Annotated in this window: 103 protein-coding genes, 18 pseudogenes and 3 CRISPR repeat arrays (1 of these 124 only partly in view); of the genes and pseudogenes, 69 read left to right on the top strand and 52 right to left on the bottom strand. The window is 69.9% G+C overall.

The annotated features are described in order from the left end of the window. On the bottom strand, window positions 1-510 hold the 5' portion of the coding sequence (locus ACGFQC_RS25120) for a tetratricopeptide repeat protein (protein WP_393288692.1). 837 nt of this gene lie to the left of the window's left edge; 510 of the gene's 1,347 nt are visible here — the first part of the coding sequence; its start codon is at window positions 508-510; the stop codon falls past the left edge of the window. Between the two features lie 62 nt (window positions 511-572). Then, the gene (locus ACGFQC_RS25115; RefSeq protein ID WP_393288690.1) at window positions 573-1,067 is read right to left on the bottom strand and encodes a helix-turn-helix domain-containing protein; all 495 of its coding nucleotides are present in this window, start codon (window positions 1,065-1,067) and stop codon (window positions 573-575) included. 265 nt (window positions 1,068-1,332) lie between these two features. On the opposite strand from ACGFQC_RS25115, the gene ACGFQC_RS25110 reads away from it, so the two are divergent. From ACGFQC_RS25110 to ACGFQC_RS25090, 5 genes are all read left to right on the top strand, one after another. Continuing rightward, complete coding sequence (locus tag ACGFQC_RS25110) at window positions 1,333-1,725, top strand: hypothetical protein (protein WP_363091679.1); 393 nt, start codon at window positions 1,333-1,335, stop codon at window positions 1,723-1,725. A gap of 112 nt (window positions 1,726-1,837) precedes the next feature. Then, window positions 1,838-2,536, top strand: a complete 699-nt coding sequence (locus tag ACGFQC_RS25105) for a class I SAM-dependent methyltransferase (RefSeq protein WP_393288688.1) — start codon at window positions 1,838-1,840, stop codon at window positions 2,534-2,536. 82 nt (window positions 2,537-2,618) lie between these two features. Further along, on the top strand, window positions 2,619-3,197 hold the full coding sequence (locus ACGFQC_RS25100) for a DUF6368 family protein (RefSeq protein ID WP_363091681.1): 579 nt from the start codon (window positions 2,619-2,621) through the stop codon (window positions 3,195-3,197). A 146-nt stretch (window positions 3,198-3,343) separates the two neighbouring features. Then, a complete protein-coding gene (locus tag ACGFQC_RS25095; RefSeq protein WP_363091682.1) occupies window positions 3,344-3,568 on the top strand; it encodes a hypothetical protein in 225 nt (74 codons plus the stop codon). A 68-nt stretch (window positions 3,569-3,636) separates the two neighbouring features. Beyond that, complete coding sequence (locus ACGFQC_RS25090) at window positions 3,637-4,059, top strand: hypothetical protein (protein WP_363091683.1); 423 nt, start codon at window positions 3,637-3,639, stop codon at window positions 4,057-4,059. 391 nt (window positions 4,060-4,450) lie between these two features. On the opposite strand, the gene ACGFQC_RS25085 is transcribed toward ACGFQC_RS25090, so the two are convergent. Then, window positions 4,451-7,792 carry a hypothetical protein gene (locus ACGFQC_RS25085; RefSeq protein WP_393288685.1) on the bottom strand — a complete coding sequence of 1,114 codons (3,342 nt, stop codon included), beginning with the start codon at window positions 7,790-7,792 and terminating at the stop codon, window positions 4,451-4,453. A gap of 635 nt (window positions 7,793-8,427) precedes the next feature. Next, window positions 8,428-8,622, bottom strand: a pseudogene (locus ACGFQC_RS25080) (XRE family transcriptional regulator); the annotation flags it as partial. Between ACGFQC_RS25080 and tpg (ACGFQC_RS25075) the strand changes: the two are divergent. Then, a pseudogene (gene tpg, locus ACGFQC_RS25075) lies at window positions 8,618-9,013 on the top strand (telomere-protecting terminal protein Tpg); the annotation flags it as partial. The pseudogenes ACGFQC_RS25080 and tpg (ACGFQC_RS25075) overlap by 5 nt on opposite strands. A 78-nt stretch (window positions 9,014-9,091) precedes the next feature. Here the strand turns inward: tpg (ACGFQC_RS25075) and ACGFQC_RS25070 are convergent. The 5 genes and pseudogenes from ACGFQC_RS25070 to ACGFQC_RS25050 form a co-directional block, all read right to left on the bottom strand. Then, window positions 9,092-10,438, bottom strand: coding sequence for a hypothetical protein (locus ACGFQC_RS25070; protein ID WP_363091687.1), 1,347 nt, complete (start codon window positions 10,436-10,438; stop codon window positions 9,092-9,094). 220 nt (window positions 10,439-10,658) lie between these two features. After that, a pseudogene (locus ACGFQC_RS25065) lies at window positions 10,659-11,182 on the bottom strand (ATP-binding protein). Between the two features lie 545 nt (window positions 11,183-11,727). Beyond that, the gene (locus tag ACGFQC_RS25060; RefSeq protein ID WP_363091788.1) at window positions 11,728-12,006 is read right to left on the bottom strand and encodes a hypothetical protein; all 279 of its coding nucleotides are present in this window, start codon (window positions 12,004-12,006) and stop codon (window positions 11,728-11,730) included. Window positions 12,007-12,104: 98 nt separating this feature from the next. Then, window positions 12,105-12,824 (bottom strand): IS6 family transposase, encoded by a 720-nt coding sequence (locus ACGFQC_RS25055; protein WP_363091688.1) that lies wholly within the window; start codon window positions 12,822-12,824, stop codon window positions 12,105-12,107. 67 nt (window positions 12,825-12,891) lie between these two features. After that, window positions 12,892-13,638, bottom strand: a pseudogene (locus ACGFQC_RS25050) (IS630 family transposase); the annotation flags it as partial. Window positions 13,639-13,782: 144 nt separating this feature from the next. Here ACGFQC_RS25050 and ACGFQC_RS25045 point away from each other — a divergent pair. From ACGFQC_RS25045 to ACGFQC_RS25015, 7 genes and pseudogenes are all read left to right on the top strand, one after another. Next, window positions 13,783-14,497, top strand: a pseudogene (locus tag ACGFQC_RS25045) (transposase family protein). Between the two features lie 272 nt (window positions 14,498-14,769). After that, on the top strand, window positions 14,770-15,573 hold the full coding sequence (locus tag ACGFQC_RS25040; protein ID WP_363091689.1) for an alpha/beta hydrolase: 804 nt from the start codon (window positions 14,770-14,772) through the stop codon (window positions 15,571-15,573). Next, window positions 15,573-16,859, top strand: coding sequence for a SpoIIE family protein phosphatase (locus ACGFQC_RS25035; RefSeq protein ID WP_363091690.1), 1,287 nt, complete (start codon window positions 15,573-15,575; stop codon window positions 16,857-16,859). Before ACGFQC_RS25040 ends, ACGFQC_RS25035 begins: the two co-directional genes overlap by 1 nt. Next, on the top strand, window positions 16,856-17,194 hold the full coding sequence (locus ACGFQC_RS25030) for an STAS domain-containing protein (RefSeq protein ID WP_363091691.1): 339 nt from the start codon (window positions 16,856-16,858) through the stop codon (window positions 17,192-17,194). The genes ACGFQC_RS25035 and ACGFQC_RS25030 overlap by 4 nt, the downstream gene beginning before the upstream one ends. Before the next feature lie 679 nt (window positions 17,195-17,873). Then, a pseudogene (locus ACGFQC_RS25025) lies at window positions 17,874-18,267 on the top strand (transposase); the annotation flags it as partial. Between the two features lie 63 nt (window positions 18,268-18,330). Continuing rightward, window positions 18,331-18,870 carry a winged helix-turn-helix domain-containing protein gene (locus ACGFQC_RS25020; protein WP_363091692.1) on the top strand — a complete coding sequence of 180 codons (540 nt, stop codon included), beginning with the start codon at window positions 18,331-18,333 and terminating at the stop codon, window positions 18,868-18,870. Further along, a complete protein-coding gene (locus ACGFQC_RS25015; protein WP_363091780.1) occupies window positions 18,867-19,397 on the top strand; it encodes a transposase in 531 nt (176 codons plus the stop codon). The genes ACGFQC_RS25020 and ACGFQC_RS25015 overlap by 4 nt, the downstream gene beginning before the upstream one ends. Before the next feature lie 310 nt (window positions 19,398-19,707). Here ACGFQC_RS25015 and ACGFQC_RS25010 read toward each other — a convergent pair. Further along, window positions 19,708-19,923 (bottom strand): annotated as a pseudogene (locus tag ACGFQC_RS25010) (IS5/IS1182 family transposase); the annotation flags it as partial. On the opposite strand from ACGFQC_RS25010, the gene ACGFQC_RS25005 reads away from it, so the two are divergent. Both ACGFQC_RS25005 and ACGFQC_RS25000 read left to right on the top strand, forming a co-directional pair. After that, entirely contained in the window at window positions 19,819-20,805 is a 987-nt protein-coding gene (locus ACGFQC_RS25005; RefSeq protein WP_393288682.1) for an SGNH/GDSL hydrolase family protein, read from the top strand. The pseudogene ACGFQC_RS25010 and the gene ACGFQC_RS25005 overlap by 105 nt on opposite strands. A gap of 115 nt (window positions 20,806-20,920) precedes the next feature. Then, entirely contained in the window at window positions 20,921-21,301 is a 381-nt protein-coding gene (locus tag ACGFQC_RS25000) for a hypothetical protein (protein ID WP_393288680.1), read from the top strand. A 159-nt stretch (window positions 21,302-21,460) separates the two neighbouring features. Here ACGFQC_RS25000 and ACGFQC_RS24995 read toward each other — a convergent pair. After that, window positions 21,461-21,694: pseudogene (locus ACGFQC_RS24995) on the bottom strand (IS630 family transposase); the annotation flags it as partial. 210 nt (window positions 21,695-21,904) lie between these two features. Between ACGFQC_RS24995 and ACGFQC_RS24990 the strand changes: the two are divergent. Beyond that, the gene (locus ACGFQC_RS24990; RefSeq protein ID WP_363091695.1) at window positions 21,905-23,506 is read left to right on the top strand and encodes an ISL3 family transposase; all 1,602 of its coding nucleotides are present in this window, start codon (window positions 21,905-21,907) and stop codon (window positions 23,504-23,506) included. Between the two features lie 8 nt (window positions 23,507-23,514). On the opposite strand, the gene ACGFQC_RS24985 is transcribed toward ACGFQC_RS24990, so the two are convergent. Both ACGFQC_RS24985 and ACGFQC_RS24980 read right to left on the bottom strand, forming a co-directional pair. Next, window positions 23,515-23,790: a hypothetical protein gene (locus ACGFQC_RS24985; RefSeq protein WP_363091696.1), complete on the bottom strand. Its 276-nt coding sequence runs from the start codon at window positions 23,788-23,790 to the stop codon at window positions 23,515-23,517. Window positions 23,791-24,314: 524 nt separating this feature from the next. After that, entirely contained in the window at window positions 24,315-24,779 is a 465-nt protein-coding gene (locus ACGFQC_RS24980; RefSeq protein WP_363091697.1) for a hypothetical protein, read from the bottom strand. 258 nt (window positions 24,780-25,037) lie between these two features. On the opposite strand from ACGFQC_RS24980, the gene ACGFQC_RS24975 reads away from it, so the two are divergent. From ACGFQC_RS24975 to ACGFQC_RS24955, 5 genes are all read left to right on the top strand, one after another. After that, entirely contained in the window at window positions 25,038-25,505 is a 468-nt protein-coding gene (locus ACGFQC_RS24975; protein WP_363091698.1) for a hypothetical protein, read from the top strand. Between the two features lie 108 nt (window positions 25,506-25,613). Then, a complete protein-coding gene (locus tag ACGFQC_RS24970) occupies window positions 25,614-25,949 on the top strand; it encodes a metalloregulator ArsR/SmtB family transcription factor (protein WP_356685786.1) in 336 nt (111 codons plus the stop codon). Continuing rightward, complete coding sequence (locus ACGFQC_RS24965; protein WP_363091699.1) at window positions 25,949-26,671, top strand: cation transporter; 723 nt, start codon at window positions 25,949-25,951, stop codon at window positions 26,669-26,671. Before ACGFQC_RS24970 ends, ACGFQC_RS24965 begins: the two co-directional genes overlap by 1 nt. A gap of 160 nt (window positions 26,672-26,831) precedes the next feature. Next, on the top strand, window positions 26,832-27,497 hold the full coding sequence (locus tag ACGFQC_RS24960; RefSeq protein WP_363091700.1) for a class I SAM-dependent methyltransferase: 666 nt from the start codon (window positions 26,832-26,834) through the stop codon (window positions 27,495-27,497). Further along, on the top strand, window positions 27,494-27,799 hold the full coding sequence (locus tag ACGFQC_RS24955) for a sulfurtransferase TusA family protein (protein WP_363091701.1): 306 nt from the start codon (window positions 27,494-27,496) through the stop codon (window positions 27,797-27,799). Before ACGFQC_RS24960 ends, ACGFQC_RS24955 begins: the two co-directional genes overlap by 4 nt. Window positions 27,800-27,951: 152 nt before the next feature. On the opposite strand, the gene ACGFQC_RS24950 is transcribed toward ACGFQC_RS24955, so the two are convergent. Further along, a complete protein-coding gene (locus tag ACGFQC_RS24950) occupies window positions 27,952-28,530 on the bottom strand; it encodes a CGNR zinc finger domain-containing protein (protein ID WP_363091702.1) in 579 nt (192 codons plus the stop codon). A gap of 56 nt (window positions 28,531-28,586) precedes the next feature. On the opposite strand from ACGFQC_RS24950, the gene ACGFQC_RS24945 reads away from it, so the two are divergent. After that, window positions 28,587-29,789, top strand: coding sequence for an MFS transporter (locus tag ACGFQC_RS24945; RefSeq protein WP_363091703.1), 1,203 nt, complete (start codon window positions 28,587-28,589; stop codon window positions 29,787-29,789). Between the two features lie 77 nt (window positions 29,790-29,866). On the opposite strand, the gene ACGFQC_RS24940 is transcribed toward ACGFQC_RS24945, so the two are convergent. Beyond that, on the bottom strand, window positions 29,867-30,526 hold the full coding sequence (locus tag ACGFQC_RS24940; RefSeq protein WP_363091704.1) for a TnsA-like heteromeric transposase endonuclease subunit: 660 nt from the start codon (window positions 30,524-30,526) through the stop codon (window positions 29,867-29,869). A 639-nt stretch (window positions 30,527-31,165) separates the two neighbouring features. Here ACGFQC_RS24940 and ACGFQC_RS24935 point away from each other — a divergent pair. Beyond that, window positions 31,166-32,224: a replication-relaxation family protein gene (locus ACGFQC_RS24935; protein ID WP_393288675.1), complete on the top strand. Its 1,059-nt coding sequence runs from the start codon at window positions 31,166-31,168 to the stop codon at window positions 32,222-32,224. Between the two features lie 86 nt (window positions 32,225-32,310). Here the strand turns inward: ACGFQC_RS24935 and ACGFQC_RS24930 are convergent, their stop codons facing one another. Next, on the bottom strand, window positions 32,311-33,018 hold the full coding sequence (locus ACGFQC_RS24930) for a hypothetical protein (protein WP_363091706.1): 708 nt from the start codon (window positions 33,016-33,018) through the stop codon (window positions 32,311-32,313). Window positions 33,019-33,166: 148 nt separating this feature from the next. Beyond that, window positions 33,167-34,495, bottom strand: coding sequence for a hypothetical protein (locus ACGFQC_RS24925; protein ID WP_363091707.1), 1,329 nt, complete (start codon window positions 34,493-34,495; stop codon window positions 33,167-33,169). Window positions 34,496-34,659: 164 nt separating this feature from the next. Here ACGFQC_RS24925 and ACGFQC_RS24920 point away from each other — a divergent pair, with 164 nt between their 5' ends. The 7 genes from ACGFQC_RS24920 to ACGFQC_RS24890 all read left to right on the top strand — a co-directional run bounded on the left by ACGFQC_RS24920 (window position 34,660) and on the right by ACGFQC_RS24890 (window position 39,845). Beyond that, entirely contained in the window at window positions 34,660-34,809 is a 150-nt protein-coding gene (locus ACGFQC_RS24920; RefSeq protein WP_363091709.1) for a hypothetical protein, read from the top strand. A 21-nt stretch (window positions 34,810-34,830) separates the two neighbouring features. Continuing rightward, on the top strand, window positions 34,831-36,003 hold the full coding sequence (locus tag ACGFQC_RS24915) for a cupin domain-containing protein (protein ID WP_363091710.1): 1,173 nt from the start codon (window positions 34,831-34,833) through the stop codon (window positions 36,001-36,003). Continuing rightward, entirely contained in the window at window positions 36,000-36,908 is a 909-nt protein-coding gene (locus ACGFQC_RS24910) for an aldo/keto reductase (RefSeq protein WP_363091711.1), read from the top strand. Before ACGFQC_RS24915 ends, ACGFQC_RS24910 begins: the two co-directional genes overlap by 4 nt. 19 nt (window positions 36,909-36,927) lie before the next feature. Then, a complete protein-coding gene (locus ACGFQC_RS24905; protein ID WP_363091712.1) occupies window positions 36,928-37,551 on the top strand; it encodes a hypothetical protein in 624 nt (207 codons plus the stop codon). A gap of 269 nt (window positions 37,552-37,820) precedes the next feature. Then, on the top strand, window positions 37,821-38,981 hold the full coding sequence (locus ACGFQC_RS24900; RefSeq protein ID WP_363091713.1) for a hypothetical protein: 1,161 nt from the start codon (window positions 37,821-37,823) through the stop codon (window positions 38,979-38,981). A gap of 104 nt (window positions 38,982-39,085) precedes the next feature. Beyond that, a complete protein-coding gene (locus tag ACGFQC_RS24895) occupies window positions 39,086-39,274 on the top strand; it encodes a hypothetical protein (protein WP_363091714.1) in 189 nt (62 codons plus the stop codon). A gap of 13 nt (window positions 39,275-39,287) precedes the next feature. Then, on the top strand, window positions 39,288-39,845 hold the full coding sequence (locus ACGFQC_RS24890; RefSeq protein WP_363091715.1) for a hypothetical protein: 558 nt from the start codon (window positions 39,288-39,290) through the stop codon (window positions 39,843-39,845). 122 nt (window positions 39,846-39,967) lie between these two features. Here the strand turns inward: ACGFQC_RS24890 and ACGFQC_RS24885 are convergent, their stop codons facing one another. The 3 genes from ACGFQC_RS24885 to ACGFQC_RS24875 all read right to left on the bottom strand — a co-directional run bounded on the left by ACGFQC_RS24885 (window position 39,968) and on the right by ACGFQC_RS24875 (window position 42,278). Further along, window positions 39,968-41,359, bottom strand: a complete 1,392-nt coding sequence (locus ACGFQC_RS24885; RefSeq protein ID WP_363091716.1) for a Mucin-2 — start codon at window positions 41,357-41,359, stop codon at window positions 39,968-39,970. Between the two features lie 100 nt (window positions 41,360-41,459). After that, window positions 41,460-41,627, bottom strand: a complete 168-nt coding sequence (locus ACGFQC_RS24880) for a hypothetical protein (RefSeq protein WP_393288671.1) — start codon at window positions 41,625-41,627, stop codon at window positions 41,460-41,462. Between the two features lie 180 nt (window positions 41,628-41,807). After that, entirely contained in the window at window positions 41,808-42,278 is a 471-nt protein-coding gene (locus ACGFQC_RS24875) for a hypothetical protein (RefSeq protein ID WP_363091719.1), read from the bottom strand. 31 nt (window positions 42,279-42,309) lie between these two features. On the opposite strand from ACGFQC_RS24875, the gene ACGFQC_RS24870 reads away from it, so the two are divergent. Continuing rightward, a complete protein-coding gene (locus ACGFQC_RS24870; protein ID WP_363091721.1) occupies window positions 42,310-42,756 on the top strand; it encodes an RRQRL motif-containing zinc-binding protein in 447 nt (148 codons plus the stop codon). A 116-nt stretch (window positions 42,757-42,872) separates the two neighbouring features. On the opposite strand, the gene ACGFQC_RS24865 is transcribed toward ACGFQC_RS24870, so the two are convergent. Then, window positions 42,873-43,301, bottom strand: coding sequence for a hypothetical protein (locus ACGFQC_RS24865; protein WP_363091722.1), 429 nt, complete (start codon window positions 43,299-43,301; stop codon window positions 42,873-42,875). A 23-nt stretch (window positions 43,302-43,324) separates the two neighbouring features. After that, window positions 43,325-43,939, bottom strand: coding sequence for a YrhB domain-containing protein (locus ACGFQC_RS24860; protein ID WP_363091723.1), 615 nt, complete (start codon window positions 43,937-43,939; stop codon window positions 43,325-43,327). Window positions 43,940-44,574: 635 nt separating this feature from the next. Between ACGFQC_RS24860 and ACGFQC_RS24855 the strand changes: the two genes are divergently transcribed. Both ACGFQC_RS24855 and ACGFQC_RS24850 read left to right on the top strand, forming a co-directional pair. Further along, window positions 44,575-45,383 (top strand): IS5 family transposase gene (locus ACGFQC_RS24855; protein ID WP_393288669.1). Its coding sequence is split into 2 segments (ribosomal slippage): window positions 44,575-44,917 and window positions 44,917-45,383, totalling 810 coding nucleotides; the frame shifts between segments, so codons are not numbered across the junction. A gap of 56 nt (window positions 45,384-45,439) precedes the next feature. Beyond that, window positions 45,440-46,239, top strand: a protein-coding gene (locus tag ACGFQC_RS24850) for an IS5 family transposase (protein ID WP_363091782.1) whose coding sequence is annotated in 2 segments (ribosomal slippage) — window positions 45,440-45,779 and window positions 45,779-46,239 — 801 coding nt in all. Because the reading frame shifts where the segments join, the coding sequence is not laid out codon by codon here. 34 nt (window positions 46,240-46,273) lie between these two features. On the opposite strand, the gene ACGFQC_RS24845 is transcribed toward ACGFQC_RS24850, so the two are convergent. Next, window positions 46,274-46,591, bottom strand: coding sequence for a hypothetical protein (locus ACGFQC_RS24845; RefSeq protein ID WP_363091726.1), 318 nt, complete (start codon window positions 46,589-46,591; stop codon window positions 46,274-46,276). A gap of 77 nt (window positions 46,592-46,668) precedes the next feature. Between ACGFQC_RS24845 and ACGFQC_RS24840 the strand changes: the two genes are divergently transcribed. Further along, window positions 46,669-47,589, top strand: coding sequence for a transposase (locus ACGFQC_RS24840; RefSeq protein WP_363091727.1), 921 nt, complete (start codon window positions 46,669-46,671; stop codon window positions 47,587-47,589). A 62-nt stretch (window positions 47,590-47,651) separates the two neighbouring features. Here ACGFQC_RS24840 and ACGFQC_RS24835 read toward each other — a convergent pair whose 3' ends face one another. Then, entirely contained in the window at window positions 47,652-48,413 is a 762-nt protein-coding gene (locus ACGFQC_RS24835; RefSeq protein ID WP_363091728.1) for a metallophosphoesterase family protein, read from the bottom strand. 275 nt (window positions 48,414-48,688) lie between these two features. Between ACGFQC_RS24835 and ACGFQC_RS24830 the strand changes: the two genes are divergently transcribed. Beyond that, entirely contained in the window at window positions 48,689-48,820 is a 132-nt protein-coding gene (locus ACGFQC_RS24830; protein WP_363091729.1) for a hypothetical protein, read from the top strand. Window positions 48,821-49,115: 295 nt separating this feature from the next. Here the strand turns inward: ACGFQC_RS24830 and ACGFQC_RS24825 are convergent, their stop codons facing one another. Both ACGFQC_RS24825 and ACGFQC_RS24820 read right to left on the bottom strand, forming a co-directional pair. Further along, on the bottom strand, window positions 49,116-49,778 hold the full coding sequence (locus ACGFQC_RS24825; RefSeq protein ID WP_363091730.1) for a response regulator transcription factor: 663 nt from the start codon (window positions 49,776-49,778) through the stop codon (window positions 49,116-49,118). Then, window positions 49,775-50,944, bottom strand: a complete 1,170-nt coding sequence (locus ACGFQC_RS24820; RefSeq protein ID WP_363091731.1) for a histidine kinase — start codon at window positions 50,942-50,944, stop codon at window positions 49,775-49,777. Before ACGFQC_RS24820 ends, ACGFQC_RS24825 begins: the two co-directional genes overlap by 4 nt. Window positions 50,945-51,076: 132 nt before the next feature. On the opposite strand from ACGFQC_RS24820, the gene ACGFQC_RS24815 reads away from it, so the two are divergent. Next, window positions 51,077-51,988: an ATP-binding cassette domain-containing protein gene (locus ACGFQC_RS24815; RefSeq protein ID WP_363091732.1), complete on the top strand. Its 912-nt coding sequence runs from the start codon at window positions 51,077-51,079 to the stop codon at window positions 51,986-51,988. After that, window positions 51,985-52,848 (top strand): ABC transporter permease subunit, encoded by an 864-nt coding sequence (locus tag ACGFQC_RS24810; RefSeq protein WP_363091733.1) that lies wholly within the window; start codon window positions 51,985-51,987, stop codon window positions 52,846-52,848. The genes ACGFQC_RS24815 and ACGFQC_RS24810 overlap by 4 nt, the downstream gene beginning before the upstream one ends. A gap of 7 nt (window positions 52,849-52,855) precedes the next feature. On the opposite strand, the gene ACGFQC_RS24805 is transcribed toward ACGFQC_RS24810, so the two are convergent. Continuing rightward, a complete protein-coding gene (locus tag ACGFQC_RS24805; RefSeq protein ID WP_393288731.1) occupies window positions 52,856-53,356 on the bottom strand; it encodes a Tn3 family transposase in 501 nt (166 codons plus the stop codon). Window positions 53,357-53,537: 181 nt separating this feature from the next. Here ACGFQC_RS24805 and ACGFQC_RS24800 point away from each other — a divergent pair, with 181 nt between their 5' ends. Further along, complete coding sequence (locus ACGFQC_RS24800) at window positions 53,538-53,960, top strand: J domain-containing protein (protein WP_363091734.1); 423 nt, start codon at window positions 53,538-53,540, stop codon at window positions 53,958-53,960. Between the two features lie 742 nt (window positions 53,961-54,702). Continuing rightward, a complete protein-coding gene (locus ACGFQC_RS24795; protein ID WP_363091735.1) occupies window positions 54,703-54,888 on the top strand; it encodes a hypothetical protein in 186 nt (61 codons plus the stop codon). A 133-nt stretch (window positions 54,889-55,021) separates the two neighbouring features. Here the strand turns inward: ACGFQC_RS24795 and ACGFQC_RS24790 are convergent, their stop codons facing one another. Together ACGFQC_RS24790 and ACGFQC_RS24785 are read right to left on the bottom strand one after the other, a co-directional pair. After that, entirely contained in the window at window positions 55,022-55,399 is a 378-nt protein-coding gene (locus tag ACGFQC_RS24790; protein ID WP_363091736.1) for a toxin Doc, read from the bottom strand. Then, window positions 55,399-55,638, bottom strand: a complete 240-nt coding sequence (locus tag ACGFQC_RS24785) for a hypothetical protein (RefSeq protein WP_363091737.1) — start codon at window positions 55,636-55,638, stop codon at window positions 55,399-55,401. The genes ACGFQC_RS24790 and ACGFQC_RS24785 overlap by 1 nt, the downstream gene beginning before the upstream one ends. A gap of 260 nt (window positions 55,639-55,898) precedes the next feature. Here ACGFQC_RS24785 and ACGFQC_RS24780 point away from each other — a divergent pair, with 260 nt between their 5' ends. From ACGFQC_RS24780 to ACGFQC_RS24765, 4 genes are all read left to right on the top strand, one after another. Next, window positions 55,899-56,138: a hypothetical protein gene (locus tag ACGFQC_RS24780; RefSeq protein ID WP_363091738.1), complete on the top strand. Its 240-nt coding sequence runs from the start codon at window positions 55,899-55,901 to the stop codon at window positions 56,136-56,138. Between the two features lie 125 nt (window positions 56,139-56,263). Continuing rightward, window positions 56,264-56,848, top strand: coding sequence for a GNAT family N-acetyltransferase (locus tag ACGFQC_RS24775; RefSeq protein WP_363091739.1), 585 nt, complete (start codon window positions 56,264-56,266; stop codon window positions 56,846-56,848). Window positions 56,849-57,061: 213 nt separating this feature from the next. Beyond that, window positions 57,062-57,778, top strand: coding sequence for a DUF6283 family protein (locus ACGFQC_RS24770; protein WP_363091740.1), 717 nt, complete (start codon window positions 57,062-57,064; stop codon window positions 57,776-57,778). Between the two features lie 202 nt (window positions 57,779-57,980). Continuing rightward, complete coding sequence (locus ACGFQC_RS24765; protein WP_363091741.1) at window positions 57,981-58,304, top strand: hypothetical protein; 324 nt, start codon at window positions 57,981-57,983, stop codon at window positions 58,302-58,304. A 52-nt stretch (window positions 58,305-58,356) separates the two neighbouring features. Here ACGFQC_RS24765 and ACGFQC_RS24760 read toward each other — a convergent pair whose 3' ends face one another. Continuing rightward, on the bottom strand, window positions 58,357-58,794 hold the full coding sequence (locus tag ACGFQC_RS24760; RefSeq protein ID WP_363091784.1) for a DUF4259 domain-containing protein: 438 nt from the start codon (window positions 58,792-58,794) through the stop codon (window positions 58,357-58,359). A gap of 122 nt (window positions 58,795-58,916) precedes the next feature. Beyond that, window positions 58,917-59,090: a hypothetical protein gene (locus tag ACGFQC_RS24755; protein ID WP_363091742.1), complete on the bottom strand. Its 174-nt coding sequence runs from the start codon at window positions 59,088-59,090 to the stop codon at window positions 58,917-58,919. A gap of 183 nt (window positions 59,091-59,273) precedes the next feature. Here ACGFQC_RS24755 and ACGFQC_RS24750 point away from each other — a divergent pair, with 183 nt between their 5' ends. Continuing rightward, complete coding sequence (locus ACGFQC_RS24750) at window positions 59,274-59,663, top strand: hypothetical protein (RefSeq protein ID WP_363091743.1); 390 nt, start codon at window positions 59,274-59,276, stop codon at window positions 59,661-59,663. Between the two features lie 46 nt (window positions 59,664-59,709). Here ACGFQC_RS24750 and ACGFQC_RS24745 read toward each other — a convergent pair. Next, a pseudogene (locus ACGFQC_RS24745) lies at window positions 59,710-60,390 on the bottom strand (IS630 family transposase); the annotation flags it as partial. Window positions 60,391-60,528: 138 nt separating this feature from the next. Here ACGFQC_RS24745 and ACGFQC_RS24740 point away from each other — a divergent pair. Then, window positions 60,529-61,338, top strand: coding sequence for a leucine-rich repeat domain-containing protein (locus ACGFQC_RS24740; protein ID WP_363091744.1), 810 nt, complete (start codon window positions 60,529-60,531; stop codon window positions 61,336-61,338). A 117-nt stretch (window positions 61,339-61,455) separates the two neighbouring features. On the opposite strand, the pseudogene ACGFQC_RS24735 reads toward ACGFQC_RS24740, so the two are convergent. The 5 genes and pseudogenes from ACGFQC_RS24735 to ACGFQC_RS24715 form a co-directional block, all read right to left on the bottom strand. Then, a pseudogene (locus tag ACGFQC_RS24735) lies at window positions 61,456-61,872 on the bottom strand (transposase); the annotation flags it as partial. A gap of 398 nt (window positions 61,873-62,270) precedes the next feature. Continuing rightward, the gene (locus ACGFQC_RS24730; RefSeq protein ID WP_393288661.1) at window positions 62,271-62,468 is read right to left on the bottom strand and encodes a hypothetical protein; all 198 of its coding nucleotides are present in this window, start codon (window positions 62,466-62,468) and stop codon (window positions 62,271-62,273) included. Then, window positions 62,465-62,758 carry a transposase gene (locus tag ACGFQC_RS24725; protein ID WP_363091746.1) on the bottom strand — a complete coding sequence of 98 codons (294 nt, stop codon included), beginning with the start codon at window positions 62,756-62,758 and terminating at the stop codon, window positions 62,465-62,467. The genes ACGFQC_RS24730 and ACGFQC_RS24725 overlap by 4 nt, the downstream gene beginning before the upstream one ends. 88 nt (window positions 62,759-62,846) lie before the next feature. Beyond that, on the bottom strand, window positions 62,847-63,416 hold the full coding sequence (locus ACGFQC_RS24720) for a DUF6461 domain-containing protein (protein WP_363091747.1): 570 nt from the start codon (window positions 63,414-63,416) through the stop codon (window positions 62,847-62,849). 242 nt (window positions 63,417-63,658) lie between these two features. After that, a pseudogene (locus tag ACGFQC_RS24715) lies at window positions 63,659-63,925 on the bottom strand (HNH endonuclease); the annotation flags it as partial. A gap of 252 nt (window positions 63,926-64,177) precedes the next feature. Here ACGFQC_RS24715 and ACGFQC_RS24710 point away from each other — a divergent pair. Next, entirely contained in the window at window positions 64,178-64,681 is a 504-nt protein-coding gene (locus ACGFQC_RS24710) for an excalibur calcium-binding domain-containing protein (protein WP_363091748.1), read from the top strand. Window positions 64,682-65,055: 374 nt separating this feature from the next. Here ACGFQC_RS24710 and ACGFQC_RS24705 read toward each other — a convergent pair whose 3' ends face one another. Beyond that, the gene (locus ACGFQC_RS24705; RefSeq protein WP_363091785.1) at window positions 65,056-65,718 is read right to left on the bottom strand and encodes an HNH endonuclease family protein; all 663 of its coding nucleotides are present in this window, start codon (window positions 65,716-65,718) and stop codon (window positions 65,056-65,058) included. 633 nt (window positions 65,719-66,351) lie between these two features. Here ACGFQC_RS24705 and ACGFQC_RS24700 point away from each other — a divergent pair. Beyond that, a complete protein-coding gene (locus tag ACGFQC_RS24700; protein WP_363091749.1) occupies window positions 66,352-66,654 on the top strand; it encodes a hypothetical protein in 303 nt (100 codons plus the stop codon). Between the two features lie 477 nt (window positions 66,655-67,131). On the opposite strand, the gene ACGFQC_RS24695 is transcribed toward ACGFQC_RS24700, so the two are convergent. From ACGFQC_RS24695 to ACGFQC_RS24670, 6 genes and pseudogenes are all read right to left on the bottom strand, one after another. Continuing rightward, window positions 67,132-68,352, bottom strand: a complete 1,221-nt coding sequence (locus ACGFQC_RS24695) for an NUDIX domain-containing protein (protein WP_363091750.1) — start codon at window positions 68,350-68,352, stop codon at window positions 67,132-67,134. A gap of 249 nt (window positions 68,353-68,601) precedes the next feature. Further along, on the bottom strand, window positions 68,602-68,778 hold the full coding sequence (locus tag ACGFQC_RS24690; protein ID WP_363091751.1) for a hypothetical protein: 177 nt from the start codon (window positions 68,776-68,778) through the stop codon (window positions 68,602-68,604). 80 nt (window positions 68,779-68,858) lie between these two features. Continuing rightward, on the bottom strand, window positions 68,859-69,017 hold the full coding sequence (locus ACGFQC_RS24685) for a hypothetical protein (protein ID WP_363091752.1): 159 nt from the start codon (window positions 69,015-69,017) through the stop codon (window positions 68,859-68,861). A gap of 8 nt (window positions 69,018-69,025) precedes the next feature. Then, window positions 69,026-69,205 (bottom strand): hypothetical protein, encoded by a 180-nt coding sequence (locus tag ACGFQC_RS24680; RefSeq protein WP_363091753.1) that lies wholly within the window; start codon window positions 69,203-69,205, stop codon window positions 69,026-69,028. Between the two features lie 98 nt (window positions 69,206-69,303). Continuing rightward, entirely contained in the window at window positions 69,304-72,585 is a 3,282-nt protein-coding gene (locus ACGFQC_RS24675; RefSeq protein ID WP_363091754.1) for an RHS repeat-associated core domain-containing protein, read from the bottom strand. A gap of 339 nt (window positions 72,586-72,924) precedes the next feature. Next, window positions 72,925-73,466 (bottom strand): annotated as a pseudogene (locus tag ACGFQC_RS24670) (transposase family protein); the annotation flags it as partial. A 193-nt stretch (window positions 73,467-73,659) separates the two neighbouring features. Between ACGFQC_RS24670 and ACGFQC_RS24665 the strand changes: the two are divergent. Further along, on the top strand, window positions 73,660-74,013 hold the full coding sequence (locus ACGFQC_RS24665; RefSeq protein WP_363091756.1) for a hypothetical protein: 354 nt from the start codon (window positions 73,660-73,662) through the stop codon (window positions 74,011-74,013). A 134-nt stretch (window positions 74,014-74,147) separates the two neighbouring features. Here ACGFQC_RS24665 and ACGFQC_RS24660 read toward each other — a convergent pair whose 3' ends face one another. Continuing rightward, a complete protein-coding gene (locus ACGFQC_RS24660) occupies window positions 74,148-74,642 on the bottom strand; it encodes a lamin tail domain-containing protein (protein ID WP_363091757.1) in 495 nt (164 codons plus the stop codon). Window positions 74,643-74,828: 186 nt separating this feature from the next. Between ACGFQC_RS24660 and ACGFQC_RS24655 the strand changes: the two genes are divergently transcribed. Together ACGFQC_RS24655 and ACGFQC_RS24650 are read left to right on the top strand one after the other, a co-directional pair. Beyond that, a complete protein-coding gene (locus ACGFQC_RS24655) occupies window positions 74,829-75,035 on the top strand; it encodes a DUF6417 family protein (protein ID WP_363091758.1) in 207 nt (68 codons plus the stop codon). A 434-nt stretch (window positions 75,036-75,469) separates the two neighbouring features. Continuing rightward, window positions 75,470-75,946 (top strand): lamin tail domain-containing protein, encoded by a 477-nt coding sequence (locus ACGFQC_RS24650; RefSeq protein ID WP_363091759.1) that lies wholly within the window; start codon window positions 75,470-75,472, stop codon window positions 75,944-75,946. Between the two features lie 224 nt (window positions 75,947-76,170). Here ACGFQC_RS24650 and ACGFQC_RS24645 read toward each other — a convergent pair. Beyond that, a pseudogene (locus tag ACGFQC_RS24645) lies at window positions 76,171-76,659 on the bottom strand (SMI1/KNR4 family protein); the annotation flags it as partial. On the opposite strand from ACGFQC_RS24645, the pseudogene ACGFQC_RS24640 reads away from it, so the two are divergent. Further along, window positions 76,660-76,824: pseudogene (locus ACGFQC_RS24640) on the top strand (ATP-binding protein); the annotation flags it as partial. It lies immediately after the preceding pseudogene. A 2-nt stretch (window positions 76,825-76,826) separates the two neighbouring features. On the opposite strand, the gene ACGFQC_RS24635 reads toward ACGFQC_RS24640, so the two are convergent. Both ACGFQC_RS24635 and ACGFQC_RS24630 read right to left on the bottom strand, forming a co-directional pair. Continuing rightward, the gene (locus ACGFQC_RS24635) at window positions 76,827-77,654 is read right to left on the bottom strand and encodes a M55 family metallopeptidase (protein WP_363091760.1); all 828 of its coding nucleotides are present in this window, start codon (window positions 77,652-77,654) and stop codon (window positions 76,827-76,829) included. Window positions 77,655-77,971: 317 nt separating this feature from the next. Then, window positions 77,972-78,418 (bottom strand): peptidase inhibitor family I36 protein, encoded by a 447-nt coding sequence (locus tag ACGFQC_RS24630; protein ID WP_363091761.1) that lies wholly within the window; start codon window positions 78,416-78,418, stop codon window positions 77,972-77,974. Between the two features lie 234 nt (window positions 78,419-78,652). Here ACGFQC_RS24630 and ACGFQC_RS24625 point away from each other — a divergent pair. The 3 genes and pseudogenes from ACGFQC_RS24625 to ACGFQC_RS24615 form a co-directional block, all read left to right on the top strand. Then, window positions 78,653-79,098, top strand: a pseudogene (locus ACGFQC_RS24625) (IS6 family transposase); the annotation flags it as partial. A gap of 141 nt (window positions 79,099-79,239) precedes the next feature. Then, complete coding sequence (locus ACGFQC_RS24620; RefSeq protein ID WP_393288657.1) at window positions 79,240-79,428, top strand: response regulator transcription factor; 189 nt, start codon at window positions 79,240-79,242, stop codon at window positions 79,426-79,428. Window positions 79,429-79,489: 61 nt separating this feature from the next. Next, window positions 79,490-80,107, top strand: coding sequence for a hypothetical protein (locus ACGFQC_RS24615; protein ID WP_363091762.1), 618 nt, complete (start codon window positions 79,490-79,492; stop codon window positions 80,105-80,107). 5 nt (window positions 80,108-80,112) lie between these two features. Here the strand turns inward: ACGFQC_RS24615 and ACGFQC_RS24610 are convergent, their stop codons facing one another. Further along, entirely contained in the window at window positions 80,113-80,301 is a 189-nt protein-coding gene (locus ACGFQC_RS24610; protein WP_363091763.1) for an ATP-binding protein, read from the bottom strand. 97 nt (window positions 80,302-80,398) lie between these two features. On the opposite strand from ACGFQC_RS24610, the pseudogene ACGFQC_RS24605 reads away from it, so the two are divergent. The 11 genes and pseudogenes from ACGFQC_RS24605 to ACGFQC_RS24555 form a co-directional block, all read left to right on the top strand. Beyond that, a pseudogene (locus ACGFQC_RS24605) lies at window positions 80,399-80,506 on the top strand (IS6 family transposase); the annotation flags it as partial. Window positions 80,507-80,634: 128 nt separating this feature from the next. Continuing rightward, window positions 80,635-81,096: a diadenosine tetraphosphate hydrolase gene (locus ACGFQC_RS24600; RefSeq protein ID WP_363091764.1), complete on the top strand. Its 462-nt coding sequence runs from the start codon at window positions 80,635-80,637 to the stop codon at window positions 81,094-81,096. A 70-nt stretch (window positions 81,097-81,166) separates the two neighbouring features. Further along, window positions 81,167-84,547: direct repeats of the CRISPR family, unit length 29 nt; unit sequence CGAAGCACCCCCGCGTCGGCGGGGAGGAC. 90 nt (window positions 84,548-84,637) lie between these two features. Then, a CRISPR array of direct repeats spans window positions 84,638-90,768; the repeat unit is 29 nt; unit sequence CGAAGCACCCCCGCGTCGGCGGGGAGGAC. Between the two features lie 177 nt (window positions 90,769-90,945). Next, entirely contained in the window at window positions 90,946-93,789 is a 2,844-nt protein-coding gene (gene cas3, locus ACGFQC_RS24595) for a CRISPR-associated helicase Cas3' (RefSeq protein ID WP_393288654.1), read from the top strand. Between the two features lie 622 nt (window positions 93,790-94,411). Continuing rightward, the gene (gene casA / locus ACGFQC_RS24590; RefSeq protein ID WP_363091765.1) at window positions 94,412-96,001 is read left to right on the top strand and encodes a type I-E CRISPR-associated protein Cse1/CasA; all 1,590 of its coding nucleotides are present in this window, start codon (window positions 94,412-94,414) and stop codon (window positions 95,999-96,001) included. An 82-nt stretch (window positions 96,002-96,083) separates the two neighbouring features. Continuing rightward, window positions 96,084-96,722: a type I-E CRISPR-associated protein Cse2/CasB gene (gene casB, locus ACGFQC_RS24585; protein WP_363091766.1), complete on the top strand. Its 639-nt coding sequence runs from the start codon at window positions 96,084-96,086 to the stop codon at window positions 96,720-96,722. Then, complete coding sequence (gene cas7e / locus ACGFQC_RS24580) at window positions 96,719-97,846, top strand: type I-E CRISPR-associated protein Cas7/Cse4/CasC (RefSeq protein WP_363091767.1); 1,128 nt, start codon at window positions 96,719-96,721, stop codon at window positions 97,844-97,846. Before casB ends, cas7e begins: the two co-directional genes overlap by 4 nt. Beyond that, window positions 97,843-98,613 carry a type I-E CRISPR-associated protein Cas5/CasD gene (gene cas5e, locus ACGFQC_RS24575; protein ID WP_363091768.1) on the top strand — a complete coding sequence of 257 codons (771 nt, stop codon included), beginning with the start codon at window positions 97,843-97,845 and terminating at the stop codon, window positions 98,611-98,613. Before cas7e ends, cas5e begins: the two co-directional genes overlap by 4 nt. Continuing rightward, window positions 98,610-99,260: a type I-E CRISPR-associated protein Cas6/Cse3/CasE gene (cas6e, locus tag ACGFQC_RS24570; RefSeq protein WP_363091769.1), complete on the top strand. Its 651-nt coding sequence runs from the start codon at window positions 98,610-98,612 to the stop codon at window positions 99,258-99,260. Before cas5e ends, cas6e begins: the two co-directional genes overlap by 4 nt. Window positions 99,261-99,316: 56 nt before the next feature. Then, a complete protein-coding gene (cas1e, locus tag ACGFQC_RS24565; protein ID WP_363091787.1) occupies window positions 99,317-100,258 on the top strand; it encodes a type I-E CRISPR-associated endonuclease Cas1e in 942 nt (313 codons plus the stop codon). Beyond that, a complete protein-coding gene (gene cas2e / locus ACGFQC_RS24560) occupies window positions 100,258-100,575 on the top strand; it encodes a type I-E CRISPR-associated endoribonuclease Cas2e (protein ID WP_363091770.1) in 318 nt (105 codons plus the stop codon). Before cas1e ends, cas2e begins: the two co-directional genes overlap by 1 nt. 17 nt (window positions 100,576-100,592) lie before the next feature. Then, window positions 100,593-102,085: a CRISPR direct-repeat array (repeat unit 29 nt; unit sequence GTCCTCCCCGCCGACGCGGGGGTGTTCCG). A 352-nt stretch (window positions 102,086-102,437) separates the two neighbouring features. Next, window positions 102,438-103,739 (top strand): DUF4241 domain-containing protein, encoded by a 1,302-nt coding sequence (locus tag ACGFQC_RS24555; protein ID WP_363091771.1) that lies wholly within the window; start codon window positions 102,438-102,440, stop codon window positions 103,737-103,739. A 644-nt stretch (window positions 103,740-104,383) separates the two neighbouring features. Here the strand turns inward: ACGFQC_RS24555 and ACGFQC_RS24550 are convergent. Together ACGFQC_RS24550 and ACGFQC_RS24545 are read right to left on the bottom strand one after the other, a co-directional pair. Next, on the bottom strand, window positions 104,384-104,698 hold the full coding sequence (locus ACGFQC_RS24550; RefSeq protein ID WP_363091772.1) for a hypothetical protein: 315 nt from the start codon (window positions 104,696-104,698) through the stop codon (window positions 104,384-104,386). Window positions 104,699-104,854: 156 nt separating this feature from the next. Next, a complete protein-coding gene (locus ACGFQC_RS24545; RefSeq protein WP_363091773.1) occupies window positions 104,855-105,349 on the bottom strand; it encodes a lamin tail domain-containing protein in 495 nt (164 codons plus the stop codon). Between the two features lie 186 nt (window positions 105,350-105,535). On the opposite strand from ACGFQC_RS24545, the gene ACGFQC_RS24540 reads away from it, so the two are divergent. The 3 genes and pseudogenes from ACGFQC_RS24540 to tpg (ACGFQC_RS24530) form a co-directional block, all read left to right on the top strand. Further along, window positions 105,536-105,742, top strand: a complete 207-nt coding sequence (locus ACGFQC_RS24540) for a DUF6417 family protein (RefSeq protein WP_363091774.1) — start codon at window positions 105,536-105,538, stop codon at window positions 105,740-105,742. 428 nt (window positions 105,743-106,170) lie between these two features. Further along, window positions 106,171-106,650 carry a lamin tail domain-containing protein gene (locus ACGFQC_RS24535; RefSeq protein WP_363091775.1) on the top strand — a complete coding sequence of 160 codons (480 nt, stop codon included), beginning with the start codon at window positions 106,171-106,173 and terminating at the stop codon, window positions 106,648-106,650. A gap of 1,755 nt (window positions 106,651-108,405) precedes the next feature. Further along, a pseudogene (gene tpg / locus ACGFQC_RS24530) lies at window positions 108,406-108,756 on the top strand (telomere-protecting terminal protein Tpg); the annotation flags it as partial. Between the two features lie 792 nt (window positions 108,757-109,548). Here tpg (ACGFQC_RS24530) and ACGFQC_RS24525 read toward each other — a convergent pair. Further along, a pseudogene (locus ACGFQC_RS24525) lies at window positions 109,549-109,714 on the bottom strand (transglycosylase family protein); the annotation flags it as partial. A 1,044-nt stretch (window positions 109,715-110,758) separates the two neighbouring features. On the opposite strand from ACGFQC_RS24525, the gene ACGFQC_RS24520 reads away from it, so the two are divergent. Beyond that, on the top strand, window positions 110,759-111,190 hold the full coding sequence (locus tag ACGFQC_RS24520; protein WP_363091776.1) for a hypothetical protein: 432 nt from the start codon (window positions 110,759-110,761) through the stop codon (window positions 111,188-111,190). Window positions 111,191-111,600: the final 410 nt, after the last annotated feature.

The following is a 111,600-nucleotide window of genomic DNA, read 5'->3' as shown; positions in this document are numbered from 1 at the left end:
GCTCAGCACCGTAGGGGTCGGGAACTGCTCGGGCCGCAGGTTCTTCCCGGCGTCCAGGGCGGCGCCGGCGTCGCCGAGTGCCCAGTGCACGCCGACCGCGTACAGGTCGACGGCGGCCGGGCTGATGGTGAACAGCCGGCCCGGTGGAGCGGTCTGGGGCAGGCGGCGGGCAGCGCGGCGGGCCTCCTCCGTCATTGCCAGGGCCTCGGTGCGCCGTCCGGCCCGGGCGGCGGTATAGGCCACGGTGCAGAGCATTTGCGCGTAGGCGGCGGCCGTGGCCTCGGTGCGCAGCCCGCTCGCCTCCAGGCCGTCGGTCGCCGAGGACATCAGGCGCTGAGCGGCGCCGTGCTGGTCCTGGTGGCGCAACACGATGGCCAGTTCCCGGGCTGCGGCCGCGGCTGCGAGCGGGGAGCCGGAGGCCTCGGCCCAGGTGCGGGCGCGGTCCGCGGTGAGCCTGGCGCGGTCGTAGGAGCCGAGCTTGACGAGCACGGCGCAGGCGAGGCTGTACACGGCGGACAGCCGGGCCTGGTCGAGACTGCGGCGGGAGGCAGCGCCATGGTGCGCGTCGGCGATCAGACCGGGCAGGGCGGCCAGGAGCCGTGCGTGCGCCCCCTGGTCGTACAGTGCGCGGGCGGCGGCCCGGCGCCGGGCGGAGCGGGGGTGGCGGCCAGGGCATCATCCAGGCCCAGCAGCAGGGCGGCGGGGCCTGCGGCCGCCGTGGCGGTGAGCAGCGTACGGCGGCGCATGGGGTCCTCCTCAACGTCACGCTGACTGGCCGGCACTCTAGTGGCCGCCGTTGCCGAAGCGGGCGGTGGCGCGAGGGATGTCATGAGGAGGTGCCCAGGCACGCCGACTTCCCGTGCGGCACGGTGCACCAGCGCCAGGTCGGCGATCCGGGCGCGGCGCTCCAGACGGGAGACGGTCGCGGGCGAGCAGCCGATCCGCTCCGCGAGCACGGCCAGTGTCCAGGCCTGGTGCTGGCGCCCGATCCGGATGAGCGCGCCGGGGCGCCGCTGCGCGGCCAACTGCCGTGCTGTCGTGCTGTTCCAGAGCGGGTCAACGGGCACGCGTCCCTCCCGCACCGCACAGACCGGGGGCCCTTCACGCTACGGGCGCCGACCGGCCGCGTCGAGGCCGCTTGCACGATGTGCAAACGCCTTGCACAGAGCGAGAGTTGACCATCGCACAGCCGCTCGGCGCGGTGTGCTGGGCGCTATCGCCCCGAGCCGCGGGGCACTGTCCACCGGAGGCACACCATGGCAACCGACACCGTTGTTGCACCCTCTTGGGCCGCCGACCCGACGACCGGTCCGGTCCGCTGCGCGCGACGTCGTGCCGGCCGACCTGTGGGACAAGCAGGTCGGGCTCCTCACGCGGGACTACCCCTACGACTCGGTCATGGCCGCCCGGGTCCTGGGCCAGGGCTACGCCTACCTGCTGACCGCGATGAACCACCGGGGCGAGAAGCTGGGCCTGGCGCCCAGCGAACTCGTCGACATCGGCGTCCACACGATCATCCTGGACACCGTGGCCTACGCCGAGCTGTGCGAGAAGTCCAACGGCGGACAGTTCCTGCACCACGTGCCCAAGGTGGACATGAAGAACGACGGCTCCGTGATGAAGACGGCCCACTTCGTCGCCGCCGATGGCTGGGAGGTCGACCTGTCGCTGTGGACGGACGCCGCCGACTGCGGCCCGTGCCACCCCGGCAACGACTCGCACTGACCACCGCGCAGCTACGAGCTTCCCGGGGCCCCGGCCGCACGGTCGGGGCCTTCGCTCATGCCCGGGTGAGATTTCGGCGAACCGGCACGCCGCACGCAGGCGGCCCGCCAGGATGGGCCGGGTGACCACCAGCACCGCAGACCTCTGGCACCACTACGGCCGCGCCCGCGCCACCAGCGACCGCACCGTTCCCGCCACCTTCTCCTGGAACTGGGGCCAGGACGCCGGGCCCGGCCCGGAGGCCCTGGGTGATCTGACCGGCCGCTGCGTGGGCGACCTCGGCGCCGGCACCGCCCGGCACGCCGCCCACCTGGCAGCCCATCACCAGCCCGCCCAGGTCGTCGCCGTCGACGCCTCGCCCGCCCAGCACGCCATGGCAGCCGACATCTACGCCCACCTCGCACCCCGCCTGCGCCTCGTGCACTCCGACGCCGTGCCCCACCTGCAGGCGATGACCGGCGCGTACGACGTGCTGTACAGCGTCTTCGGCGCGGTGGACTTCACCGACCCGCGCCAGCTGCTGCCCGCGGCGGCCGCTGCCCTCAAGCCGGGCGGACGACTGGTGTTCGCCACCCTCGCCCACTACCTGAGTGGTGCACCCGCCCAGCCCGATGTGGTGCCTGCCGACATCCCGGCAAAGACGCCGCACGGCGAAACGGCGACGATGCGCCGTTGGGCCCTCCAGGAGCACGTATGGGCCAAGCTGCTCGACGAGGCCGGATTCACCCGCATCACCACCGACGTACTGCCCGCCACCGGCGGGCCGCGCACCGCCGACACCGTACTGATGAGCGCACACCGCCCGTCCTAGGTGTATTGATCACAAGCGCTTGCCATCCCGACCTGGTAAAACCGGGTCCGGAGGGCACTGGGAAACGACTATTTGGGGCGGCATGTCGGGACCGGTAGTCGGGCTGTGGCTCTTCGAACCGCGCGAGTTCGGGGACATCCTGGCCGATGTAGTCCCGTGGCTGGAAAGCTTTTGCGATCCGGTCGAGACCAAGGTCGGCAGCGACCTGGACTTCTGGGTGCGAGACGGTTCGGCTGTGGGGCTACCTGCATTGGACCCCAACGGCGTTGGTGTGTTCTTCCTGTCGGAGGACGAGGAGATACCGGCGGAGGATGAGGACTACTCGGCCTTCTCTCGGCCACCGGTGCAGGGGCTGGTGCTCGGTGCTGGCTGCTCGGGCCCGGCGAACGACCAGGCGCTCGGCCACCTGGCACTCGCGCTCGCCCAACGCCTCGACGCGTTGATCGACTTCGACGGCCTTCTGAGCCATCCCAACCCACGTCACGGCACAAGCAATGAGGCGCTTCTGGACCGAGCGAGAGCACTGGTTGCCTCCCTCCCGGGAAGAGTCGCGGAAGTCCCGTACGACACCGGGGGCGGTGGGCGGTGGTTTCGGCACGTCGGTGACGTGGACTTCCTAGTGGCTTGGTTGCAGCATCCGGTTTTCCACCTGGTCAAGTAACGCCCGCCACGTGCTCGGCGCTGGCCTGCGGCCGTCACCGCGGACCGGCCGCACGATCTGCGGCACCGCGAGACCGGCGAGCGGCACAAGCAGGGCGTGAGCGCGCGCTGCTCCCGGGCGCTGCGGGCGCAGAAGGGAGCGCGGCGATGACCGCGACGGGCATGCTGCACGAAAGACCCCGGCTCATCGGCCGCCTGGTCCGCGACGCGGTGTCCGGGCGGACCGGTGTGCTGCGGGCCGTCGCTCCGGACGGCGACGCGGCGCAGCCGGTGGCCTGGCTGATGTCCGCGGGCAGCGGCATCGAGTGGACGACGCCGCTCCGGGCGATCCAGCCGGTCACGCCGGGCCGGCCGTCCCCTCGCGAGCGCTGACGGCTGGGAACGGGGAAGGGCGAGTCGTGGTTCGGTGGGCAGGGGCGTACCCGCAGGTGCGGTACGAGGTGTTCGACTGCAAGCTGTGTCCGGGTAAGGGGACGGCGGCGGAGATCGAAGGCGTGGGCGAGCGGATGGCGCGCTGGCGGGTGTGCCGCTCGTGCGACTTCTGGCTGACGTGCGCGGGCTACCGGGCGCTCGGCGACCAGGACCTTGACGGCCGGCGCGTGCTGCGCATCGACGGGCGGCACTACCTGACATGGACCGACAAGCAGGGGCGTCCGCCCGGGACCGGCCATACTAGCCGCGCCGACCGCCCGTACGTCCTGCTCGAGGACGAGACGGTACGAAACGCTCCCTGGCTGTGGCTGATGGGCTCCATCCCCGACCGCTTCCGCGTACAACTGCCCGATAACGCCCGCTTCCTCACGCCCCGACAACAACTGGCAGGACCGGTTTCGCGCGGCATGAGCCGGGCCCAAAGCCCGTGACGGACCAGACGAAGCAAGCCGCCGACCTGTACAGACCGACAGCCCGCACCGGCCGGCTCCACGACGACCATGTCCGCCTGGCTGGCGCGCTCTTCGACGGCGACTGGATAATCGAGACCGCTGTCCTGGCCTGAATGCCCGCCTCCAGCGGGGCATGACCCGGGCCCGTATGCTGCGCCGGTCCGGCGAACCGCCCGCTGAAGGGAAACCGCCCCACTGTGTTCCAGCAGACTCCCATCTATGACCGCCTCGTGGCCGAACGCGGCTGACATGGTTGCTTAATGATCTTGATTGTCGCCGTTCCATCGAGCAAGTGAGGAAACCCGGCAGGGCCTTCAGCTGTCTCGGGCGCTGTGGGACATGGCTGTCTGTTTCCCAAGCCCATGCTGGTTCAGTCCATGTCGTTCCACCCCCATGAAGGGGCGGCACTCCCATCAGGCTCACGTCCGAGTCGGAACTGCTCCTGTTTTCCTGCGACCTGAAGAAACACAGCGAAGTGTCCTGCGGCAGCCAGCCGCTCGACCAGGGTGAGGGCCTGCGCGTCAGCCCCGGCCTCCCGCAGGGCCCGCAGCAGCGCGGCGACTTCGTCCGGGTCGTTGAGGACGGCGTGTGCGGCGACCCGCTCGGCCAGGGTGATGGCCTGCTCCTGCGCCCTGGCCTTTCGCAGCTCCCGCAGCAGCATGTCGACGCCCGCCGGGTGGTTGAGGGCGACGTGCGCGGCGGGATCGCGGGCCAGCAGGAGGGTGACCTGCGCATCCGCTCCGGCCTGCCGCAGGGTGCGCAGCAGCGCGGCGACTTCGTAGGGGTCGTCGAGGGCGGCGTGTGCGGCGACCCGCTTAGCCAGGACGGCGGCTTGTACACCCGCCGCCCCGGCCCAATGCAGGGCCCGCAGCAGCCTGACGACGGCCGACGGGTTGTCGAGGGCGGCGTGTGCGGCGGCTCGCTCGGTTAGGGCGGTGACCTGCGCATCCGCTCCGGCCTGCCGCAGGGTGCGCAGCAGCGCGGCGACTTCGTACGGGTCGTCGAGGGCGGCGTGCGTGGCGGCTCGCTCGGCCAGGACGGCGACCCGTGGACTCGGCCCAGCTCTCCACAGCTCGCGCAGCAGCGTCTTGACAGCGTCCGGGTGGTCGATAGGGGCGTGCGCAGTGGCCCGCTCGGCCAGGGTGATGGCCTGCTCCTGCGCCCTGGCCTTTCGCAGCTCCCGTAGCAGCATGTCGACGCCCGCCGAGTTGTTAAGGGCGGCATGCGCGGCGGGATCGCGGCTCAGCAGGACGGTAACCTGCGCGTCCGCCCCGGCCCAACGCAACTCGCGCAGCAGTTTGGCGACTTCGTCCGGATTGTCGAGGGCGGCGTGCGTGGCGGCCCGCTCGGCCAGGACGGTGACCTGCGCATCCGCCCCAGCTTCCCGCAGGGCCCGCAGCAGCCTGACGACGCCCGCCGGGTTGTCGAGGGCGGCGCGCGTAGCAGCCCGCTTAGCCAGGGCAGTGACCTGCGCATCCGCTCCGGCCTGCCGCAGGGTGCGCAGCAGCGCGGCGACTTCGTACGGGTCGTCGAGGGCGGCGTGCGCGGCGGCTCGCTCGGCCAGGACGGTGACCCGTGTACCCGCCCCGGCCCTGCGCAGCTCGCGCAGCAGCGTCTTGACAGCGTCCGGGTGGTCGAGCGCGGCGTGTGCGGCGGCCCGCTCGGCCAGGACGGTGACCTGCCTTTCCGCTCCGGCCTTCCGCAGGGCCCGCAGCAGCCTGACGACGGCGTCCGGGTTGTCGAGGGCGGCGTGTGCGGCGGGATCGCGGGCCAGCAGGACGGTGACCTGCGCGTCCGCCCCGGCCTCCCGCAGCTCGCGCAGCAGGGCCGCGACGGCGTCCGGGTTGTCGAGGGCGGCGTGTGCGGCGGGATCGCGGGCCAGCAGGACGGTGACCTGCGCGTCCGCCCCGGCCTCCCGCAGCTCGCGCAGCAGGGCCGCGACGGCGCCTGGGTCGTCGAGGGCGGCGTGTGCGGCGACCCGCTCGGCCAGGACGGTGACCTGCGCATCCGCCCCGTCCCCCCGCAGCTCCTCCAGCAGCCAGGCGATGGCGTCCGGGTCGTCGAGGGTGACGTGTGCGGCGACCCATTGGGCCGGCCGGCGGTCGGTGGGGAACAGGGCGCGCAAGCGGCTGACGAGGTGTGCTGCGGCGTAGATGCTGTGGTGGGTGGCTTGTTTGTGGAGTTGGGCGGCGTCGCGGTACAGACCGCGGTCCCAGGCGGCGTTGCCCAGTGCAGTCAAGTCTGCGGGGTGTGCGTGGTGGGCGGCTGCCGACCAGAAGTCGATGGGCGGGATCGTCTCGGCGCGGTGGTGGCGGCCGTGCTGGTCGAGGTAGTCGGCGAGCAGGAAGTGCGGTCCCTGCGGCCTGGGGGCGGGCCGCTGGCGGGTGCGCTGGTTGCGGGATCTGCTGGTGTTGACGGGGGTGAGGATGCCGGGGATGCCGTTGCAGGGCGCCGTGACGTAGGCGAGGGCCTGGGGCAGCCAGTCGGCGTCAAGAGCGTGGTACTCGGTGTCGGTGAGGTAGCCGGGGGCCGCGTCGGCGAGCCAGCTCAGCGGGAGGTGGAGGCCGGCGCCGAGGCGGCGGGCGTCCATCGCGGCGTGGATGAGGGCCCGGGTGGCGCCATCGGCCGCGTGGTAGCGGTCCATCAGGTAGGGCACGCCGGCCAGGTACTGAGTGACCTGCGCATCGGCGGCGTTTTGGGCGGCCTGGGTGAGGCGGGGGTCGGCATTGCCGGTGGCGTCGAGCGCGGCCAGGTCGGCCGGAGTGAAGGCTTTCGGCACGTCGATCTTGTGCCCGCCCAGGAGCGCGCGGGCACCGGGGTGCCGGTCGGGGGTGGTGCGGGTGGTCAGGGTGTCCCAGTGTTCGGGCCACAGGGTGCCCAGGATCAGTACGGGTGCCCGTGACGGATCGGTGAGCAGCTCCCGCAGACCCGCCGCAACCTGCTCACCGCGCGGGTCCGGGCCCAGGTAGTGCTGGGCCTCGTTGAGCCACACCACTGTCTTCGGGGCGATGTCCGCCAGCGCGGCCAGGGCCGCGTCAGGGGCGGTGGGACTGAGGGGATGCCACAGCCGCCAGCCGTCCGGTAACGCGGCGACGGCCTCCCACAGGGCGCGGGTCTTGCCCGTGGACGACCCCCCGACCAGGACCGCAATCCCGCTGCGCCCGGCCACGGCGGCGTCGACCACCGTTCTCAGGCGAGCGTCGTGGTCCCGCCGGATATAGGCGGGCAGGATCCCGAAGCGGTCCCGGGCGCCGTCGCTGTCCAGCGCCGGGTGGACTCCGAGTCCTCCGTCCAGGACGAGCCGGACATCACCGCGCAGGTCGCCGATCGGACGCCCGGCACCCTGTGCCATCCGGACCTGCACCCACAGCTCACGCACCCGCTCCGCCAGATCCGGCGCATCCCAGGCGGCCCGGCGGGCCAGCACCCAGGCCACGGCCACCACGTCGGCCTGCTGACCGGGCCGTTCGCCGTCGGAGATGACACGGTGGACCGTGTCCCGGCTCGGCGCCCCGTCCAACTCGTCGTCGGCGGCGATGTCCTCGGTCATCTCATCCAGGCTGGGAGCACCCGCCGCCGAATACACCTCGTACAGCAGCGCCTTGAGCTCGCGCAGCGCCGGCGGCCATCCCACCTGCGCCCGTTTCAGCGGCCGCTGCCGCTTCACACTCTCCTTCGGGCCCGGCCGGCCACCTCCGGTGTCGCCACTCATCGCACCATCGTCTCCGAACCCGCCTCCCACCATGGCCTGAACGGCGCTAATACCGGCGTTTGTTGACGGCCTGTCGCAACTCAGAGTCGATCTTTGCAGAGGGCTCAGATTGGGCAACAAGCCGGCCGGCTGCCCCATCCACCCACCACACTCCCTGTGGAGGACGTCATGTCCCGCACGCGCTTGACCCGTCGCGAGCGTCTCGCCCTGGTCGGAGCAGCCCTGGGCGGTGCCGTCTCCGGCATCCTCCGTCCCCTCGTCACCTGGCTCCTGGACCGCCTCACCTGAACCCTGCACCCCGACCACACCCGCGTCAGGCCTGGCCCATCATCCACACACACGGCCCCGGCCTGACGCACCACATACATGCCTCACGTGCCTGAAACCGCACCGCTCTCCTGACCTGCCTAAACGTCCAGTAACACTGGGTAGGCGCTGCGGTTCGTCAGGACTCTGCAGGCGTCCGGGACCGCCCAGCAGACACCGCCGCGCAGCGCTCGCCGGATGCCACCGGCACTGCGCACGGGCCGCGCGCGCGAGGTCAGCTCCCCGGCCAGCGGCACGGTCCGTAACGCTCCTGCTGTCACAGCTCTCCCCGATGCCCTTTCTGCTTCCGGCTCCAGCGCGCTGACCGCCTACAGTTCGAACTCGAGGTGTTCGATGTCGGCGAGTTCCACTTCGAGGCCGTAGGCGCGGCGGCCGCTGTCGCGGAAGTAGACCTCGCCCAGGGCCTCGGCGGCGATCTGACGGAGCCGGTCCTCGCCGGCGCCGGTTTCCTGGGCCTGGAAGAGGCGGGCTACGTGCTGCGGGGGCAGGGCGAGGGTGAGGTACGTGAAGGACCAGATCCGCCGGCCCCGCGCCGACCTCGTCCAGCGCATAGAGGCCGCGGTGCGCGAGCGGTGGCAGCCGCGCGTCCGCGCCCAGGCCAGGAAGCAGGCGGCCACCAGCACCGGCTTGGTCGTCGACACCCGTGCCCGGTTTGGCTTCACCACGGCGCCCGGCACCAGCGACGACGCCCGCGTCCGCCACGTGACCATCGCCCTGGCCCCGCAGCACGCGGCCCGCCTCTTCGACGCCCACGACGCTGGCGCCAGCGAACAGCAGCTGCGCGACATCACCGCCGAAGGCCTCGGCAAGATGTATTTCCGCGACAGCGGCCGCCGCGCCCACGGCCTCGAGATCCAGTTCACCGACGTCGAGCACCTGGAGTTCGACCTGTAGCGGAAGCTGTCGGACGGGACGGGCCGACCCGCTGTGACTGAGCGTTTCACTTGGCGGGTGAAGGACTTGAGCTGGCGGCTATTGGGGAGACGGCGGGGCAGGAGGCTGCGGAACGGCGCCCGCGAGGATTGCGAGGCGGGTGCTGAGAGCGGTGGCCAGAAGGCTTTCGTCCAGTCTCATCTCGGCGTCGCGGGTGGAGTCGTTGACGGGGATGCGGGTACGCCTGTCGATCAGCGCCGTCACGGCCGGCAGCGCAGGGCGCGCGTGGCTGCCCATCCGGGCGAGACCCGCCAGGTAGTACTCGCCGACCGCGTAATCGGCCAGGTGCGGTGTCATGAGGGCGAGCAGCCGGGACAGTGCGGAAGGACCGGCGTGCCGCAGCCACAGCGGGGCGCACTCCGCCTGTGAGCGGCCAGGGCGACGGAAAGTCAGGTTGTACAGCTGGGCCGCCTGCCGGAAGGTCAGCGGGCCGGCGTCCAGTAAGGCCTCGAAGATCTCGGAGGCGTGAGCGAGGCGGGCGATGCCCACAGGCTTGGTGGTAAGGAGCGCGGCGGCGGATGCACGGTCGTACACCGTCGCGGTGGACGGGATCCGGCGGGCCTTCGGGGACGGCGTGAAGGGGACGTCGGCGAGGAGAAGTCCGTGTGTCCGCATTGCCGCCTCGGAGATCGAGGCTGTCGTGAGGGCCGCACCAAGAGCCGGGGTGACCCTCTGGCCGCGGTGCTGGACGAGCAGCGGCAACAGCCTGACCGGGGCCATCCGCCAGTTGTGGCACGCCTCGCGGGCCAGGTCGGCGCCGATGTCCCGGGCGCCGGGGTCGGCGAGGAGGCGGGCCACGAGGGCGTACGTGTCGTGCTCGCGCCTCAGTTCGTACAAGGTCCGGCCCCAGATGTGCCCGATGTCCTCCAGGTGGTGTGCGGCATCCCGGACGTCGTCGAGGAGTGCGGCGTCCAGGGAGCTCCATTGCGTGGGTGGCGCTGCCCGCAGCGTCTCCAGGTGGGCGAGGAAGCGGACCGACGCGAGGTCATTATCCGTCAGGTGGGCGGCGGCCGGGCCAAGTGTCCTGGCCAGGATGGTGCGCACGACAGGATCGGCGAGTTCGCCGAGGGCCGCGAGAATCAGGCCGGGCTGCCCGCGGTAGCCGAAGAGGTACGCGGCTCGGCGCCGCACTTCCTCGTCGGGGTCACTGAGCCGGGCCGCTGCAGCGTTGACGGCCTCTGGCCAGGGCCGTTCGCGGGCCAGGCTATGGAGGAGGTCCAAGGCCTCCTGGCGCACGAAGGGGGTGTCGGCGTGGGCGAGCTGGAGCAGCCGAGTGGCGACGGGGCCGGTGCGGTCGGCGCGTATCGCCTCGAAGAGCGCGATACGGGAAGGGTGGGCGGGCGTCGTGGCGGTGCCGTCGGCCACGGCCTCGTCCGGCCACGTCATCGGGCGTGGCGGAGGCCGCCCTTGCGTGCTGGAGCTTCGATCATGCGGCCGATCATCCCACACGACACAACATTGGGCAGGGCGTTGCAGCCTGAGCACAGTACGTGGCGAAACTCGCCAACTGAAGTGCTCAGTCACACGAATTGAGCCGAAGCACGGTAGTTGACACACAGGCGGGTTGGTTGTCACCTGAGAGGTGCGGCGCGGGAAGGCCCTTCTCTCAACTTTTGACGGCCTCTGCGATCTGCTGGGAGGCTTGGGCGGGGGTGAGGTGCGTGGTGTCGACGACCTCGGCCTCGGCGTGCAGCCACGCGCGGGCCGCCTCGGCGTAGGGCTCAAGGTATTGGAGACGGAACGGGGAGTTGGGGCCGAGAACGGTGTCGCCCGCGATGCGCGCGCGGAGGGTGTCCTGGTCGGCATGGAGGACGAAGTGCCGGACCGGAATGGCGTGCTGGGCAAGGCCCGAGCTGATCTCGCACCAGTACCGCTCGACCAGGACGGTCATGGGCATCACCAGAGTGCCGCCGGTGTAGTCGAGGACGCGTCGGGCGGTCTCGACCACGAGCGGCCGCCATGGCGGCCAGTGCTGGAAGTTGTCCGTGTCGGGCAGTCCTGGCTTGATGTCCATGAGCGTCTCGCCGACTTCTCGGCGTCGAACACCCGTGAGTCCGGGATCAGCTGCTGGACGAGTGCGCTGGTCGTCGTCTTGCCTGCGCCGTGGGTGCCGTTAAGCCATACGATCATGGACTTGACGCTAGCGTCGTGCGGGCCGCAGGGACGCGCAGAGGAGAAGATCCGGGCAGAGAACGGCAGGATCTTTGCTTCTGGTGACAGAAGGGCTGCTGATCGAGCCTGTGTGACAACTCGGATGCCTCGCCTGTGACAACCAGGATGCTTCACCCGGTCCCTTTTGCCAGCTCGTCCGACCCTGCTGGTAACACCTATCGTCCTTCGGCTCATATCGGCGGGTCGTCGCGAATCGCTGTGGCGGCGGCCCGCTCCGAATCCGCACCACGAATACGAGGCCGACGATGACCACGCCCTGGCGCACCGCCCGCCATCCGCTCGCCCCGCGCGTCGCTGCGCCGATGCTGTGCTGCCCGCTCCGCCGCCCGCGCGGCCTCTCCCGTCCGTCCAGCGCTCGCGCCCGCACCGCCCCGGTATCCAGCCGTCGCCATGTGCTGCCCCTCCCTCGTCTCAGGGGTGACCCACACATGCTCACGATTCCCCAGCTGCGGAATGAGATGGCCTCCGTGGGGTATCGGGCCGGTTTGTTCCTCGGCCGGTGATCAGGGCTGTTTCGCGATCCGCTGGCCGAGCTGCTCGAGGAACTGCTGCAAGCTGGCCGCGGCGACCTCGAAGTCGTCCAACCAGGAAGCCGTGGTGGACTTCCAGATGTGTCCGCTGTCTCCGATCGCGAACAGATGGCCCGGTTGCTCCGCGATCCAGCCACCGAAGTCAGCTGCCGAGCCGATCCGACGCCCGCCATCGCCAGGCCGGACCACAGCCTTCAGCTCGACCGGTCCGACATATCGATAACTCCGCCCCCGCCCAGTCACATCAGCCAACCTAGACCGCTTCCGACACAGGCGCTGTCACATTGTTGGGTGCGTGGGTCTCTGACCGCGTATCGGGGCGTGGGGAGGGCCGGGTTTCGGGCCGGTGCTCAAGCCTTGGCGGGCTGGCCGGCGGCGCCGGTGATCTGAGCCCAGATCGCGAAGCGGATGGCCATCTCGGCTCGGTAGCCGGGGGCGCTCATCAGGTGGCGGCGGGGTCGGAAGTGGGGTGAGATGCCGCTGAACGCGGACAGGGACCGCTGGGCTTCGCCGACGCTGCGGAAGCCTTTCATGGCGCGTTCACGCTGCCGGGTGGGCTGATGACTGTTCTCGGCCCGGTTGTTCAAGCCCTTGTGCGAGCGGTGCTCGACGGAGGGCATGACCTCGCGGTGGGCCGCGTCGTAGGAACGGAGCTTGTCGGTGACCACCACCCGCGGCACCGAGCAAGTCTTCTTGAGCAGTTTACGCAAGAAGCGCCTGGCCGCAGCGGTGTCCCGCCGGTTCTGGACCAGGATGTCGAGCACGTTGCCGTCCTGGTCGACGGCCCGCCACAGATACTTGCACTCGCCGTTGACCCTGACGAAGACCTCGTCCAGGTGCCACTTGTCCCCGGGCCGGGGCTGGCGGCGGCGCAGGCCGCTGGCGTAGGACTGCCCGAACGTCGCGCACCAGCGGCGGATCGTCTCGTGGGTCACCATCACGCCGCGCTCGAGCATCAGCTCCTCGACCTCGCGGAAGCCGAGCGGGAAGCGGAAGTACAGCCACACGCAGTGCGCGATCACCTCGACCGGGTACCGGTGCCCCTTGTACGACGGCGGTGCGCTGCCCACGGACGACCCCTCCCAGCACAACCAACCAGAAGATCATCCCACCCGATCAGCCAACGTGACAGCGCCCCTGATCGAGTTTGATCAGGAACTTCTTGAACTCCTCGGCCCGGTGCCGGCGGTGCAGGGAGCCGATCACCTTCCCCGTGGCCACCTCCAGTGCAGCGAACAGGGTGGTGGTGCCCGCGCGCACGTAGTCGTGGGTGAGGCGCTGCGGGACGCCGGGCATCATCGGCAGCACCGGCCGGGAGCGGTCCAGGGCCTGGATCTGGCTCTTCTCGTCGACGCAGAACACCATCGCCCGCTCGGGCGGGTCCAGGTAGAGGCCGACGACGTCGTGGACCTTGTCGATGAAGCACGGGTCGGTGGACAGCAGAGACGTCTCGGTGCGGTGCGGTTGCAGGCCGAAGGCCCGCCAGATCCGCGACACGGTCGACTGCGACAGGCCCATCTCCTTCGCCATCGCCCACGTCGACCAGTGCGTGGCGTTCTTCGGCGTCGACTCCAGCGTCTTGGCGACCACTGCGGCGACCTGCTCGTCAGTGACCGTCCTCGGGCCGCCCGGCCGAGGCATGTCGCCCAGGCCGACGATCCGGTGCCCGACGAACCGCTTCCGCCACCGGCCCACCGCATGCGGCGTGGAGTTCACCTGCGCGGCCACGTCCTTGTTCGACGCACCAGTCGCGCAGGCCAGGATGATCCGGCACCGCAAAGCCCACGCCTGCGGCGTGGAACGGCGCCGCACCCACCCCTCCAGCGAAGCCCGCTCCGCATCCGACAGGATCAACTCGGCCTTCGGCCGCCCAGTACGCACCACCCCGCAACCCTACACATATGAACAGGATTCCTGACTCAGAAGACTAAAGGGTGTTGCAGAAGGCTTGGGCATGGGCATTTTGCCTGTAGGGGTGGGGTGTTGCGGGCTGAGCCGGTGTGGGTGGAGACGTTCACGGGCTTGCGGATGGACCGGTTCGTGAAGCTGGTGAGGGTGGTGAGGGTGGTGCGGGAGCGGGGCGGGAACGGGCCCGGTGGTGGACGGCCGTGGTGTCTGCCGCTGACGGACCGGGTGCTGTTGGTGGCGGTGTACTACCGCACGAACCGCACGATGCGGCAACTCACCCCGCTGTTCGGCGTCTCCTCAGCGACGGTCTGCCGGGTCATCCAGCGTCTGCGTCCGCCCCTGGCGCTCGAGCCGGCCCCGCGGCCGGTGGCAGACACCGACCGGTTGTGGATAGTGGACGGCACCCTCGTCCCAGTCCGCGACCGGAAAGTGGGGGCCTCGTCGAGGAACTACCGCTTCTCGGTGAACGTGCAGGTCATCATCGATGCCGACACCCGTCTGATGGTCGCCTCGGCCCGTCCTGCGCCGGGAAAAAAGGCCGATGCCCCTGTCTGGCGGGAGTCGGACCCGCCGGCCGCGGCGGTCGGGACGACGGTGAGCGCGGACGGCGCCTAACCCCGGAACCGGGCTGATCGTCCCGCATCGCAGAAGAGCCGGCCGTCCTCTCCTGCGCGGGCAGGAGGAGGACAACGCCGAGCACCGGCGGGTACGTGCCCGCGTCGAGCACCCCTTCGCCCGTATGAAGAACTGGAAGATCCTCCGCGACTGCCGCCAGAAGGGCGACGGCCTCCACCACGCCGTCGCCGCCATGCACAACATCGCCATGACAGGCTGAATCAGCAGCTCAGGCACCACTCAGGCCTGCCCGAGACAGACCTTCTGCAACACCCATTAGGCCGCACGGGTGGCCTGACTTCCTCCTGCGAACGAACGGGAGGGGTGCTGAGACTCTCCGTGCGCGCCGTACGCCGGCCGAAGATGTCCGGTGGCGAGCCCGTTCGGGGGTGACGCGGTAGTGGGCCTTGCAGGCGAGAGCCACCGGCCGGAGCGCGGAAGTGGTCTGCGGCCCTGCCGGGGGAGTGGACGGAGTCTGAGAGAGTGGGGTGGATGGATATTGAATGCAGGAACAACGTCACTGTCACCGGTAATCTTCAGGGGCGGGCGGTGGTGCTGGCTCATGGGTTCGGCTGTGATCAGAACATGTGGCGGCTGACCGTACCCGCTCTGGTGGAGGATTACCGGGTGGTGCTGTTCGACTATGTCGGTGCGGGCCGTTCAAATACGGCCGCGTTCTCGGAGGACCGTTACGCCTCGCTGGACGGCTACGCCCAAGACGTAGTGGAGGTCTGTGAGGCTCTCGATCTTCGGGATGCGGTGTTCGTGGGGCACTCGGTCAGCGCGATGATCGGCGTCCTGGCCGCCCAGACGGCCCCGGAGCGCCTCGGGGCGCTGGTGATGGTTGCGCCGTCTCCGCGATACATCGACGACGAGGGCTACCGGGGCGGATTCAGCGCACAGGACATCGACGAACTCCTGGCCTCTCTGGAGTCGAACTACCTGGGCTGGTCGGCGGTGATGGCACCGGTGATCATGGGGAACGCGGACCGGCCCGAACTCGGTGTGGAACTGAGGAACAGTTTCTGCGCCACCGATCCGGACATGGCGCGCGTCTTCGCACGGACCACGTTCCTGTCGGACTCGCGGGACGATCTGAAAACAGTGACGGTACCGACGCTGATCCTGGAGTGCACCCAGGACGTCATCGCCCCCCGGGAGGTCGGAGCCTTCGTCCACCAGGCGATCCCCGGCTCGAAACTGGTCACACTCGACGCGACCGGACACTGCCCACACCTTTCCGCACCCGAGGCCACCAACGAAGCGATCACCGACTTCTTGGCGCGCCTGCGGTGATGTGCCGTACCGGGCAGGAGTCCGGCCCATACGAGGCAGACAACGACAAGACATCGGAGGCGGCATTCGCTGCGCTCCTGGAGGACAGCGTCGAGGAACTCTACGAAAACGCGCCTTGCGGGTATCTGTCCACGCTGATGGACGGCACCATCGCCAAAATCAACACCACGCTACTGGACTGGCTCGGCCTGAAGGGTGAGGCGGTGGTGGGCCGGATGCGGTTCACCGACCTCCTGACCGTGGGCGGCATATTGTACCACGAAACGCACTTCGCTCCGCTGTTGCGGATGCAGGGTGAGATCAGTGGTATCGCTCTGGAGGTCAAACGGACCGACGGCGGCCGGATACCGGTATTCGTGTCCTCCGTCGTCAAGCACGGCAGCAGTGGAGAACCCCTACTGATCCGCACCACCGTCTTCGACGCCCGCGACCGCCGCGCCTACGAGCAGGAACTCCTGCGAGCCCGCAAAGCAGCGGAAGAGGCACGTAAGCAGGCGGAGGCGGATCGTGCCCGGTTGCGGGATGCCCTGGCCGTGCTCCAGCAGTCGCTGCTGCCCGCCACCCTGCCCTCAATTCCGGGAATGGGGGCAGCCGCCCACTACCGCACCGCCTCCCCGGACCGGCTCGGCGGCGACTTCTACGACCTCTTCCCTCTCGACGGCAAACGTTTCGCGTTCTTCCTCGGCGACGTGTGCGGCAAGGGCCCCCAGGCGGCCGCGGTCACTTCACTGACCCGCTATACCCTGCGCGCCGCAGCCCTGCACGACCCTGATCCTGTCTCTGCTCTGAGCACCCTCAACCAAGTGCTCCACGAGCACTACACCGGCGGTGACCCGCGCTACTGCACCGTCATCTTCGGCACCCTCGAACCGGACCCCGCCACCGGGCAGGTCACCGTCCGTCTTGCCTCGGGCGGCCACCCCCCGGCTCTCGTCCTGCGCGGCAATGGGAAGGCCGAATTCCTCGCTACTCCCGGTGGTCTCCTCGTCGGCGCCCTGCCCGAGGCGCGCTTCGCCACCGCCACGACCGTGCTAACTCTCGGGGACACCTTGATTCTGTACACCGACGGCCTCACCGAAGCCCGGACAGGTGACGACCGCACCACCCTCTATGGAGAAGAGGCCCTGCTGGAATTCGCCGCCGACCACGCTGGCAAACCCCCGCAGGACCTCATCCAGGCCCTCACCGGCCTGCTGGACACCTTCGGTGACGGTCTCGACGACGACACAGCCCTCCTCGCCCTCGGCGTGCCCGCCCTCGCCCCTCGGACCGAAACCAACGAATGAGCCCGCTGAAGATCACCACCCGAGACGCCGCAACCGGACCCGTCCTGGAGGTCAGCGGCGATCTCGACTACACCACCGCAAGCGAGCTGCGCGAACTGATCACTGCCCTCACTCTTCAACCGGGCCAGAGCCTCGTCCTGGACCTGACCGGTATGGAGTTCTGCGACTCCAGCGGCATCACCGCCCTGATCGCGGCCCGCAACCATGCCCACGCCGCCCAAGCGGACGTCGCGCTCGCCGCCGTTCCCGCCCACACCCTGCGCGTGCTGCGGATGGTCGGCCTCGACCAGATCTTCCCCCTCCATCCCGACAGCGAAGCCGCCACTCAGCTCTGACCCATCAGGCTCACCGGCGTAGCCTGCCGGCTCGGCGAGTCCACGACCCAACCGCAGACCGCCTGTAAGGAGTTCTCCGCGTTTGACCTGCGAGAAGAGGGCTTCAACGCAGTCGCGTTCTCCGCCTTCGGCCACCTTTTGGATCCCCGTCCCACCCTCTCCCACCGCTCCTCCCGCGTCACCTGACAGGTTTCATCGCGAGGGCGTCGCGCTACCCAAAGCACAGTACGACGAACGCGGATCTCGCGATGCGGCTGTGGACGACCTCCTGACCGGGGCCGTTCAAGTCGCGGGCCCCCCGGCTGTCGCCGGTTCCGCTGAAACCGCCGGGGTGGGGGAGGAGCCGTTGACCAGGGGAAACGCCCACATCCTGGCGGCTGATGAGCGGGAGAGGGTCAGGTTTCCTATCTCTTCGCATCATCGTTGATCCGCCGCTTGGCGAGCTGCTTTTCACCGGTGTGATCTTCCTGGACAGAGCGGGGTGCGGCGGATGCACCACTGACCAGTGGCCCACGCGGTGTATTGCGTACCCGGTGCGCACCGGTAGCAGCACCGGCTGGTGCCCGTCATCCAGCGTTTGGCCTGCTCGTTAGAACGGCTAACACAATGAGGTGGATCGCCCCTGGTAGCCGTGCCTGACGGGCGAGTTGGGCGTTCCACTGGACGTGGGGACTTCACCGTGGGTCGTCCGGATGACTTGTGGGAGCGGATCGAGCCGCTGCTCCCGAAGAAGGAGCGGCGGTTCCGCTACCCCGGCCGCCTGCCCGTCCCGGACCGGCAGGTCCTGTGCGGGATCCTGTATGTACTGCACACCGACATCCAGTGGGAACACCTCCTCAAGGAGCTCGGCTTCGGTTCGGGCATGACCTGTTGGCGCCGGCGCCGGGACTGGAGTGAGGCCGGTGTATGGCAACGGCTGCACGAGGTGCTGCTGGCCGAGCTGAACGCGGCAGCGCGGCTCGACTGGTCCGCTGCGTGGTCGACTCCTCCCGCGTCAGGGCCCTAAAAGGGGGATCCACATGGGCCCGTCGCCGGTCGACCGGGGCCGGGCCGACTCCAAGCATCACCTACTGAGATTGAACTCGTGATGTCGTGTTCGGCTGACCGGGGTTTGCTCTGTGCGGTATTACCGTGGGATGCGGTATCCACAAGGGGGCGGGCTGACCGCCGAGCGTCGGGTGTTCCGGGAACGGTTACGGCTGGAGGCGGCCGAGCGGTTCGAGCGTGGTGAGACGACCGCGGTGGTCGCCAAGGAGTTGCGGGTCGGCGTTCGGTCGGTGCAGCGGTGGCGCCGGGCCTGGGCCGAGGGCGGCTCGCAGGCCCTGAACTCCAGCGGCCCGGCGTCGCTGCCGCGGTTGAGTGACGAGCAGTTCGCCCAGCTGGAGCGGGAGCTCGCCAAGGGGCCGGCCGCGCATGGCTGGGATGACCAGCGCTGGACGTTGGTCCGGATCAAGACGGTGATCGGTCGGCGCTTCCGTATGACCTACACGGTCCAGGGGGTGCGCAAGCTTCTGGTCCGCAACGGCTGGTCGTGCCAGATCCCCGCTCGTCGGGCCCTGGAGCGGGACGAGGAGGCAGGGGCCGGCTGGATCAAGGAGGTGTGGCCCCGCGCGGAAGGCTCGCGGCGGCCCATGGGGCCTGGCTCGTCTTCGAGGACGAAGCCGGCTTCTCCATGACGCCGCCGCACGCCAAGACGTGGTCACAGCGAGGACGCACCCCGGTAGTGCGGGTCCGCGGCCGCTCCCGCAGACGCATCTCCATCGCCGCGTTGACCTGCTACAGACCCGGCCACAGGTCGCGTCTGATCTACCGTCCCCGCCGCGACGACGGCAACCGCAACGGACGCAAGAGCTTCTCCTGGCGCGACTACCGCGACCTGCTCATCGCCGCCCACACCCAGCCCGGCGGACCCATCGTCCTGGTCTGGGACAACCTCAACGTCCACAAAGCTGCGGGACTACGGGAGTTCGCCGAGACGCGAGACTGGCTGACCATCTACTACCTTCCGCCCTATGCACCCGACCTCAACCCGGTCGAGGGCATCTGGTCCCTCCTGCGGCGCGGCTGGCTCTCCAATGTCGCCTTCACCACCCCCGAGCACCTCATGCAGCGCACACGAAGAGGACTCCGCCACATCCAGTACCGCAGCCACCTCATAGACGGCTGCCTCGCCGAGACAGGACTGACGATCAACCCCCGATAACCAGCAACGACATCACGAGTTCAACCTCAGTAACCACCAAGGAGTTGGCCGACCAGGTGCTGGCCCGGGTTCGAGCCGACGGAGCATCCGGGGTGTGACCGCGGCTGGGACGGGCTGAGTGGTGCCGTCGTGCGTCGGCCCGCCCCTGCGCCGGGTTGTGGTGACGCGTCACCGGGGCCTTTGCCCCAGGTCAGCAATCCAGATGCAGTCCCTTGCTGGCCCGTGGCAAGGGCGGCAAGGTATCGGTGTGGCAGCGCGGTTCGCGGCGAGCGCGGGCCAAGGAGATGACGATGTCCTTGAAGACGATCAGTCAGTCTCGTGCGGCTTCTCGGGAAGCCGGCTGGCCGTTGCGGCGGGAGGTCCGGCGGGTGATGCGCCTGGTCATGATGGTGATCGCTGCCCAGGTGATGAGTGTTTCCGAGTGCTGGATGAGCCGTTCGTAGTCTCGGGCGTGACGGCGGGCGTGCATGATCCAGGCGAGCGACCTCTCCACCACCCAGCGGCGGGGCAGGACGACGAACCCGGCGAAGGCGCCGACAACGAGGGCGGCAAGGACTACTTCCGGGAGACGGACTACAAGGAGGACCTCGGCGACAGCGAGGTCCTCAACAAGTGCCACCGCTCCAAGCAGGCCTGGATCCGGCAGGCGACCCTGCCCGGCAGGTCCCAGTCCATCGGTACGATCTCCGACGACTACGGCAACGTCGACCTGAGCTTCATCGCCTGCTCCGGCGCCCGCACCTACAACATCTGGACGGGCGGCAAGAACCAGTGGGACTCGCTGCCGCAGATGGACCTCGGTTACCTCGACCAGAACACGGACATCGTGACCATCGCCGTCGGCGGTAACGACTCCCTGTTCACGGACGTGTTCAACGAATGCGTCTGGAAGGCCGGACTGAGCCTCTGCCAGAACACCGAGATCGAGAAGCGGAACCCTGACACGGGCGACAAGACCGGCGAGATGACCGGCCCGCTCAAGGACTTCATGCCCACCTGGCTCGCCAACCAGGTCAAGCCGAGGATCGTCAAGGTCCTCAACGAGATCAAGACCCTTGCGCCGCAGGCCAAGATCTACCTCGTGGGCTACCCGCCGCTCCTGTCCGGGAACGGTCACTGCATCCCGGGTATCGGAACCGAGGAGGCGCCGTGGCTGAACGACGAGGTCGCTCCGAAGCTGAGCCAGGAGATGAAGGCCGCCGCGACGTCGGTCGGAGCCACCTTCGTCGACCCCGCGCCGGACTTCCAAAGCAAGGCGATCTGCGGTGACCCCGAAAGCATCCACGGTATCGTCACCGACGGTCGGTCCGAGGCGGACAACGATGCGCCCAACCCGTCGATGAAGCCCTTCCACCCGAAGATCTCCGGTGCCCGGCTCTACGCCAACGCCCTGGAGCGCGCCCTGTAGTAACTGAAGGACAGGCCACCTGGTTGGTCAGCGTCCGCTCACATCCGTGGGCCCCAACGCATCCGTGTTGGGGCCCGTCGGCCTGCAAAGAGCAAGGATTCCCACCATGCGATACGTGCGATTCGCCAAAGGCACCGTCACCGTCGCCGCCGCCACCGCCGCCTGCCACACCCTCATGTCCGCCGGCTTCGCGTGGGCACGCGACAGCGCAGCCGAGAGCGGAGACGCGATGTTCTCCGGCTCCTTCGAGTTCCTGCTCACCACAGCCGCTTCCTGGGTTCTCATGCCTCTTCTGCTGTGGGTCGGCATGCGGGTGATGGGGGAGACTAGCAACACAGTGCTGGTGGCCGTCGGTGGGTTTATCTGGTTGGTTTTGTCCGGGTACTTCACCGACGACATCGACCGGGCTGGCGGGCACATACCGGTCCTGGCCCTCGCCGCATACGTCCTCCTCGGGACGGGGCTGGCCGGGGTCGGTCCGGGCCGCCGCAGCTGAGGCCCGGGCCGTGTCCGCGCTCTGGGAGATCATTCGCAAGACAGCCCTCAGGCGTTCTCCTCTGCCCGCGATCACCTCCGTCCTCCGAACTCCCACGCCCGCACCTCGATGCCGCGTAGAGCTCCTCCGTCAGACCCCATCGCCGTCCGGGGCCGGGACCTAGTGACCTGAGTCGGAGATTCGTCGGCAGTAGGCGGCTACTTTGTCGAGGAACTCGTCGGCGGTCTTCGTCCAGATGAACGGCCGCGGGTGTTCGTTCCAGTCGGCGAGCCAGGACCGGATGTCTCGCTCGAGGGCCTGGACGGAGCGGTGGACACCACGCTTGAGCTTCTTCTGCGTGAGTTCGGCGAACCACCGCTCCACCAGGTTCAGCCAGGACGCGCTGGTCGGAGTGATGGCTTTGTTCACGTTCAGCAGCAGCGTTTGTCGATGAGTTTCGGCAGCGGTTGGTCATCAGCCGGCTCGCGGATGCTCATGAGAAATGGTTCTGGCTCACTTTCCGTGGAGCATGCACGCTGAGTGACGGTTGTCGAGCGAGCGAGCTTTGGGGAAGTTGCCCGGAATTGAGCCGTACCGGGTGTGGTGTGGCTGACAGTTCGGCCCGTGGAAGAAGTGGTGCTCCGGCTGGAGGAGTTGTTGTTCCCGTCGATCGCCGATGTGGCGGTGCTGTCGGTCGACGTGAACGACGAGGCGGTACACATAGTGGCCCGAAGCACGGTGGCTGGGGCCGTCTGTCCCGACTGTGGGAGCTGGTCACGGCGGATTCACAGTTCCTACCTGCGCTTTCCTGCTGATGTGCCCAGCGGGGGCAGGCGGGTCGCGCTCTGTTTACGCGTTCGCAGGTTCCTCTGCCCGGTCATCTCGTGCGGACGGCGGACCTTCGCGGAACAGTTGTCCGGGTTAACCCGTCGTTACGGGAGGCGGACCGAGCGGCTGCGGTCGACGTTGGCCGCGGTCGGGCTCGCGCTCGCCGGCCGGGCCGGTGCCCGGCTGGCCAGAGTCTTCGGAGTGCCCGTCAGCCGCAGCACAGTGCTACGGCTGGTCGAGGCATTGCCCGACCCTCAGGTTCCGGCCCCACGGGTGGTCGGGGTCGATGAGTATGCGACCCGCAAGGGTCGCAACTACGGGACCATCCTGGTCGACGTTGAAAGCCGGCGGCCGGTGGACCTGCTGCCCGACCGGGAGGCATCCAGCCTTGCAGCCTGGCTCGCGAAACGGCCGGGGATCGAGGTGGTCTGCCGCGATCGCGCACCGTTCTTCGCCGAAGGCGCCACTGCCGGGGCACCCCAGGCGCTACAAGTGGCGGACAGGTGGCATCTCTGGCACAACCTGAGCGAAGCCGCCGAGCGATGCGTCGCCGACCACCGGGGCTGCCTGCGGGTTCTGGCACCCGGTCCTGCCCCGCCAGCCCCCGAGCCCGACAAGGTCCAAGACCCTACCGGCTCGCCCTGGCCCACCGGCCACCGCTTCGCAGACCGCACCCGCGCCAAGCACGCAACCATCCACGAACTACTGGCCGCCGGGCTCAGCCGAAGGGCAATCGGCCGCCGGCTCCACATGACATCCCGCACTGTGAAACTCTTCGCCGACGCAGCCACCCCGGAAGACCTCTTCCACGGGCAGTGGCAGGGTCGCCCGTCCAAGCTCGACGCGTTCAAGCCCTACCTGGATGACCGCTGGAACCAGGGCTGCACGAACGCCTGGGCAGTGTGGGAGGAGATTGTGCCGCTCGGCTATCAGGGCAGCTATCAGCGCGTTCGCGCCTACTTCCGGGAGAAGCGGCTCTCTCCCAGCCCCGTCACCGCTCGGCCGCCGTCACCCCGCGTCGTCGCCGGCTGGATCCTCCGCCGCCCCGAGTCCCTGACAGAGACCGACCACCTTCGGCTCAAGGCGGTCCTGGTCCACTGCCCCGAACTCGACGCCCTCACCCGTCACGTCCGGTCCTTCGGCCAGATGCTCACCGAGCGCCAGGGCGAACGGCTGCCGCAGTGGCTCGACGCCGTCCGGCAAGACGACCTCCCCAGCCTGCACACCCTCGCCGCAGGCATCGACCGTGACCGCGATGCCGTCATCGCCGGCCTCACCCTGCCCTGGAACTCCGGCGTCGTCGAGGGACACGTCAACCGGATCAAGATGCTCAAGCGCCAGATGTTCGGCCGGGCCGGCTTCGATCTCCTGCGCAAGCGCGTCCTGCTCTACTCGTGAGCCCCAGGTCAGACCGCATCATCAAGGAGCCCGAAGCCTTCCGGGAATCCTTCCAGGAACTCCCGCCGCGCTGGGTCGGACTCTGCTTCAGCCATTGTCCCCAGGAGATCGACGAACTCGCTCCGCTGACCACTCGACAGCTTGCTGACCAGGTGTCCGACGCCCTCCAGCACCTTGACTGCGTCGTCCGGATCCATCTGCTCGTCGTCACAGCCCTCGATGAACCGCAGGACATCGACCAAAGCCTCGGCCAGGGCGTGAGTCAGAGACGAGTACACGGGCATGGAGGCGGTCTCCCAGCAGGTCACGGCAACAGAGGGCCATCTCACCACACACCACTGACATCACCCTCAGTCAGCGCTCCACGGAAAGTGAGCCAGAACCCCAACTCGTGAACAAAGCCACAGTGGAGTCCACCCGATGGGATCCACCGAGTGGACTCCACTCCGGTGCGCCGGATGACGATGCACGCCACGTGGTGCGCACCGCGATGTGGGCCACCGCATCCGGCGGCGCACCACTCGACGATGCCTGGCACTCTCCCGCGCGCCCGGGGCGCCGCACCCGATGTCCCGCACCGCACCGGTGCACCCACCGCCCACCGACCCTTGACCAGGTCCGCCACCGAGGACGTTTCCCCATGACACAGCCCGTTTCGGCTGGCGATCAGGTCGTGGTCAAGGGGGTGTGTGATAGGGGAGCCTGCCCAGTCGTGGCGCGCGTCCGGTGCGGTGGCGGCGATGCCGATGGAACGCACCACGATGGGGGATGCGGTGCGTCGCGCGGCGGTGGCGCGCATCGGGTGCGCCTACACGGCGGTCAGGCGCACCGGGTGCGAGCCGGCCGGTGCGGGGTGGGCATCGAGGGCCTGGCCCACTCCGACGGCCTCCAGCTGGCGCAGAGTGTCGGCGACGTCTTCGTGGTCGTCGGTGAGGAACTGCGCGGCGAAGTCGATGACGGCGCGGGCGATGCCTTCCGCCGTGTCCGGTCCGGCCTGCGCCCAGGTCCGCAGCGAGGTCACGAAGACGCGCCCGAGGGCCTCCAGGGCGAAAGTGTCCGCGCACGGCTCGCACGCCCCCGGGCCGGGCAACGCGGTGACGGGGACGACGATCCGTTCGACGACGTCGACGAGCAGCTCGGGCATCCGCGGCTCGCCGCTGGCGAACTCGCGGGCGGCTTCGACGTCGTCGGCCTGGACGGCCCGGAGGTAGTTGAACGCGCTGATGGCTGCGTCCGGGGTCATCGGGGCGAGCGGCATGTTGGTGGTGGGCATGATGGCTCCTCACGTACGGGGCGCCGCGCCGATCGCGGCGGCTCATAAGCGATCTTCAGAGCAGATGCCTGTGGATAGATTCCGCGCACCGACGGTGAGTGGACTCGCCTGGCTGGCGCCTGCGTTGCCCCTTGTCCAGTTCCGCTACCTGCGACATTCCGCCCATTCCAGTGGGGAGAAATCTCCGTCCCGGCACGCTGCGCGACCGTCGGAAGAAAAGCCGCTGCCGCCCGGGCCTGCCGCTGGGAGACTGCGGGGATGACCACGCAGCGGCTGCCGTTCCCGGTCCCGGACGAACGCGCCCACTACTTCGCCGACAGCTACGCCGACATGCACGACCTCGTTGAGGACCTGGTCGTGCCCGTCGGCGCTCCCGAGGCTGCAGCGACCGTCCTGCGTACGGCCCGCGAGCTGCTGCGCCAGTCGTACTACTGCTACGAGTTCTCCACGGTGGCGGTCATGCACTCCCTGATCGCGGTGAAGATCGTGCTGCGCGACCGGATCCCGGAGGCGGGCAAGAAGCCGCTGCACCAGCTCATCAAGCAGGGCGCCGCCGACGGGATCCTGACGGCACGGCAGGCGGAGTACCTCGACTATGGTCGGCAGATCCGCAACGGCATGGCGCACGGCCAGACCACGCACGCGGTGATGCCGCCGGCCATGGCGATCCCGATGGTGACGACCTCGTTCACGATCGTCTCCGAACTCTGCACTGCTGTCCTGTGACAGGGAACCTGGACCGATCGCCATCGAGGTTGGACCGCTGTGCAGGCGGCAGAGGACTCCGATAGTGCAGGCTTTGGTGAATTCAGCAATCCGTGTACTGTCGTGGGTGTGCTGACTCTCGCTGCTGACATCGAGGTATTAGCGCGGTTCGGCCGCGCCCTCGCCGACCCGATCCGCTGCCGGATTCTCCTCACCCTGCGAGAGGCGCCGGCCCACCCCGCCGACCTGGCCGACGCTCTGGAGATCTCCCGGACCCGGCTGTCGAACCACCTGGCGTGTCTGCGCGACTGCGGCCTTGTCGTCGCGGTGCCGGTGGGCCGGCGCACCCGCTACGAGCTCGCCGACGAACGCCTCGGTCACGCGCTGGACGACCTACGCACCGCCGTGGTCGCCGTCGAAACCGACAAGACGTGTGCGGACGCGGAGCAGAAGGGCTGTTGCTGATGACCGCGGAGATATCCATCGGCATCGGCCCCTCCCCGGCCCGCCGCGACGTCCTCGCCAGGCGGATACGGCTGCTGGTCGCGGCCACCATCACCTACAACGTCATCGAAGCGGTCGTCGCGATCACCGCCGGGACGATCGTCTCCTCCACCGCGCTGATCGGCTTCGGGCTCGACTCCGTCATCGAGGTTTCCTCCGCCGCCGCGGTCGCCTGGCAGTTCTCCGCCTCCGACCACGCCACCCGAGAGGCGCGGGAGAAGCGGACGCTGCGGATCATCGCGGTGTCGTTCTTCGCGCTCGCCGCGTTCGTCGGTATCGACGCTGTCCGCGCGTTGGCCGGCACCGGCGAGGCCGAACGCTCCATCCCCGGCATCGTCATCGCCGCTCTCTCCCTCGCGGTCATGCCGTTCCTGTCCGCCGCCCAGCGCCGGGCCGGACGCGAACTCGGCTCCGCCAGCGCGGTCGCCGACTCCAAGCAGACCCTGCTGTGCACGTACCTGTCCGCCGTGCTCCTTGTCGGCCTGGTCCTCAATGCCACCCTCGGCTGGTCCTGGGCCGATCCCATCGCCGCCCTCGTCATTGCCGCCATCGCCGTCAAGGAAGGCCGCGACGCCTGGCAGGGCAAGGGCTGCTGCGCGGCCCCGGCCGCGGCGGTGCCGCCTGCCGGTGCCGAGCAGAGCGACACCTGCGGGTGCCGCCCCGGCTGCGACTGCTGCGGCTGAACCGCGCCCACCGAACACAGCGGGCTCCGGCGAGCACACCGTCGGGGCCTGCTGCTGTCCATGGGGGGCACGGGCACGAACCGACATCGGATGCTGGGAGACCGGGGTCCTAAGCTGACCCGGGCATTGGCCGTGGATTGGAACAGGAAGGCGCTGCGGCGTGGCGAACATCGAAAACGACCTGGCGGGCGCGCAGCGCGAGCACTGGCAGGGCACCTACGCCGCCCACCCGGGCATGTACGGCGAGCAGCCCTCCGCGCCCGCGGTCCATGCCGCGGAGGTGTTCAGGGCCGCCGGCGCGCGTGAGGTGCTGGAGCTTGGTGCCGGCCATGGCCGGGACGCCCTCTACTTCGCTCGCGAAGGCTTCACCGTGCAGGCCACCGACTTCAGCCCCGTCGGCCTGGAGCAGCTGCGGGAGGCCGCTCACGCCCAGGGCGTCGCGGAGCAAGTCACCACCGCCGTCCATGACGTCCGCGAGGCGCTGCCGCTTCCGGACGGCTCCGTGGACGCCGTGTTCGCGCACATGCTGCTCTGCATGGCGCTGTCCACCCGGGAGATTCACGCGGCGGTGGGCGAGATCCGCCGTGTCCTGCGGCCCGGCGGCGTGCTCGTCTACACCGTCCGGCACACGGGCGACGCCCACTACGGCGCGGGCACCGCGCACGGCGACGACATCTACGAGCACGGCGGCTTCGCCGTCCACTTCTTCGACCGCGCCCTGGTCGACGCCCTCGCCGACGGCTGGACCCTGAACGAGGTCCACGCCTTCGAGGAGGGCGACCTGCCCCGCCGCCTGTGGCGCGTCACCCAGACCCTGCCCCGGTGACCCCCAAGCCGATACCCGCCGCGGACATCACCGTCGACGGCACCGGCCTGCTCTGCGTGACACTCCTGCTCCGCCTCCGCCTCCGCCTCCGCCTCCGCATCGCCACCGCCGGACCCGGCACGGTCGTCCATGTCCTCGCCACCGACCCGGCCGCCCCCCTCGATCTCCCGGCCTGGTGCCACATGACCGGGCACGAATACCTCGGGCCTGTCCCCGGCGGCCGGCCGGTGTACGCGCTGCGGCTCGCCCCCGACGCCGTCCCCACCCGACCCGACGCGCCCTGGCACCGGGCCGGCTCCTGAACGCTGCACAAACCACCTTGGCCGCCAATTCGGTCCGACTCCGATGGCAGATGTTCCAACTTCACTGTCACTGGACAACCGCTGACCCGTCGCAGTGAAGGTTGAGTGATTCTCATCGAAGGTTGAGCGATGTTGCGCTGGACCTTGGCGCCCTATGTGGCTTCGTTCGGCTGCTCGGCGGAGCGGGAGCGTCGATGGGCTGCGACTCGTTCGCGGGTCGCGCATCGGCGGGAGCAGTAGCGACGCTCCGGACCGCTGCCCTGGGTGATGAAGACGTTTTGGCAGGTGGGGGATGCGCAGATCCTGCCGGGCGGACGTTGACGGTCCCAGACGAGAACGGTCAGGGCCATGCAGGACGAGGCGAGGAGCCACTCGTCCCAGGGGGCGTTGTCCTCGCGGTCGAGGTGGGGGTGCCAGGGGGTGCTGCCGCTGTGTGAGGTCAGGCGGAGCGGTCCGGTGTGGTCCGTCAAGAGCTGGTTGAGGGCGGCCGCGGCGTCATCGGCGTGTTCGGCGGCGAAGACTGGCCGCAGCAGGGAGGCAGCTGCCTGCATCTCTGCGACATCGCGGGTGGTGAGGTCGAGGGGGTCGGTCTCGCCGTATGCGCGGAGCACGTCGGCGACGTCAGCCGGGTCGGGGCAGTCGTCAGCCAGGGTGTTGATCAGGGCGGCGGTGCGCCGGGCTGTGGTCAGCACGGAGTGCCGGGTGGACCAATCGTCGCTGTGGGATGACACCTGTGGAATGTAACGTATCTTGCGAAGTTTTGAGTTACCTCCGTAACGTCCTGCTAATGGGAAAGCGTTACTCACTCCGGTTCTATCTCGTCGGAGCAGTGGCAGCCCGTGCTGGGGACGAGATGTCAGGACCGGCGCTGATGCTGGCAGCATTTGCTTTGACCGGATCGACCATCGCCGCGTCGTCGCTGCTCGCGGGCATCACGATCTCTGCCGCAGTAGGGGGGCCGCTGCTCGGGGCGCTCCTCGACAGAGCAGATCGGCCGGGCCGCATGCTGGCTAGGGCCCTCGTCCTGTATGCGGTGGGGCTGGGGATGATCCTTGGGGGACTAGGGCGGTGGCCGTTCGCTGTCACGATCTTGATCGCAGCGGTGACAGGACTGCTGGGGCCGGCCCTGTCGGGCGGATGGACGGCCCAACTTCCGCGTGTGGTGGTGGGTGACCACCTGCCTCGGGCGAATGCGCTCGATGCCATGACGTTCAATATGGCGAGTCTGGCTGGTCCGGCTCTCGCTGGCGGCGTGGCAGAGGCACTGGGCGCCCCAATGGCCGTGGTGGTCTCAGTGGTGCTCATCGCCTTGGCGCTGCCCGCCGCGTGGATGCTGCCCGCCCGTCCCGGTCGAGTGCTGGGAGTGCGGGCAACTTCGGTGACTAGCGACCTTGTTGCCGGAGTTCGGGTCATCGTCGGAAGACCGTCCTTGGCCCGAGCCACTCTCACCTCGACCATCTCCTGCATCGCCCAGGGAGTACTGATGGCGTGCATCCCGCTCCTCGGCGAACGTGTTCTGGGCGGGGCCAGCCGCGGCGCGGTGCTGCTCTCCTGCGTGGCGATCTCAGCTTTGGTGGCCAACGCCGTACTCGCTCGGTTTCCGCGTTCAGTCGCCCCCGACACGATCATCTGGGCCAGTGCCCTTGTCCAGGCTGCCGCGCTGGCCTTGGCCGCGTGGGGTCAACCAGTCGTACTCATCGTGGCCGTACTCATCGTGGGGATAGGCGAAGGACCCCAACTGGCCGCCTTGTTCGCAGTCCGCCACCGGGAGGCCCCAGATCACCTTCGAGGCCAGATCTTCACCACCGGCGCCAGCCTGAAGATCACCGGCTTCGCCCTGGGGGCAGCAGTTGCCGGACCAGTCGCGACTTGGTCTCTTCCAGGCACTTTGGCACTCGCAGCGAGCGTGGCGGTCCTTGCAGCACTGGTCTTCTTCGTGGTCCCGTCGGCAACCGCCAACTCGTCCGAGGACAGCAAGATGTCAACTTGAGCGTTCTCCGCGAAAAGGCCGGAGCCAGGGTGACCTGCCGCAGTTTGGGCGGTTCTCAGCGAAGGTTGAGTGAGTGCTCACAGCACGGGCAGGACACGCAGAACGTTCCCGGTCTCTTCGGCTCCTGCCCGCAGCCCTTGAGGCTGCCGGAATATCTCCACCAGACGCTCGGCGACATCGGTCTCACGGCCGCACCGCCCGTGCCGGTAGCGGGCCAGCCACCGCAGATTGGCCATGAACACCGGATCCGGGACACCGACGTGCGCGAACTCCCACCCCACCGCCGAACAGGCCCGCTCGGTCGCGGCGAACGCTTCCGCGGTCCGCTCGTCGACATCGTCCTCGGCACGGACATCGACCACACGGGCGCCGCCGTCGGCCAGCCGTACGAAGTAGTCGGGCGCGTGCCGCCGCTTCTCTTCCGCCTCGCGCCAGTGGAGCCAGAACGGCTGTGAGGCGATCCCCACCACGTCCGGGGCGAAGTCCAGCAGAATCAGCCGGTCCCGCTCCAGCCACGACTCGTAGCCCACATGACCGCCCGTGGTCACCGCGTAGTACCACCCCGCGAAACTGCGGCCACCCTTGTTCCACCGGAACCCGCGTACGGGCGCTACGTCCTCGAACCGGACATCCCACCCGGAGCCCAACGAGGTGCGAAGACGCCGGCCGCCGTCGAAGAAGTCCAGGTCAAAGGAGCTCAGCGCAGGATCGCCGTACGCGCGTATCGGTTCCCCCACCGTCTCCCCAGACAGCCAGCCTTAAACGATCACTCAACCTTCGGTGAGAAACCTAGCGGTCACCAACCTTCAATGACAACGCTCAACCTTCGCTGCGAGAGGTCAACCGCTGTCCCGTGTCAACGAATCTGGACCGTTCGCCATCGGAGTTGGACTGCTCGCAGGCGCTCCTGCGGCACCTGAGTGGGTAGCCGCTGGATATGGGGCGGTGGTGGAAACGGATCGGTGCATCGGTGGCGACGGGAGTCGCGATGAGCACTGCTATGACGTGGGCGGGCGACATGGCGTGGGGGTGGGACTTCGCGGCCCGATGCCTACTCATTTCGGCAGTGTGGGCAGTGATGGGCCCCCTGGTAGCACGGTCTCGACAGCGCGCCGAGCAGCGAGATGCCCAACAAATCCGCGCCATCCGGGAGGCACGGCGCGGTCAGCGCTGACCGCAGATAGCGCCCCGCGTCGGTCCATCTTCGATGGCAAACGGTCCAACTTCGATGTCACGGGACAACCGCACCTGCCTGACGATCACGGCTCGGTAACGGCACTCAGTGGAGTGTCACACCGTCGACTTTCGCCACACCTCTACCAGGTGACGGGGGACTTCCATCCGGACCCCCGCGTCACCTGCGTGAGGAGCTCGTCATGACGTACACCAGCAGCGCCCGGCAGCCCGAACCGGAGCCGCGCCCAACCTGGACAAGGGGTGCTGAACGCCCGCCCGGCGGCCCGGAATCCAGTGCCGTGAACGGTGCCGCGAACGATTCCAACGTCGTCCCGATCACCGCAGCTCACACCACCCGACAAGGGGCGTCCCGGCACGCTGACACCTCTCTCCCTTCCCCTGAGACACCGGCGAAGGGGAAGAAGTCCACTCCCACGGCCGGGAAGGTACGGGCCGATGCGCTGCGGATGCTGGGGTGCGTTCGGATAGCCACGGTGCGGCAGATGGCTGAGGTGATCACGGCGGAGGATGCCGACGGCCGGTCGTACGTGCGCAGGGCGATGAACAGGCTGGCGGAGCTGGGGCTGTCGGAGACGAACGGCAAGGCCGGACGGCACCCGATCTGGAACCTGACTCCGGCGGGGCAGAAGGCTCTGGCCGACGGCAACGAGCTGCCTTCCCGACCGAAGGCTGGCACTGGAGCGAAGGCGGTGAAGGCCGGGTTCGGTCCGCACGGCGTCGCGGTGACGGACATGATCCTCGCCTACGGCGGCCGCAAGCACCTGACCGACTGGCAGGTGGAGGTCAACCACGCCATCAAGGAGACCGGCCTGAGCCTCAACACCGATGCAGTCCTGGCCCTGCCGACGAAGACCAGCGAGGTGCGCCTCTTCGAGCTCGACAACGGCACGATGTCCCAGGCCCGGCTCGCACGTGAGGTCTGGGATTACGAGCGCTACGCCGGGCACCGCGTCTGGGAAGGAGCCCGCGGCACGATCGGCAACACGTTCCCGTTCTGGCAGCGCCACCGCTACACCCGCTCCCAGACCTTCCCGCGGCTGCATGTCGTCCTGGCGGGCAAGGAGGAGCGCCTGCTCGACAACCGCCTGAAGGCGCTCGCCGACGACGTGAAGGGCATCGCCGTCGGGGTCTGGGTGAACACTCTGCCCTGGCTCCAACGCGGCGAGCCCTGGTACGAGATCGGCGTCGACGACCCGTATCGGCGCCGCGAGCGCTACCCCGAACCCGCTGGCCGCTGACGGCGCGCGACGCCGGGCACGCTCCCGCCACGAAGGGGGCTGCCCGACGTCCGGCCCGGTGGGCGGAACGGGCACCGAAGACCCGGCTACGCCATGGCGGCGGCCACGGTCTCAAGAACGGCGCGCTGCTGCGGGTCGACGGGAACGTCGGCCTGGCGCAGCGAGCGAAGCGTAATGCCTTCGGCGCACAGCCTGCACAGCCCGATCACCGGCATCGGACCGGCCCCGATCAGGGTGTGCGAGGAAGAGCTCTCGTAGACGGGCCGGTAGCAGCCGGGGCACAGTCGGCAGTCCTCGAGTTCGTCCGCCGGCGGCGCGTCCGGACCGAGCAGCGGCACGATCCGCAGGAGTCCCTCCCCGGCTTCGGCCCACAGCCCCATAGGCCGTTCCGCGCTCCGCTCGAAGACGACGTGGCCGTCCGCGCCGTCGCTCGTGCGGACCCGGGCCAGCGTGCCGACGCCGTCCTCGGGGTGGTTGGGCATGAACGCCAGGACGGTCCTGTGTCCAGGCCCCTCGAACATGACCTGACCGTGCCCTCGCCCGGCAGCCAGGGCCGCGCCCAACTCGTTCAGCCCCTGGCCGTCGTCATCGTTGCGCACACGCAGCGCCCACGAGGCCGGAGCGCCGTCGATCTCCGCAGGGGAGGAGGTGATCAGGATGCCGTTGCCGGACTGGCGAACGTCCAGGTGCTGCATTCCCTCGGTGGAGTGGAACGCCGTGCCGAACCACTCCGTGGCTGGCCGGTCGCTCTCGCCCCGTGGGCGGAGCGGCTTGTGCTGCTTGTGACGTCCCATGATGTGCCTCGCAGACGTGGCCCGTGCGCGGGCCGATTGGTCCGCTGACCCCACAACCGGCTGCCCGGCAGGTCGGTACGCCACGGGCCTGTCATTCACCCGCCCAGCCCATCTGGCTGTCGGGTCCCCGCTGTGGAAGCGGTCATTGTCAGCTAGCTACGACGTCGCGTAGTTCCCGTACAGCGCGCTCGCGGTGGTGCTGTGCGGGGATCGCCTCGTACAGGTCCAGGGCGCGGCGGCGGACCAGGCCGGTGCGGTAGTCGCCGGGTAGTCCGGTCAGGGCGTCGACCGTACGACGGCACGCCTGCTCGGTGTCGCCGTCGTGATGGGAGCAGGCGGCGCCGTCGATGGTCAGCAGGGTGCGGGTCATGGTGCTGGTCGGCGCGGACAGTTCCAGGGCGCGCTGCTGACTCTCGTTCGCGCGGCGGGTGTCTGCGAGCGTGGTGAAGGCGTGGCTGAGGTGGACGTGGTGTTTCTGCTCGCCGTACGTCAGCCAGGTGTCCGACCGCTCGCCCTCGGGGAGCCGTTCCATGAGGGCGTCGGCGTCGGCGAGCGCCTGGCGGGCCTGCTCGCTCTGGTGGTTGAGGGCGTAGGCGCGGGCGGCGACCGCGGCCGCCAGCGTCGCCGCAGCGGTCGGCCGGGTGCCGGCGATGCGTCGAGCCTGTTCGGCGAGGCTGGCCGCTGCCCTCGGAGCGCCGTAGTTGAGCGGCACCATCGCCTCACGGGCGAGGACCCAGGCATGCAGCTGCTGGTCGCCAAATTCGGCGGCGGCCCGGGCGGCGGTGGCGAACCACGCGCGGGACTCCTTCCGGCTGCCCAGGTCGTGTAAGACGATCGCGGTCATCCCGGCCATCTGCCCGGCCGTCCGGCACAACCTGGCCCGGACCGGTGCGGGCTGCGGGATGGTGAGCAGCGGGCGCAGACCGGCGAAGTCCGAGACCAGATCGGCCAGGACACGCGTGAGGGCTTGGCCGTGGTAGCCGTACCCGTAGCTCTCGGCTGCGGCCTCGAGGTCGGCCAGGTCCTGGGGCGTGTCGGGGGAGAGGGTCTGGTCGACGTCGGTCCGGGCGGCGGTGAGGGCGGCGAGTGCCGGGGCGGTGAGGCCGGCGGCGAGCGCGCCACGCAGCATGTTGCGGCGCTTCATCGGGTCATCTCCATGGTCGGACTCCGTGCCGAGGGCGGCGGTGTCCTCCCAGGGTTGCGCAGCGAGCCCCAGGAGGGCACCGGGAATGCGCAGACCGCCGGAGATTCGCTTGACAGTTGCCAGCGCGGTGACAGCCGCGGCGCCCCGGGCGATCTGGCTGACTCGCTCGGACTTGAGCGCGCACGCCTCCGCGATCCGGTTGTAGGAGATCCCCTCGTCGTGCGCCATGGCGAACACCGTGGTGAAGTCGCGCTCTCGCAGGGCCCTCACGAACGTGGGGTCGGCCAGCAGACAGTGCGGCATCTGGGCGGGTGACGGCGGTAAGTCGTCCACAAGTCCCCCTGAAAGCTCGTGGAATGACGCTGCGTCAGCCTGACGACCATACCCACCATGGGGGCCCCATGACGGGGTTATCGCCAGCCGTTCTCGTGGCTGTACTAGCGGGTGTCGCGGCCGTGCCGTCAGGGCTCGGCCGACCGATCAGAAGGAGGGGCCTCATGCAGAGTCCCGTCCAGCCCCCGCCCGCCACGTCCGGGCCGTCGACCGGCGGTCTGGTCCGTTCCCGCCGGTCGATCGTCGCCGCCCGGGGCCGCAACGCCATCCCCTCGGACGGCGGCGGCACCGGCAAGAGCGACGGCAACGACTGACGGATCGGGAGCCCTGACGCGATGACGCACCTGTCCATCGCGGCGTGCCTGGGCGAGGACTTCCTCGCCCAGGCACTGCACCGCGAACACCGCCACGTACCGGGCGCCCTCGATGTCGCCGGGCTGATGTCCTTCGACGACCTCAACCAGATCCTGGCCAGCCACCGCCTGGAGCCGCCGCACATGCGGCTGTCCCGCGACGGCGAGACGCTGCTGGTCGGCGGCTACACCACGCCGGTGGCCACCCGCCGCCACACGGTGTGGCACCGCCTCCACCCGGCCGAACTGCACGCCCGGCTGAAGGAGGGCGCCTCCCTCGCCCTGGACAGCGTCGACGAACTCCACCCGCCGATCGCCCGCCTCTGCGAAGCGATCGAGCGTGAGCTGCACACCCGCGTGCAGGCGAACCTCTACGCCTCCTGGAGTGCTACCGAGGGCTTCGGCATCCACTGGGACGACCACGACACCGTCATCGTCCAGCTGGACGGCGCGAAGCGCTGGCGGATCTACGGCACCACCCGCCCCTACCCGCTCTACCGCGACATCGAGGACCTGGGCGAGGCGCCCACCGAGCCGGTCGCCGACCTGGTCCTGTGGCCGGGCGACGTCCTGTACGTGCCGCGCGGCGTGTGGCACGCGGTCTCCGCCGACCAGGGCACCCGCTCCCTGCACGTCACCTGCGGCCTGCAGACCCACACGGCAACTGACCTGATGGCGTGGGTGTCCGAGCAGCTGCTCACGTACGAAGACTGGAGGCGCGATCTGCCGCTGCTCGCCTTGCCGGACGTCCAGGCCGACGCCGTGGACGGGATGCGCAAGCGGCTCGCCGAACTGCTCGACGATCCCGGGCTGCTCGCCCGCTACCGGGCGGCGATGGACGGGCAGGCCGTGGGCCGGATGGTGCCGAGCCTGCCGTACATCGACACCGTCCCCGTCGACGGCGGTCTGCGGGTCCGGCTGACGACCGCCCGCGCGGTGCTGGACGTCGGCGAGGACACGGTGACGCTGTCCGCCGCCGGGACCGTGTACGAGTTCGCGCCCGAGGCGGAAGCGGTGCTGCGCCCGCTGGCCGACGGCCGAACCGTGGACCTGGCCACGCTCGCCGACACGGCCGGCCTCGCCCTGGAGGACGTCGCCGCCCTGGTCCAGGAGCTCGTTGCCGGGCAGGCCGCGACGGTGGGGAGCCTGCTGTGACCGCACAACTCGCCCTCGGTACCTACCGGTGCCGGGCGATCCCGGAGGCGGCCGTCCGTGCGGCCGCCTCCGGCGCGCAGTGGGTCGACACGGCCCCCAACTACGCCACCGGCCGCGCACAGATCCTGCTGGCCCCTGTCCTGGCCACTCACCCGTTGCTGAACGTCTCCACCAAGACGGGGTACTTCACCGCAGCCACCGGCACCGACGCCGTGTACGACGGTGTCCTCAACCAGGATCAGGCCGCCGCCGGGCACAGCCTCGCCCCCGACTACGTGCGCTGGCAGACCGGCCGCAACCGCGAGCAGCTCGGGCGCGACCGGCTGGACATGGTCCTGCTGCACAATCCCGAGCGCGCCCACCCCGGCGACCGCCTCGCCCTGCACCACGCGATCCGGGACGCCTTCGCCGTCCTGGAGGAAGAGGTCGCGGCCGGGCATGTGGCGGGGTACGGCGTCGCCACGTGGGCGGGCCTGGAGGAGGAGGCGTTCACGGTGGGGGAGCTGCTCGCCCTGGCCGCCGAAGCCGCCGGCGGACAGCACCACCTGGCCGTCGTCCAGCTCCCGGTCAGCCTGGTGATGATGACGCCGATCGTGCAGGCTCTCCACGGCCGGGGACCGCTCCCGGCCGCCGCCGGCGCGGGACTGCGGGTGATGGCGTCGGCCCCGCTGCACGGCGGGGAACTCCCCGCCATGGTCGACCAGGAGCTCGCCGACCTCATCCGGCCAGGCCTGACCCCCGCACAGGCGTGCGTCCTCGCCGTCGCGTCATGCCCAGGAGTGACAAACGTCCTTCTCGCCGCCTCCGGTGCGCCACACTGGAAGGAGGCGGCCGACGCCGTCGCCCAACCCTCCCTGACCGCCGCCAAGTTGCGGGAGATCACCGGTGTACTCGCCTCCCCCTGACCCGGACACCGAACAGCGTATGCGCGCCCACCACGCGCACACCGCGAAGGCTCTGGACGTCCAGGTGAAGCCGGGCACGGAGTTCTGGGGTTGGGCCGGGCGCACCCTGGGTGCCCCGGCCCGCACCGCTAGAGGCGTGCCCGCCTGGCTGCGCCTGGTGTCCGCGCCGGAGGACAAGGCCGTGGGAAAGTTGTGGGACGGCGCCCTCGATGCCCAGCACGCCTTCGGCGACCTCGACGGCCACCGGCCCGCCCTCCTGGCAGTCCACGACGCCGTCGACGACGGCACCGCCTACCGGGCGGAGCTGTCGGTCCGCGTCGACGCCCCGGTCCTGTCCGACGACCCGATCCTCCAGCACGACCTCCAGCTGCCGGACTCCTGGTGGAACGACCTCGCCGGGACGCTGGAGAAAGTCGCGGCCGTCGACACCAGCCGCGTCGCCGTACGGCAGCAGTACATGGAGCGGGCCATCCCCGAGTTTGTCGGCATCCCGACCCCGACCGTCTCCTGCTGGACCACAGCCCATGCGGATGTGCACTGGGCGAACCTCACCGAACCACTGCGCCTGCTGGACTGGGAAGGATGGGGGCAAGCCCCGGGGGGCTTCGACGCCGCCACTCTCTACGCCTACTCGCTCCTCTAGCCGGACACCGCCGCCCGCGTCCGTGGCACCTTCCCTGTCCTGGGCAGCCCGGCCAGCCTCGCCGCCGAAGCGACCGTATGCGCCCAACTGCTCCAGACCGTGACCCGCGGCGACAACCTCGCCCTCGAAGACCAGCTCCGTACCTGGGCAGAGGAACTGCGCCGCCGCTGAAAGCCTCACGCCGCGCCACCCGCGAGCTCCTCACCCTGGACGCCTACGGCCGCTACACCATCGGCACCGCCCACGACGGATCCGACGCCAAAGTCCACATGCAGTCCGCAGCCGGCACCCTGCACGGCTTCCTGGTCGGCGTCACCGGCTCCGGCAAGACCGTCGCCCTGGCCCTGATGTGCGCAGCGTGGGCGCTGGCCGGCCTGGCGACCTGGGTGACCTCCGCACGCCCCGACGCGCAGATGAGCGCCGTCGGACGCCACATCGACCGGCAGGACGCGGGCCCCGTCTTCACCTGGTGGATGCTCAAGGCCGCCATCGCCCTGATGGACATCCGCGGCCAGATCAACGCCGAACGCGGCCACGACTTCTCCGCCCACTCCCCCTACCCCGGCCTGGTCCTGGTCCTCGACGAATTCAACTCCCTCGTCGGCGACGACAGCCTCGGCGACGACATCGCCCACATGACCGACGTCCTCGCCCGCGAGGGCCGCAAGTTCGGCATCGGCATCGTCTTCGCCGGCCAGTCCCTCAACCTGTCCAAGCTCGGCGGCGAAGCCTCCCTGCGCGACCAGGTCCAAGGCGGCATCGGCGTAGTGCTGCGCATCGCCAACTCCTCCGGCGGCATCGCCGCCCGCCAGGCCACCGGCGGACTCGCCGGCGACGTCGACCTCGCCGCCATCCCCGACCGGTTCAACGCCTCCACATCCCTCATGGACCGCATGCACAGCGCCACCGACGACATCCCCGGCGACCCCACCCAGGGCGTCGGCCACACCGTCACCGGCTCCGGCGCGACCATGATGCGCTCCCTGTACGTCCACCTGCCCAAGGACGGCTCCCCCGACGGACTCGACGAGATCTTCCCCGCCGACGGCTCCATCAACTGTCTCACCGACCGGGAGATCACCGCCCTGGAGGCACAGGGCCTGTGGCACGACTGGACCATGCCACCGCCCTTCGGCAAGGACGACGACCAGGGCCACAGCGACGACGGCCAGTTCACCGGCGTCGGAACGTTCGCCCCACCGCCGCTGCCCACCCAGAAGCGGCCCAAGACCACGGTCAAGGACAAGGTCCTGGCCGCGGTCACCGGCCAGATGACAGCCAAGGAAATCCGCAGCGCCGTCGACGCCGCCGCCGGCACCATCCGCAACGCCCTGTCCGACCTCGTCGCCGAAGGCCGCCTGCACCAGGTCGACCACGGCATCTACGCGCCCGCCCCGGCCTCCGCCGGCACCGGCCCGCACGACGACTGACCAACCTCCGCCCTGCTGCGCTGTGGCCCCGGCACCCGCCGGGGCCACAGCCCTACCCGCACGGCCCACACCCTCCCGCCCCACCCCATGGAAGGAATCACCCCGTGATCGTCTCCGTCTCCGCCGCGCTGCTCCTGGCCGTCGTCGTGGCTGTCCTGCTGCGCCAGCGCGTCGTCGGTGCTGGCTCCGCCCTCGCGTGCGGTGCGTTCGGGTTCTGCCTCGCCTCCACCGGCATCGCCCCCGCCATCACGCAGACCCTGGTCGCCGTGGCCGGCCTCGTGTCACGCCCCTGACGGGAGCTCCTCCATGGCCGCCTCACTGCCCACCGCGCCCGCCGCCCCGCCCGTCCAGACACCCTCTCCCGCGGCACCCGCCGACGCAGGCCGTCTCAGCCTGGACGCCCGGCTGGCCGCTGTAGAGGCGGCCATGACCGTCCGGCTCGACGAGGCCGCCGTCGCCCACGAAGTACGCACCGCGCATATCCACACCGACCCCGTCGACCTCGCCGACGTCATCACCGTGCCGCTCACACCGGCCCTCCAGTCGCCGCGGCAACTTCCCGCCACTCCGGTGGCTGCTCTCCTCGAGCGGGCCCGGGCCCGGATGGAAGCCGACGGCTGGTGCGCGGGAGCGCTGACCGACGAGTCCGGCGCGGTCTGCCTGCTCGGCGCCATCCGCAAGGAGGCCGGCGCCGACCGCGGCCTGGAGGCCGACGCCGCAGCTGTCGTGCTGGACGCCATCCGCCGCCGCTTCGGCGACCACGTCGACTCCGTGCCCGCCTTCAACGACACGCACCGTACGGGCCGCGTCCCGGTCCGCCTGCTCGGTGAGGCCGCCTCGATGGCCGATGCCCGCGGTCTGTAAAGCCCCGCACCGGCCACGACGGACGGACAGGGGATGCCTGGTCGATTATGGCCTTCGTATCTGGGGACTGTTCGGACGAGCCATAGGGGAGCGGCGCAGGGCCGGGCGGTTCCGTTCGGTGGTCAGGCGGGAACGCCGACCCGGTTCAGGACAGCGGCCATCTCGTCCTCGGGGAGTGCAGGGTTGGCGCCCGCGCTGGAGGCCAGTTCAGGGACATGAAGCGCCTCGCGGAGCCGGTGGAGCGGGAGGCGCGGGTCGCTGACCGCCGCCTGGCGTGTCCAGACCGCGGGGTCATGGCTGAGCCGTTCGATCAGCGTGGGTGTGGCGGCCGGGTCCCGGACGGCCAGCCGTCGGTAGTTGCCGTCCGGATGGTCCGCGTAGCGGGCGGCGAGACCCTCGCGGGGGAAGCGGGGGTGCGTCTCCGTCATCCAGGCGGAGAATGTGCCGCCGAGCCGTGCGTACACACGCATCAGGACCTCCTCCGGGGTGTCGGGGTGGTGCACACTCAAGAGGGCTTCCACCAGGGGGTCCTCGGTGCGTGCGAGCAGGCGCATGAGGTCGGGCGGCAGGTGGGGGCTCTGGGCGGCGGTGCGCCGGAGCAGCGGGTGGGCGGAGGTCGCGGCCCGTCGCAGCACCTCAAGGTTGGCGAGCCCGTCCCGTACCCACTCCACGTTCCCTCTGTCGAAGGCCCCCACCGTGAAGTCGATCGTCATGCGCCGCGTCTCGCCGAGTTCGGGCCTGAGGGAGACCGCGAGCCGTACGGCCTCGTCGGGGTCGACGGCGAGCTGCTCCACGAGGTCGGTGGGCAGCGACGGGTTCTCGGCAAGGACAGCCAGGTGCGTCCGCTCGGCGACACATCGCTCGGCGTCCGCACGGTGCAAAAGTCCGCGGCGCAGCGCCGCAGCGGCGGACTTCGGATCGCGGAGGAGCTCGGCGGTGACGCGTGCGTCCCGTCGGCACTCCCACAGTGCGGCGGCCCGCCGCACCTCGAGGTCGGGGTCGGCAAGCAGCGCTGACCGCTCGCCCGGCGACAGCTCCTCCCATGCGCGCGCCGCGCTTCGGCGCGCTGCCGGATCGCGGTGCGTGGCCAAGGAGGCCACGAACGACGGCGCGAGATGGGGTGAGTCCAGCAGGGCCGCCCGTACGGAAGGGTCGGGGTCGTCGAGCAGGCGGGCGCACACGTCGTCCGGCAGCGGCGCGACCGTCGTACGCGGGTCGCACTCCTCGGGTCCGTAGGCGAGAGCGGCCCGCACCTTGGGGGAAGGGTCGTCCACGAGCCGGGCCCGCTGCGCGGGCTCGGCCCTGGCGCTCATCGCGAAGTCGATCCGAGCACCCGGGTTCGAATGAGCCAGGATCACCGCGACGGCCGGCTCGGGGAGTCCAGCCCGCTGGAGGGCGTAACGGGGCGGGCCGTCACCGCCGCAGTCGAAGGCGAGCAAGCGCAGCAGCAACGGTGCCGGCAGCGCCGGGTTACGGGCGACTCCGTCCAGCGCGGACGCGTGAAACGCGACCATGATTCCCCTACCCCTGTGTCTCCGTCGGCTGATCCACGACCAGGGTCCCCGCCCGTCAGGCCGTCCGGCGGGCGGCCGTCATGATCCGGCCGGACAGCACCTAGTCGGCTGGCGTCCAGGGCGGAGGCGGGCTCGTGCTCTCCCCACCGCAGCTCCAGCACTCGAACTCATCCGGCACCTGGTACTTCTGCGCCCACCACGAGACGACGGGCTCACCCCACACCACGCACTCGGTACCGCACCAGCCGCACACGAAGACGAAGTCCACGAACGCCCCCCCACCTCCCTCGCCCCTGCCGGCCAGCATGCCCAAAAAACCACGTCAGTGCCCTACCGATTCCGGCACCCTTCAACGCTGACCCGTCGCCCCGTCCGGCCTCCCCCCGTCCCACACGGGCGAGGACCGGACAAGCCACCCGGCCACCCCGCCTCACCCCACAGTCGCGCGTCAGTCAATCCACGCTTCGCCGTGTCGATGCCCGTCCAACCCCCCAGCCGAGAACTCGTCCTCGCCGACGCCTGCCACTACGCCCAACCGCCGCAGCGCTTGAGAGATCGGACTGCCAGCTGGCGGGAAGGGCTGGCCCTCCTCCACATGGAGCGGGCCCAGCACGATGGTGCCGCCATCCCACACGGCAGCCCGCTGCTCGCCCACGCCGCCGAAGTACTCAGCTTCCACGTAGGCCACCGGCCCACCGACTGACCAAGCAGCGAGGGCCTTCTCGAATCCTCCTGGCAACCGCCAAAACCCCAACGCGCCTACGCCGCTGCCGTCTGCAACGGAATCGAACAGCGCATCCGTCATCGGCATCAGCGACAGGCCCTGTCCGATCGACGCCAACCGAGCGGCAGGCAGGTCCCGCGCCGCACCACGCAGCGCCTCCCCTTCAGAGATCACTGCTTGCAGGTCGTAACCCATCCCACGCCCCCTCAAGATCGGAAGCCCCATCTTGTCCCAGACGGCGAAGGCGAACTCGTGCGGTACTCCCTCCCAGGACCACCACCCTTTCAGCGGGTTCTCACCGGAGCACCGTTCAGATCCCTCGAACCCATCGGTTTCGGTCTTCTGCTGGAAGCAGGCCAGCACCGGCCTCGCGACCCGCCGCCAACTGCGCGCGATGGGCCTGCGCCCCGGCGGCCAGGAACCGGCCGCACGGATCGACTGCCGAGGCGGCCGCCGCTTCGCCTGGCTGCACCGCATCGACCCCGCCCTATCCGTCCGGCCGATGACACTCGCCAAGGAAGCCGCACTCGACAAGGCAATGGCCGCACGCACCACCTGCCCGATATGCCACCGCCGCTACCACCACGCACTGCCCCTGCGCACCCTCGGCTCTTGCCTGGAATGCCACCCCACCGCCTACATCGCCCTACCTGTGCACAACCTGGCGGCTTGACACCATCCTCCCTGCGAACGACAACAAAGGGCCCGGCTTTCACCGCGACTTGTTCGCGGTGAAAGCCGGGCCCTTTTCCGTTTCCGGGAAGTGGGTGACCGCAAAGGGCGGATCCGCTAGGAGGAGGCGGCCTCCGTGGCCTGAGCCGCTGAGACGACGGCACGGCGAGCGGCAGCCAGACGCTTTGATACCCGCTCCAGCTCCCCTCCCAGACGCTCCAGGTGTTCACGGGCCGCGACCGGGTCGGCCTCCAGAGCCGCCTGTACCGCAGCGGGCGCCAGCAACGAGTAGACGCGCTCCTTGAGCGAGGCGGCAACCCGCTCCAAAGCGGTGACCTGAACAGGAACAGAGGGCTGCGCCGGGAGGACAGAAATTTCTGACCTCTGCTCCTGCGCGGGAATCGAAGGCGTGGACAGTTCCTTCGCGATCGAGGTGAGCAGCAAGGCCGTGGGACGCCTCTTGCCCTGCTTCACAGCCTGAGCCACGCCCTCGGTCATGATGACCTGAGCGGCTTCCAATCCCTGGCTGCCGATGACATCCGTCATCACCTTGCGTGCCGATGCCCGCGTCAGATGCTGCGCGAGGTCGGGCCCAGCTCGCTGATCTTCCGGATGCGTGCCGCATCCTGCAGCACGTCGCTCACAATGGTCTTCACCGCAAGTACCGGGTTGAGAGGCTCCACGAGTTCCTTGGTGGCGACGGCCATGAGGCGGGCGGGTGCCTCACCCTCCAGCAACGCGCTCACGTACTCGAGGGCCTCCGCGGGCGAGAGCACGGGCAGCCTCTGACGCAGTGTCCGCACAGCATGCATGCGTCCGCGCGTAGCCGCGATTCCGCAGAGCGCATCGTGCAGATCATCCACCGCGGTGCGCACCGGCAGCCCGCGTATCCGGGCCCGGTAGTCGGCCTCCCACTCCCCGGTTACCGCGGAGACGACGCCGATCTGGTGCAGTCCCCCGTCGACGCGGTCGACCAGATACGGCCCATTACCGATCAGCGTGTACTTCGAGTCCCGGGTGCGTACGAAGTCCTCGGACTGCCAGGAGACGATCCACACCAACTCGTGCTCCTTGACACGAGTCACAGCCATCCTCATCGCGTCCGCGCTCACAGCCCGCCACTGCTGATAGTCGCGCTCCAGCTGCTCCTCGACTATCCGAACGGCGGCTTCTCGCTCGATCACGCGTGCAGCATCCCGTACCGGCCCCTCTGCCGACCAGCGAATTTGCACGCCCAGCTCCGCGTACGAGGGGACTGAGGACCTTCTTGCTCAGAAATGCGACAGCTGTGGAACAAGCGCTCTGCGCCAGCACTCCTGCGCACCTCGGCCCTTGCCTGGAATGCCACAACGGCACGCTCACCGGCCCCACCACCTACACACCCCCGCCCACCCACGCGCTGGAGCGACGGCGCCACACAGCAGAGACCCTGCCGACACCTGGAGCACACCAGGCGGGACAGGGTCTCTGGGTATTTACCGCGGAGTCAGGCTTGCCGTTCCGGCTGGGACTGCTCCTCGAGCAGGGCGCGATAGGCGTCAGGCTGGTGCTCTCGCAGGATCCGCAGCCACACACGAGCGCCCTCGGCGAACACTGCTGGCTCCATCTTGAAGTGCAGGTGGGTGACGACAGAGAAGGCATCGTCGTACGGCAGCCGGCGGGGTTGCCCGGCTTCGGCCTGCGCAGGCTTGTCGGGGTGCTGCGGCTCCGAGGTATTAACGCCGTTAACGGTGGGCCGGTCGGCAGCCTCCGGCGCTGACGCCTCCTCGGAGGTATTAAGACGTCGTTTCTGATGGCGTGATCGCTCGTTGAGCCGTACATGACGGATCTGATCGAGCGGTTGGTGCCGGACGAGTTGTGGACGCTGTTTCGGCGGGTGGTCCCGCCGACGGAGGTCATACGCCCACAGGGCGGCGGCAGACGGAGGGCCGGAGACCGCGAGTGCCTGGCGGCGATCATCTTCGTGGCCACCTCGGGCTGCACCTGGCGGCAGCTGCCGCCGGTGTTCGGGCCGGCCTGGCCCACCGTCTATCGTCGCTTCGCTCAATGGAGTCGGGACCGGGTGTGGGCCAGGCTGCACCGGGTGATCCTGGACGAGCTTGGTGCTCGGGGTGAGCTGGACTGGTCGCGGTGCGCGATCGATTCCGTCAGCGTGCGGGCGGCAAAAGGGGGCCCCTGACCGGACCGAATCCGACCGACCGTGGCAAGCCGGGATCGAAAATCCACCTCATCACCGACCGAAACGGCATACCGCTGTCGCTGGGCATCTCCGGCGCCAACATGCACGACAGCCTCGGCCTGCAGCCGCTCGTGCGCGGGATCCCGCCCATCCGCTCCCGCCGCGGACCCCGCCGCCGGCGTCCGGCCAAGCTCCACGCCGACAAGGGCTACGACTACAGCCACCTGCGGAAATGGCTTCGCGAGCGTCGCATCCGCCACCGCATCGCCCGCAAGGGCATCGAGTCGTCCACGCGGCTCGGCCGACACCGCTGGGTCGTCGAGCGAACGGTCTCCTGGCTGGCCGGATGCCGCCGCCTGCACCGCCGCTACGAGCGAAAGGCCGACCACTTCCTGGCCTTCGTCGGCATAGCCGCAGCCCTCATCAGCTACCGCCGACTCACCAAGTGAAACGACGTCTAAGACGTCATCTCATTTGGGTCGGTAGGCTGTTGGTTGTGGTGGGGATTGTTGAGCGGCTGGTGCCGGACGAGTTGTGGGAGCTGTTCCAGCGGGTGGTGCCGGAGGCGCCGTCGCGGCCTCAGGGCGGCGGCCGACGTCGGCACGGTGATCGTGAGGTGCTGGCGGCGATCGTGTTCGTGGCGACGTCGGGCTGCACGTGGCAGCAGCTTCCCGCAGCGTCGTTCGGACCGTCCGGGGCGACGGCTCACCGCAGGTTCACCGAGTGGACGAAGGCCAGGGTGTGGGCCAAGCTGCACCGCCTGGTCCTCGATGAACTCGGGTCCCGCGGTGAGCTGGACTGGTCGCGGTGTGCGATCGACTCGGTGAACATGCGGGCCCTGAAAAGGGGGACCTGACGGGTCCGAATCCTGTCGACCGGGGCAAGTACGGCTCGAAGATCCACCTGATCACCGAGCGGACCGGTCTGCCCCTGTCCGTCGGAATCTCGGGCGCCAACGTCCACGACAGCCAGGCCCTGATCCCGCTCGTGAAAGGCATACCGCCGATCCGGTCCCGCCGGGGCCCTCGTCGGCGCAGGCCCGGCAAGCTCCACGCCGACAAGGGCTACGACTACCGCCACCTGCGGCAATGGCTGTCCCAGCGAGGCATCCGGCACCGCATCGCCCGCAAGGGCATCGAGACCTCCCAGCGGCTCGGCCGACACCGCTGGACCATCGAACGGACCATGTCCTGGCTCGCCGTCTGCCGCCGCCTCCACCGCCGCTACGAACGCAAGGCTGACCACTTCCTCGCCTTCGCCAGCATCGCCTGCACCCTCATCTGCTACCGCAGACTCACTTCCTGATCCGCTGGCGTGCTTTCTGACGAACGGATTCGTGTTACGAGCCCTCGACAGGCAGGCTTGCCACGAACTCTGAAAGATCGGCCGCTCGGGGCGATGCCTGCCCATGCAGGAACCGCTGGTAGTGGTCGGCGACGAGACGGCGCAGGTCTGCCTCGGCCGGTTCATCACCACTGAGCTCGAGGGCGACCTGGTGTGGCTCACCCGTCATACGCAACGGTCTGGCCAGGGCGTCGAACCCACAGGCGTATTCGTCAGGCATCTCCCACCATGCCTCGGCGGACGCTTGGTCCTGGAGGACATACATGTAGTAGTCGTCATCGAAGAGAATCACAGGGCCGATCGGCGTGGTCACTTGTGGAGTATGGCGCAACCTGCAGGTCAGATGCGCACCACAGCAAGCCCGATTCTCGCATTTACGTGCCAAATGAGATGACGTCTAAAGACCTCCCGCCCGGCAGACTGAGGCTGGCCTCCCCGTACGACACCGACGCCCGCTACGGCCTCAAACAGGGCTCCTGGTGGACCGGCTACAAGATCCACATCAGCGAGTCCTGCGACGATGCCGATGGCCAGGACCCGGCTGCCGACGGCCAGGCGCTGATCGCCGGAGCCGACGGACCGCCGCCGCGCTTGATCACCGGCATCGCGACCACCGACGCCACAGTGACCGACGCGGAAATGACCGAACCGGTCCATCACATGCTCGCCGCCCGCGATCTCCTGCCCGCCGAGCACTTCCTCGACTCCGGTTACGCCTCCGCCGAGTTGATCGTGGGCATCAAGAAGAACTTCGGGGTCACCTTGGTCACCCCGGTCCTGATGAACAGCTCACCCCAGGCGCGTGCCGGCGCCGGGTTCGACCGCACCGCGTTCACCATCGACTGGGACAAGCGGCAGGCCACCTGCCCACGCGGGGACACCAGCACCTGGTGGAGCCCCGCCACCCTGCGCGGCACCAAGGCCATCGTCATCAAGTTCAACAAGGAGACATGCCGCCCCTGCCCGGTGCGCGACCAGTGCACCAGCTCGAAGACCGGTGGCCGGACTCTCTCCCTGCAACCCCGCGAGGTTCAGGAAGTCCTCGACCATGCCCGCCTCCAGCAGGGCGACGAGCAGTGGCGAGCCAAGTACGGAACCCGCGCGGGCATCGAGGGAACCATCCACCAGGCCGTCGCGGTCACCGGGATGAGACGTGCCCGCTACCTCGGTCTCCAGAAGACCCACCTGGAGCACGTCTTCTCCGCCGTCGCGCTCAACCTCATACGCCTCGATGCCTGGTGGAACGGCCACCCGCTCGACCGCACCCGCGTCAGCCACCTTGCCCGACTCGACCTCTCCCTCGCCGCGTAACCGTATTGGGGTCTCGTGTAGTCGGTGTTCGGCTGCCTGCTGTCGTGGATGGGGGGCGGGTGTCACGGACTGTGGTCGCGTCCGTCCCGTGGGGCGAAGGCTGCGAGGGCGTCGGCGTCGGTCGCGCGAGCGTGCAGGAAGTAGTCGGCCCACTCGGTGATTTCAGGGTAGGACGATTCCTGGCCGAGCTGGGTGGCTGCGGCCTGAAGGTCGAAGTGCGTGGTTCGCAGTTCGACGCCCGGGCCCAGCAGGGCCCAGTGTGCTCCGGTTCGTCCGTAGGGCATGCCGATGCTGCCGGGGTTGATCACGAGCCGGCCGTGGACGAGGCGGACGAACGGCATATGGGTGTGGCCGCAGACCACGGTGCGGATGTCGGCATCGAGTCTGCCGAAGACTTCCTTCCAGCGGTCGAGGCGGGAGTCGACCAGGACGACCTCCTCGTCGTCGCGAGGGGTGGCGTGGCAGAACAGCACCTTCCCCAGACCACGCACGGACAGGGAGAGTGATCGTGGAAGCGAGCCGAGAAGGTCGAGATGGTCCTCGCGGAGCTGTGCGGCTGCCCAGGGGGCGATCGGGTCGGGGATCGTGTCGCGTTGCCCCCGGCGGTATTCAAGGAGTTCGCGGTCGGCGTTGCCGCTGATCCAGATGACGCGGTCGCCGAGGCTGGTCAGCAGGTCGAGAACCTGAGTCGGTTGCGGACCGGCGGTGATGTCGCCGGTGAGCACGACGTGATCGGCGGTGCTGACGTCTGGTTCGGCGAGCACTGCCTCCAGGGCCGGCAGGACTCCGTGAATGTCGGACAGGACGGCTACTCGGTTCAGCATGGTCACCACTGTGGGGTGAAGGCAGCCGAGCGGTGTGATCTTTCGCCCGCCGCGTAGTTCAAGGGGCCGTTCAGCGCGTGTGGTCGCCGGGTGCATAGTTCTTCCAGGGGGCTCCGGCTTCGGTGGCGATGCGGGTGGTGCTCTTGTCGTGGTAGCCCAGTGCTTGGGCGATGACGGGTGCGGGGCCTGGAGGACGAGCTGGCGGATGGCCGAGGTGCGACCCTTCTCGGCCGGGACGCCGAGTTTCCGCAGCGCGTCTTGAGAACGTGATCAAGGTGGTCGTAGCCGTAGGCGCGGCGGGCATCGCTGCCGCGAAGGCCACGCCGCACGTTAAGAAGAGGTTCAACGACCTCAAGTCGAAGCTGAACCGCAAGTCGGAGGACACCGTCGAGGCCACCGCGCAATAAGCCAGCAGGATCGGTGACAGCATTCTTACCGGCACCCCCATTCCCAGGGACCACCAGGCCGTGATGACGCCTGCCCAGGCAAGAGGGTACGGCGGTTGGCCTCATGGCGGGCTCCCTTTCTGGACAAGGTTCTTGTTCAGGCTGCGCAGATCCTGCGCCGCCGTCGACCGACGCAAGACCCTGGTGTCCAGCAATCGATGGTTTTCTGAAGCATGGAGAGCGAAGCCAGCCGCTACCGCGATCTTCATCGCCGCCGTAGGGTGGCCCGTCGCTGGCCTGATCACGCGGGCAAACCTCACCGTGGGGGCGCGACTAGGCCGATCTCGTAGGCGAGGATGACGAGCTGCACCCGGTCACGTGCGTCGAGTTTCGTGAAGAGCCGTGCGAGGTGGGCCTTGGCGGTTGCCACGCTGATGGTGAGTTCTTCGGCGATCTCGGCGTTGGACAGGCCGCGGCCGACGAGGGTCAGGACCTCTCGTTCCCGGTCGGTGATGCCGTCGACCACCGCCCGGCGGGTAGTGGCGGTGGGTTCGGGCCGTGCCGCGAACTCCTCGATGAGACGACGGGTGACGCTCGGAGCTATGAGGGCATCTCCGGCGGCGACGACCCTGACCCCGTCGAGGATGGTCTTTAGCGGCATGTCCTTGACGAGGAAGCCGCTCGCTCCGGCGCGAAGCGCGCCATAGACGTACTCGTCGTCGTCGAAGGTAGTGAGGATGAGGACGCGGGTCTTCGACTCCGGATCCGCGTTGATCCGGCGGGTGGCCTCGATGCCGTCCGTACCAGGCATGCGGATGTCCATGATGGCGACGTCCGGCCGGAGCCGTTGGACCAGCTCCACCGCCTCGGCACCGGCCCCGGCCTCTCCTGCTACCTCCAGGTCGGGGGTGTCTGCGATGAGAACGCGCAGGCCGGAGCGGATCAGGGGCTGGTCGTCGACCAGAACGACACGGATCATCGGCCTGCCTCCACAGACACCGGAAGCCGAGCTGCCACGCGGAAGCCGCCTTCCGGACGCGGCCCGGCGCTGAACTCGCCGTGCAGCAGACTGACCCGTTCGCGCATTCCGGCGATGCCGTATCCGGATTCTGCGACGGTGCCGCCCGAGCCGAGGTCGACGATATCGACGGCCAGTTCGTCAGGGCGGTAGTCGACCGTGACGCTGCAGTCCCGGGTGCCGGAATGCCGCACGACGTTGGTGACCGCCTCCTGGACGATGCGGAAGGCCGCCAGGTCGACATCGGAGGGCAGGTCGCGACGTTCCCCCCGCCACCGGACGTCGACCCGGACCCCGGCGGCCGCGGTCTTCCCGACCAGCTCACCGAGGGCGGCCAGACCAGGGAGCGGATCCAGCGGCGCGGACTCCTGGTCACTCCGGCGCAGTGCGCCGAGCATCCGCCGCAGGCCGGCGAGGGTCTCCCTGCTGGTGGCCTCGATGGCATCCAGCGCTTTGCGCGTCTCGGCGGGCTGGGTGTCCATGACCAGGCTGCCCACGCCGGCCTGGATGGCGATGATGCCGATGTTGTGGGCGACCATGTCGTGCAGTTCCCGGGCGATCCGCAGCCGCTCGGCCGTGACCGCCTGCTGCGTGGCCTGGGCGCGAACCGTGTCCGCGTGTGCCCGGTTCTGATGGATCGTGTTGCCTATCAGCCAGGCGATGACGACGGTCGACGCGAGGGCGGCCGGCACCGAGAGGTTGAAGGCGTACCCGCTTCCCAGCCGCCAGACCGTATACACGGCCAGCACGCCGACCGGGAGCACGGCCGCGAGGACCGAGACCCGCCGTGAGCAGGTCGCCGCGGTGTAGCCCACGGCCGCGTCGGCCAACAGGAAGAGCACGACCGGCGTCGCCCGCACCTCCATCCCGAGCGAGAACACGGCGCCCGCGAGCGCGATGGCCACGGCCGCCAGCGGTGCGCGGAACAGCAGCAGCGCGCCCAGGGTCGTGACGACGGCGGTGACCAGCAGCGGTGCGTCCTCGATGTTGCCGTGGTACCGGAGCAGACGCTGCAGTTCGTCCGGCCTTTGGAGCGTGCGTACCAGGATGAGGGTCGACCAGAAGGCCGCCACCCACACACCCGGTGGCACGCGTTTGAGCAGGGGTGGATGGGGGGTGGCGATCATCAGTCGATCCTATCGACGCGCTCCCATTGGGGCATTGGCCCACGGGCTTAGTCCCCCGGGCTACCAGCAGGGCTCACAAGTGTGAACCATCGGCCGATGCCCGCTCCTTGCCCTCCCCGGCAGCCTGGACCCATGATCGAATCCACCCGGCTGACCAAGCGGTACGGCGACACCGTCGCCGTAGACAACCTGACCTTCACTGTGGAACCGGGCAAGGTCACCGGCTTCCTCGGCCCGAACGGCGCAGGCAAGTCCACCACACTGCGGATGATCCTGGGCCTGAACGCCCCCACCAGCGGGGCCGTCACCGTGGACGGGGTTCCCTTCTCGCACCGCCCGCGCGGACTGCGTCACGTCGGCGCGCTGTTGGACGCCCAGGATGTCCATGGCGGACGCACCGCACAGGCACACCTGTCCGCCCTGGCCCGCAGCAACCGCATCCCGCCGGCCCGCGTGGACGAGGTCCTCCAGGAGGTCGGGCTGGCCAAGGCGGCGCGGCGCCGGATCGGAGGGTTCTCCCTCGGGATGAAGCAGCGTCTGGGCATCGCGGGCGCCCTGCTCGGCGATCCGCCGGTGCTGCTGTTCGACGAGCCCCTGAACGGTCTGGACCCCGAGGGCGTGCTGTGGGTGCGTGGCCTCTTTCGCCGGCTGGCGTCCGAGGGCCGCACCGTGTTCGTCTCCAGTCACATGATGGCCGAGATGGAGCACACCGCCGACCGGCTCATCGTCATCGGCCAGGGCCGGCTGATCGCCGACGAGAGCCTGGAGGACTTCTCAGCCCGCCACGCCTCCCTGGGCGTGACCGTGCACACGCCCGACCTGGCGGCCCTGGAGGCCCTGCTGATCGCCGAGGGTGCGTCGGTGCGCCGCGAGAGCGACCAGGCGGGCCGGGTCACCGGCCTGACCGCGGAGCGGATCGGCGACCTCGCCCACCGGCATCGCATCGTGCTGCACGAGCTCGCCACCCACACCTCGTCCCTGGAGTCGGCGTTCATGTCCCTCACCGCCGACAGCGTCGAATACCTCGCAGGAGAAGCCCGATGAGCGCCACTATGTTCTCCGGCACCCGGCCGTCCGAGAGCGCCGCCGAACCGGTGGCCAGGTTCGTCGACCTGCTCTCCTCCGAGTGGATCAAGATGCGGTCCCTAAGGTCGACCTACTGGGTGCTCGCCCTCAGCGCCGTCGTCGCCATCGCGATCAACGTGAACGCCGTCCACTCCGACCTGACGTACATCGACCAGCCGCATCCCCCACTACCCGGCCTCCCGCCCTACAAGTACGACCCGCTGTTCCACGGCCTGGGCAGCATCGCCGCCAGCGTCATGGCACTGGCCGCGGCCAGCTTCGGCGCCATCACGGTCTTCGGCGAGTACGCCACCGGAATGATCCGCACCACGCTCGCCGCCGTCCCCGACCGGCGCGCGGTGATCACGGCCAAGGTGGTCCTCGTCGCGGCGATCACGCTCGTCCTTGGTGTGATCTTCTCCGTGACGTCGTTCTTCACCACCAACGCGATGCTCGCCTCCCGCCACGTCGGACTCTCCATTCACGACCCCGGCTGCCTGCGGGCCGTCACTGCATACGCGCTGGTCATCCCGGTCTGCGCGCTCATCGGCATGGCGCTCGGCTCCGTCCTGAGACACGCCACGGCCTCAATCGTCGCCGTCGTGGGGATGCTCTTCATCCTGCCCATGCTCTTCGGTGGCGAGAGGTACCGGCTCTTGAAGGAGATCGGCAACCACCTGCCGCTGGCCGCGCAGGCCCGGCTGTCGCAGAACCCCGACGGCCACACCAGCCTGGGCGAATATCCGGCCACGATCACGGGTTCCTGGATAGCGCTCGCGGCCTGGGCGCTTGTCTCGGTGGCCGTTGCTGTGATGGTCGTGCGGCGCCGGGATGTCTGAGACCGGCTCAGCGGGCGGCCTCCGCCACGTCTTTGCCGAGCGCACTGAAGTCGACGTTGAGGTGGGCGTCGTAGTCGTCCGGGGTGATGCCGAGTTCGTGGGTGGAGTACTCGCCGAAACGCATGATGTGCTCGGTCAGGTACGGGGAGATCTGGGCCAGGTCGAGCGGGTCGATGACCTCGCCCTCAGCCTGCAGCTCGCGGACCACGTCCGCGATGTCCAGGGTGTTGTGGAAGATCACCAGATTGGCCAGTAGAGAGGTGAATTTCACGTCCTTCTCCTGCTCGACCGGGTCGTTCGCCCTCACCGTGCCGCGCTGTCCGAAGCGGACCCAGTCCGAGAAGCCGTTGAACGCCTCGACCTTGTTGGTCGCGGCCGTCACCCGGCCGCGCAGCGGGGCATCGGAAAGGTAGCGCAGTAGCTGGACAGTGCGGATCACCCGGCCGACCTCGCGGAAGGCGGTGTAAGTGGCGTTGCGGCGTGAGCCGGAGCGAAGCCGCTTGAGCAGCAGGTGTCGGCGGAAGCAACTGGGCGGCGCTGCCCTGCCTGCCCCTGCGTCCCGTGTTACGAATCAAAAGACCGCCTGCACCCCCCGATCCCCGCGTGGTACCTCTGAGGCGGCAAGCAAGAAAAAAGGGGGGAGCGGGCTCATGGCCCGGCAGGCACGCTCAGTGCAGTCACGACAGGGCGTGGAGGTTCAGCGCCTTGAGTGCGCCCAGTGCGGACTGGGCTGGAACCGGCCCCGGCAGCCGGGCCGTGTACCGCGCTTCTGCTCCGACGCCTGCAAACAGGCCCACTGGCGCGAGCGGGTGGGACGCGAGGAGTGCAACCGGCGCAGGAAAGAAGCCGACGCCCGCCGTGCCCGGGCCTGGCAGATCCGCCTCCACCACGCGGAGTTCGACCGCGTCACCGCCACGACACCCCTGCCCCACCACCGGGTGCTGCCCATCCTGCGGGAACTCGCCGGCGCCGCTCCTACCGACCCCGCACCCCCCTCCCGGCTCTACAGAGCCGCAGCCGTGACCTGGCACCCCGACAAACCCGGCGGAGACCACAAGGTGTTCCAACTCCTGCAGGAGGCCTACCGGCTGGCCAAACTCCTCACGCCGTGAACACCCCCAGGCCGCCCCATCACCGGCCTGCCACCAGGAGCATCCACCCGGCCGCACACCACTTCCGCACCCGGCTTCGACCGCCTCCACCAGCGCACCCGGCGCAAGCGCACCGCCACCGAACACCCACCGGCACGTGAGAGACCGGCCATGCTGCCCACCCGCCGCATGCCGTCCGATGGCGGAGTGAAGCAGACCGGCCCGAGCTGACACGTCACGTCAGCCCTCGTAGCGAGACGACCTGCCGCGGGCATGCTTACGCGGCCGCCGGTCCACGAGGTGAGGCAGGCCGCCGCCTTGGTGACGCAGGCGGCCCGCCACGGCGGATCACCGGCCGGACACGATGCCCTGGCCCGCGGCAGAGGGGGAGGACCGTCAGGATGCACAGCCTGCCCGGGAGGCCGGGGGGAGCGGCGAGCGTGTGGCGACGGCATGAGAGGGACGAGCCGCCTGCAGGGACCCGTGCTCTGCGGCCGGACGATGACCATCCCCACACCCCGCCTGCCGGATGACCGCCCGGCTCTGGCGGATCTGCCCCGCGGTGTCAGTGCCGCGCCGTAGGGTGCCGGGCACGCCCCGTTCCTGGACGCGACTGCCTGCCGACTTTGACCAGAGCTTCAAGAAGGGGGCGCAGGAGCTGTCCACCGACCTGATGAACCGGTTCGGTCCCGACCCGCAGCCGTCACCACCGCACCGCCCTCGGTGTGCCGCCCGGCCGCCCCGACAGAAAGCAGCTCCCGCCATGTTCCAGGAGACTCCCGTCTTCGACCGCCTCGTCGCCGAGCGCGGCGACATTCCCGCCCAGGTGCGCGGCGAAGCCGACCGCATACACCGCGACCTCGCCCAGGCACTGCGCCGGACGCCCGACTCCCGGCCGGACACGCCGTCCAGCTTTTTCGACCCGAAAGTCCCTCCCGCCGTCCGGTAGGGCCTCAGACCCCCGGCACATCAGGTCTCCTCACCGGCCACGAGCCTGAAGGAGCCGACCTCGTCGCAGAAAAAGGGACGCCGCACCCCTGTCCGCCACAGCCCCCGGGGCGTCCGGCGCGCGGCGGCGTGGTTCAGATCCGCCAGGACCGCAGCGCGCCGGCGACGGCATAGACGCTCAGGCGGCTGTCGCGGACCTTGCGCACGAGGTCGGACAGCGCACCGTAGGGCGGATCGATGCCCTCGCCGCACTGGTCCATGTACTGCGCGGCGACGAACGCGGCGAAGAGACTGTTGCGGTGCGGCAGCGGCTCCAGGCGCACCAGGGTGTGCAGCAGCGCGGCCGCGCGCCAGGCGGTGTCCGGATCGGACGCCTCCAGCGTCGGCATTTTGGTCTTGTGCCGCGCGACGGCGGCCACCAGCGCCGAGTAGTCCGCCACCGTCACGTCTTCGTGCCCGAGGGCGGCCTCCTGGACGTCCAGCAGCCAGGCGACATCGATGTGCAGGATCATCAGGCGGCCGCAGTCCCGCCGCCGCGCCGGGCGGGCGGGATCTCGTCGGGGAACGCCTCGTCGAACTCGCCGCGCAGCCGGTCGGCCCAGGCGGTGGCGCCGGCCACGAACCGCTTGCGGTGCATCTCGCGCACACCGAGATCGTGCAGGTACTGCTTCAGGCTCTTGCCCTCGGCGGCGGCAGCAGCACGCACGCCCTCGAGTTCCTCGTCGGAGAAGGACACGTTCAGTGATGGCATCCACCCATGGTACCTAGTTGGTACCAACCCCCGCTAGTATTGCTCCGACCGTACGAATCGCGTATGGATGGCGAACATTTCGCCTGCGGAGTGCGTGCATGCGCGCCGGGGCGGCCCCTGGGTACGGTCCTGACCTACCTGGGAGCGACGGAAGCGGCCAGTCGGCCCAGAGCCCGGAAGCGGCCCGAAAGTCTCCCATGGCTCCGTAGGCTGCGGACGGTGCCGGATCCTCGCTGTTGCCTCCCCGCTCGGAAAGAGAGATGACCATGTTGGCTGTGGCGGAGCGGGTGCGCTCCCGTGTCCCGGGGGAGATCGAGATCGTGTGGCATGTGCCGGTGGATCCCGCCTCGTGCGACGGTGACTGCGACCTGCACGAGATCATGTGCGAGGACCCCGGCATCAGCGTGCCCGGCGGGAACCGCGAGGTGCCCGCCGACCTCACCGAGAAAGGCCAGCGCTGGTGCACCGCCTGCCGTGATGCCGTGCGGCAGACGGCATGAGCGCCCACCCCACCGGCCCGGCCACGCCCACCACCGCTACCCGCACGGACGACGCGCCTGCCACCCAGCCAGGCGGCGGTGCCGGCCGGCCGTGGGTACGTGCGCCCCGCGCAGCGGACCGGGACATGATCGCCAAACTGGCCCCGATGGCACTGGCCGCCGGGGAAGAGGAACACGACGCCTCGCAGTTCGCGTCCGCCGCCTGCGCGGACGGCGGCCGCATCCGCGTCCCCCACGGCACCGGCCGGGTACTGGTCGCCGAACTGCCCGACAGCCCGGAGCCGGCAGGTCTGCTCTACCTGCTGCCGCCCGTGCGCCTCATCACCGCCCACCAAGACCTCGGGCGATCCGTGCAGGCGCGGCTGGCCGCCGACCTGCGCGAGATCGAACTCGTCGCCGTCGCCGCCCCCGCCCGCCGCACGGGTGTGGGCAGCGCCCTGCTGGACGCCGCGCACGCCCTGGCCGCCGACGACCACGCCCGCGTCCTGCTCGCCAAGGTCGCCGCCCGCGATTTCCCGGTGCTGCGCTGGTGGCGCCACCGCGGCTACACCCTCGCCCGGCCCGGCCAGGACGTCCGCCTGCACCTGCAGCCTCCCGTCACCTGCCACGACGGCAACGACGGCTACCGCCTCGCCGTGCGCCCCCTGACCGGCACCGTCACCGTCACCGAGGACCGCCTGCTCCACGTCCGCCCCGGGAGGAACCCATGACGTCCGCGACCGCAGGCCAGGCCTGGCCGCTGCGCGTGCACGGCGGCCGCGTCGACCACCACGCCCGCCAGACGCAGCCGGGACGCTGGCAGATGGCCTGCCGCGCGCTGCCCGTGCGCGCGGACGACTTCGAACGGCCGCTGTGCGGCACCCCCTGCACCTCCTGCGCCCACGCTCTGGCCGAGGAAGCAGACCCGGGCGCGGCCGCGGCCCGTGCGCACGAGGCGGCCGTGCAGCGCCGGCGCACACGACCGGCGGGTACGCGCACGCCTTGCCGAGCTGGCGGCCCTGCGCGGCTGCACGCTCGAGGAGGTCCTCCAGCAGCTCAACACCCACCTGGCCGCCGGACGCACCCTCGTCCCCGAACCACCAGCCGGGCCCCGCCCGGAGCCCGCCCCGCGCGGCGCCGGCGCGCGGGTGGTGGCCCAACGGCCCGCCGACGACACCTGGGCCGTGACCGGCGTCGCCTACGACGGGCCGCCGGCCGCGCCCCGCCGCCCCTGCGGAGGCGAGGAACCCTGCCCCTGGCGCCGCGACGCACCCCCGGGCCAGTTCCCCGCACAGGCCTTCGTCCACTCCGCCCCCGGCAACCGCACCGGCGCACCGAACGGCCGCTTCGGCTGCCACTCCAGCACCCCCGCCCGCCCCCTGCTCTGCGCGGGCTGGCTCCTGGCCGGAGCCGACTCCAACGCCGACATCCTGGACCTGCTGCGCTCCGGCACCCTGCCCCTGCCCGACCTTCCCGACGGCACGACGGTGTACGGAAGTTACGCGGAGATGGCCATCGCCAACGGCGTCGACCCCGCCCTGCCCGCCCTCCACCCGCACACGGCACCGGCCGACGACGAGGAGGACTTCCTCCCCCTGAACGCCCTTGCCGACGCAGACGACGCAGGTGATGTGCCGCGCCCGGCGCGCGTCCAGAAGTGACCGCCGGGCGGTGTCCTCACATGCCATTCCACCGACGCCGGCCGTGGCCATCGGGCAGCGAGGTTCACCGGGAGACCGCTCAACAGCGGTAGCACCGTGAATGCACCGCACCTCGCCGCCCTCGTCCGAGCCGGGGCCCGCTGCGAACGCGGCCAACTGGGCGGGCATCCCACCACTGTTGCGGCATAGGCTCTGATCCACCATGACCGACCACCACATCTACGGCACCAGCACCCACACCGCCGACGAGCTGGTCCAGCTCGTCACCGACTGCCTCGGGCTGGTCTTCACCGAACGCGACAGCGACTACCGGGGCGTCTACCATCTCGCCGGCAGCCCTGACAGGCGGATCGAGATCCAGCCCAACCCGATCCCCGGCGACGACGGCGAAGACGGCCTCTACGCTCCGGAACACCCCGCGGCCCAGGTGCTGTTGCTCACCAGCAGCCGGACCCCGGACCACGCACTGCAGACCCGTCTGGGCTCCATCGAAGGGCTCACCCACCTCAACCACGAGGCAGCGTGAGCAGCTACTGATCCACACCTTTTGGCCATTGCTCTACCGCTGGGGTGTCCGGCTACAGATCGGACAGTGGATTTTTCTGGGGCACGGGTTCGGGTGCGAGGACAGCGCGGATGCGGCTGATGCTCTGCCGCCACGTCGGTCCATCGGGTGTTTCGTCCCAGAGCTCGGCGAGTTCGGACGCCTCGGCGACCACCCGGTCGAGGGCCTGAACCGCAAGCGGCCGAAGATCGTCGGTGAAGACCGGGAGGGCCTCGTCAGGCCCATAGCTTGTGCTGATCGGCTCACCCCCTGGGCACTGTGCCGCGATGAGAGCGGCGGCAGCGACAGCTTCTGCCCCTTCGGGGCTCTCGAGATAGTCCAGGGTATGGATGGTGCGGGTCAGCGTCACACGCATAACACTCTCGCGCTTGTCGTGGGCCGTCTCGTCCAGGGTGCAGGCGAAGTCTGCGGCCATGTCGTTCTCGAACGGGCCGATGTCCCAGGTGCCCATGGTGATCTCCTCACGCCAACGGGCGGTGATCATCGCATCGGCCACTGACAGCGACGTTGTGAGACGAGCAGAACACGCTTCTGCAGGAGCACGAAGCCAGACGTGACCACCGGGCCGTGTCCTCACACGCCCTCCTGCGGGCAACGGCCATGACCGTCACGCAGCGCGGTGAGCCGGGAATCCGCCGCAGTGGCCGGCAGCTCATGCACGACCAGCCGCGACTGCCACCTCGCGAACACGCTGCGCAGCGCCCAGGCCTGAAGGGTGCGGGCAGCGAAGACACCCTGCTTGTCCACGTGGACGCGCGGTGCACGACCGGCAGAGCTGAACGCCGTCTCACCCGCCACCGACCTGCGTCGCGCTACTGCTGTGACCGCGAAGGTTCACCGGGTCCGGGCGGTCAGGGTGAACTCGAGTTGGGATGGCCTGGTCGGTGGTGTAGCAGACTGTCGTGCCCCCGGCTCTGCGACGATTGTTGAGTGAGCAAGCAAGAGTGGGACACATTGACCAAGTCTGAAGAAGCCTTCATGGTCAATTCCTACGAGATCGACATCCTGCCTGGTGTCTGGGGCGATCTCGACGAAGCCGACCAGTCCCGACCGGTCTCCGAGCTGGCGGGAATTTTGCTCGCTCTCATCGACCGTGGATGGATCGAGGTCCGCCGACTAGCGCCGTGGACCTCCCCCTCCGGGGAGGCCGGCTTCCAGCCCGGCGAACTGGTGCCTCGTGATCAGCTTCCGGCGATTCTCGAAGACGCGGCCAACTGGGAGTATCCCGAAGACGGGAACTGGATCGGCACGTTGACCCTGGTCGAGACCGAAGCGGGAAAGAAGATCACTCGTCTTTCGCCCGAGGAGATGGCCGAGTAGGCCGTCATCGCGGGAAGCCTCAGGCCGCGGCCAACGGTCGGCCGCCCTAGCGCAGGCCCTTCTCGCTGCGGATGCGGGCTCGTTCGCGGCGTTGGGCGGCCAGGAGGTCGGGATGGCGGGCGTTGGCATTGCGCCAGCGCAGATGACGGTGCAGCTCGCGAGTCTGAACGGTGTGGTTGGGGTAGTTCGAGTTGGCCAGGGTGAACTGCCGCAGCGGCCCGAAGTGCGCCTCGATCGGATTGGCCCAGGAGGCGTTCGTCGGGGTGAAACACAGCTCGACGTTGTTCTTCCACGCCCACCGGCGGATCTTGGCGCCCTTGTGAGCGGAGAGGTTGTCCATGATCACGTAGATCGGGGCGCCGTCGGGGCGGGCGGCGCGGATGGACCTGAGCGCTGCCAGGCTGTTGGTGGTGCCCTTGCGCCGGCGGTTGACACCCCAGAGGGTGTCGTCGCCGATGGAGTAGCAGCCGTGGAAGTAGGTCACGCCGTGGGTGCGGTGGTAGGTCGCCGGGACCCGGTCGGGCCGGCCCTGCTCGGCCCAGCAGGATCCGCCTGTCGGGCGTATGCCGAGCGGCCCGAACTCGTCGAACGCGAAAACGCGGTCAGGGAAATGGTCTATGACGTGCTCGATCCGGTCCAGCTTGGCATCGCGATCAGGATCGGTGGACTCTTTCCAGGTCTTGGTCCGCTGGAAGGTGACGCCGCGTCGGGCGAGCAGGCAGCGCAGGGTATGGAACTCCACATAATTCCCCATCACCAGCATCAGGTTCCCCAGCCAAACGTTCGAGCACGGGGGTGGGTGTCGTCTGTGCTCCCGTCCGGATAATCCTGAGACGGCCTGCAGCAACCTCCGTATCTTGGCGCCATGACGGACGAGGCAGAGCCGGGGCTTAATGTGAACCGCTGGGGCGACACATCGGACCCGGCCCCGGAGCGGCGGGGTCCCCGCCAGGACGCGTGCTCGTGCTTCGACCAGTCCAGGCCGCATCCGCGCGCCCGAGTCGGATTCCATGCCGAACGGCAGGACACCTCAGCTTCAGGCTGGTGCCACCTGCTGGAGCTGATCGACGAGGCCGCCGCCGACGAGCGCGAGGAGTTTCGCCCCCTAACCGGGCTCAGCCCGGAAGAGCGGCGGCAGATCATCACCCTGCCACCGAGCATCGCCCAGCTGACGGCGGTCAAGCACCTCGTGCTCTACGGCAGCAATCTGGTCCGGATCCCGCCCGAGATCGGGGCCATGACCAGCCTGGAGGAGTTCACCCCCTACACCTCTTACCGGCTGCACTGGTTCCCCTACGAGATCACCCGGTGTCGGAAGCTGACCCGCAGCACGGTGAGCACGCGCGCGTTGTTCGGCAACTACAAGCTGCGACCGCCGTTCCCACGGCTACAGCCTTCCCTGGACTCCGTTGCGGACCTCGATCCGGGAAACCTGAATCCCCGAAAGTGGGGCGCACCGGCCATCCGCAGTTGCAGTGTCTGCGACCGCCCGATCGAACAGCGCGGACTCCATCAGGTGTGGATCTCACTGCGCGTGGCCACTGACGTACTACCCCTGCTGGTCAACGCTTGCTCGGCGGCGTGTGTCGCCGCACTGCCCGGCGGTGCTCGCGACTACATCCCCACACCCCACAAAGGCGGCCGAGTAGACCAGCCGGCGTCCGACTGGGACTGATCAACCGAACCTCGCCTCCCCCGGTCGGTCGAGAAACGACCACGATGGTGTGACGACGGGCCGAACGTCTGGGCGGGGAAGCTGACGCTCGCGATGGGGAAATACATGACCGTCGACACGCAGGGCCTCGCGGCCGATGCGGATCACCCGCCCGTGCACTCTGCGCAGGTATGCGGCGAGCTTGCGGATCGACCAGCGGGTGAAGGGCTGGGCGAGCTTGGCCGGGCGGGTGGTGGCCGTCTGAACGACAAAATCCTCATCCTCAGGACTGAGTTGGCGGGGACGGCCTCCCGCCCACTGAGGGTTCAGACAGGCCAGGCCGATCTCGTTGAAGCGGTGAATGACGTCGCGCACAGTGTCCTCGTCGGCCGCCACCAGCTGGGCGATCACCGGCACGCGATTCCCGCCGGCCGAGGCCAACAGCATCATCGCCCGCCGGTAGCGCACCGAGCTGGTGCTGCTCCGCCGCACGATCTGCTGCAGCCGCTGCCCCTCCTGGTCGGTCAGTCTGCAGACTTTGACCGGCTCTGCCACCACGCCTCCATGCACCAGACCGGATGTGTCCCCACATCCAACCGGCCCACGGCCCCTCACCGCCGAGCACAACCCGGTGAACCATCCCGGTCAGAGCACTAGCCTCCCGCCTGGTGCTGATTTTGGAATCGTCCACGGTAAACGCGGACGGAGCGTGCCGGGCACCGCTTGCTGAACCTCGCCCAGCTCGGCCAGCACGCCCTACCCGGCCTCGTTGAGCACCACCTCCGCACCGGCCCATACGCCGCCGTCGCGCCAGGCGGAGAGCTACGGCACGTCCGCAGTCGCAGCGTGCTCGCAGCCGCCATGCCATAGCGGTTCGCGACCCGGTGGATCAGTGACGCGGTCAGCTCCCCGGCCAGCGGCACCGTCCGCAACGCCCCTGCTGCCGCCGATCCCTACTCGGGCTCGTCGCGATGCGCGTCGAACAGGGCGTTGGCCCGGTATGCCTCGGCGAGCTCGGAGCCGGTGACCGGTGAGGCCGGCCACCGGTAGCAGGACTGGCGGGCCGGGCCGAGCACCCGGCACGTCATCGCTACCGGTACGCGGCCAGGGGCAGCGGCGGCGGCCGGCTCGCGGACGAGCGGGTACATCATTTTGACGGCAGGTTCGCCTGTGACAGATACGCCGCAGCCCTCCGCAGAACCCCGTTCTCCTGCCCCAGCAGCCGGATGCGCTTGCGGGCCTCGCGCAGTTCGGCCGACTCACCCGACGCTGCTGCCGGCGTGGCGCCCTCATCGGTGTCGGCACGGCGCAGCCACTTCGACAGCGTGATCGGGTGGGCGCCGAAGTCGGCGGCGATCTGTTCCGGCGTGACACCGGGCTCACGGGTGCGCGCGACCGGCACGACGTCCTCGCGGAACTCCTTCGGACACGGCTTGGGCACTGCGACATCCTTCCGGGCCGCCTCTCAGCAAACCAGGTCAGGTGTCACCCAACCCCTGCAGCAGTCCCGTGCAGCTGCCGCCGGCCGTTCAGGCCAGCCGAACCGGCACCACCACGGTCGGCAGCGGCCCAGCAACCACCTCTGGCTCCACCGCCAGGCCGAACTCGTCTTCCACCGCGTCCAGGGCTGCGAGCGCGTCATCGAAGTCGTCCTCGGTCTCGTCCTCCTGGAAGAAGCCCGCTCGCTCCAGAGCCCGGTTGAGACGGTCAGGGGCCGGACCGCTCGCAGGCTCGAACATCCACGTGCTGCACCTCGCGAGGACCTCCCCGCCGCGGACATGGGCTATGCGTGTGGTCGAACCGATGAGAGACCACACACTGATCGCCTCAGTGCCTTCAGACAGCCGCTTGAGCACCGGAGCCTTCTGGGCGACACCGCTCTGCCCGTTCGCATCGAAAAGATACGCCCACTCGGATTCGGAGGGGCAGTACAGGCGCACGGCCCAGTCGTCCAGGCCCAGGTGCTTGGCCACATTGTCGATCCGGTACTTCGGCAAGCTCCCCCGGTCAACCACGCCAAGCCGATCCAGCACCTCGTCCAGGGTCAGCCCGCGGACCGCTGTCACGCAGAATTCCTCACTGCCCAGAACCTCGGACAAGCGCCCCAAGAATTCCTCCCACTGCGCGTCCGCGTACCGAAACCGGCAACGACGTTACGGCACCCCGTGAAGCGCCGGGGTGGTGGTCCGCACCCGCGCACGACGACCAGGCCGGAGAAGATCTGGAACCCTGCGAGAAGCTGCCTGATCTGCCCGATTTTCTGTGGACACGGCCGACGAGGATCGACAGGCTCTGCTTGTTCGGCGCGATGCGTCCGGCCGGGCCGGCGCGTGAGCCGCCCCTACGCCGCGGGGGTGTAGGTGACGGTGGTGTCGCCGCAGCCGTCGGCGAGTTCGGTGAGCCGGTCGTGTTCGGTCTGGTCGGTGGTGAGGTTCCAGCGCAGTTTCGTCGCGGTCCATTCGGCCACGTACCGGCACACCGCATCCGGGGCCGGGGGCAGCCACCCGGCGGGGTCCTGGTCGGCCTTGCTGCGGTTGGAGCGGGCGGTGACGGCGATGAGGCCGCTTTGCTGGCCGAGGTCATTGGCGTAGGCCTCGCGCCGCGCGGCGACCGCGTCGGCCAGCTTCCCGAAGCCCACACGCAGCTGGTCGCCGTCCTCTTCGACGGCGGCTGGACGACCGAGAACGCCATCCCTGCCGCCCTCGCGTAGCACTCCTTGGGGAAATCACGCCGGATGCGGCGCGGACCGGCCGGACGGTGCGGCAGCCCGCCTTGGTGACTGGCGGCTCCACGGCGCCGAGATGCGTGCTGGTGGAGCAGGTGGTGCACTCGGAAGCGGGGCCGGTCGGCTGGAGGCGCGATGGCTGGCAGCGCAAGACGTGGTGGTCCGCTGTGGCGCGCGAGACGACGCTGGGCGCGCACCGGGCTGTTCGGCCGGGCTGCGACTGTCGTGCTGGGGCTGCTGGCTGCATTCATCGTGCTCGGCGGGGTGCTCGGAGCATGCGGAGCCGGTAACGACGAGCCCACAAAGCCCGCACCGGCCAGCAGCACGGAAACGTCCACGCCTTCGGCGTCCGACGTGCCGGAGCGGCCGGGCCCGGCCACCGAGCCGCCACCGCCGACGGCAACGGTCACGCAGTCCGAGACGGTCACAGAACAGGCGCCGCCTCCCACGGCAACGGTCACGGAGGAGGTGACGACGCAGCCGCCCGCGAACACAGCCGGTGCGGATGTCTACTACGACAATTGCGACGAGGCACGGGACGCGGGCGCCGCGCCGGTACACGCCGGCGAGCCCGGATACGGGCCGCACCTGGACCGTGACGGCGACGGCGTCGCGTGCGAGCCCTACGGGGGTCACTGACCGCTGCCGGAGCACGGACGCCGTCGCCTGGCACCCCCGCGTGCGAAGGGCGCAACCGAGTTCTCTGCAAGGGCCGTCGGCATCACGCGACGACCGAAGAACACCACCGAGGCCATCCGTCCCGATCCGGCCCTGATCCGGTGAGATCCCCTGCCCGGACAGCACCGGCTCTTCGCGTCGTCCCCGGCCTGCCGGGCCTGACGCCGTCCACCGCCCCGGACGAGCCGGCTACGCCACCGGCGAGAGACGGGGGTGGCAGCCCGGCCAGGAGAGCGACGGCGATGCCCGCCACGGTGGTTCTCGCGCTGCGACGGCCGGCATCCGCAAGCCAGCCACACCCCGCGACCGCCAAGTGCCCCACGTGAGCCGGCACCCTACTCGGCGGGGGTGTAGGTGATGGTGGTGTCGCCGCAGCCGGTGGTGAGTTCGGTGAGCTTGTCGCGTTCGCTCTGGTCGGCGGTGAGGTCCCAGCGCAGTTTCGTTGCGGTCCATTCGGCCACGTACCGGCACACCGCGTCCGGGGCCGAGGGCAGCCACCCGGCGGGGTCCTGGTCGGCCTTGCTGCGGTTGGAGCGGGCGGTGACGGCGACGAGACTGCTCTCCTGGCCAAGATCGTTGGCGTAGGCCTCGCGCCGGGCAGCGGTCCAGGCGAAGGCGCCGGAGTCCCAGGCCTCGGCGAGGGGCACCATGTGGTCGATGTCGAGACCGGAGGCGTCGGTGACGGTGACCTCGTCGTAGTAGGAGAACCAGCTGCCGCCGGTCAATGCGCAGCGGGCGCCGACGGCGGGGGCGGTGACGGCCTCGGCGAGGAGGACCTCGCCGCGGGTGGTGCACCCGTCGGTGGGGTCGGCGCCGGAGTTCCAGTGGCGGAAGGCGTCACGGGTGTAGCCGTCACGGGACTCGCCGACGAGGGGCAGAGCGGTGACGGCGTCGGTGAGCGGCAGCACGACGGGCTCGGCGGCCACCGCGTACGCAGGGCTGGTGGTGAGTGACGTCAGGGCGAGACAGGAGGCGGCGAGAGCGCGCGCGAGGATCATGGTCACGGAACGTGGATAGCGGCCTGCACGGGGAGTGTGGGCCGGGTTCGGCCCGCGGATCATCCACGAGGGTGACCGCGTTCACCCGAGTCGCTCATCGTCTCTTCACGCCGGCGTCGGCGATACGGTGGGGCGGCTTGTTCGGGTCGCTGTCGGCGGCCTTGGATACCGTGCCCGTGTGAACGGACCGAACACGCCGCCCGGACCTGGCGCCGTGCTGCCCCTGCTGACATCCCCGAAGACGTGGTGGCCTTCTTCGCGGGTGTCGCAGACCTCGATGCGACCGCCCCGGCCTCTCCTGCGCGGGAGGACGGGGTCCGGCTCGTGGAGCTTTCCCCAGGACCGGTGGCCGCGGCCTGTCGTGTCCTGGGAAACGACGGCGATCGGCTCGATCCCCTCTTCGCCGCCGCTCCCGCCCGCGGCTGCGGCATGGGGGGAACGCGTTCATGGCCGCAGTGACGGCAATGCTTGACGAACTCCGGGCCTTGGTCCCGCTGACCGTCGAGGGCGCGGCGGAGAAGTTCGCCGCCCAGGAGTGGACGCCCGGCGGCAAGCCCCGCGACGGCGTGGAGACGTCCTGGCGCAAAGACGGCATCCGGGGATGGACCCAAAAATTCCGTAGCGGAGCCGTCCGTGCCTCGTTCGCCGTCTGGATCCGCGACGTCGACGAAGTCCGGCTACTTCGACGACCTGGACGCCGTCTACGAGCAGGGCGAGCAGGAACTGGCCGCCTTCCTCCCCGAGATCGAAAACTCCCCCCTCGCCGGCCACCTCGCCCAGACCGACCTGACGGATGCGGGCAAGGACGAGTTCATCGCGGCCCACAAGTGGATCCTCGACGGACGGACCCTGACCGCCGGTGTCGTCCAGCAGGACACCGATCTCCCCGTGATGGTCGTGGTCGTCCTGGAGGAACCCGCGCCCGCCTCGGCGTGATCCTGCTTCCCCGACAGCCCGAGGTGCCGGTACGCCTCATCCGTCACCAGATCCTGGCTCCGGGCTGCCTCCGCCCTGCGTGAGGAAACCGGCCCGGGTGCCCGCGCCGGAACCGAGATCATCGCCTGCCGCACAGACGCTCCCGCGCTGCGGGCGGTGCCGAAGCGGGGCTGCGCCCTGGTGCGCCTGGAAGACGCGGCGAGCATGCCGGCTGTGGCGGGGCGCGTGCACTTCTGCACCCTTGAAGGGAGGGGCCGAGATCGTGTGGCAGATGCCGGTGGATCCCGCATCGTGCGACGGCGACGGCGACCTGCACGACATGGCGTGTGTGGAGCCCGGCATCGGCGTGCCCGGCCAGGCCGAAGTCGCGCCGGCGTTCGGTCAGCTGAGGGCTGCCATACCTGTCCCGCGTCGAGTCGGCAGGCCCGGAACGCGCAGAAGGCGCCCGTCGACGCCTGCGCACCGGGCGACGGGCATCTATGTCCCGGCCTGACCGGTGATGTCCTGACCGGCGTCGTGCGGCTTCGTGAAGGGGGTGAAGTGTGCGGGCGGGTGGTCGATGGGCAGGTCGGGGCGCCAGGCGGTGAGGATCTGGGCGCTGCATTCGAACAGGTTCGGCGGCAGCGCGTCCAGCGGCCACCACCTCCAGTCGCCGACCGGCTCGTCCGGCTGGCCGGCGGGCTCGCCGCTCCACCGCGTGACGAGCGCGCCGAACGTGATCCGCACGACGTCGCCGACCTGGTCCAGGAGCATGCCCAACAGGCGCACATCGGCCGGGTCCGCGTGCAGGCCGCTCTCCTCGGCCAGTTCCCGCACGACCGTCTCCTGAAGCGACTCGCCCGGCTCCACCGTGCCGCCGGGCAGCTCGAGAGTTCCTCGTCGGTGGCGGCCGAGCAGCAGACCGTCCGCTCCCACCAGCACCGCGCCGACACCGGCCGCCGCGTGAGCGACGGGCGGCCGGGCGGTACGGGGACGAGAGGAGATGCGGGCCGGCCTGCGGACCTGGAAGAGCCGGTAGGAGGCCTGGTTGCCCTCCTCAGGTGCGTCCAGCACGGTGACCTCCTCGGTGCGCAGCCCGTGCTGCGCGAGCAGGTCCGTCCACAGCTGAGTGGTGAGCACCCACATCTGCCCGCTCAGCTCGCCGCCGCCGGCCAGGCGCAGGATCTCCGGGCGCGACGTCGCCTGCGACGAAGGGCCTTCTCCGGCCGAGTTGGTGTGCAGCACGGTGAAGTACAGCCGTCCGCCGGGCCGCAGGGCCGCAGCCAGAGCGGGCAGCAGCCGGTGCGGGTCGATGAAGTGGACGGCGGACAGGGAGTAGATCACGTCGTACGGCGCCGAAGCGCGCAGATGCCCGACGGCGTCGGCCTGGACCAACCTCAGGCCGGGCAGATCGCCGTAGCGTGCCCGGGCGCGCTCGATCTGCGTCGGGGAGAGGTCGACGGCGTCCACGACCGCGTGACGGGTGCGGGAGAGGTGAGCGGCGTGCCGGCCCGGGCCGCAGCCCAGGTCGAGCACGCGCAGGCCCCGCAGGTCGCCGAGGACAGCGTCTCCCGGCCCTGTTCCCGCCGGGCCCCAGGCGATCTCGTCCACCTCGGGCAGGGGCGTGGCCCGGGCGAGGTGGTGCGCTCCGTAGGTGTGCCACATCGCGGCGTTGACCTGCTCGGCCTCGGCCCCACCGGGTGTTTCGGGTGCCGTCATCGCGTCCCCTCCTCGGGCCCGTCGCCGGGCCGCCTCGTCATATCGTCCCGCTCGCCACCGGGCGCTGTCCCGGTCTCCGGCTTCCTGCCCAGCCTCCCGCGGTCCTGACGGTCACCGGCCACTCCAGCCGGTTTTCCGGCGATCCCCGCCCTCCCCCCGGGGGGAAGCCTTCTGTCCACTGACGCGGCCAGGTCCGCCCTTCCTTCGGCGGGGGAGCGGACCTGGCCGGGGCTGCTTCTGGTGGCGGCTTCAGATCGCGCGGCGCAGCCACCAGGAGAGGAGCCCGATGGCGCCGGCGCCGGAGCTGCAGGCGGCGCCGCGCAGGGCGCTGGAGATGAGGGCGTCGCGGCGGCGGATCCAGGCATATGTCCGGCCGAAGCGGCCGGGAGCCCGCGCGGCGGGGGCGGGGCGGTCAGGCTCGTTCATGGCGGTGATGCTGAAGTCTGGTGGGGTGGTCGGGCGTGGAACTCTTCGTCCCTGCCGGGCTTTCTTCTGCCGGTGCCTGGTCAGTGGGGTGTGGCGAGTTCCTGGATGCGGTCGGGCAGCCGGTGGTCGGGCCGGCAGACCAGACCGTCCTTGTCGTGGCGGTCGGCGAGCGCTGTAGGCGGGGAAGGCGTCCACAGCGCCGACCAGGTCGCGGCTACCGCGTGTATTACGGCAGGCAAAGTCACCTTCATGACTTCATACGGCGCGTCATCGCCACAGCGAAACTGAGTGCCCCGGTGGCCGCGACGGCACCGGCCGCGAGCATCACGTAATTCCCTGAACTAAAACCCCAGATGATGGCGATCACTCCGAAGACCGCCGCCACGATGATGAAGATCGTCAATTTCGTTTCAGGTCGCGCCGGCATGGCCTTCTCCTCGTAGGTCTGTCAGGTCGTGCCCTCCGGACGGAGACCGGAAAGGTCTCCGTCCGGAGGGCGATCGCTGTTTCTCAGCGTTCAAGGCTTCATCCGTAACTCAGAATGTCCGCGTTCATCTCTGCTGCCGCTACACCGACGGCGCAGGAAGTGACGACCGACCCAACGGTTCCGGCCGGCCCGAAGAACACGGTTGCGGCCTGGGTAATACCGGTTTCGGACGCCGCACCAACTCCGGCAAGGCAACCGGCGGCATCCCCAACAACACGGCTGCCGACGTCGATGACGTCCGAGAAACTGAACAGTCCGTCAGGGTCGATGCGGTTGACGGGGTCGCCCTCGGCGTAGAGGTAGGGGTTCTTCTCCTGGCCGGAGGGGTCGGGCTGGGTGAAGCGGCCGATGTTGGCGTCGTAGTAGCGCGCCTGCAGGTGGTACAGCCCGGTGGGGTCCTGGTAGTTGCCGGCGAAGCGGTAGGGCTGGGCGACCGGTTCCGTCGACTGCGCGAGGATGCGCACGCCGCGGGGGCTGTAGGTGTAGCTGTCGACCTTGTTGCCGTCCACGTCCACCAGTCCGATTACGGAGCCGATGGCGTCGGTGAGGTAGTAGTAGGTCTTGCCCCCGGTCGTCATGGAGTTCAACGTGCCCCCGGGTTCCCGGTTGAAGCCCATGTCCACCCCGGCGGTCGACGTGGCCGAGAGGCCGAACGGGCCGTTGTGGAAGAACGTGTCACCGAGGCGGACGCGTTCGCTCTGGTCGGTGGAGCCGTACTGGCCCGCGTACGTCTTGCCGCCCACGGTGATCGACGTCAGTTGGGAGTGGTCCGTGTATGACTCCCCCGTGCGGGCGTAGTCGTCGGTGGAGGCGCCGGCGGTCTCGTTGCCGACCTTGTCGTAGGACCAGGCTCCGCTGGTGCTGGACTTGGCCGTGAGCTGCTGGGCGTCGTTGTAGGTGTAGGTGGTGCCGCGCGGGCAGCCCTGCTCGGTGCCCTGGGAGGTGAGGTTGCCGGCCAGGTCGTAGCAGTACTGCCAGGAGTCCGTGATGCTGCCGGCCTTCTCCTCCTTGGCGTAGGAGAAGCGGCCCGCCCCGTCGTAGGTGTGCGTGCGCTTCGCGCCGCGGACGTTGTCCGTGGAGGTGCGGATCTTGGAACCGTCGGTCTTGCCGTCGGCGCCGTAGCCGTAGGTGTAGGCGAGGTCGGCCAGAGTGCCCTGCGGGGAGGTCACCTTGATGGACTCTGGGCGGCTGGACTTGTCCACGTCGACCGTCTGGACCGTGCCGCCGGGGTAGGTCGTGGTCTTGCGAACGTCGTTGTTGTTGTACGTGTACGTCGTGGTGCGGCCCTGCGGGTCCTTCAGCTCGGTGAGCTTGTTGACGTCGTTCCAGGTGTAGTCGACCGTGCCGGCCGGGTCCCGGTAGTGGTCGACGTTGCCCGCCGCCGTGTAGGCGAGCAGGGTCTGGGAGCCGTCCTGGAGGTGGCGGACCGTTTCGCGCTGCAGCGGGTCGAAGTCGTACTTGATGGTGCCGGTGCCGTCCGAGCGCTGGACGAGGTTGCCGTCGCCGTCGTACCAGTACTCGACCTTCACCGTGTCCGGTGAGGTGACGGTGCGGATGCGGTCGAGGTTGTCGTACGTGTACGTCTTGGTGACGCCGCGGGCGTCGGTGACGGTCCTGGTGCGGCCCAGGGCGTCGTAGGTGTAGGTGGTCCTGCCCAGCGGTGACGGTGCCTGGGCCCATTCGAGGTTGCCCTTGGCGTCGTAGTGGAAGTCCGTCCGTACCGTCTTGTCGGACGTCATCTTCGTCTTCTGCGCGCAGCGCTGGCCTTCGAAGCCGCCGCAAGCGGGGGTGGCCGGGTTGTAGTCGTAGGAGACGGTGCCGCCGCCGGTGCCGGTCTGGGCGACCGACTTGGTGTTGCCGGCCGTGTCGTAGGTGAAGGCGGTCTTCTCGCCGTCGGGGTTGGTGGAGTCCTGGGGCACGTCCCCACCGGCGACAATCTGCCAGTGGTTGACCGTCGCGCCCCCCGTGGGCAGGGTGACGGTCTTGAGGTTGTTGCGGTCGTCGAAGCCGTACTCGGTGACGTTGCCCGGGGTGGTGCCCGAGCCCATCGCGTCAGTGGCGCTGTCGATGTTGTGGTTGGCGTCGAACTTGGTGGAGCGCTTGTGCTTCAGCGCGTCCTCCACCTCGGTGACCTGACCGTCGCCGTCGTGCGTGTACTTGGTGGCGTGCAGCTCGGGGTCGGTGGCGGTGGTGGTGCCGGCGGCCGTCGGGGAGGCTGCACTGTAGGCGTAGGTCCAGGTCGGGCCGGTGTGGCCGCCGCTGTCGAAGCCGGTGCCGCGCAGCATGGAGGTGACGCGATTGGCGTCGTCGTAGGTGAAGACCGTCACTCGGCCCTCGGCGGTGGTGATCTTGTCGATGCGGCCGGAGGTGTCGTGGCGGAAGGTGACCGTCTTGCCCTCAGTGTCGGTGGTGGTGGCCAGGTTGCCGTCCGCGTCGAGGTTGAACACCGAGGTGCGGCCGGTGTGGTCCTTGGCCTGCCACTGGGAGGCGTACGTCTTGACCAGGTCGATCCAGCGGCCCGAGCGGGTCTCGGTCAGCTTGAAGCCCTTGTGCTCGCCGCCCTCGTCGTGCTGGGTGACGGTGATCGTGCCCTTGTTGCGGTCTGTGACCTTCGTCAGGGTGCCGTACTGGTCGTACGTCTCCTTCGACCCCGACTTCCACTTCGTCAGGGTGTAGGTGCCGTCGGAGTTCTTCTTCAGGTCCTCGGAGTAGCCCTTCGGGGTGGTGAAGGAGCCGTCGCTCTCCTTCGTGAAGCGGACCGTGCCGCCGGAGGCGTCGTAGAAGATCACCTCGGTGGAGGCGATGGACAGGTAGCGCTCGTACTGCTGCCACCAGCGCTGGGAGACCTTCCCCCACGGCGCGTCCAGCGAGTTGTAGGTCCGCGCCAGCATCAGGCGCTGCCCCACCCCGGCGACGTCGAAGTCGGTCGCCGTCAGCATCAGGTTGCCGGTCGAGTAGTCGATCCTCGCCGTCAGCGCGTTGGTGATCGCGAAGCTGGTGTAGCGGTGCCAGGGCACATCGCCCTGCCCCTCCGGGACGATACTCAGCGCCGAGGTGCCTGCCGTGACACCGGAGGACCCGGACCTCTTCGCGGGTGCATCCTTGGCATGGGCGCGTTGCTCGCGCAGCCAGGGCACGTACGCCTCGTCGGTCGGATTCAGCGACGGTTCTGATTTCACCGGCCTGTTCGGGCCGACCTTCACCGCTGGCATCGCGAAATCGGGGCTCTCCGGGCCCCAGACCGAGGTGAGCCTGGTGTCGTCAGCGGCCGCGCTGGTGGCCGGCAGGGCCGACAGGGCCAGAGCCGCCGAGACCACCATCGCTGAGGCGGCGAGAGCGGATGATCTTTTACGAGCACGCCGAAACGGCATGCCGGAGGCACGCGTGTGCATGACTTCCCCCCATAGGAAGACGGACCCCTGCAACCCCAGCGGTCACCAGGCGCACACAAACTGCCACAGGAATCACACAAAAAACTGTGCCGTTCCCACCCTTTGCCTCGCCATGCGGGCAGGAATCAGCCCCTCCCTTTCGGGTACTCGAAAGGCGCAGAAGGTTTCATAAGGCACGTAAAGTACGCGGCTGGGCCGCAACCACACGCCTCCCTCAGAATGAATGCGACTGAAAGCCTTCTCTGAGGCTGCACTGACTGAGCGTTTTCAGCGTTGCCTTTCCAAGGTGAGGACGGCTGTGGCGATGACGGTCATGCGGTTCGGGCTGATGCGGGATCTTCGAAAGATCTGCCAGGACTTCAGCTGTGCCATGCCGCGTTCGACCGGTGCCCGGGCTGCGGCTGGGGTCCGGTTGACGGTGCGCTGGGCGAGGGTGAGCTCGCCCCGGGGTGGCCGTTTGAGTCCGGTGGTGACCCAAGGGCTGGCACCCTAGTGGGGGCGGTCGGCGAGGACGGGGACACCCTGGCGTTCGCAGATCCGGATGATCCGGTGGGCGCTGGCCGCGGTGAGGTCATAAGTGTGGCCCGGCAGGGCGGGCGAGGTCCACAGCAGCTCGCCAGCCGGATCGGTGGGGACCTGGACCCTCACGCCGTGCCGGCGGTGCTTGGCCGAGTGGTCCGCCCGGCTGTCGCCGACGCGGTCGCACTCGGCGAGAGTTCCGTCCAGCAGGACGAAGTGCGGATCGTGCTCGCGCAGCGTCTTGAGCAGGCCGGGGCTCGTTCGGCGAGCAGGCCGGTCACGCTGGTGACGAGAGGGGATCCTGGCTGGCCTGCGGGCCTGGAAGAGCCGTGCCGGCATACGCAAGTGTCCCGCGGCATGCGGCAGGGCGGCCCGACGGCCCGATACCATCCCGGTAGATCCGGGCAGAGGCGAAGGCGGCGTGTGAAGAGTTTTCGGCTCCTGGTCCGGCTCGCATGCGTCGCGGTGTCCGCGGTCGCGCCCTTGGCGGCTTTCTCCTACCTCTTCTTGACCGTGGCCGAGGCGCAGGCCGGAGGGAGCCCGCAGAGCGGGGCCCGGTGGGCGGGCGCACTCCAGGGCGCCGTTCCCGCAGCAGCCGTCGAGCTGGGCATCACCGTGGTCGTGCTGCTGTGGGCCAGGGCGATGAGCACCGATCCGGCCTCGGGGACCGCTCGCGCCGTCGCCATCGCCGTGGCCTCCGTGTGCGCCAGCCTTCCCGCCGCGTTCTTCGTGGGCCTAGCAGCGTGGCCGCTGGTCTGGCTGAGCAGCCTTGTGCCTGCCGCTCTGGCCGCGCCCGTCTTCCTACGGTCCGCGGCCGCGACCCCACCGCCCGCCTGAGCTCGGCGCTCGTCCTCCCCGGCTTAGATGGCCTGTTCGGCCACATGCCAAGCCCAGGGGCCGGGATGAAAACCGTGTGCCCTCCTCCCGGCTGTCCCGGGGGAGGGCACACGTGTTCGCCGGAAGGCGAGCTGTCAGCCGTGGTAGTTGATGTAGCCGTTGCCGTCGGCGTCGTTGGCGCGCTTGGTGTAGGAGTGGACGTCGGCGCGCGCGCCGGTGGGCTTGATCAGGTAGATGGTGTCCTTGTCGTTGTTCCAGATGAAGTTGCAGTTCTGGCGGTAGACGACATTGGAGGCATCGGAGTCGGTACCGCGGCCGCCGCGGAGCTTGACGTAGTCGCCGGGCTCGAGGGTGTGGTTGGCGGGGAAGGTGAACCTGTTGCCGGCGGCGTCCTTGACGACGTAGCCCTTGAGGTTGACCTTCGCGGTGCGCGAGTAGTTCTTGATCGTCAGGTACTCGTCCTTGGTGTTCCCGCCCGTACAGCGGTTCGAGTCCGAGCCGGGGGCGTCGTACTGGACGCCCTTGACCTTGAGCGCGGACGAGTACTCGGTGGCCTGGGCCGGCCCGGCGGTGACGGCGGCGAGCGAGACGGCCGCGGCGACGGCGGCCAGCGCGTGACGGATGCGCATGAGGATTCCCCCCTCAGTGGTGCGAATGGAGCGCTCGGAGCATACCGAATGCGATCACCACGTGCGTGCAGCGTGCAGGAAACGTGAAGACGCACGATCCGAGAGGCCTCCTCTCTCCTCCCTCCGCCGGGCCGGAGGCGTACGGCCGCGCGTGACCGGCGTACGGCCGGTGGCGTTGGCCCGGGCATGGATGACTACGCACACCTCGATCTGGACGAGATCGACTTCGCCTCCGTGGACCACGCCGCCGAGCGGCTGGCGCTCCTGACTCTGGCCGAGGCGCACGAGCTGCTCGACCTGCTGCTGGCCGTCGCCCAGGCCGGCGGGCCGCTCTCGCCGCGGGCGAAGCGGTTCGCGCGGGAGATCGCCGCCCGCATCCCCTCGAAGAACTGACACCGCCGCCGCCAGCAGCGGCACCAACGGCAGGGATGGCGGTGGTGCTGGTGAAGGTCGTGTGGCGGCGGCGCGGGATGTCCGGGGGCGTCAATGCGGCGAGGCTGTTACTCACTTTCGGGTGACGGTCCGCAGCCGGGTGGGGTGGCGGGCTGTGGCGATCCGACGGCACGATCCCGCTCCCGCAACGGCGGACCGCTTACCGGGGTGTCAACGTCGCGCATTCGGCACGTAAATGAACGTTGCATCCAACAGTCACGGAAATATGGGCAAGAGGTAACGCAGTCCGCATTTCCCTCCCACCTTCTGCACGTGGTGGACAGAGTGTGGTCAGCGGCCGCACCGGCCGCCCCGCACACCGCACCGCATTCCCGGGACGGCGGCCAGGAAGCCCGCCGTCACCGGGAGGGTGCCCGCACCTGCAGGGGGATCCCATGTCCGCCACCTCTTCCCTCACCACCCGCCGCATGCTCGCCACCGTCCTCGCGGCCGGCACCGTCATCGGGGCAGCCGCACTGCCGGCCTCGGCCGCCGACCACGACCGCAGCGCCCGCCCGAAGGTGGAGATCTCCGCCGTCCAGTACGACTCCCCTGGACGCGACGACCGCTCCAACCGCTCGCTGAACCGCGAGTGGGTGGAGCTGACCAACACCACCCGCCACAGCGTCAACCTCGACGGCTGGACCCTCGCCGACGCCTCCGGCCACACCTACACCTTCGACCACTACCGCCTGGCCGGCCGCGCCACCGTCCGCATCCACACCGGCCTCGGCCGCGACACCCGCACCGACCTCTACCAGGACCGCCGCAACTACGTGTGGAACAACGACCGCGACACCGCCACCCTGCGCAACGACCGCGACCGCCTCATCGACCGCGAATCCTGGGGCTACCGCGGCGGCCGCCACTGACCACCCCACCACCACGCATCGGTGACGGCTGACCGCCCCACCCGCACGCACACATGACACACCGGCGCGCCCGGCCACCTCCACGGCCGGGCGCGCCGACGCACATGCTCGCGCGAAGACTCCCGATGTGCGCATCGCCTGTACTGCGGCCGCCGTCATCGGCTGGCTGGCTTTGTTCACTTCCAGGGGTTCTGGCTCTCGTTCCGTGCCGCTGTTACGGAGAGTCAGATTTTCGGAGCCATGCGATGGCGGTCGGGGTGGGCGCGAAGCCGAGGTGAGGTGAGTTCCAGGGCCCGGTTGTCGCGGCCGGCGCTCATCTGGTCGAGCCAGCGTTCGTACCAGTCGAGGAAGTCGGTGGCGGAGGAGACGTTAGGGCCCCAGAACCCGTCGCTGTTCCCGGTGAGGACGCGGCCGGTGAGGGGACCGGTCACCGCGATGACGCAGACGTCGGTGCAGCCCATTTCGATGACGTGGAGGAAGAGGTCGCGTTCGTGTGCCCCCGGTCCTGCGTCGTCGAAGCCGCGGGGCGCCCCTGGTTCCCCGCGCGGACTCATGACCAGCAGGGAACACCGCTCCAGCGGCAGGAGACCGTAGAACGGCGCCGCGCCTGAGCCACCGATGCGGGTGAGGAACTGCCGATAGGCGTCGGGCAGGACGATGTCTTGCTCGGCCTCGAACGCAGCGACGCGTGCCTCGGCCAGCCTGGGACCGAGAACGAGTCCTTCGGCGGCTGGACCAAGACCTTCACCGACCCCCGCCTCTGCGCAGCCATCGTCGACCGCCTCACCTTCAACGGCACTATCATCGAAACCGGCACCGACTCCTACCGCCTCGCCAGCACCCGAGCACGCGCCGAAGAGCCGTCCAAAGCCGGCTGAACCTAGCCAGGTTTGATGGTGGCGAGTTGCGCAAGTAGCAGGACCAGCCGATAGGCGTCGGCAAAGTCGGCGGCGGTGAAGGTGATTGTCCGGCCACCTGCACCGCGTGAGACCCCCGGCGCGAGGGTCGCCAGGTCAACCATGAACGGCGCGGAAAGGTCGACCTCGACATCGAGCGGTCCGGCAAGGGACAGCGGTGAAACCTGGGCGCGCCGCGTGATGGCCTCGGCGGCCGCATGGCGCAACCGCTCCCGAGCTTCCTCGGGGTGCAAGGCGACGGCAGCACCCTGACCGAGGGCTTGCTTGACGGCGACGGTGACGGCGGAAGGGAGCAGATCTTGCAGTTCGGCGCAGGCGCTGTCGTCGCCACTGAGCAGTACGACCGGTACGTCCAGATGTCCGGCCATGGCGGCGTTGAGGCCGATCTCGCCCATAGAACGTCCCGCCACGCGCACGTCGAGGATGCCGTCGTTCATGGTGTGTGCCAGAACGGCCGGTCCGCCGCCGGCGCGGGCGTGGTAGCCGACGAGCAGGACCGCGTCGGTCTGTTCGTCGAGTCCGCCGAGCATGCCCAGGGGCCGCGGCTTGCCACGGACCAGGTGCGCCCGGCGGTCCAGTTCCTCGGGCAGCAGGTTGCGGAAAGGGCCGTGCGCATCGGCGACCCTCACCTCGGCCGTGGGTTCGGCGTCCAGGACACCAGCGATCACGGCGTTCGCCTCAGCCGTCATTAACGCCCGGCCGCGCGCGTAGTCGTAGCCATCCGGGTTCGTCTCGGTGGGATGCACGATCCCCGAGATGCCCTCCATGTCAACAGAGATCAATATCTTCATAACTTAGGGAGCCTACGGGCTCTGCCCACCAGGCTGACACTGCACGACAGAACCCCTCCCTGACCGTGTCGGCCAGGCCATCCCCAGGCAGTGACGCTATTTCTCGTGAACATCCAGAACCTTGTCGATCACCAGATGCCGCCGCAATCAGTGAACAAACGCTGCTGCTGAACGCGAACGAAGCCACGTGAGCTCTGCCCCGACTCGGGTGGCGCCCTCCGCTCTACCGGTGGACCTCCGCGCGCCGCCGGACTCGCGCCCCACCTGGACGGCCGGGACGCAGGCGGCATACCGGCCCGTCTCTCTTCGGGCGGCCGTCAGGCGCCGCAGGGGGTGTCGTTGTTGCGCAGACTGTGAGTGGTGTCGTTGAGCTGGTAGGAGCGCAAGTCGCTGATGGAGCCGCCCTCACGGCCGACGCAGACGTGCCGGCCGAAGTAGTTGTCCTTCTGGTAGACCCGCGCGGTGCGGCTGCTGTTGTTGATGACGGAGCTGCCTCTGCCGCGGATGTAGTCCGGCAGATGCCGCACGGACCCGTCGACGGCGCGTTTGACGTAGGGCTGTCCGTTGAAGTTGATGTCGGGGTAGATGCACACGAACCCGCGCGGGCACGCGATCTGGTCCCGGACCGCAGCGGGCGCGCCCGCGGGGGGCGCGGCGTGGGCGGGTGCGAGGCCGATCAGTGAGGCGGCCAGGACGGTCGTGACGGCAGCGGTGATCGGCGCGGTCACGACCGTCCGGGGCCGTCGTAGAGGCAGGAGTCTCATGACATCTTCCTGTCCTGGTGGGACGGTTCGCCATTCCGGTTCCTGCCGGCGTTCATTCGGATGAGCGAGTGGGCGGCCGCCCGAGGACGGCGAGGAGCCGGCCGGCGCCGGCGGATGTCCAGCTGGCGGGCAGCGCCTCCAGCAAGCACCACCCAGCACACCCGCACGGAAGATGGACGCAATGCGTTCGTTCCGGATGCGACAACAGCGTCCGTGAGGCCGTCCTGATGGTCCATGCAGAGCTCCTCGCGGTCCGTGTCGCTGTCGTACAAGGGGCACCGGTACCCGGTCGAAAGCATTTCCCGCTGCGTGTGGCTGTACCACCGCTTCCCGCTGTCGTTCCGCGAGGTCGAGGAGCTCATGCTCGAGCGCGGGATCGTCGTCTCCTACGAGACGGTGCGCCGCTGGTGCGCCAAGTTCGGCCAGCAGTACGCGAGCACGCTGCGCCGCCAGCGGCCCCGGCCCGGTGACACATGGCACCTGGACGAGGTCTTCATCAAGATCAACGGGGAACAGAAGTACCTGTGGCGGGCCGTCGACCAGGACGGCAACGTCCTGGAAATCCTCGTGCAGAATTGCAGGGACAAGGCTGCAGCCAGACGCTTCCTGCACCGCCTGATGACCAGACCCGCACGGTGCCCAGGGGGATCGCCGACAAGCTCCGCTCCTACGACGCCGCCTCCCCACCGGCAGCCCTCTCCAGCACCATCAACCAGAAGAGCATCCCACCCGGTCAACCAACGTGACAGTGCCCGACGGGCCACTCTGTGGCGGGTGGGTCGAGCGGCGGTCCCCCTCGTCCCGCCGGCCGCATGGGCGGGATGCTCGACCAGTTGACACCGCAGTCACGGGCCATCGCACGCGGCCTCAAGAACACGGAGGCGGCGGCGTCGCTGTTCGTGTCCCGGAAGACGGTGGAAACTCATCTCATCCGGATCTACCGGAAGTTGCACGTCCGGTCACGGACGGACCTGACGCGGTTGCTCACGGCGGCGGACTTGGTGGATTGAGCCTGGTGGATTGAGTACGGGTACTCATGAGGGCGTCTCCGGCGACCGGCATGGTTCAGACATGAGACCGAATTTCCTTGCGAAGCACTTCCTTCCGAAGCCCTTGCTGTTGGCCGCGCTCGGGGGCGCCGTCGTCCTGGGCGGCCTCGGCGCGCAGAGCGCCATGGCCGCTCAGACCTCCACGGTCGGCGTCGCCGCGGCAAGCGACGACGCGGAGGCACGGTTCTTTGAGATGCAGGAGCTTTTCTGGCAGTTCTGTGCCCCGGACGTCGAGGACAGCGGTGAGTTGGCGGCGCCTTCCGCCACCGAGACCACGTCGGTCGATCCGGTGCCGGCAGACCCCTACGATCCGGTGCCGCTGGACGCCACCGAGCAGTGCGTCGCCGACCGGAACGCACTGCGCATCAGCAAGGCGTTCTCGGGCATGGACACGACCACCTACGAGGCGGTGCAGGAGAAGCTGACGAGCCTGCGCTACCCAGCGGCGCGGATCCACCGCATGCCGGACCAGGGGGGCGCGCCCCGGGCAAGGCTCGACCTGCGCTTGGGGGACGACCACGCTGCTCTGGAGGTGACCGGCACCTACCTCGGAGTGATGGTCGAGACGTTCGGCGCCTCCAAGGGCGTGGGCGTGACCGAGGTGCTGCTGAAGCCGCAGCTGGACGAGCCCACGTCCTGACGTCCTCACGGGCCGGTACTCAGCTCCGCCCACACGGTCTTGCCCAGGTCGCGGTCCTCGACGCCCCACTTGTCGGCGAGGGCCTCGACGATCAACAGCCCTCGCCCGGACCCGGCCTCGGGCTCCGACCGCCGCGATTTCGGCCGCCGCTTCTCGCACGCGTCGGCCACCTCGATACGTACGGTGCCGACCACTCACACCACTCTCAGCAAGAAGCTGCGTGGCGTTGTCACGTTGGCTGACCGGCCTGAGATGATCTTGGAGTTGGTTGTGCCGGGGAGGGGTTCGCTCGTGTCGTCCGCGTCGCCGTCGTACAAGGGGCACCGGTACCCGGTCGAGGTGATCGCGCACTGCGTGTGGCTGTACTTCCGTTTCCCGCTCAGCTTCCGCGAGGTTGATGGGGATCTTTGAAAACGGCCGGGGCCGCTCCTCGCCCCACTTGCTTGGTCTTTGAACTGTGTGAGGAGGATGGGGATCGAAGAGCGGTCCTTGACCACCACAATGTAGGTTTTGGCCATGACTGGCGGATGGACCGGATCGGGGCTGCGCTGAGGGGCGAGAACCCGACCGTGCTGCGACGCTTGACGTCGGGGTTCGCGGTGATCGGGGATGTTCAGTTCCTGCCGGGCTACTCGGTTCTGCTGGTGGACGAACCGGATGTGCAGCGGCTGTCGGACCTGCCGAGGGCGAAGCGGCTGTCGTTCCTGTCTGACATGGATCAGCTCGGTGAAGCGGTCGAGCGTGCCTGTCGGCGGCTAGACCCGGCTTTCCGCCGGGTCAATCTGGAGATCCTGGGGAACACGGATCCGTTCTTGCATGCGCATGTCTGGCCGCGGTTCGAGTGGGAGCCGGCCGATGTGGTGGGCAAGCCTGTGTGGCTCTATCCGCGTGAACGGTGGGGTGACGAGCAGTTCAGGCTCGGTCCGCGGCACGACGCGCTGCGGGATGCGATCAGCAGTGAACTGGACCAACTGCGCTCGGTGACCTGAGTGTTGCGGGCCCGCCGACCGTCAGGTCGGCGGGCCCGGAGATCGGTGACGGTCAAAGGACTACAAGCAACGAAGCACCCCCGCGTCGGCGGGGAGGACACCTACACCCCCGAAGACGGCGACGAGCAGGTCGAAGCACCCCCGCGTCGGCGGGGAGGACGACGTGTCCGTCCCAGTACAGGCTGCTCAGGTCGAAGCACCCCCGCGTCGGCGGGGAGGACCAATTCGGGCCGCAGAAGACCTGCGCGGCCCGCGAAGCACCCCCGCGTCGGCGGGGAGGACAGCTCGTACGCGGGGGACTTCCCGTCCTGCGTCGAAGCACCCCCGCGTCGGCGGGGAGGACGCCCTCAGGGACCGGGACAACTGGCGGGAGGCCGAAGCACCCCCGCGTCGGCGGGGAGGACATCGGGATCCGCATCACCCGGATCACCGAGAGCGAAGCACCCCCGCGTCGGCGGGGAGGACGGTTTCCAGCACGGCGCCGACAAGGGTGGCGACGAAGCACCCCTGCGTCGGCGGGGAGGACTTCCCACGAATGTCCGGGGTCTCCGGAGTTTCGGAAGCACCCCCGCGTCGGCGGGGAGGACCGAGTCTCCACACGGACGGTCACCCGCTGGGCCGAAGCACCCCTGCGTCGGCGGGGAGGACGCGTCGAGGTCCGCGCGCAGGGCCGCGAGCGCCGAAGCACCCCCGCGTCGGCGGGGAGGAATCGTCGTCGACGGGCCCGCCCGCGTTGTGGAGCGAAGCACCCCCGCGTCGGCAGGGAGGACTTCCAGCGCAGCGCGTAGCGCTTGCCCGTCGACGAAGCACCCCCGCGTCGGCGGGGAGGACGGTTTCCAGCACGGCGCCGACAAGGGCGGCGACGAAGCACCCCCGCGTCGGCGGGGAGGACCCGAATAACGCGATCGACGACCTCGAGTACCGCGAAGCACCCCCGCGTCGGCGGGGAGGACTACGCGCCGAGGATGCGCCCGGAGGGGTTGAGCGAAGCACCCCCGCGTCGGCGGGGAGGACACGACCACTCAGCGGACGCCTTGCGCTACGCACGAAGCACCCCCGCGTCGGCGGGGAGGACCGCCCGTCCGCACCAGCGACCCGCTGGCCGACGAAGCACCCCTGCGTCGGCGGGGAGGACTCGAGGAATATGTTGAGCTGACCCTCGTAGTTCGGAACACCCTCGCGTCGGCGAGGAGAACACCGGGCTCGTACCGTACGCCGGGCTTCCAGCTCGAAGCACCCCGCGTCGGCGGGGAAGACCCATCCCCCGGAGGGACGCGAGGCACCGCCGACGAAGCACCCCCGCGTCGGCGGGGGGAACATATATGGCCTCTGGCACGACACCCCCTCCGGCGGAACACCCCCGCTTCGGCGGGGAGGACGCGGCGCCGTTCAGCGTGGAGACCACGACCTCCGAAGCACCCCCGCGTCGGCGGGGAGGACCGAGACGAAGCCCGTGCCAACGGCGACGAGCGCGAAGCACCCCCGCGTCGGCGGGGAGGACCCGTTCAGCCACCGACCGCCCGCCCGAATGGCCGAAGCACCCCCGCGTCGGCGGGGAGGAGGTCGTCCACTACGACCCCGAAACAGAGGACGGCGAAGCACCCCGCGTCGGTGGGGAGGACAGGTATCCGGCGACGGCGGCCAGGACGACCGACGAAGCACTCCCGCGTTGGCGGGGAGGACCTGAGCACGACCGGGTTCTGCCGGCCGCGCACCGAAGCATTCCCGCGTCGGTCGGGAGGACGACGGCGGCCATGGTCCGGGCGCCCGCCGGCACGAACCACCCTCGCGTCGGCGGGGAGGACGCGCCCATGACGTCGAGCAGCAGCGCGTCCCGCGGAGCACCCCCGCGTCGGCGGGGAGGACCACGACATCAGCCTGCGGGGCCGATCCGCCGGCGAAGCACCCCCGCGTCGGCGGGAGGACGCCTGAGCCTCAAGCTCCATCCGTCGACGGAACGGACCACCCCCGCGTCGGCGGGGAGGACCTCGTCTTGGGCCGGGCCCCGGCCTTGACGTTCGAAGCGCCCCCGCGTCGGCGGGGAGGACGCCGGGAAGATCTCCCCCTGTCCTACCTGCGGCGAAGCACCCCCGCGTCGGCGGGGAGGACGCAGAGTTGAGCTGCAGGGTCATGCGCAGGTACGAAGCACCCCCGCGTCGGCGGGGAGGACCCGCGCCGCTCGACCTTGCCACCGTTGAAACGCGAAGCACCCCCGCGTCGGCGGGGAGGACGGAGCCGATGATCTGGAAGACCCGCATGCGGGCGAAGCACCCCCGCGTCGGCGGGGAGGACAAACTGGTTCCCTTGCACACGCCGAGGAGCTTCGAAGCACCCCCGCGTCGGCGGGGAGGACGCGGGCGTCTCGTCGACGGGGGCCGCGGGCCGCGAAGCACCCCCGCGTCGGCGGGGAGGACTCGGACGTGTGGGTCGGCCGACGCCGGATGATCGAAGCACCCCCGCGTCGGCGGGGAGGACGACGGGATCTACGTCCTGCACTGGCTGGACGATGAAGCACCCCCGCGTCGGTGAGGAGGGCTGGCGGCGTGCACGGCCGCGGCGATGCTGAAGCGAAGCATCCCCGCGTCGGCGGGGAGGACCTGGGACACGAGATGGACTCGTACGCCACGAACGAAGCACCCCCGCGTCGGCGGGGAAGACCGTGGAGCCGGGGGAATCGCCGGCCTCCGCCGCGAAGCACCCCCGCGTCGGCGGGGAGGACGACACCAAGACCGGCACGGTCCGCATGATCGGCGAAGCACCCCCGCGTCGGCGGGGAGGACGCCAGCCACACGGTCGGCTCCCGCCCGTAGACCGAAGCACCCCCGCGTCGGCGGGGAGGACGAGCCGGTGGTGACGGTGTAGATGCCGTTCGCCGAAGCACCCCCCGCGTCGGCGGGGAGGACCCGTGCTCGGTACCGATCGCGTGAACCGTGGGCGAAGCACTCCCGCGTCGGCGTGGAGGACGTCGTCCACTACGACCCCGAAACCAAGGACGGCGAAGCACCCGCGTTGGCGGGGAGGACAGGTATCCGGCGACGGCGGCCAGGACGACCGACGAAGCACTCCCGCGTTGGCGGGTAGGACACCGTGGCTGGAGACGCAGAGATCGCCGAGGACGAAGCACCCTCGCGTCGGCGGAGAGGACGCCTCCCGCGCTTCCTGCAGCAGCCCGTGCAGCGAAGCACCCCCACGTCGGCGGGGAGGACACCATGGCGTTCAGCCTCCAGAACATCCACGACGAAGCACCCCCGCGTCGGCGTGGAGGACTCGAGGAACATGTTGAGCTGACCCTCGTAGTTTGGAGTATCCCCGCGTCGGCGGGGGAGGACACCACGCCGAACACAGACTGCCCGTTGACCAGCGGAGCACCCCCGCGTTGGCGGGCAGGACGCCGCGGTGATCCGGATCTCTCCCGCGTCGAGCGGAGCACCCCCACGTTGGCGGGGAAGACAAGATCGTTCTTGCACAATTGTGCAAGTGTCTCGGAATGCCACCGTGTTCGCGAAGAGAACGAGCGGGCCTGCATCTCGCTGGCCACTCTCGGAGCACTCCCGCGTCAGCGGGGAGGACCTCCCCGAGGCGCTGGCCGCCATCGCGGAGACCGAAGCACCCCCGCGTCGGCGGGGAGGACCGCACATGTCGGCCGACGACGACCGCGCGCACCGAAGCACCCCCGCGTCGGCGGGGAGGACCGGCTTCAGGGCCATGAGGACTCAGCTCATTTCGAAGCACCCCCGCGTCGGCGGGAAGGACCAGGTCCGCCAGAAGCGGCGGGCTCCAGCCGTCGAAGCACCCCCGCGTCGGCGGGGAGGACGAAGCCGGGCCGCTCGGCCTCGCAGAGGCCGCCGAAGCACCCCCGCGTCGGCGGGGAGGACGGCAGCCACGGCGATACCGCCCATGATCGATGCGAAGCACCCCCGCGTCGGCGGGGAGGACGTCATGGCGACCGCCGAGGCGGCGGTGAAGTTCGAAGCATCCCCGCGTCGGCGGGGAGGACCGGGGCCGCTCGGGGCTGATCTCGACGACGTCCGAAGCACCCCCGCGTCGGCGGGGAGGACCTGGACCTGGCCCGCCGCGAGAGCGGCGCCGTCGAAGCACCCCCGCGTCGGCGGGGAGCACGTGATCGCAATGCCCGAAGGCCTGCGCTCCGGCGAAGCACCCCCGCGTCGGCGGGGAGGACCCTGAGAAAGGACGCTCCCGATGCTCCGTAACCGAAGCACCCCCGCGTCGGCGGGGAGGACCAGCCCTGCGAACAACACCCGCACGCCCCGACCGAAGCACCCCCGCGCCGGCGGGGAGGACCTCCTCCGGCATCGGCGTGCCGAGCACCTTGGCGAAGCACCCCCGCGTCGGCGGGGAGGACGAGATCGCCGCCGCGGCCGGCGCCGTCGTGTACGAAGCACCCCCGCGTCGGCGGGGAAGACAAAAGGAGATGCGGCAGGTCGCCAAGGGCCTCAACGAAGCACCCCCGCGTCGGCGGAGAGGACGCGATTACCGCCGGCACCGCGCTCCTCGGCGGCGAAGCACCCCCGCGTCGGCGGGGAGGACGTCCACGCGCCGGCGGGGGGACCGGGCCCCGGCGAAGCACCCCCGCGTTGGCGGGGAGGACCACGACGACTTCCGCGACGCCGTCGGAGCGCTCGAAGCACCCCCGCGTCGGCGGGGAGGACCACGACGACTTCCGCGACGCCGTCGGAGCGCTCGAAGCACCCCCGCGTCGGCGGGGAGGACTTGGACAGGTCTACGGTCACCGTGACGGACGGCGAAGCACCCCTGCGTCGGCGGGGAGGACTCGGACGTCCGCGCGCTGCCGGAGAACATGTTCGAAGCACCCCCGCGTCGGCGGGGAGGACGTGAAGCCGGCCGGAGTCGCCGCTAAGTCGGGCGAAGCACCCCCGCGTCGGCGGGGAGAACTCGAGGAACATGTTGAGCTGACCCTCGTAGTTCGGAACACCCCCGCGTCGGCGGGGAGGACCTGGAGTGGTGCGACTCCGAGCAGTATCGTGCCGGAGCACCCCTGCGTTGGCGGGGAGGACCCGGTGCTGCCCGCCCAGGGCCGCCGGGCCGCCGAAGCACCCCCGCGTCGGCGGGGAGGACAACCCGGCTCTGGAGTACGTCCAGGAGACGATCGAAGCACCCCCGCGTCGGCGGGGAGGACGGGGTGACGGGTCTCGGTACCCGCCTGTACCGCGAAGCACCCCCGCGTCGGCGGGGAGGACTGGATGCCCTGCCAGGCAGCCATCACGATCGACGAAGCACCCCCGCGTCTGCGGGGAGGACCCGGCCTCATGGTCATCGGCGCCGTTCTGATCCGAAGCACCCCCGCGTCGGCGGGGAGGACAAACCCCCGGGCCAGGGCACCCTGTTCGAGTCCGAAGCACCCCCGCGTCGGCGGGGAGGACATCCGCAAGGTTGCACCACTGATGGTGGACCGCGAAGCATCCCCGCGTCGGCGGGGAGGACCCACATCTGCTCGGTGAGTCGCTCGGCGTCGTCGAAGTACCCCCGCGTCGGCGGGGAGGACCCGCGAGGCGATCGAGCGGTACACCCAGCAGACGAAGCACCCCCGCGTCGGCGGGGAGGACTCTCTCGCCTCCAGGGCTGCGCCGGCCAGGGCCGGAGCACCCCCGCGTCGGCGGGGAGGACTCTCTCGCCTCCAGGGCTGCGCCGGCCAGGGCCGGAGCACCCCCGCGTCGGCGGGGAGGACCCCGACGCCGGGTCCGACGTGAGCGGGCTGATCGAAGCACCCCCGCGTCGGCGGGGAGGACCGTCGGGGACGCGGTGTCCACGCTGGTGGAGGCGAAGCACCCTCGCGTCGGCGGGGAGGACTGATCGGGGTCGTTGCGTTGCTCATGTCTCGTCGAAGCATCCCCGCGTCGGCGGGGAGGACTCGGTGTGGCGGCCGGTGGTCATGGTCGGTTCCGAAGCACCCCCGCGTCGGCGGGGAGGACACTGCGACCCGTCCGCCTCCCGCTCTCGCGTCCGAAGCACCCCCGCGTCGGCGGGGAGGACGAGGGGAGTCCGGCGAAGTACGCCTGGTCGACCGAAGCACCCCCGCGTCGGCGGGGAGGACGCCACGCAGGCCAACGGCGGCATCTGGGGCGACGAAGCACCCCCGCGTCGGCGGGGAGGACCGGTCCGAGCAGGAGCTGCTGCTGTTGCGCCACGAAGCACCCCCGCGTCGGCGGGGAGGACGCGATGTCGACGATCGTCACGTTGTGGTAGATCGAAGCACCCCCGCGTCGGCGGGGAGGACGGCACGGACGGCAACCTCATCGCCGACCCCAGCGAAGCACCCCCGCGTCGGCGGGGAGGACGGAGGGTTGGAGCCGGTCGCCCACTTCATGACCGAAGCACCCCCGCGTCGGCGGAGAGGACGGTGAAGCGCACCGTGTCGAGGAGGATCAGGCCGAAGCACCCCCGCGTCGGCGGGGAGGACGAGGACGAAGGAGAGGGCATCCGGGACCGCAACGAAGCACCCCCGCGTCGGCGGGGAGGACCGCGTGCAGGAACGCCGCCAGCTCCAGAGCCTCGAAGCACCCCCGCGTCGGCGGGGAGGACCCGGAGGCGTTCGGGGCCTGCGCCTGGATGAGCGAAGCACCCCCGCGTCGGCGGGGAGGACGTGCGGGAGTTTGCGGCCATGGCGCGGGCCTCCGAAGCACCCCCGCGTCGGCGGGGAGGACCGGCGGCTGGTCGGCGCCCCGGAGACTCACACCGAAGCACCCCCGCGTCGGCGGGGAGGACGCCGAGAACCGCTCGTACGGTTTTCCCGCGTGCGAAGCACCCCCGCGTCGGCGGGGAGGACAAACCCCCGGGCCAGGGCACCCTGTTCGAGTCCGAAGCACCCCCACGTCGGCGGGGAGGACCAGCGCATCCCGGCCTTCCGGCCGCCGCGCTGCGAAGCACCCCCGCGTCGGCGGGGAGGACGCCCGCACTTCCTTGGCGGAGGCCGCAATGTCCGAAGCACCCCCGCGTCGGCGGGGAGGACCTGCACTCAGGGCTGCCCGGAAGGCGAGCGTGCGAAGCACCCCCGCGTCGGCGGGGAGGACGTCGGCTTGGTGGTCGATGGCGAGCTTGCAGACGAAGCACCCCCGCGTCGGCGGGGAGGACGCCCCGCCCTGCGAGGCGATCCAGCCCGGCAGCGAAGCACCCCCGCGTCGGCGGGGAGGACGCCTGGGCCCTCGACAAGAGCACCGGCCGCCTCGAAGCACCCCGCGTCGGCGGGGAGGACGCGAGCAGCTCCCGCGCCTCCTCCCGTGCTCGGCGAAGCACCTCCGCGTCGGCGGGGAGGACTCCTCGGACCACCGGGCGGGACGCTTCCCCGGCGAAGCACCCCCGCGTCGGCGGGGAGGACGGGACCGGCTCGGTGGGGCCCCAAACCGGCAGCGAAGCACCCCCGCGTCGGCGGGGAGGACCCGGACGGCACCGACGTCCTCACCGCCATCGCCGAAGCACCCCCGCGTCGGCGGGGAGGACCACCCCGAGTACGTCCGGGTTTCCGCCACTTGCGAAGCACCCCCGCGTCGGCGGGGAGGACAGATCGTTCAGGGCCCGGCGTACGGACTCGATCGAAGCACCCCCGCGTCGGCGGGGAGGACCCCGCGGGGCTGGACCGGACGGGCCTCGGGGACGAAGCACCCCCCCGTCGGCGGGGAGGACCAGTCGCCGAGGGGGTGGGTGCCCGCAGTAATCGAAGCACCCCCGCGTCGGCGGGGAGGACGGCTTCGGCGGCGAGGGGGCCGGCGGTGATGGCGAAGCACCCCCGCGTCGGCGGGGAGGACGCGGTCACGCTTCGTCGGCATGGGGGGTTGACCGAAGCACCCCCGCGTCGGCGGGGAGGACTTCCGCGACGCCTGGGCCGTCGAGCAGCGCCGCGAAGCACCCCCGCGTCGGCGGGGAGGACACATCGAGCCGATGCAGGACGTCACGCAGGCACGAAGCACCCCCGCGTCGGCGGGGAGGACCGGATCACCGTGCCGCCCTGAACGGTCGTCATCGAAGCACCCCCGCGTCGGCGGGGAGGACCACTTGATCAGGCCGTACGCGCTGGTGTGCACCGAAGCACCCCCGCGTCGGCGGGGAGGACGACACCCGCTCGAACGAGTCCCACTCGCTGATCGAAGCACCCCCGCGTCGGCGGGGAGGACGTCGCACCGTCGTACGCGCGCGCCGTCACGTGCGAAGCACCCCCGCGTCGGCGGGGAGGACACCTTCACCCCGGACCAGGCCAGGCCGACCGTCGAAGCACCCCCGCGTCGGCGGGGAGGACTCGAACGGCCCGACTTGGTCGCAGCCGTGATCTGAAGCACCCCCGCGTCGGCGGGGAGGACCCCACCGAATTCGCCGTGCAGTATGGAGCCTTCGAAGCACCCCCGCGTCGGCGGGGAGGACACTGTTGCCGGCGGCGCCATCAACACCCCCGGCGAAGCACCCCCGCGTCGGCGGGGAGGACCTCACACAGCAGATGTGGGAGCCCACCACCGTCGAAGCACCCCCGCGTCGGCGGGGAGGACGGCTGGTCGGCGAACGGCACCAGCTTGTTCTGCGAAGCACCCCCGCGTCGGCGGGGAGGACAGACGCACGCCTGAAACCCCGGGACGGCCGTCCGAAGCACCCCCGCGTCGGCGGGGAGGACAAGTTCGACGCCGGCGGATTCCTCCAGCCCGGCGAAGCACCCCCGCGTCGGCGGGGAGGACGGTGGCCGACCTCGCCGCCCGCCTGGGGCGGACGAAGCACCCCCGCGTCGGCGGGGAGGACCGGCCCGAGTTCACCCGCGCGGTGGGGCCCGGCGAAGCACCCCCGCGTCGGCGGGGAGGACCGATCACCGTCGATGGGGAGGATGCCACCCGTCGAAGCACCCCCGCGTCGGCGGGGAGGACACCACCATCGTCCTCGACGAGGCTGCTGCCATCGAAGCACCCCCGCGTCGGCGGGGAGGACTACGGGGCGAGGATCGTGCGCAGCAGCACGGACGAAGCACCCCCGCGTCGGCGGGGAGGACCCCTTCCCGCCCCCCGCCGCCGGTTCCGCCGACGAAGCACCCCCGCGTCGGCGGGGAGGACGTGATCACGGCCCGGTCCCCGTGTGACCCAGCCGAAGCACCCCCGCGTCGGCGGGGAGGACGTCAGGGGCGGTGGCCGCTGCCGTCATGTCGTCGAAGCACCCCCGCGTCGGCGGGGAGGACGGTCAGCTGGTGAAGACCGGCATGGCGGGCTCCGAAGCACCCCCGCGTCGGCGGGGAGGACCATACGCTGAGCGCGACCTGGAGCGCCGTCGTCGAAGCACCCCCGCGTCGGCGGGGAGGACTCACCCCACCACCCCCCTCCACCGGCCTGACACGAAGCACCCCCGCGTCGGCGGGGAGGACACGGCCGACCGCTCACGGCTGCCGAGTTCCAGCGAAGCACCCCCGCGTCGGCGGGGAGGACCGAAGCCCCGACCGCACCGTTCCCGGTCGGGGCGAAGCACCCCCGCGTCGGCGGGGAGGACGCCTGGATCGACCCCGCGAAGCAGACGCGGACCGAAGCACCCCCGCGTCGGCGGGGAGGACACATCGAGGGCGGACGCGATACGCGGGATCGCCGAAGCACCCCCGCGTCGGCGGGGAGGACTCAGGGCGGCGGTAGCCGGGCGGAAGATCCGACGAAGCACCCCCGCGTCGGCGGGGAGGACTCTTTCTGACCTGGGGTTTAGGGGTGGCTTTGCCGTCCCTTTGCCGGGGTGTAGGGCCTGGGGTGGGGTGGTGGGCGGGTCATGCGCTGATTTTAGTCGTGGCCGTGAGCGGGGGGCTGGTGTCAGTGGGGTGTGTTTGGATCCGTGCGTTGGACAGGCCGTGCGGGGGAGGGGTGAGTGGTGTTGTCCGGGGTGGGGCTGGATGAGTCGGTGTGGGGGAAGTCGCGTGGGTTGGATCCGGAGCGTGCGCCGTATCCGTTGGTGAGGCATCTGCTGGATGCGGCCGCGATGGCGTTGCATCTGTGGGACGTGTATCTGTCGGACAATCAGCGCCGGAGTATCGCGGCGGGGTTGGGGTTTGGGGCTGAGCCGGGCAGGGCGCGGGCGGTGGTGGGGTTGTGTGCCGGTTTGCACGACATTGGGAAGGTGTCGGGGTTTCAGTTCTGTTCCCGGCACGGCAGTGAGTATCTTGCGCCGTCGCTGGGTGGGGACCGGGCGGCGATGGGGGCGGAGCGGTTGGGGCATGACGTGGCGGGGATGCGGGCGGCCGCGGACGTGCTGGCGGTGTTGGGTTTCGACGCCGAGGGGGAGACCGTGGCGGCGGAGCGGGTCGCGGAGATCATCGGGGGGCATCACGGCCGGTTCTACCGTGATGAGGGCGGGAGCGGTTCGCCGTTTTTGGGCGGGCCGGCGTGGGCGTACCAGCGGGGGGCGCACGCGGTGGCGGTGCACGAGCTTTTGGGGTCTCCTTCGGCGCCGGGGTCGTTCAAGGCGCCTGCCGGGGTGCTGGTGACGGGAGTAGTCATCCTCGCGGACTGGCTGGTCAGCCAGTCCGGCTATCTGCGGGGCCGGCAGCAGGCGTTGGAGGTGTCGCTGGCGGCGCATTTCGCGCGTTCGTGTGCGGATGCGCCGGGGCTGCTGGCCGATGCCGGGCTGGTGCCGGTGCGGTTGCGGCGCAAGGCCTTCGCCGAGGCGTACGGCATCGACGGGCAGCCCAACGCGCTGCAGCGCTCGATCATGCAGGAGCTGCCGACGGCGGCCGCAGGCGGTGGCGGGGGCGGGATTTTGCTGGTGACGGCTGCCCCGGGGGACGGCAAGAGCGAGGCCGCTTTGGAGGCGGAGCGGGTGCTGTCCGAGGTGTTCGGCACGCAGGGGCTGGCGTTCTTGCTGCCGACGATGGCCACCAGTGACCAGATGTACGGGCGGATCGCGCAGGCGCTGGTGCGCCAGTCGGGCCGGGGGGCGGGGCTGACGCTGGTGCACAGCATGGCCTGGCTGAACAGCGCGTACGCGGACGAGACGCTGGAGGCGGGTCAGCAGGTGGTGACCTGCGACGGGGACGAGGCCGGCGCGGGGAGGCGGCGGGCGCAGGCCGACATGCGGCCGCGGCAGTGGCTGCGCGGCTCCAAGCGTCCGCTGCTGGCGCAGTTCGCGGTGGGCACGGTGGACCAGGCGCTGATGTCGGTGCTGCCGGTGCGGCACAACGCTCTGCGGCTGCTGGCGCTGTCGGGCAAGACGTTCGTCGTGGACGAGGCGCACGCCTACGACGCCTACATGCAGGTGCTGCTGGGCCGGCTGCTGAACTGGCTGGGCGCCTACGGGGTCCCGGTGATCCTGCTGTCGGCCACGCTGCCGGCTTCGGTCAGTGACCGGCTGGTCAAGGAGTACCTGCAAGGGGCCGGGCACCGGCGGGACAGCCTGAGCAAGCGGACGTTCCCGGCCCCGTATCCGGGCTGGCTGTATGTGGACGGCGCCACCGCCCGCGCGACGCAGATCTCGCCCGCGCGGCGCCTGGAACAGGCCGGCGAGCGCAGCATGCGACTGCGCGTCGTGGTGGAGCCGGTGGTGCGCGGCGCGGGGCAGGCGCGGGAGCGTCTGGCGGTGATCGAGCGCCTGGTGGAACCGGTGGCCGCGGGCGAGGGCGGCACCGCCTTGGTGGTGTGCAACACCGTTGGTGACGCGCAGGAGACCTACCTGCGCCTGCGCGCCCGTTTCGACGACCGCTCCCACGCCGATGGCGGGATGGTGCAGTTGCTGCACGCCCGTTTCCCCGGCGACGTGCGCGAGGCACGGACCGGCGAGGTCACCCAGGGGATGGGGCGCACCGGGCCGCGGCCGGCGCGCCGGATCGTGGTGGCCACCCAGGTCGTCGAGCAGTCCCTCGACCTGGATGCCGACCTCGTCGTCAGTGACCTTGCCCCGCTGGCGCTGCTGCTGCAGCGGGCCGGCCGGTGCTGGCGCCACGAACACTGGTGGGCCCGCCACGGCTATCCCGGCGGCCGCGGGCGCCCCGCCTGGGCGCAGGAGCCCCGCCTGGTCGTGCTCGACCCGCTGGCCGAGGACGGGGCCGTGCCCCGGCAGTGGGGCGAGGTCTACTCCGCGTTCCTGCTCGACCGGACCTCCGTGAAGCTGGGCGAGCTCACCGCCGGGGCGGTCTCGATCCCCCACGACGTGCAGGAGCTGGTGGAGTCGGTCCACGGAACCACGGCGGAGTCCTTCGACTGGGACGCCTTCGACAGCCGGCGCGCGACGGCCTGGACCGCCCATCAAGGCACGCAGCTGGCACAGCGCGGGCAGGCCGGCCTGGTGGCCATCTGCCGGGCGCGCAGCGTGCGGGGCCTGCATGCCCTGCACAGCCTGCCGGGCGAGGAGGACGAGTGGGAGACCGCCACCCGGCTGGGAGCCCAGTCGGTGCGGCTGCTGTGCGCCTACGCGCACGCCGACGGGAGCAAGACCCTCGACCGTGCGGGCACCGAACCGGTCCCCGACCCGGGCGCGGGACACAAGATGCCCGCCGCCGCGGTGCGGGCGGTGATGCGGCGCACCGTCCCGGTCAGCGCCGACTGGTTCCACGCCGAGGACGCCCAGACCCTCGCTCCGCCGCCGTCATGGGCGGAACATCCGATGCTGGCCGAGGTCCGGGTGCTCTACCAGACGGTCGAGCACGGAACCGTCCGCGCGGCGGCCGTCGGAGGCAAGACCCTGCACCTGGATGAGGACCTCGGGCTCGTACGGCACTGAACCGGCACCCGGCCTCTGCTCAGGCACCCCCACATCGGCGGGGAAGCGTTCTCCAGAGCGGGGCCGCCCATGTCCGTCCACTGGAACACCCCCACCACAGTGAGGAACAAGCTTTACCAGCAGGGTGGTTGGCCAACTGGCATACAGGTTAACTGCTCAGGCGGCGGTGAGCCTCGGCCGCGGTGAGGAGCAGCGTGCCGCAGGCCGCGACGGTGGCCGCATCCGGGCGCAAGCCGATGACAATGACGATGACGACGGCCCACGGACCTACCTGACTCCACGGGGCGGGGGACACGGACTGCTGCACAGTTCTCCTCAAGGGTTGCTGGATGGATTGTCGTGACGCACCGTCAGCACGGTGTCGACGGGGTGAAGGTAGCTCCCCTGTCGCTCCACCGCAACCTTCGATTTTCCCCTCCGGACCGCCCCTGTCCTTCCACCTTCTCGATTTAGCTGCGAAGGGTGGGCGATGGTGTTCTACTGGTGTGTGCCACGGCCGTCTCAGGGGTCGTTGTCAGTGGTGGGTGCTTCGATGTCGGGCACGATGCCGGAGGCCGGCCTGGGGGCTGGTCGCCGTGCGGCGTTGTGCTGGGCTGCCGTTCCTGGTGAGGGAGTGAAGAGTGTGAGTGGGGGGTTCGACCTGCGGGACGAGCCGTGGATCCCGGTGCGGCTGCTGACGGGCGAGTCGGTGCTGCTGGGTTTGCGGGAGTTGTTCCGGCGGGCGCACGAGATCGCGGATGTGGAGCTGCCGGTGCCGCCTGCGGCGGCGGGTCTGCTGCGGATCCTGGCCGCGATGACCGCCAGGATCGCCCACGACGCGGGGGTGCGCCTGGACGATACGGATGTCGCGGAGGACATCGAGGACTGGCACGCGCTGCGCCGGCGGGTCCTCAAAGGCGGCCGGTTCGACCCCGAAGCGGTGGATGCCTACTTCGACCGTGAAGTGCCGGCGGGCCGGTTCGACCTGTTCGACGGGCAGCGGCCGTTTCTGCAGGATCCGCGGCTGGCCTCCGAGTGCGTGGACGCGAGCGGGGCACCCAATCCCTCCGGAGTGAACAAACTGGTGCTGGGGCGGCCGACGGGCATCAACGGCGCGGTGCTGTTCGGGCACTTCACCGACACCGCACCGGTCGCGGTGCCCGCCCATGAGGCGGTGTGGCATCTGATCGCCCAGCTGTACTTCGGCCCCTCCGGCCAGTGCACGCCGCGGCGGATCACCGACGTGCGCACGGGCAGCGGGGACGCGGCGCCGTTGCGGAAATCGGTGTCGTACTTCGCGTGGGCGCCGCAGCTGTTCACCACGCTGGTGCTGGCCGTGCCGGGCCCGCAGGTCGAGGCCGACTGGGAAGCAGCAGATGCCTGCCCGTGGGAGGAGGACCTCAACGCCCCCCTGGAGCCTGTTCCCGCCCCGACCTGGCCGGGCCGGCTGCTGACGGGCCGCTTCCGCCACGCGGCCCTGCTCGTACCCGCTCCCGACGGCCGGTCGGTGACCGACGCCTACCTCACCTGGTCGACGCACGAGAGCCCTCCTGTGGTGCGTGATCCCTACCAGATCCTCGACCGCCGCAAGGACGACACGTTCCAGCCGCGGGAAGCCGACGGCGCGCGGGCGCTGTGGCGGGACGTGGACTCCCTACTCCTCAAGGACAGCGCGCACGACGCGCAGCGGCCGCCGTGCCTGGAGGACCTGCCCAAGCACCTCCTGCCTTCACTGCGGGTACGCGCCTACGGGTTCGAGCAGGACGGCCAGCAAAAAGACAGCGTCTGGTTCCAGGCGACGACTCCGCCGGTCCTGCAGTGGCAGGAGGAGACGGACCCGGCCATGGCCCATCACCTCAGCCGCTGCCACCGCGTGGCCGAGGACACCGCCTCGCGCCTGGAGCTCGCCGCGAAGGTCGCCTGGCGGCTCGCCACCGACGCACAGGCCGACCCGTCCCCCAAGGCCAAGGTCAGGATCGACCAGCGCAAGCCCGGCCCCTGGGCATCGGCAGCGCTGGCCCGCTACTGGCCGTGCGCGGAAGAGGAGTTCTGGCGCCTGGCCGCACCGGGGCAGACCACAGCCGCCGTCGAGCGGCCGTTCGTCCGGGCGGCGCTGGCCGCACTGGACGAGGCGATCGGCCAGGCCAACCGCGCCGACATCCGGGTGGCGCGGGCCCGCGCCCGCGCCCGCGCGCTCGTGCTGGCCCTGCTGCCCGCTGCGCCTGCCGCCTGACCGGAGCAGCCCCAGCAGCACACCGCAAGGCCGGCTGCCCCCTCCTTTGTTGTTCCCGCCCGCGCTTTATCAGGGATGTGCCATGACCTCTTCCTCTCCGGCGCCCGCGACGCCGAAGAAACCCCCCTACTCTTCCGACCGCTTCATCGCCTACGTGTTCGACCTGTGCGAATCCAAGCGGACGCGAGCCGAGCTGCGCCGCGGACTCGGCCAGCCCGTCGAGCGCTGCAACTACCTGCACCGCTACCTGGTGCCGTGGACGGCTGAGGCGCATCCGGACGCCAAACGCGCCCACTACGCGGTGGCCGCGCTGATCGCCGCGCGCCCGCGTACCGCCCGCGACCTGCCCGCCCCACGCGCGGCGGACGGTGAGGGCGCTGTCGCCCGGCGCGCCCGCGCCAACCTCGGCGCCCACCTCGGGCAGGCCGTCACCAAAGGCGTCCTGAAACCGGCGACCGCCGAAAGCGCCCTGCACCTGATGTCACGGCAGTCCGCCGACGCCATCCACCCGGGCCTGCCCGCCCTGATCCGGCAGCTGCTCAACGGCGGCGTCCTCCTGGACTGGGCGGTCCTCCTGCAGGACCTCACCTGGTGGAACCGCGACCGCGACCGCATCGCCACCGCCTGGCTCGAGAGCTACTTCCGTATCACCACCGCCGAACCGGGGCCCGACACCGAGGGCGCCGAAATTTCTGACCTGACCGAGGAGACCCAGCGATGACCCTCTACCTGGACCTGAGCGCCCTGCAGTCGGTGCCGGCCGCGAACCTCAACCGAGATGATCTTGGTTCCCCCAAGCAGGTCCGCTACGGCAACGCCCCGCGCATCCGGGTCTCCAGCCAGTCCTGGAAGCGGGTCATCCGCCACGGCGTCGAGCAGGACCTGGGCGAGAAGGCCGCCCGCACCCGCATGGTGCCCGTCAAGGTCAAGCAGGCCCTGGAGAAGACGGGCTGGCCCGCCGACCTGGCGGAGTTCGCCGGCGCGCAGGTCGCCGCCAGCGCCGGGAAGAAAGGCATCGGCACCGAGAAGGAAGGCCACACCTCGGTGCTGCTGTTCCTGCCCGAGGCCGCCATCGACGAGCTGGCCGCGGTGTGCGCCGAGCACCGCGAGGTGCTGGAGAAGGGGCAGGGCAGCAAAAAGCCCGGACAGCTGCTGCCCCCCGCCCGCATCGAGGAGATCCTCAAGCGGCGCACCGCCTCCATCAGCCTGCTGGGACGGATGCTGGCAGAACTGCCCGACGCCAACGTCGACGGCGCCGCCGCCGTCGCCCACGCCTTCACCACTCACACCGCCGAACCGCAGCGCGACTACTTCACCGCCGTCGACGACTGGCTGGGCGAGTCCGAAACCGGAAGCGGCCACCTGGACACTGCCGAGTTCAGCGCCGGCGTCTTCTACCGCTACGCCACCGTCAACATCACCGACCTGCTCAAGAACCTCGAAGGCGACACCAAGGCCGCCCGCACCGTCCTGGCCTCCTTCGCCGAGCACTTCCTGCTCTCCCTGCCCCAGGCCAAGAAAAACAGCACCGCCCCGCACACCCTGCCCGACCTGGCCTACCTGGCGGTACGCGAACACCGTCCGCTCTCCCTGGCCGCCGCCTTCGAAACCCCCGTGACCGCCGACCCCCGAGGCGGCTTCTCCACCACCTCCCGCCAGGCCCTGGCCACCTACGCCCACCAGATCAACCGGCTCACCGGCAACCGCAGCCGCCGCTTCCACGGCCACGCCACCATCGCCCCCGACGAACACCTCACCGGCCTGGGCGAGGAGCGCGACTCCTACGACGAGCTGATCGAAGCCGCCCTGGACGCCGCCCTGCCCCAGTCCGGAGAACAGCAGTGAACGCCATCCTGCTGCGCCTGGCCGGCCCCCTGCAGTCCTGGGGGGAACGCTCCGCGTTCACCGCCGTCCGCGACACCGCCCCCTTCCCCACCCGCTCCGCCCTGATCGGCCTGTTCGCCGCCGCGGAAGGCATCGGCCGCGACGACACCCTCCCCGACGACTACGACCACCTGCGCCTCACCGTCCGCGTCGACCGCCCCGGCGTGCGGGTCATCGACTACCACACCGTCGGCGGCGGCCTACCCAAGGCCCGCACCGCCGCCACCAGCGGCGGCAGCAACAAAGGCGCCGCAGTGATCACCCGGCGCCACTACCTGTCCGACGCCGTCTTCGTCGTCGCCGTCTGCGGCCCCGACCCGATCATGAACCGCCTCACCCAGGCACTGCGCCGCCCGCACTGGGCCCCCTACCTGGGCCGCCGCTCCTGCGTACCGGACGAACCGTTCGTCCTGCGCACCCACGTCGCCGACCCCGAAACCGAACTGCGCCACCACGTCCCGCTCAGCCGCAGCGTTCCCGCCGACCGCGACAACGACACCGTCGACGTGGAGTTCCTACGCGAGGACCCGCCACCCGCACACAGCGGGCCCTGGGCCGACACCCTCGACGTCAACGACATCCCGGTCAGCTTCTCCCCGCACGGCCGCAGCCACCGCATGCGCCGCCTCCACCGCAGCACGCTGCCGCTGCCCCGCAGCCTGGCCGGACCCCAGCACACCCTGATGCGGCGACTGATCGACTACGCCCACACCGAGGAAACCGCATGAACGACTACCCGGCCCTCGCCCGCATCCGCCTCAACCCCCACCACCGCGCCGTCCACCGCGACCTGCGCGACGCCACCCAGATGCACCGCACCGTGATGCGCATGGTCCCCGACAACCTCGGCGACTCACCCCGCCTCAAGGCCGGACTGCTGTACCGCCTGGAAGAGACCGACACCTCCAGCACCCTCCTCGTCCAGGCCGCCCACCTCGACCCGGCACTGCTGCCCGCCGGCTACGGCCACGCCGAGATCAAAAACCTCACCCCCATGTTCTCCGCGCTCCGCAAAGGCCTCGCCGTCCGCTACCGCATCGTCCTCAACCCCGCCAAACGCGAACGCCTCCCCCTGGACCAGAAGAACAAGCGCGGCAAGATCATCCCCCTCTCGGGGCAGGACGCCGACCAATGGTGGGTCCGCCGTGCCACCGACGCCGGCCTGCACCTCCACGTCCTGACCCCCACCAACCTCACCCCCGTACGCCCCCAGAGCCGGCAGACCCCGCCGATGCGCCACAGCCTGATCCGCTACGACGGCACCGCCACCGTCACCGACCCCGACGCCCTGACCCAGGCCGTCCTCAACGGCATCGGCCGCGGCAAGCCCTACGGCGCCGGCCTGCTCAGCCTCGCCCCGGCCGGCGCAGCGTGAGCCCTTCGAACGAGGGCGGTCAGGCGCGCCGACGCCTGGCCGCCCCCACACTGGCCATGCTGCCCCGCGTCGCCGACTCCCTGTCGTTCCTCTACCTGGACATGGTCCGCGTCGTTCAGGACGACACCGGCGTCTGCGCACAGATCCAGGCCGGCGAGGACCGCACCGACCTGGTCTACCTCCCCACCGCCGCCCTGTCGTGCCTGCTGCTCGGCCCCGGGGTGTCCATCACCACCCCCGCCCTGACCACCCTGGCCCGCCACGGCACCAGCGTGGTCTGCACCGGAGCAGGAGGCGTCCGCGCTTACGCCGGCATCCTCCCCGACTCCCTCACCACCCACTGGCTCGAACAACAGGTCACCGCCTGGGCCGACCCCACCCGCCGCCTCGACATCGCCACCCGCATGTACGGCATGCGCTTCGACGCCACCGAACTCCCCACCACCGTCACCCTGGAACAACTGCGCGGCATGGAGGGCCAGCGCATGAAAGCCCTCTACAAGATCCTCGCCCAGCAACACGGCATCGGCCGCTTCCGCCGCACCTACCACCCCGACCAGTGGCACGCCCAGGACCCCGTCAACCTCGCCCTGTCCGCCGCCAACACCTGCCTGTACGGCATCGTCCACGCAGCCCTGCTCGCCCTGGGCCTGTCACCCGCCCTCGGCTTCGTCCACGCCGGCACCCAGCATGCCTTCGTCTACGACATCGCCGACCTCTACAAAGCACAAACCACCCTGCCCCTCGCCTTCGCCCTGCACCAGTCCACCAACCCCGAACAAGAAGCCCGCCGCCGCTTCCGCGAAGACCTCCGCCTCCTGCGCCTGCTGCCCCGCATCGTCCACGACGTCCAGGCCCTGCTGACACCAGCACAGGCCAGCACCGACCCGGACGACGAGGACCGTTCCGAGCGGCGCGATGTCGAGATGGTCCACCTGTGGGACCCCAAGGCCGGCCCCCTGCCCGCAGGTGTCAACTACGCATCAGGCGGCACCTGATGCCGTCCATGCTGGTCATCGCCACCACCGCCGTCCCCGACCACCTGCGCGGCGCCCTGAGCCGGTGGACCAGCGAAGTCGTCCCCGGCATCTTCGTCGGATCCGTCTCCGCCCGCGTACGCGACCACCTCTGGCAAGCCGTCACCGAAACCGTCGGCAACGGAGCAGCCGTCCTTATCCACCCAGCACCCACCGAACAGGGCTACGCCATCCGCACCGCAGGCACCCGCCGCCGCGTCCCCGAAGACTTCGACGGACTCACCCTCATCCGCATGACAGCCATGACCCAGGTAAAGAGCGAGCAAACCCCCTTCTAAGTCGCAGGTCACGAAGTGTCCTCCCCGCCGACGCGGGGGTGTTCCGACGGGTTTGCCGCCGGCGGGGGTGGTGAAGCGGTCCTCCCCGCCGACGCGGGGGTGTTCCGATGGTCTGGCGGCGCACGTTGGTCTGGTTGTCGTCCTCCCCGCCGACGCGGGGGTGTTCCGACGGCGGGCGCCACCGTCGGGACCGATGCCCTGTCCTCCCCGCCGACGCGGGGGTGTTCCGACGTCCTTCAAGACCGCTCTCCCGGCCGTCGTGTCCTCCCCGCCGACGCGGGGGTGTTCCGCCGGCGGTGCGGAGGAAGCGGACGACGGCGGTGTCCTCCCCGCCGACGCGGGGGTGTTCCGTACCAGCTCGGTGGCCTGCTGCGCGGCGACTCGTCCTCCCCGCCGACGCGGGGGTGTTCCGGCCCGGGACACGGTCTTGGCCGCCACGCCGAAGTCCTCCCCGCCGACGCGGGGGTGTTCCGGACGAGGGGTTCATCGCGATCGGCGCGCAGGGGTCCTCCCCGCCGACGCGGGGGTGTTCCGGCCGCGAAGCGCGCCATCGAGCGCGGGCAGGCGTCCTCCCCGCCGACGCGGGGGTGTTCCGGCGGGCGTCCAGATCGGCACGACCTGACATGGGTCCTCCCCGCCGACGCGGGGGTGTTCCGAAGAGACCCCGGTTCACTCTGGCCCGAAGAAGGTCCTCCCCGCCGACGCGGGGGTGTTCCGGACATCGGGATCACGCCTCCGGGCGGCTCGGTGTCCTCCCCGCCGACGCGGGGGTGTTCCGACGGCACCCCGATCCAGAACGACATGGTCGCCGTCCTCCCCGCCGACGCGGGGGTGTTCCGAAGTCCCAGATCGAGATGCGGGCCGACACCTCGTCCTCCCCGCCGACGCGGGGGTGTTCCGGTGTCCACCAGTTCACACAGCCGCTCCACCCAGTCCTCCCCGCCGACGCGGGGGTGTTCCGCCCTCGAGGTCGTCGGCGTCCATGAGCTTGGCGTCCTCCCCGCCGACGCGGGGGTGTTCCGAACCCCAGCATCGGAGCTATCTCGCAGGCACTGTCCTCCCCGCCGACGCGGGGGTGTTCCGACGTCCGGGCAATGGCACGGCTTCCGGCACCCGTCCTCCCCGCCGACGCGGGGGTGTTCCGACGGGATGGAGGACGATCCCGGTGACTTTCCGGTCCTCCCCGCCGACGCGGGGGTGTTCCGGCCTTCCCCAGGTCGGGGGACGGAGGGTCAAGGTCCTCCCCGCCGACGCGGGGGTGTTCCGGCCTGGGCCGAACGCGGCCGGTTCCCGCGCAAGTCCTCCCCGCCGACGCGGGGGTGTTCCGCCCCGCCGGATCCCGGCGGGGCTCTCGTCGGCGTCCTCCCCGCCGACGCGGGGGTGTTCCGGTGAACTTCGGTAGCTTGGGTGCCCCGAAGGTGTCCTCCCCGCCGACGCGGGGGTGTTCCGGTCTCCGAGGCCGCGATCGTGCAGCGGACGGTGTCCTCCCCGCCGACGCGGGGGTGTTCCGGACGCCGTCCTGTCCTACGTCCGCAAGGTCCAGTTGGCTCTGTACACGAGAACGGGAGTCATTTGTCGACGGCTCCGGGAGTCACCGCGTCACCCTGTCGCTTGATCAATGTCGATGAGTTTGGGAGTCACTGAGCGCCTGTGCCTGAGCCGTCCATGACGAAGTGGCGCTGGCGGCTCAACGGATCGCGCTGGCCGGCCACTTGTTGAGCGGGTCATGGACCGGATCACCGGCACGACTGTCTGGGCGCCGGCGCTGGGCTGCCGCCCGCCCAGCAGGGCCGTTGTCACAGGCAGCGGCTACCTTGCAGCTCAGCACAGAACCAAGGCAGGTTGCAGGAAGAGGAGCGGCAGTGGTCGTCGAGGTGGGGTACGCGCAGGCGTGGGACCTGGAGGCTTGTGCGCCCTGGCGGCCGATATTCGCCGAGAAGGCCCGGGAGCGGGATGCCGCCGGGCTTCCGTACGTGGTGGTGTACCGGGAGCCGGGCCGGGAGGCTCCGTTGGAAGTCCGGCTCGTCTCCTGGCGAGACCACTACGTCGGGCTGTGGGTCTACGACGCCCACGGCCGCCGTACCTACGACCTGGACATGCGGCTGCTGGACGACCCGTCGCGGCTGCTGCGCCGGTACTCCGTCGGCTGGTACTACACAGGCCCGGAGATGGCGGAGTTCGACAAGGCGTGCCCACGCATCACCGTGGACCTCCTTCCGGACGGGAGGGGCCGACGGACGGAGGAGCGGCAGGGGCAGGGCGGGGGCTCCTACGTCACCTCGCCCGGACTCCGGGACGACGAGCGCTGGATGGACCGCCCCGCCTTCGGGGAGTGGCCGCTGCTCTCGGCCCAGGTGCACGGGCTCGTTGAGCCGCCGGCCTTCGAGGCGGTTGAGGTGGCCGAGGCAGCCGAGCCAGGTGACGGAGACGCCCCCGCCACCTGCTGGCGTCCGCCGCGCCCCGCGCAGCCCGGGCCGATCAACGAGTTGTTCCGGCCCGGGGTGCGCGTGACCGACGGGTACCACCCCGAGATGACCGTCGTGGAGCCGTGCCGGGTCGGCACCCTGCGCGTACCCAGCGGGCTGCTGGCCGTCTCCGGCCCGGACATCGACCACGGCGACGGGCCGCGCATCACGGTCCCCGTCCCGCCCGGGGAGTACGTACTTGACGAGGCGCGGGTCCGCTACAGCTACCACTGCGAGTGGCGGGACGCCGAGGTCACGACCACGGAACCAACGGCCGTCCGCCTGCTCGTCAGCGACACCCCCGCAGCGACCTGGGAGATGGCCCTCGGTCTGGAAGACGATCCCCGGCTGTTCATCGAGCAGCAGATAGCCGGCTTCGTCACCGACGGCGCCACCGGCTGCTTCGCCGACGCCGGGGCCTGGGATCCGCTCATCGCGATCTTCGAGCAGGGGCTGATCCGAGGGGAGTCGGACCTGGACGGGTACGAGGACATCGATGACGATTCCATGTTCATGCAGCGCACCTGGGACGAGGCTTCCGGCGGCGAGCTCATGTCCTTCGCGACGACCGGGGACGGTACCTACCCGGTGTGGATCGGCCGTTCCGAGGCCGGTGAGATAATCGGCGTCGTGGTGTTGGTGGCGGGGATGCCCGAGCTGCTCCCGGAGCGGGACGGCCCCACCGATGCGGCTGTGTAGGCAAGGTCCTGCCTGCGGCCGCAGTCGCCAGCCTGGGTGCAGCTGGTGACGATCTCGGCAGCACGGTTCACAAGGCTCGGCGCCGGAGTCCGGGGTACGTGTACCCATCAGGTCAGCGGCGGGTGCCTCTCGAACTTGTGAACACCGATTTGGCCGCCTTCGGGGTGCCTCCCGCGCTCATCGACAAACGACGTCGCTACTGCTCGATAAAGCCAGCCCCGGGGCGCACCGCGGGGATGTGCACGAGCCGCGCCGACCATAAGCGCGAGACGCGCGGTTGCGCACCGAGAGGCGGTTACTGGTGTGTTCGAAGAACCTCTCTGCGGCTGGCGGCAGTGGGGAGACGGCGCCCCGGACCGGCCTACGGCAAGCGACCGACCTGCCGCCAGACCCGGAACGCCCGGCCGGGCAACAGCCGGTACGGGTCGATGAAGTGGACGGCGGACACCGAGGAGATCACTTCGTACGGCGCCGACGTGCGCAGGTGCCCGACGGCATGAGGCAGGCCGGCCCGGCGGTCCGGTCGCCCGTTACCATCCCGGTAGATCCGGATGAAGGTGAAGGCGGAGTGTGAAGAGTTTTCGGCTCCTGGTCCGGCTCGGATGCGTCGTGGTGTCGGCGGTCGCACCCTTGGCGGTTTTCTTCTACATCTTCTTGAGTGTGGTCGAGGCGCAGGCGGGAGGGGTCCCGCAGAGCGGGGCCCGGTGGGCGGACGCACTCCAGGGCGCTGTTCCCGCGGCGGCCGTCGAGCTGGGGGTCACTTTGGTCGTGCTGCTGTGGGCCAGGGCGATGAGCACCGATCCGGCCTCCGGGTCCGCTCGCGCCGTCGCGGTCGCCGTGTCCTCCGTGTGCGCCAGCATCCCCGCCTCGCTCTTCGTGGGCCTGGCGGCGTGGCCGGTGCTCTGGTTGAGCTGCCTTGTGCCTGCCGCTCTGGCCGCGCCCGTCCTCATGCGGTCCACGGCCGCGCCCCCATCACACCCTTGAACTCGGCGTTCGTCCTCCGGGATGGATGCCTGTCCGGTCACAAGCCAGGCGCAGACCTCCGGTGAAAACCGTGTGCCCTCCCACGGGACAACCGGGGGAGGGCACACGGTTTTCACCGGGAGGCTGACGGGTCAGCCGTGGTAGTTGATGTAGCCGTTGCCGTCGGCGTCGTTGGCGCGCTTGGTGTAGGAGTGGACGTCGGCGCGCGCTCCGGTGGGCTTGATCAGGTAGATGGTGTCCTTGTCGTTGTTCCAGATGAAGTTGCAGTTCTGGCGGTAGACGACATTTTTGGCGTCGGAGTCGGTGCCGCGCCCGCCACGGAGCTTGACGTAGTCGCCGGGCTCGAGGGTGTGGTTGGCGGGGAAGGTGAACCTGTTGCCGGCGGCGTCCTTGACGACGTAGCCCTTGAGGTTGACCTTCGCGGACCTCGAGTAGTTCTTGATCGTCAGGTACTCGTCCTTGGTGTTCCCGCCCGAGCAACGGTTGGAGTCGGAGCCGGGGGCGTCGTACTGGACGCCCTTGACCTTGAGCGCGGACGAGTACTCAGTGGCCTGGGCCGGCCCAGCGGTAACCGCGGCGAGCGAGACGGCCGCGGCGACGGCGGCCAGCGCGTGACGGATGCGCATGAGGATTCCCCCCTCAGTGGTGCGAATGGAGCGCTCGGAGCATACCGAATGCGATCACCACGTGCGTGCAGCGTGCAGGAAACGTGAAGACGCACGATCCGAGAGGCCTCCCCTCTCCCCCCCCCGCCGGGCCGGAGGCGTACGGCCGCGCGTGACCGGCGTACGGCCGGTGGCGTTGGCCCGGGCATGGACGACTACGCACACCTCGACCTGCACGAGATCGACTTCGCCCCCGTGGACCACGCCGCCGAGCGGCTGCCGCTCCTGACCCTGGCCGAAGCCCACGATCTGCTCGAACTGCTGCTGGCTGTCGCCCAGGCCGACGGGCCGCTCTCGCCGCAGGCGGAGCGGTTCGCGCGGGAGATCGCCGCCCGCATCCCCTCGAAGAACTGACACCACCAGCAGCGGCATCAACAGTGGTGGTGGCGGTAGTGCTGGTGAAGGTCGTGTGGTGGCGGCGCGGGGTGTCCAGGTGCGTCAATGCGGCGAGGCTGTTACTCACTTTCGGGTGACGGTCCGGGGCTGAGTGGGGTGGCGAGCTGTGGCGATCCGACGGCACGATCCCGCTCCCGCAACGGCGGGCCGTCTCCCGGGGCGTCAACTTCGTGCATTCGGCACGTAAATGAACGTTGCAGTCGACAGTCACGGAAATATGGGCAAGAGGTAACGCAGTCCGCATTTCCCTTCCAGCTTCTGCACGTGGTGGACAGAGTGTGGTCAGCGGCCGGACTGGCCGCCACCGCACACCGCACCATCCCCGGACTGCGGCCCGCAAAGGGCCGTCGCTGCCGGGAGGGTGCCCGCACCTGCAGGGGGATCCCATGTCTGCTGCTTCTTCCCTCACCTCCCGCCGCATGCTCGCGACCGTCCTCGCGGCCGGAGCTGTGATCGGGGCAGCCGCACTGCCGGCCTCGGCCGCCGATCACGAGCGCAGCGCCCGCCCGAAGGTGGAGATCTCCGCCGTGCAGTACGACTCGCCCGGACGTGACGACCGCTCGAACCGGTCGCTGAACCGGGAGTGGGTGGAGCTGACCAACACCACCCGCAACAGCGTCAACCTCGACGGCTGGACCCTCGCCGACGCCTCCGGCCACACCTACACCTTCGACCACTACCGCCTGGCCGGCCGCGCCACCGTCCGCATCCACACCGGCCTCGGCCGCGACACCCGCACCGACCTCTACCAGGACCGCCGCAACTACGTGTGGAACAACGACCGCGACACCGCCACCCTGCGCAACGACCGCGGCCGCTTCATCGACCGCGAGTCCTGGGGCCGGGGCCACGGCGGCCGTCACTGACCACCCCGCCACCCAGCTGGTGACGGCTGACCGCCCCACCCACGCACACGCATGAAACATCGGCGCGTCCGGCCACCTCCATGGCCGGGCGCGCCACTATGCATGATCCGGTGAGTACTGGGCCGTGCGCCGCAACCGAACCGCGGCCGTCGCCGCTGTGCTCGCGGCCCTATCCCTCCCAGCCACCGCCCACCCTGCCCCGGTCGCGGCTGCCGCCGGGTGGCCGGGCCTCGGCCAGAGAGGGACCACTTGGTCTCGAACACGCTTGTTGGCCCCAGGGGAACGACACCGATGGCCTCAGTTGAGGATCTTCGATGGGAAACGTGACCGAGTCTGTTGGCCCCACCTCCGAAGGCGCGGACCATGGCAGAATGCCGACATGGTTCTGATCCGAAAGGGCGATGCCGCGTAGGCGCCCGAAGGCCGTCCGCGCTGAGCGGTGGCGCCCACGCAAGCACGTGCCGGTCCGTCGGATTCCGGGCGTATCAGCTCGAACCCGGGCAGCGGTGCGACGTGTTGAGGCCGAGTACCTGTGGCCGGACGCCGTTGCTGATGCGCTCAGCCGGTTCAGGTGGGCTTTCAGGCAGTCGGGTCGATATCTGACGGGCCCTTATGAGAGTCCCGGCATCGAGATCGAAGACGGCCGAGATGACCTGGAAGTGGCCCTGCAGTACCTCCCGAGAGGGGCCCGAGCTGATCTGGGCCGCTTGGTGGAGCGGATCGACGTCGAGTACGAACGGCGTACTCTTCCGGACCCAGGCTGGGCGAGCGAGTGGACGGCGGGGCGCTGGTGGTGGTGGCGCATTCGGGAACGGTGACACCGGCGGTCAGAAGCCCACGGTGGTCTGTTGGCGGGCTCTGGTCGTGGCGAGCCGGTAGGAGCCGCTCCCGGGCTCGATGATGTTGCCGTCTGTGGGTGGGCGCGCTGGTGGCAGCGGTTGTGCGTCAGCCTCGTTCGCTTGTTGATTGCCTGGTCATGTGCTGTGGATGCGAGTTGGTCTGCTGTCGCGAGGTGACCAAAAGGCTGCCGTTCTCTGGTCGGCATCCAGTTGACTGGCTGCTCACACACGCGCACGCACAGGTGCGTGTGGGGGCGTTCCCCGGCACGGGTTGTCCCGGATCGGGCTGTTACAGGCCGGTGTCACCGCGCTCGTCACCGTCGTGGTCGCTGCCTGTCGCGGTGGGGCCGGCTCCGAGCATGTGGCGCCCGGCGACTGGGCGCGGTTTCGGCTCGGCGGGGCCGGGGCGGCGGGCAGGCGTTCGGCGGTGAGCTGGGCGCGCGGCGCCGGTGCCGGATCGGTGTCTCGCGTGCGGGAGAGGTCGGCTTGGTCGGTTCCGGTGTTCAGCGGGCGGCGGTCGGTCATCGCCCGATCATCGTGTTCACCGGCCCGGCCGGACGCTTTGGCCCGGTCGAAGGTGCGTGCGTGACGCGCGTGCGAGGCGGTGGACTTCCCCGGCCGCGGCCGGGCAGATGCTCGTGCTCCTGGCCGTCGTCGTCGGCGTGCCGGTGGGGCGCGGCATTTGCGCGGCCGGTGCGGCCCGGGACCCGGCGGAACCGGGCCGGTGCTTCGCCCGGGAGCTGCCCAGGGAAGTAGTCGGCGTGCCGTGCCGTCCGGGATTATGGCGCTGAGCTGGGGTTTCGTGGGACCCCGCGACGACGTGCGACGTGATCCAGGAGGCGACCTAGGACGGGACCCGGGGCGCGACTCAGGAGGCGACCCAGGGCAGGACTCAGGATGCGACCTGCCCCGGGTCGCCCGGCTGGCCAACGCCGTGCGCGAGCGCTGGCAGCCCCGCATCCGGGCCGAAGCCCGTCGCCAGGCCGCCACCAGTACCGGTCTGGTCGTCGACACCCGTGCCCGGTTCGGCTTCACCGCGGCGCCCGGCACCACCGACGACGCACGCATCCGCCACCTCACCATCGCCCTCGCCCCGCACCACGCCGCCCGCCTCTTCGACGCCCACGACGCCGGCGCCAGCGAACAGCAGCTGCGCGACATCGCCGCCGAAGGCCTCGGCGAGATGTACTTCCGCGACAGCGGCCGCCGCGCCCATGGCGTGGAGGTCCAGTTCACCGATGTCGAGCACCTGCAGTTCGACCCGTAGCAGAAGCCGTCGGGCGGGATGGGCCGGCCAGCATTGGTCGGTTACCGCCCATTGCCCTCCCGAACACCTCTTCGGCCATTGCGGGACAGCCTTTAGTGAGCTTCGGCTCACAGGTGCGGCAACTTGTCAATGCTGGCAGGCGGCAGGATTGTGGATTCTAAGAGTAAGCGATGGAATGCATCATGGTTTCGATAAACTGCAAATATTCCGGTGGCGTGAACAGGAATATGCTCAGCACAGTGAAGCAGCAAAAGCATAGGAGCAATACCTTCGGCGCATACCGCTTCATCCGGTCGGTGCGAAAATCCACGATCACGGGTGTGCCCAACCCAATGATGATGCAACAAATCAGTAGTATGACGCTCTGTTTGGAGGGGAAGTTCTCGTGCTGAACGACTGCGCGCTCCGCGAGCGCCAAGAAGGCTATGAGAATAGTCAGGGACGCAGATTGTGCCGCGTCTTCGAGTGCCTGACGCTTACCCCGTGAAGGCGGAGGCGGCGTTCTCGTGAGTTCTGCTAGGAGATCAAGCGGGGACTTAGGCGGAAGCTGCGACCTGGACGCAAGTCCTTGATTGGGGCGGCCGCCTTCCCAATCTCGCTGAACACTCCGAGGAGCTGCTCGACGACCAGAAGCCTCCGCTGCACGTCGAGCTGCAGCCCGGCCGCCATCCCGGTCTTGTGAAACGCTCCGAGGTGCTGCTCGACGGCCAGAAGAATGCTGCGCTGCACGTCGAGCTGCGGCCCGGCCGCTCTGGGGCTGCGGTGGCTTCCAACGGGGTTTCACGTCCTCGACGGTGAGACCCGCGCGGGTCGAGTAGTCGGGCCAGGCACCGGGGCCCTGCCCCTCGAGCACCTTCTCGGCGATCGCGATCTGCTGTTCCTGGGTGGCCAGATCCGCGCGGGCGGCGTAGGCCGTGCCGCCGTAGGCCTCCCAGGTGGACTGGGAGAACTGGAGCCCGATCGCCTCACGGAGCCGCCCATCGCTGGTTGCTTCAGCCGACGGCTCCTCTAAGGGCTTGACCTGTGTTGCGGGTTCCGCAACGCGGTTGGAGGCTTCGGGTCTCTGCTCTTCTGCGGACAGGGCGCGTACCTGCTCGCGCAGGACTTTGACCTCCCGGCCCATCAGCTTGAGTTGTTCGCGCTGCGCGTCCAGCAGGGCGTCGGTCTCCTTGACGTACTTCGCGGCCGCGGCCAGTTGGTTGCGGGCCGCAGCCAGTTCGCCGGCGGACTCCTCGGCAGCCCACTCCGCCCGCGTGGCCCGCAACTCTGTCTCGTCCTGCAAGCGCGCGGCTTCGCTCAGACGCGTTGCCGCCTCTGCGGCGCCCCACTCGGCCTGCTCAGCGCGCTCCTCGGCCTGCTGGCGCCGGGCAAGCTCGAGGTCTGCGCGCTGTTCCTCTTCCTGTACACGCTGCAGGAGCCGTTCGACCTGGTCCTCAAGCCGGCTGTTGGCTGACTCAACATCTTGCAGACGCCCCCGGAAGGTACCCACAAGCGCTCGCACATCGGCCATCTGCTCCTGAAGAGCCGCCACACGATCCACCTGCCGCGGACTGGCTTCCTGCGCTCGCTGACGCAAGTCATGCAGCTTGGCGACCTCATCATCGGTCACCATGCCGCCGCGCTCACGAACCAGGCCTACCAGGGCATCGGCATACTCCTTGGCCGCAACGGTGTTCTCGTTGGCGGAGAAGAACCTGTTGAGCTGCGCGGGGTCAACCCTGAGAAGGCCCGCAACTTGCTTCTGTGTCATCTTCAGCCGCTCGAAGATCTTCCTCAAGGCCTGACCATAGGCCACAGCTTCTGGCCCCCCAGCCTTGGCCCTTTCCCTCTTCGCTGCGCTCATCAGACCCCACCCCCAACGGAATCGTACCCCCGCAGCGGTCAGTGTTGCAGGAGGCCTCATTGTTGCGGATTGCTGTGCAATTCTTTTCGGGCTTTATTGCGCATTCCGCAACAGAAAACATTCTCTCCAAGAAGACGAACTCCGGACTTGGAGAGTGAAATGAAGGCCAGTATAAAATCCGCCGCCGCTGTCGCCGCGAAGGCTGCAGAGAATGGAGACGCCCCGCGACCGCTGCACATCGCGATTTCTCTGGCGTTGGGTGTACTCGTCGCCATCGCAGCCGGTTTTCTGCACCGGTCGGACCGCCCCGACCCGCTTATCGCGGTCACTTACTCTCCACAAGCAGCCCTCATGAGGGCCGGCATCGCTCTCTTCGGCACGGCCTTCCTGACGTTGGCCACGCTGATGTCGGACGAGCAGGGCGTCAGCTTCCTGATCGTGCTTTTGTCCGTGGCAGCCGGATCTCTCTACGGCGCGCTGGCCTACTTTGATGTCAGCACGCTCCAAGCGTCGATCTGGAAGGGAGCCACAGCGACGGCGTCCGCTATGGCGATGGGACAGGCCTTCCTCGCTCTGTACGGCCAGAGCTGAACTTTCTGGTAGCGGAGTGATTTCCCACCACCCCTCGGGCTTCCCGGGGGGTGGTGCTGGTTTTTACCAAAGCTACATTCTGCATCATCTGATGCAGAATCACCCACCTCGGCCAACCCCCTCTCCTTGCTGCTCGGGCCGTAGGCCCGTTGGCCGACCCGCGCAGCGGGGCCGGCCTTTGGGGCGCACCGCGCCCCGGGTGGCTGGAGCGCAGCGTAGGCCACCCCACGGGACCTCAGGCCCCCGCAGCTCCGGGAGCGTAGCGGACGGAGCGTCACCGGCCCGGCGCAGCCGGGCCGGTGGGCTGCTCGCGCAGCGGGCAGCAGCGCTCCCGCGGAGCGGGAGCGCAACACCCGCGCGCAGCGCGGGTGTTCGCTTGCCCATCGCGCAGCGATGGGGGACCCGCTCCG

Source organism: Streptomyces sp. NPDC048734, assembly GCF_043198675.1.
Classification (GTDB): domain Bacteria; phylum Actinomycetota; class Actinomycetes; order Streptomycetales; family Streptomycetaceae; genus Streptomyces.
The sequence above is the reverse complement of the archived record's forward strand: the minus strand, read 5'-3'. Positions and strand labels throughout refer to the sequence as shown.

What these genes read in the sequence shown, in the direction of transcription:
- ACGFQC_RS24865 (WP_363091722.1), bottom strand. Translation starts at nt 43,301, where the DNA reads ATGACGGATGTCATCGGCAGCCAGGGATTGGAAGCCGCTCAGGTCATC.
- ACGFQC_RS24985 (WP_363091696.1), bottom strand. Translation starts at nt 23,790, where the DNA reads ATGCCCGTGTACTCGTCTCTGACTCACGCCCTGGCCGAGGCTTTGGTC.
- ACGFQC_RS25020 (WP_363091692.1), top strand. Translation starts at nt 18,331, where the DNA reads ATGCGGTATCCACAAGGGGGCGGGCTGACCGCCGAGCGTCGGGTGTTC.
- ACGFQC_RS24730 (WP_393288661.1), bottom strand. Translation starts at nt 62,468, where the DNA reads ATGATGTACCCGCTCGTCCGCGAGCCGGCCGCCGCCGCTGCCCCTGGC.
- ACGFQC_RS25100 (WP_363091681.1), top strand. Translation starts at nt 2,619, where the DNA reads ATGTCGGGACCGGTAGTCGGGCTGTGGCTCTTCGAACCGCGCGAGTTC.
- ACGFQC_RS24915 (WP_363091710.1), top strand. Translation starts at nt 34,831, where the DNA reads ATGACGCACCTGTCCATCGCGGCGTGCCTGGGCGAGGACTTCCTCGCC.
- ACGFQC_RS24890 (WP_363091715.1), top strand. Translation starts at nt 39,288, where the DNA reads ATGGCCGCCTCACTGCCCACCGCGCCCGCCGCCCCGCCCGTCCAGACA.
- ACGFQC_RS25035 (WP_363091690.1), top strand. Translation starts at nt 15,573, where the DNA reads ATGTGCCGTACCGGGCAGGAGTCCGGCCCATACGAGGCAGACAACGAC.
- casB (WP_363091766.1), top strand. Translation starts at nt 96,084, where the DNA reads ATGACCTCTTCCTCTCCGGCGCCCGCGACGCCGAAGAAACCCCCCTAC.
- ACGFQC_RS25070 (WP_363091687.1), bottom strand. Translation starts at nt 10,438, where the DNA reads ATGACGTGGCCGGACGAGGCCGTGGCCGACGGCACCGCCACGACGCCC.
- ACGFQC_RS24765 (WP_363091741.1), top strand. Translation starts at nt 57,981, where the DNA reads ATGACCGACCACCACATCTACGGCACCAGCACCCACACCGCCGACGAG.
- ACGFQC_RS24930 (WP_363091706.1), bottom strand. Translation starts at nt 33,018, where the DNA reads ATGGGACGTCACAAGCAGCACAAGCCGCTCCGCCCACGGGGCGAGAGC.
- ACGFQC_RS24680 (WP_363091753.1), bottom strand. Translation starts at nt 69,205, where the DNA reads ATGCCGGCGCGACCTGAAACGAAATTGACGATCTTCATCATCGTGGCG.
- ACGFQC_RS24935 (WP_393288675.1), top strand. Translation starts at nt 31,166, where the DNA reads ATGACGTACACCAGCAGCGCCCGGCAGCCCGAACCGGAGCCGCGCCCA.
- cas2e (WP_363091770.1), top strand. Translation starts at nt 100,258, where the DNA reads ATGCCGTCCATGCTGGTCATCGCCACCACCGCCGTCCCCGACCACCTG.
- ACGFQC_RS24900 (WP_363091713.1), top strand. Translation starts at nt 37,821, where the DNA reads ATGCAGTCCGCAGCCGGCACCCTGCACGGCTTCCTGGTCGGCGTCACC.
- ACGFQC_RS24820 (WP_363091731.1), bottom strand. Translation starts at nt 50,944, where the DNA reads ATGATCGCCACCCCCCATCCACCCCTGCTCAAACGCGTGCCACCGGGT.
- ACGFQC_RS24980 (WP_363091697.1), bottom strand. Translation starts at nt 24,779, where the DNA reads ATGCCCACCACCAACATGCCGCTCGCCCCGATGACCCCGGACGCAGCC.
- ACGFQC_RS24710 (WP_363091748.1), top strand. Translation starts at nt 64,178, where the DNA reads ATGGCTGGCAGCGCAAGACGTGGTGGTCCGCTGTGGCGCGCGAGACGA.
- ACGFQC_RS25030 (WP_363091691.1), top strand. Translation starts at nt 16,856, where the DNA reads ATGAGCCCGCTGAAGATCACCACCCGAGACGCCGCAACCGGACCCGTC.
- ACGFQC_RS24965 (WP_363091699.1), top strand. Translation starts at nt 25,949, where the DNA reads ATGACCGCGGAGATATCCATCGGCATCGGCCCCTCCCCGGCCCGCCGC.
- ACGFQC_RS24920 (WP_363091709.1), top strand. Translation starts at nt 34,660, where the DNA reads ATGCAGAGTCCCGTCCAGCCCCCGCCCGCCACGTCCGGGCCGTCGACC.
- ACGFQC_RS24655 (WP_363091758.1), top strand. Translation starts at nt 74,829, where the DNA reads ATGGATGACTACGCACACCTCGATCTGGACGAGATCGACTTCGCCTCC.
- ACGFQC_RS24535 (WP_363091775.1), top strand. Translation starts at nt 106,171, where the DNA reads ATGTCTGCTGCTTCTTCCCTCACCTCCCGCCGCATGCTCGCGACCGTC.
- ACGFQC_RS25105 (WP_393288688.1), top strand. Translation starts at nt 1,838, where the DNA reads ATGGGCCGGGTGACCACCAGCACCGCAGACCTCTGGCACCACTACGGC.
- ACGFQC_RS24835 (WP_363091728.1), bottom strand. Translation starts at nt 48,413, where the DNA reads ATGCTGAACCGAGTAGCCGTCCTGTCCGACATTCACGGAGTCCTGCCG.
- ACGFQC_RS24705 (WP_363091785.1), bottom strand. Translation starts at nt 65,718, where the DNA reads ATGATCCTCGCGCGCGCTCTCGCCGCCTCCTGTCTCGCCCTGACGTCA.
- ACGFQC_RS24775 (WP_363091739.1), top strand. Translation starts at nt 56,264, where the DNA reads ATGATCGCCAAACTGGCCCCGATGGCACTGGCCGCCGGGGAAGAGGAA.
- ACGFQC_RS24875 (WP_363091719.1), bottom strand. Translation starts at nt 42,278, where the DNA reads ATGGGTTACGACCTGCAAGCAGTGATCTCTGAAGGGGAGGCGCTGCGT.
- ACGFQC_RS24785 (WP_363091737.1), bottom strand. Translation starts at nt 55,638, where the DNA reads ATGCCATCACTGAACGTGTCCTTCTCCGACGAGGAACTCGAGGGCGTG.
- ACGFQC_RS24740 (WP_363091744.1), top strand. Translation starts at nt 60,529, where the DNA reads ATGACGGACGAGGCAGAGCCGGGGCTTAATGTGAACCGCTGGGGCGAC.
- ACGFQC_RS24945 (WP_363091703.1), top strand. Translation starts at nt 28,587, where the DNA reads ATGGGAAAGCGTTACTCACTCCGGTTCTATCTCGTCGGAGCAGTGGCA.
- ACGFQC_RS24790 (WP_363091736.1), bottom strand. Translation starts at nt 55,399, where the DNA reads ATGATCCTGCACATCGATGTCGCCTGGCTGCTGGACGTCCAGGAGGCC.
- cas1e (WP_363091787.1), top strand. Translation starts at nt 99,317, where the DNA reads ATGCTGCCCCGCGTCGCCGACTCCCTGTCGTTCCTCTACCTGGACATG.
- ACGFQC_RS24545 (WP_363091773.1), bottom strand. Translation starts at nt 105,349, where the DNA reads ATGCGCATCCGTCACGCGCTGGCCGCCGTCGCCGCGGCCGTCTCGCTC.
- ACGFQC_RS24760 (WP_363091784.1), bottom strand. Translation starts at nt 58,794, where the DNA reads ATGGGCACCTGGGACATCGGCCCGTTCGAGAACGACATGGCCGCAGAC.
- cas7e (WP_363091767.1), top strand. Translation starts at nt 96,719, where the DNA reads ATGACCCTCTACCTGGACCTGAGCGCCCTGCAGTCGGTGCCGGCCGCG.
- ACGFQC_RS25015 (WP_363091780.1), top strand. Translation starts at nt 18,867, where the DNA reads ATGACGCCGCCGCACGCCAAGACGTGGTCACAGCGAGGACGCACCCCG.
- ACGFQC_RS24635 (WP_363091760.1), bottom strand. Translation starts at nt 77,654, where the DNA reads ATGAAGATATTGATCTCTGTTGACATGGAGGGCATCTCGGGGATCGTG.
- ACGFQC_RS24620 (WP_393288657.1), top strand. Translation starts at nt 79,240, where the DNA reads ATGCTCGACCAGTTGACACCGCAGTCACGGGCCATCGCACGCGGCCTC.
- cas6e (WP_363091769.1), top strand. Translation starts at nt 98,610, where the DNA reads ATGAACGACTACCCGGCCCTCGCCCGCATCCGCCTCAACCCCCACCAC.
- ACGFQC_RS24630 (WP_363091761.1), bottom strand. Translation starts at nt 78,418, where the DNA reads ATGAGACTCCTGCCTCTACGACGGCCCCGGACGGTCGTGACCGCGCCG.
- ACGFQC_RS24660 (WP_363091757.1), bottom strand. Translation starts at nt 74,642, where the DNA reads ATGCGCATCCGTCACGCGCTGGCCGCCGTCGCCGCGGCCGTCTCGCTC.
- ACGFQC_RS24540 (WP_363091774.1), top strand. Translation starts at nt 105,536, where the DNA reads ATGGACGACTACGCACACCTCGACCTGCACGAGATCGACTTCGCCCCC.
- ACGFQC_RS24615 (WP_363091762.1), top strand. Translation starts at nt 79,490, where the DNA reads ATGAGACCGAATTTCCTTGCGAAGCACTTCCTTCCGAAGCCCTTGCTG.
- ACGFQC_RS24600 (WP_363091764.1), top strand. Translation starts at nt 80,635, where the DNA reads ATGGACCGGATCGGGGCTGCGCTGAGGGGCGAGAACCCGACCGTGCTG.
- ACGFQC_RS24885 (WP_363091716.1), bottom strand. Translation starts at nt 41,359, where the DNA reads ATGGTCGCGTTTCACGCGTCCGCGCTGGACGGAGTCGCCCGTAACCCG.
- ACGFQC_RS24975 (WP_363091698.1), top strand. Translation starts at nt 25,038, where the DNA reads ATGACCACGCAGCGGCTGCCGTTCCCGGTCCCGGACGAACGCGCCCAC.
- ACGFQC_RS24810 (WP_363091733.1), top strand. Translation starts at nt 51,985, where the DNA reads ATGAGCGCCACTATGTTCTCCGGCACCCGGCCGTCCGAGAGCGCCGCC.
- ACGFQC_RS24695 (WP_363091750.1), bottom strand. Translation starts at nt 68,352, where the DNA reads ATGACGGCACCCGAAACACCCGGTGGGGCCGAGGCCGAGCAGGTCAAC.
- ACGFQC_RS25095 (WP_363091682.1), top strand. Translation starts at nt 3,344, where the DNA reads ATGACCGCGACGGGCATGCTGCACGAAAGACCCCGGCTCATCGGCCGC.
- ACGFQC_RS24840 (WP_363091727.1), top strand. Translation starts at nt 46,669, where the DNA reads ATGACGTCTAAAGACCTCCCGCCCGGCAGACTGAGGCTGGCCTCCCCG.
- ACGFQC_RS24675 (WP_363091754.1), bottom strand. Translation starts at nt 72,585, where the DNA reads ATGGTGGTCTCGGCGGCTCTGGCCCTGTCGGCCCTGCCGGCCACCAGC.
- ACGFQC_RS24795 (WP_363091735.1), top strand. Translation starts at nt 54,703, where the DNA reads ATGTTCCAGGAGACTCCCGTCTTCGACCGCCTCGTCGCCGAGCGCGGC.
- ACGFQC_RS24825 (WP_363091730.1), bottom strand. Translation starts at nt 49,778, where the DNA reads ATGATCCGTGTCGTTCTGGTCGACGACCAGCCCCTGATCCGCTCCGGC.
- ACGFQC_RS24815 (WP_363091732.1), top strand. Translation starts at nt 51,077, where the DNA reads ATGATCGAATCCACCCGGCTGACCAAGCGGTACGGCGACACCGTCGCC.
- ACGFQC_RS24780 (WP_363091738.1), top strand. Translation starts at nt 55,899, where the DNA reads ATGACCATGTTGGCTGTGGCGGAGCGGGTGCGCTCCCGTGTCCCGGGG.
- ACGFQC_RS25040 (WP_363091689.1), top strand. Translation starts at nt 14,770, where the DNA reads ATGGATATTGAATGCAGGAACAACGTCACTGTCACCGGTAATCTTCAG.
- ACGFQC_RS24520 (WP_363091776.1), top strand. Translation starts at nt 110,759, where the DNA reads ATGAAGGCCAGTATAAAATCCGCCGCCGCTGTCGCCGCGAAGGCTGCA.
- ACGFQC_RS24690 (WP_363091751.1), bottom strand. Translation starts at nt 68,778, where the DNA reads ATGAACGAGCCTGACCGCCCCGCCCCCGCCGCGCGGGCTCCCGGCCGC.
- ACGFQC_RS24650 (WP_363091759.1), top strand. Translation starts at nt 75,470, where the DNA reads ATGTCCGCCACCTCTTCCCTCACCACCCGCCGCATGCTCGCCACCGTC.
- ACGFQC_RS25085 (WP_393288685.1), bottom strand. Translation starts at nt 7,792, where the DNA reads ATGAGTGGCGACACCGGAGGTGGCCGGCCGGGCCCGAAGGAGAGTGTG.
- ACGFQC_RS24905 (WP_363091712.1), top strand. Translation starts at nt 36,928, where the DNA reads ATGCGCGCCCACCACGCGCACACCGCGAAGGCTCTGGACGTCCAGGTG.